The organism is Pseudomonas sp. BE134 (assembly GCF_031456105.1).
GTDB lineage: Bacteria > Pseudomonadota > Gammaproteobacteria > Pseudomonadales > Pseudomonadaceae > Aquipseudomonas.
The window spans coordinates 1-96,125 of sequence record NZ_JAVDUA010000029.1 but is presented as its reverse complement, the minus strand read 5'-3'; the positions used below and the strand labels follow the sequence as shown (position 1 = coordinate 96,125).

At 59.4% G+C, this 96,125-nt stretch carries 94 protein-coding genes; 43 read left to right on the top strand and 51 right to left on the bottom strand.

Translation table 11 applies throughout. The features are described 5' to 3' along the window. Positions 1-188: 188 nt before the first annotated feature. On the bottom strand, positions 189-1,556 hold the full coding sequence (gene radA / locus J2Y56_RS22380) for a DNA repair protein RadA (RefSeq protein ID WP_007946583.1): 1,368 nt from the start codon (positions 1,554-1,556) through the stop codon (positions 189-191). Between the two features lie 778 nt (positions 1,557-2,334). Between radA and mscL the strand changes: the two genes are divergently transcribed. After that, positions 2,335-2,748 (top strand): large-conductance mechanosensitive channel protein MscL, encoded by a 414-nt coding sequence (gene mscL / locus J2Y56_RS22375; RefSeq protein WP_007946584.1) that lies wholly within the window; start codon positions 2,335-2,337, stop codon positions 2,746-2,748. 44 nt (positions 2,749-2,792) lie between these two features. Here the strand turns inward: mscL and J2Y56_RS22370 are convergent, their stop codons facing one another. Then, a complete protein-coding gene (locus tag J2Y56_RS22370) occupies positions 2,793-3,569 on the bottom strand; it encodes a ferredoxin--NADP reductase (protein ID WP_310352785.1) in 777 nt (258 codons plus the stop codon). Positions 3,570-3,914: 345 nt separating this feature from the next. Here J2Y56_RS22370 and J2Y56_RS22365 point away from each other — a divergent pair, with 345 nt between their 5' ends. Both J2Y56_RS22365 and J2Y56_RS22360 read left to right on the top strand, forming a co-directional pair. Then, positions 3,915-4,625, top strand: coding sequence for an autoinducer binding domain-containing protein (locus J2Y56_RS22365; protein ID WP_007946587.1), 711 nt, complete (start codon positions 3,915-3,917; stop codon positions 4,623-4,625). Between the two features lie 177 nt (positions 4,626-4,802). Next, positions 4,803-5,927 (top strand): class I SAM-dependent methyltransferase, encoded by a 1,125-nt coding sequence (locus J2Y56_RS22360; protein WP_007946588.1) that lies wholly within the window; start codon positions 4,803-4,805, stop codon positions 5,925-5,927. Between the two features lie 69 nt (positions 5,928-5,996). Here the strand turns inward: J2Y56_RS22360 and J2Y56_RS22355 are convergent, their stop codons facing one another. The 3 genes from J2Y56_RS22355 to J2Y56_RS22345 all read right to left on the bottom strand — a co-directional run bounded on the left by J2Y56_RS22355 (position 5,997) and on the right by J2Y56_RS22345 (position 8,697). Next, positions 5,997-6,164 carry a DUF2474 domain-containing protein gene (locus tag J2Y56_RS22355; RefSeq protein ID WP_310352781.1) on the bottom strand — a complete coding sequence of 56 codons (168 nt, stop codon included), beginning with the start codon at positions 6,162-6,164 and terminating at the stop codon, positions 5,997-5,999. Positions 6,165-6,246: 82 nt separating this feature from the next. After that, a complete protein-coding gene (gene cydB / locus J2Y56_RS22350) occupies positions 6,247-7,254 on the bottom strand; it encodes a cytochrome d ubiquinol oxidase subunit II (RefSeq protein ID WP_310352779.1) in 1,008 nt (335 codons plus the stop codon). A gap of 3 nt (positions 7,255-7,257) precedes the next feature. Continuing rightward, positions 7,258-8,697, bottom strand: coding sequence for a cytochrome ubiquinol oxidase subunit I (locus J2Y56_RS22345; protein ID WP_007946594.1), 1,440 nt, complete (start codon positions 8,695-8,697; stop codon positions 7,258-7,260). A 398-nt stretch (positions 8,698-9,095) separates the two neighbouring features. On the opposite strand from J2Y56_RS22345, the gene J2Y56_RS22340 reads away from it, so the two are divergent. The 3 genes from J2Y56_RS22340 to J2Y56_RS22330 all read left to right on the top strand — a co-directional run bounded on the left by J2Y56_RS22340 (position 9,096) and on the right by J2Y56_RS22330 (position 10,998). Beyond that, positions 9,096-10,334, top strand: coding sequence for an MFS transporter (locus J2Y56_RS22340; protein WP_150781663.1), 1,239 nt, complete (start codon positions 9,096-9,098; stop codon positions 10,332-10,334). An 84-nt stretch (positions 10,335-10,418) separates the two neighbouring features. Further along, positions 10,419-10,697 (top strand): type II toxin-antitoxin system RelE/ParE family toxin, encoded by a 279-nt coding sequence (locus tag J2Y56_RS22335; protein WP_081502801.1) that lies wholly within the window; start codon positions 10,419-10,421, stop codon positions 10,695-10,697. Positions 10,698-10,710: 13 nt separating this feature from the next. After that, positions 10,711-10,998 (top strand): HigA family addiction module antitoxin, encoded by a 288-nt coding sequence (locus J2Y56_RS22330; protein ID WP_007946596.1) that lies wholly within the window; start codon positions 10,711-10,713, stop codon positions 10,996-10,998. A 6-nt stretch (positions 10,999-11,004) separates the two neighbouring features. On the opposite strand, the gene J2Y56_RS22325 is transcribed toward J2Y56_RS22330, so the two are convergent. Together J2Y56_RS22325 and J2Y56_RS22320 are read right to left on the bottom strand one after the other, a co-directional pair. Further along, positions 11,005-11,556 carry a DJ-1 family glyoxalase III gene (locus J2Y56_RS22325; protein WP_310337097.1) on the bottom strand — a complete coding sequence of 184 codons (552 nt, stop codon included), beginning with the start codon at positions 11,554-11,556 and terminating at the stop codon, positions 11,005-11,007. An 80-nt stretch (positions 11,557-11,636) separates the two neighbouring features. After that, positions 11,637-12,092, bottom strand: a complete 456-nt coding sequence (locus J2Y56_RS22320; RefSeq protein WP_007946598.1) for a DUF4879 domain-containing protein — start codon at positions 12,090-12,092, stop codon at positions 11,637-11,639. Positions 12,093-12,306: 214 nt separating this feature from the next. On the opposite strand from J2Y56_RS22320, the gene J2Y56_RS22315 reads away from it, so the two are divergent. Next, positions 12,307-13,602 (top strand): NCS2 family permease, encoded by a 1,296-nt coding sequence (locus tag J2Y56_RS22315; RefSeq protein ID WP_150781666.1) that lies wholly within the window; start codon positions 12,307-12,309, stop codon positions 13,600-13,602. Then, on the top strand, positions 13,599-14,678 hold the full coding sequence (gene trmA, locus J2Y56_RS22310) for a tRNA (uridine(54)-C5)-methyltransferase TrmA (RefSeq protein WP_310352771.1): 1,080 nt from the start codon (positions 13,599-13,601) through the stop codon (positions 14,676-14,678). The genes J2Y56_RS22315 and trmA overlap by 4 nt, the downstream gene beginning before the upstream one ends. Before the next feature lie 54 nt (positions 14,679-14,732). Here the strand turns inward: trmA and J2Y56_RS22305 are convergent, their stop codons facing one another. Then, positions 14,733-15,179, bottom strand: coding sequence for a DUF2442 domain-containing protein (locus J2Y56_RS22305; protein ID WP_007946602.1), 447 nt, complete (start codon positions 15,177-15,179; stop codon positions 14,733-14,735). After that, a complete protein-coding gene (locus tag J2Y56_RS22300) occupies positions 15,176-15,604 on the bottom strand; it encodes a hypothetical protein (protein WP_007946603.1) in 429 nt (142 codons plus the stop codon). The genes J2Y56_RS22305 and J2Y56_RS22300 overlap by 4 nt, the downstream gene beginning before the upstream one ends. Before the next feature lie 263 nt (positions 15,605-15,867). Between J2Y56_RS22300 and J2Y56_RS22295 the strand changes: the two genes are divergently transcribed. The 3 genes from J2Y56_RS22295 (at position 15,868) to J2Y56_RS22285 (ending at position 18,220) form a co-directional block, all read left to right on the top strand. After that, positions 15,868-16,779, top strand: a complete 912-nt coding sequence (locus J2Y56_RS22295) for a LysR family transcriptional regulator (RefSeq protein WP_007946604.1) — start codon at positions 15,868-15,870, stop codon at positions 16,777-16,779. Between the two features lie 140 nt (positions 16,780-16,919). Then, complete coding sequence (gene aroQ, locus J2Y56_RS22290; RefSeq protein ID WP_007946605.1) at positions 16,920-17,360, top strand: type II 3-dehydroquinate dehydratase; 441 nt, start codon at positions 16,920-16,922, stop codon at positions 17,358-17,360. A gap of 5 nt (positions 17,361-17,365) precedes the next feature. After that, positions 17,366-18,220: a shikimate dehydrogenase gene (locus J2Y56_RS22285; RefSeq protein WP_007946606.1), complete on the top strand. Its 855-nt coding sequence runs from the start codon at positions 17,366-17,368 to the stop codon at positions 18,218-18,220. A gap of 36 nt (positions 18,221-18,256) precedes the next feature. On the opposite strand, the gene J2Y56_RS22280 is transcribed toward J2Y56_RS22285, so the two are convergent. Continuing rightward, positions 18,257-18,934, bottom strand: a complete 678-nt coding sequence (locus J2Y56_RS22280; RefSeq protein WP_007946607.1) for a TetR family transcriptional regulator — start codon at positions 18,932-18,934, stop codon at positions 18,257-18,259. 103 nt (positions 18,935-19,037) lie between these two features. Beyond that, entirely contained in the window at positions 19,038-20,939 is a 1,902-nt protein-coding gene (gene quiC / locus J2Y56_RS22275) for a 3-dehydroshikimate dehydratase QuiC (RefSeq protein WP_310352768.1), read from the bottom strand. Positions 20,940-21,389: 450 nt separating this feature from the next. Between quiC and J2Y56_RS22270 the strand changes: the two genes are divergently transcribed. Further along, positions 21,390-22,691, top strand: a complete 1,302-nt coding sequence (locus J2Y56_RS22270) for an MFS transporter (RefSeq protein WP_007946609.1) — start codon at positions 21,390-21,392, stop codon at positions 22,689-22,691. Positions 22,692-22,815: 124 nt separating this feature from the next. On the opposite strand, the gene J2Y56_RS22265 is transcribed toward J2Y56_RS22270, so the two are convergent. Together J2Y56_RS22265 and J2Y56_RS22260 are read right to left on the bottom strand one after the other, a co-directional pair. Then, complete coding sequence (locus tag J2Y56_RS22265; RefSeq protein ID WP_007946610.1) at positions 22,816-23,694, bottom strand: DMT family transporter; 879 nt, start codon at positions 23,692-23,694, stop codon at positions 22,816-22,818. Between the two features lie 140 nt (positions 23,695-23,834). Then, positions 23,835-24,611, bottom strand: coding sequence for an IclR family transcriptional regulator (locus J2Y56_RS22260; protein ID WP_007946612.1), 777 nt, complete (start codon positions 24,609-24,611; stop codon positions 23,835-23,837). A gap of 240 nt (positions 24,612-24,851) precedes the next feature. Here J2Y56_RS22260 and J2Y56_RS22255 point away from each other — a divergent pair, with 240 nt between their 5' ends. Both J2Y56_RS22255 and J2Y56_RS22250 read left to right on the top strand, forming a co-directional pair. Next, positions 24,852-25,745 carry a neutral zinc metallopeptidase gene (locus tag J2Y56_RS22255; RefSeq protein WP_007946613.1) on the top strand — a complete coding sequence of 298 codons (894 nt, stop codon included), beginning with the start codon at positions 24,852-24,854 and terminating at the stop codon, positions 25,743-25,745. After that, positions 25,746-26,705, top strand: a complete 960-nt coding sequence (locus J2Y56_RS22250; RefSeq protein ID WP_007946615.1) for a hypothetical protein — start codon at positions 25,746-25,748, stop codon at positions 26,703-26,705. Positions 26,706-26,830: 125 nt separating this feature from the next. On the opposite strand, the gene J2Y56_RS22245 is transcribed toward J2Y56_RS22250, so the two are convergent. From J2Y56_RS22245 to J2Y56_RS22235, 3 genes are all read right to left on the bottom strand, one after another. Then, entirely contained in the window at positions 26,831-27,424 is a 594-nt protein-coding gene (locus tag J2Y56_RS22245) for an HAD family hydrolase (protein WP_310352764.1), read from the bottom strand. After that, positions 27,421-28,290, bottom strand: a complete 870-nt coding sequence (gene tesB, locus J2Y56_RS22240; RefSeq protein WP_007946617.1) for an acyl-CoA thioesterase II — start codon at positions 28,288-28,290, stop codon at positions 27,421-27,423. Before tesB ends, J2Y56_RS22245 begins: the two co-directional genes overlap by 4 nt. A gap of 109 nt (positions 28,291-28,399) precedes the next feature. After that, a complete protein-coding gene (locus J2Y56_RS22235; protein ID WP_007946618.1) occupies positions 28,400-28,969 on the bottom strand; it encodes a GNAT family N-acetyltransferase in 570 nt (189 codons plus the stop codon). Positions 28,970-29,043: 74 nt separating this feature from the next. Between J2Y56_RS22235 and J2Y56_RS22230 the strand changes: the two genes are divergently transcribed. Beyond that, on the top strand, positions 29,044-29,964 hold the full coding sequence (locus J2Y56_RS22230; RefSeq protein WP_033049344.1) for a histone deacetylase: 921 nt from the start codon (positions 29,044-29,046) through the stop codon (positions 29,962-29,964). A gap of 281 nt (positions 29,965-30,245) precedes the next feature. After that, the gene (locus J2Y56_RS22225; protein WP_310352761.1) at positions 30,246-31,487 is read left to right on the top strand and encodes a TIGR03862 family flavoprotein; all 1,242 of its coding nucleotides are present in this window, start codon (positions 30,246-30,248) and stop codon (positions 31,485-31,487) included. Positions 31,488-31,604: 117 nt separating this feature from the next. Here the strand turns inward: J2Y56_RS22225 and J2Y56_RS22220 are convergent, their stop codons facing one another. Further along, positions 31,605-32,942: a DEAD/DEAH box helicase gene (locus tag J2Y56_RS22220; RefSeq protein ID WP_007946624.1), complete on the bottom strand. Its 1,338-nt coding sequence runs from the start codon at positions 32,940-32,942 to the stop codon at positions 31,605-31,607. 78 nt (positions 32,943-33,020) lie between these two features. Continuing rightward, positions 33,021-33,947, bottom strand: a complete 927-nt coding sequence (gene yedA / locus J2Y56_RS22215) for a drug/metabolite exporter YedA (RefSeq protein ID WP_310352757.1) — start codon at positions 33,945-33,947, stop codon at positions 33,021-33,023. 163 nt (positions 33,948-34,110) lie between these two features. On the opposite strand from yedA, the gene J2Y56_RS22210 reads away from it, so the two are divergent. Next, a complete protein-coding gene (locus tag J2Y56_RS22210; protein ID WP_310352755.1) occupies positions 34,111-34,569 on the top strand; it encodes an Lrp/AsnC family transcriptional regulator in 459 nt (152 codons plus the stop codon). Between the two features lie 237 nt (positions 34,570-34,806). On the opposite strand, the gene J2Y56_RS22200 is transcribed toward J2Y56_RS22210, so the two are convergent. The 4 genes from J2Y56_RS22200 to J2Y56_RS22185 all read right to left on the bottom strand — a co-directional run bounded on the left by J2Y56_RS22200 (position 34,807) and on the right by J2Y56_RS22185 (position 37,811). Continuing rightward, positions 34,807-35,337 (bottom strand): Bro-N domain-containing protein, encoded by a 531-nt coding sequence (locus J2Y56_RS22200; RefSeq protein ID WP_310352753.1) that lies wholly within the window; start codon positions 35,335-35,337, stop codon positions 34,807-34,809. A gap of 463 nt (positions 35,338-35,800) precedes the next feature. Then, entirely contained in the window at positions 35,801-36,412 is a 612-nt protein-coding gene (locus J2Y56_RS22195; RefSeq protein ID WP_007946628.1) for a PolC-type DNA polymerase III, read from the bottom strand. A gap of 22 nt (positions 36,413-36,434) precedes the next feature. Next, complete coding sequence (locus J2Y56_RS22190) at positions 36,435-36,914, bottom strand: NYN domain-containing protein (RefSeq protein ID WP_007946629.1); 480 nt, start codon at positions 36,912-36,914, stop codon at positions 36,435-36,437. Between the two features lie 138 nt (positions 36,915-37,052). After that, positions 37,053-37,811 (bottom strand): DUF2076 domain-containing protein, encoded by a 759-nt coding sequence (locus J2Y56_RS22185; RefSeq protein ID WP_310352750.1) that lies wholly within the window; start codon positions 37,809-37,811, stop codon positions 37,053-37,055. Between the two features lie 178 nt (positions 37,812-37,989). On the opposite strand from J2Y56_RS22185, the gene J2Y56_RS22180 reads away from it, so the two are divergent. Together J2Y56_RS22180 and J2Y56_RS22175 are read left to right on the top strand one after the other, a co-directional pair. After that, positions 37,990-38,664: a YciC family protein gene (locus J2Y56_RS22180; protein ID WP_033049356.1), complete on the top strand. Its 675-nt coding sequence runs from the start codon at positions 37,990-37,992 to the stop codon at positions 38,662-38,664. Between the two features lie 66 nt (positions 38,665-38,730). Then, a complete protein-coding gene (locus tag J2Y56_RS22175; protein WP_310352746.1) occupies positions 38,731-39,807 on the top strand; it encodes an endonuclease/exonuclease/phosphatase family protein in 1,077 nt (358 codons plus the stop codon). Between the two features lie 61 nt (positions 39,808-39,868). On the opposite strand, the gene hrpB is transcribed toward J2Y56_RS22175, so the two are convergent. Further along, entirely contained in the window at positions 39,869-42,385 is a 2,517-nt protein-coding gene (gene hrpB, locus J2Y56_RS22170; RefSeq protein ID WP_310352745.1) for an ATP-dependent helicase HrpB, read from the bottom strand. Between the two features lie 109 nt (positions 42,386-42,494). Here hrpB and J2Y56_RS22165 point away from each other — a divergent pair, with 109 nt between their 5' ends. Together J2Y56_RS22165 and J2Y56_RS22160 are read left to right on the top strand one after the other, a co-directional pair. Beyond that, complete coding sequence (locus J2Y56_RS22165) at positions 42,495-42,914, top strand: hypothetical protein (protein WP_007946635.1); 420 nt, start codon at positions 42,495-42,497, stop codon at positions 42,912-42,914. Between the two features lie 22 nt (positions 42,915-42,936). Next, positions 42,937-43,830: a cation diffusion facilitator family transporter gene (locus J2Y56_RS22160; protein WP_310352742.1), complete on the top strand. Its 894-nt coding sequence runs from the start codon at positions 42,937-42,939 to the stop codon at positions 43,828-43,830. Positions 43,831-43,869: 39 nt separating this feature from the next. Here J2Y56_RS22160 and J2Y56_RS22155 read toward each other — a convergent pair whose 3' ends face one another. After that, positions 43,870-44,853, bottom strand: coding sequence for a DUF6515 family protein (locus tag J2Y56_RS22155; protein WP_310337062.1), 984 nt, complete (start codon positions 44,851-44,853; stop codon positions 43,870-43,872). A gap of 435 nt (positions 44,854-45,288) precedes the next feature. Between J2Y56_RS22155 and J2Y56_RS22150 the strand changes: the two genes are divergently transcribed. Together J2Y56_RS22150 and J2Y56_RS22145 are read left to right on the top strand one after the other, a co-directional pair. Then, on the top strand, positions 45,289-45,768 hold the full coding sequence (locus J2Y56_RS22150) for an Lrp/AsnC family transcriptional regulator (RefSeq protein WP_310352737.1): 480 nt from the start codon (positions 45,289-45,291) through the stop codon (positions 45,766-45,768). A 188-nt stretch (positions 45,769-45,956) separates the two neighbouring features. Continuing rightward, the gene (locus J2Y56_RS22145; protein ID WP_007946638.1) at positions 45,957-46,166 is read left to right on the top strand and encodes a DUF2788 domain-containing protein; all 210 of its coding nucleotides are present in this window, start codon (positions 45,957-45,959) and stop codon (positions 46,164-46,166) included. Here J2Y56_RS22145 and J2Y56_RS22140 read toward each other — a convergent pair. From J2Y56_RS22140 to J2Y56_RS22125, 4 genes are all read right to left on the bottom strand, one after another. Next, positions 46,161-46,802, bottom strand: a complete 642-nt coding sequence (locus J2Y56_RS22140) for a pseudouridine synthase (protein WP_007946639.1) — start codon at positions 46,800-46,802, stop codon at positions 46,161-46,163. The two genes, J2Y56_RS22145 and J2Y56_RS22140, sit on opposite strands and share 6 nt — an antisense overlap. A 68-nt stretch (positions 46,803-46,870) precedes the next feature. Next, on the bottom strand, positions 46,871-48,370 hold the full coding sequence (amn, locus tag J2Y56_RS22135) for an AMP nucleosidase (RefSeq protein WP_177323432.1): 1,500 nt from the start codon (positions 48,368-48,370) through the stop codon (positions 46,871-46,873). A gap of 111 nt (positions 48,371-48,481) precedes the next feature. Next, positions 48,482-50,128 (bottom strand): acyl-CoA dehydrogenase family protein, encoded by a 1,647-nt coding sequence (locus tag J2Y56_RS22130; RefSeq protein WP_310352732.1) that lies wholly within the window; start codon positions 50,126-50,128, stop codon positions 48,482-48,484. Positions 50,129-50,224: 96 nt separating this feature from the next. Then, a complete protein-coding gene (locus tag J2Y56_RS22125; RefSeq protein WP_310352730.1) occupies positions 50,225-52,588 on the bottom strand; it encodes a 7TM diverse intracellular signaling domain-containing protein in 2,364 nt (787 codons plus the stop codon). 423 nt (positions 52,589-53,011) lie between these two features. Here J2Y56_RS22125 and J2Y56_RS22120 point away from each other — a divergent pair, with 423 nt between their 5' ends. The 4 genes from J2Y56_RS22120 to J2Y56_RS22105 all read left to right on the top strand — a co-directional run bounded on the left by J2Y56_RS22120 (position 53,012) and on the right by J2Y56_RS22105 (position 56,555). Beyond that, positions 53,012-53,809: a hydroxymethylpyrimidine/phosphomethylpyrimidine kinase gene (locus J2Y56_RS22120; RefSeq protein ID WP_007946643.1), complete on the top strand. Its 798-nt coding sequence runs from the start codon at positions 53,012-53,014 to the stop codon at positions 53,807-53,809. 32 nt (positions 53,810-53,841) lie between these two features. After that, a complete protein-coding gene (gene thiE, locus J2Y56_RS22115; protein ID WP_310352723.1) occupies positions 53,842-54,465 on the top strand; it encodes a thiamine phosphate synthase in 624 nt (207 codons plus the stop codon). Positions 54,466-54,492: 27 nt separating this feature from the next. Next, on the top strand, positions 54,493-55,776 hold the full coding sequence (gene hemL / locus J2Y56_RS22110; protein ID WP_310337047.1) for a glutamate-1-semialdehyde 2,1-aminomutase: 1,284 nt from the start codon (positions 54,493-54,495) through the stop codon (positions 55,774-55,776). A gap of 224 nt (positions 55,777-56,000) precedes the next feature. Beyond that, positions 56,001-56,555 (top strand): tetratricopeptide repeat protein, encoded by a 555-nt coding sequence (locus tag J2Y56_RS22105; RefSeq protein WP_007946647.1) that lies wholly within the window; start codon positions 56,001-56,003, stop codon positions 56,553-56,555. Positions 56,556-56,693: 138 nt separating this feature from the next. On the opposite strand, the gene J2Y56_RS22100 is transcribed toward J2Y56_RS22105, so the two are convergent. Beyond that, on the bottom strand, positions 56,694-57,023 hold the full coding sequence (locus tag J2Y56_RS22100) for a DUF1820 family protein (protein ID WP_007894425.1): 330 nt from the start codon (positions 57,021-57,023) through the stop codon (positions 56,694-56,696). Positions 57,024-57,158: 135 nt separating this feature from the next. Between J2Y56_RS22100 and miaB the strand changes: the two genes are divergently transcribed. The 5 genes from miaB to lnt all read left to right on the top strand — a co-directional run bounded on the left by miaB (position 57,159) and on the right by lnt (position 62,595). After that, complete coding sequence (gene miaB, locus J2Y56_RS22095; RefSeq protein ID WP_033049358.1) at positions 57,159-58,487, top strand: tRNA (N6-isopentenyl adenosine(37)-C2)-methylthiotransferase MiaB; 1,329 nt, start codon at positions 57,159-57,161, stop codon at positions 58,485-58,487. Positions 58,488-58,720: 233 nt separating this feature from the next. Then, on the top strand, positions 58,721-59,725 hold the full coding sequence (locus J2Y56_RS22090; RefSeq protein WP_033049346.1) for a PhoH family protein: 1,005 nt from the start codon (positions 58,721-58,723) through the stop codon (positions 59,723-59,725). Further along, positions 59,718-60,212 (top strand): rRNA maturation RNase YbeY, encoded by a 495-nt coding sequence (gene ybeY / locus J2Y56_RS22085; RefSeq protein WP_310352720.1) that lies wholly within the window; start codon positions 59,718-59,720, stop codon positions 60,210-60,212. Before J2Y56_RS22090 ends, ybeY begins: the two co-directional genes overlap by 8 nt. 5 nt (positions 60,213-60,217) lie before the next feature. Then, positions 60,218-61,057 carry an HlyC/CorC family transporter gene (locus tag J2Y56_RS22080; protein WP_007946651.1) on the top strand — a complete coding sequence of 280 codons (840 nt, stop codon included), beginning with the start codon at positions 60,218-60,220 and terminating at the stop codon, positions 61,055-61,057. 14 nt (positions 61,058-61,071) lie between these two features. Further along, positions 61,072-62,595: an apolipoprotein N-acyltransferase gene (gene lnt, locus J2Y56_RS22075; RefSeq protein WP_310352717.1), complete on the top strand. Its 1,524-nt coding sequence runs from the start codon at positions 61,072-61,074 to the stop codon at positions 62,593-62,595. Between the two features lie 121 nt (positions 62,596-62,716). On the opposite strand, the gene J2Y56_RS22070 is transcribed toward lnt, so the two are convergent. Both J2Y56_RS22070 and J2Y56_RS22065 read right to left on the bottom strand, forming a co-directional pair. Further along, on the bottom strand, positions 62,717-63,478 hold the full coding sequence (locus J2Y56_RS22070) for a YdcF family protein (RefSeq protein WP_007946653.1): 762 nt from the start codon (positions 63,476-63,478) through the stop codon (positions 62,717-62,719). Between the two features lie 113 nt (positions 63,479-63,591). Beyond that, positions 63,592-63,912, bottom strand: coding sequence for a hypothetical protein (locus J2Y56_RS22065; RefSeq protein WP_007946655.1), 321 nt, complete (start codon positions 63,910-63,912; stop codon positions 63,592-63,594). Positions 63,913-64,191: 279 nt separating this feature from the next. On the opposite strand from J2Y56_RS22065, the gene leuS reads away from it, so the two are divergent. The 5 genes from leuS to J2Y56_RS22040 all read left to right on the top strand — a co-directional run bounded on the left by leuS (position 64,192) and on the right by J2Y56_RS22040 (position 70,365). After that, positions 64,192-66,798, top strand: coding sequence for a leucine--tRNA ligase (gene leuS, locus J2Y56_RS22060; RefSeq protein WP_007946656.1), 2,607 nt, complete (start codon positions 64,192-64,194; stop codon positions 66,796-66,798). Between the two features lie 88 nt (positions 66,799-66,886). Beyond that, complete coding sequence (gene lptE, locus J2Y56_RS22055) at positions 66,887-67,492, top strand: LPS assembly lipoprotein LptE (protein WP_007946657.1); 606 nt, start codon at positions 66,887-66,889, stop codon at positions 67,490-67,492. A 39-nt stretch (positions 67,493-67,531) separates the two neighbouring features. After that, complete coding sequence (holA, locus tag J2Y56_RS22050) at positions 67,532-68,569, top strand: DNA polymerase III subunit delta (protein ID WP_310352712.1); 1,038 nt, start codon at positions 67,532-67,534, stop codon at positions 68,567-68,569. Between the two features lie 247 nt (positions 68,570-68,816). Next, on the top strand, positions 68,817-68,981 hold the full coding sequence (arfA, locus tag J2Y56_RS22045) for an alternative ribosome rescue factor ArfA (RefSeq protein WP_007946659.1): 165 nt from the start codon (positions 68,817-68,819) through the stop codon (positions 68,979-68,981). A gap of 61 nt (positions 68,982-69,042) precedes the next feature. After that, positions 69,043-70,365 carry a lytic murein transglycosylase gene (locus J2Y56_RS22040; protein WP_310352710.1) on the top strand — a complete coding sequence of 441 codons (1,323 nt, stop codon included), beginning with the start codon at positions 69,043-69,045 and terminating at the stop codon, positions 70,363-70,365. A 119-nt stretch (positions 70,366-70,484) separates the two neighbouring features. On the opposite strand, the gene J2Y56_RS22035 is transcribed toward J2Y56_RS22040, so the two are convergent. The 13 genes from J2Y56_RS22035 to J2Y56_RS21975 form a co-directional block, all read right to left on the bottom strand. Continuing rightward, entirely contained in the window at positions 70,485-71,435 is a 951-nt protein-coding gene (locus J2Y56_RS22035) for an LD-carboxypeptidase (protein WP_007946662.1), read from the bottom strand. Between the two features lie 170 nt (positions 71,436-71,605). Further along, positions 71,606-72,628: a lipoyl synthase gene (lipA, locus tag J2Y56_RS22030; protein ID WP_007946663.1), complete on the bottom strand. Its 1,023-nt coding sequence runs from the start codon at positions 72,626-72,628 to the stop codon at positions 71,606-71,608. A gap of 1 nt (position 72,629) precedes the next feature. Further along, on the bottom strand, positions 72,630-73,277 hold the full coding sequence (gene lipB / locus J2Y56_RS22025) for a lipoyl(octanoyl) transferase LipB (RefSeq protein ID WP_007946664.1): 648 nt from the start codon (positions 73,275-73,277) through the stop codon (positions 72,630-72,632). Next, a complete protein-coding gene (locus J2Y56_RS22020; protein WP_007946665.1) occupies positions 73,277-73,552 on the bottom strand; it encodes a DUF493 domain-containing protein in 276 nt (91 codons plus the stop codon). The genes lipB and J2Y56_RS22020 overlap by 1 nt, the downstream gene beginning before the upstream one ends. 87 nt (positions 73,553-73,639) lie before the next feature. Continuing rightward, positions 73,640-74,797: a D-alanyl-D-alanine carboxypeptidase family protein gene (locus tag J2Y56_RS22015; protein WP_007946666.1), complete on the bottom strand. Its 1,158-nt coding sequence runs from the start codon at positions 74,795-74,797 to the stop codon at positions 73,640-73,642. Positions 74,798-75,119: 322 nt separating this feature from the next. After that, positions 75,120-76,133 (bottom strand): septal ring lytic transglycosylase RlpA family protein, encoded by a 1,014-nt coding sequence (locus tag J2Y56_RS22010; RefSeq protein WP_007946667.1) that lies wholly within the window; start codon positions 76,131-76,133, stop codon positions 75,120-75,122. Continuing rightward, on the bottom strand, positions 76,133-77,143 hold the full coding sequence (gene mltB / locus J2Y56_RS22005) for a lytic murein transglycosylase B (RefSeq protein ID WP_310352706.1): 1,011 nt from the start codon (positions 77,141-77,143) through the stop codon (positions 76,133-76,135). The genes J2Y56_RS22010 and mltB overlap by 1 nt, the downstream gene beginning before the upstream one ends. A 17-nt stretch (positions 77,144-77,160) precedes the next feature. Next, positions 77,161-78,264, bottom strand: a complete 1,104-nt coding sequence (gene rodA / locus J2Y56_RS22000; protein ID WP_162131650.1) for a rod shape-determining protein RodA — start codon at positions 78,262-78,264, stop codon at positions 77,161-77,163. A gap of 31 nt (positions 78,265-78,295) precedes the next feature. After that, entirely contained in the window at positions 78,296-80,191 is a 1,896-nt protein-coding gene (mrdA, locus tag J2Y56_RS21995) for a penicillin-binding protein 2 (RefSeq protein ID WP_007946670.1), read from the bottom strand. 10 nt (positions 80,192-80,201) lie between these two features. After that, on the bottom strand, positions 80,202-80,669 hold the full coding sequence (gene rlmH / locus J2Y56_RS21990; protein ID WP_007937439.1) for a 23S rRNA (pseudouridine(1915)-N(3))-methyltransferase RlmH: 468 nt from the start codon (positions 80,667-80,669) through the stop codon (positions 80,202-80,204). Positions 80,670-80,678: 9 nt separating this feature from the next. Then, entirely contained in the window at positions 80,679-81,173 is a 495-nt protein-coding gene (gene rsfS / locus J2Y56_RS21985) for a ribosome silencing factor (RefSeq protein ID WP_007946671.1), read from the bottom strand. A gap of 71 nt (positions 81,174-81,244) precedes the next feature. Beyond that, positions 81,245-81,934 (bottom strand): nicotinate-nucleotide adenylyltransferase, encoded by a 690-nt coding sequence (gene nadD, locus J2Y56_RS21980; protein WP_274517762.1) that lies wholly within the window; start codon positions 81,932-81,934, stop codon positions 81,245-81,247. A gap of 1 nt (position 81,935) precedes the next feature. After that, positions 81,936-83,207: a glutamate-5-semialdehyde dehydrogenase gene (locus J2Y56_RS21975; RefSeq protein ID WP_007946673.1), complete on the bottom strand. Its 1,272-nt coding sequence runs from the start codon at positions 83,205-83,207 to the stop codon at positions 81,936-81,938. A 189-nt stretch (positions 83,208-83,396) separates the two neighbouring features. Between J2Y56_RS21975 and J2Y56_RS21970 the strand changes: the two genes are divergently transcribed. Together J2Y56_RS21970 and J2Y56_RS21965 are read left to right on the top strand one after the other, a co-directional pair. Beyond that, positions 83,397-84,095 (top strand): DNA-3-methyladenine glycosylase, encoded by a 699-nt coding sequence (locus J2Y56_RS21970; protein WP_310352704.1) that lies wholly within the window; start codon positions 83,397-83,399, stop codon positions 84,093-84,095. Between the two features lie 179 nt (positions 84,096-84,274). After that, positions 84,275-85,591 (top strand): bifunctional DedA family/phosphatase PAP2 family protein, encoded by a 1,317-nt coding sequence (locus J2Y56_RS21965; RefSeq protein WP_310352703.1) that lies wholly within the window; start codon positions 84,275-84,277, stop codon positions 85,589-85,591. Positions 85,592-85,612: 21 nt separating this feature from the next. On the opposite strand, the gene J2Y56_RS21960 is transcribed toward J2Y56_RS21965, so the two are convergent. The 3 genes from J2Y56_RS21960 to J2Y56_RS21950 are packed head-to-tail and all read right to left on the bottom strand — an operon-like array spanning position 85,613 to position 87,289. Next, entirely contained in the window at positions 85,613-86,203 is a 591-nt protein-coding gene (locus J2Y56_RS21960; RefSeq protein ID WP_310352701.1) for an LON peptidase substrate-binding domain-containing protein, read from the bottom strand. Between the two features lie 10 nt (positions 86,204-86,213). Beyond that, positions 86,214-86,930 carry an LrgB family protein gene (locus tag J2Y56_RS21955; protein ID WP_007946677.1) on the bottom strand — a complete coding sequence of 239 codons (717 nt, stop codon included), beginning with the start codon at positions 86,928-86,930 and terminating at the stop codon, positions 86,214-86,216. Next, positions 86,927-87,289, bottom strand: coding sequence for a CidA/LrgA family protein (locus J2Y56_RS21950; RefSeq protein WP_310352698.1), 363 nt, complete (start codon positions 87,287-87,289; stop codon positions 86,927-86,929). Before J2Y56_RS21950 ends, J2Y56_RS21955 begins: the two co-directional genes overlap by 4 nt. Before the next feature lie 196 nt (positions 87,290-87,485). Here J2Y56_RS21950 and J2Y56_RS21945 point away from each other — a divergent pair, with 196 nt between their 5' ends. From J2Y56_RS21945 to J2Y56_RS21935, 3 genes are all read left to right on the top strand, one after another. Further along, a complete protein-coding gene (locus tag J2Y56_RS21945; protein WP_310337024.1) occupies positions 87,486-87,941 on the top strand; it encodes a MaoC family dehydratase in 456 nt (151 codons plus the stop codon). Between the two features lie 101 nt (positions 87,942-88,042). Further along, on the top strand, positions 88,043-89,761 hold the full coding sequence (locus J2Y56_RS21940) for a C13 family peptidase (RefSeq protein ID WP_310352695.1): 1,719 nt from the start codon (positions 88,043-88,045) through the stop codon (positions 89,759-89,761). A 27-nt stretch (positions 89,762-89,788) separates the two neighbouring features. After that, positions 89,789-90,430 (top strand): oxidoreductase, encoded by a 642-nt coding sequence (locus J2Y56_RS21935; RefSeq protein WP_007946682.1) that lies wholly within the window; start codon positions 89,789-89,791, stop codon positions 90,428-90,430. 111 nt (positions 90,431-90,541) lie between these two features. On the opposite strand, the gene J2Y56_RS21930 is transcribed toward J2Y56_RS21935, so the two are convergent. The 4 genes from J2Y56_RS21930 to J2Y56_RS21915 form a co-directional block, all read right to left on the bottom strand. Further along, on the bottom strand, positions 90,542-90,826 hold the full coding sequence (locus J2Y56_RS21930) for a YceK/YidQ family lipoprotein (RefSeq protein ID WP_007946683.1): 285 nt from the start codon (positions 90,824-90,826) through the stop codon (positions 90,542-90,544). Continuing rightward, the gene (ubiX, locus tag J2Y56_RS21925) at positions 90,819-91,448 is read right to left on the bottom strand and encodes a flavin prenyltransferase UbiX (protein ID WP_310337148.1); all 630 of its coding nucleotides are present in this window, start codon (positions 91,446-91,448) and stop codon (positions 90,819-90,821) included. The genes J2Y56_RS21930 and ubiX overlap by 8 nt, the downstream gene beginning before the upstream one ends. Next, the gene (gene mpl / locus J2Y56_RS21920) at positions 91,448-92,797 is read right to left on the bottom strand and encodes a UDP-N-acetylmuramate:L-alanyl-gamma-D-glutamyl-meso-diaminopimelate ligase (RefSeq protein ID WP_310337022.1); all 1,350 of its coding nucleotides are present in this window, start codon (positions 92,795-92,797) and stop codon (positions 91,448-91,450) included. The genes ubiX and mpl overlap by 1 nt, the downstream gene beginning before the upstream one ends. A 176-nt stretch (positions 92,798-92,973) precedes the next feature. Further along, positions 92,974-94,887, bottom strand: a complete 1,914-nt coding sequence (locus J2Y56_RS21915; protein WP_310352692.1) for a sigma-54-dependent Fis family transcriptional regulator — start codon at positions 94,885-94,887, stop codon at positions 92,974-92,976. A 564-nt stretch (positions 94,888-95,451) separates the two neighbouring features. Between J2Y56_RS21915 and J2Y56_RS21910 the strand changes: the two genes are divergently transcribed. Beyond that, a partial coding sequence (locus J2Y56_RS21910; protein WP_310352689.1) for an aldehyde dehydrogenase family protein occupies positions 95,452-96,125 on the top strand: 674 nt, incomplete at its 3' end.

Below are 96,125 nucleotides of genomic sequence, written 5' to 3'. Positions count from 1 at the left end.
ACAACCCCACTCAGACGCCGGATAGATGAAAGCAAGCCAAACACGGCATCAAAAACAGTATTGCAGAAAAGGGGGTAACCATAGATGTGGGAGCCGGGCTTGCCCGCGATGACGGTTTTCAATTTCAACATCATCATTGAATGACCGATCGCTATCGCGGGCAAGCCCGGCTCCCACAGGGGCGTGGTTTATTCGAACAACGCGTCGAGGGCCTGCTCCAGACGCGTCACCGCAATAATCTGCAACCCCGGCGGGGCCTCTTTGGGCGCATTGCCCTTGGGCACGATGGCGCGCTTGAAGCCGTGCTTGGCGGCTTCTTTCAGGCGCTCCTGCCCGCTAGGCACCGGGCGCACTTCGCCGGAAAGACCGACCTCGCCAAACACCAACAGATCATGCGGCAATGGCCGATTGCGCAGACTGGACATCACCGCCGCCATCAACGCCAGGTCAGAGGCAGTTTCCAGGACCTTCACCCCGCCAACCACGTTGAGGAACACGTCCTGATCGTGGGTCGGAATGCCGCCGTGACGGTGCAAGACCGCCAGCAACATCGCCAGACGATTCTGATCCAGCCCCAGCGTAACCCGGCGCGGATTGGCTAAATGGCTGTCGTCCACCAACGCCTGGACTTCCACCAGCATTGGCCGAGTGCCTTCCCACGTCGCCATGACCACACTGCCCGGGACTTCTTCCTGAGCGCGGGTGAGAAAAATCGCCGATGGATTGGAAACTTCTTTCAGGCCTTTGTCGGTCATGCCGAACACACCCAATTCGTTGACTGCGCCGAAACGGTTTTTTACCGCACGCAGCAATCGCAAACGCCCATCGGATTCGCCTTCGAAATACAGAACGGTGTCGACCATGTGCTCCAGCACGCGAGGACCAGCCAGTGCGCCTTCTTTAGTCACGTGGCCCACCAGGAAAATCGCGGTGCCGCTCTGCTTGGCATAACGCACCAGCAAAGCCGCGCTCTCGCGAACCTGGGAGACGCCGCCCGGCGCCGATTGCAGTTGTTCGGTGAAGATCGTCTGAATCGAGTCGATCACCATGACTTTGGGCTTTTCCAACCGGGCCGTGGCGATGATCGTTTCGATGCAGGTTTCGGTCATCACCCGCAGTTGATCCTGAGGCAAACCCAGCCGACGGGCGCGCATGGCCACTTGCTGCTGCGACTCTTCGCCGGTGACGTACAGCGCTGGCATGCTCTTGGCGAGGTTGCACAAGGTTTGCAGGAGGATGGTCGATTTACCGATGCCAGGATCACCACCGATCAATACGACCGACCCGTCGACCAAGCCACCACCCAGCACCCGATCGAGTTCGCTGGAGGCCGTGGAAAAGCGCGGAATTTCTTCAACACTGACTTCGGCCAGGGTCTTGATCTGGGCCTGTTGGCCGGTCCAGCCAGTGCGACCGCTCGGGGCGGCGGCGCCACCGCTTTCCACCATGGTTTCGGTCAGCGTGTTCCAGGCCCCGCACTCGCCGCACTGGCCAGCCCACTTGGGGAAGGTGGAGCCACACTCGGTGCAGCCGTACATGCGTTTGGCCTTGGCCATCTGAACCCCCGGCAAAAACCGCGATGATAGCTCAGCTGACGTCGTTCAGCGCATCGCTGCGGTGTGGATCTCATCGATGCTTATCGCACTTCCTGATTACCGGTGTTCTCGGCAACTTTTGGAGCGTTGAGTGTCGATACAGGAAACACTCAGCCTTGAATAAGCAACCTGCCAAAGATGCTCACCCACAATCAAGGCAGGCAGATGCCATTGCAACTTTAAAAATTGTCCAACTTTTCGCGCAGAAATTCCGAGAAAGATCTTTGTTTCGCTGAACGCCCCGATATTAAACCTATACAAACCTTGAGCTTTCAAACGCTAACCGTACAAGCTTCACCTTTAAATATCGCCTTGTTTCAATATATGCAAACAAGCCGTTGATCATTTGATAGAAGTCCTGATCCTACACACTTGTAACTGATTCGGATCGAACTATTAACGCTCTGCGAATGAAGCAGACCGGAAAATTTTACACCGCACGACCCCGTTACCGTCGGCGGTATAGAACCCAGTGTCGAAACCGCGAATATCACGCAAGTCTTGCGGTCAATGGTCGCCAGCGAACACCTCCACCCATGCCAGGTCGCCGAGGTCATCGGTCAGGATCACGGTGAAGGTCCATGGACGTCGGTGCCACGCATGACAGCACGCGCTTTCAAACTAAATGCCGACAGGCAGGTCGATTACCTCGAGCATTGTAATTCGGTGTTTCGAGCAAGAGCTGCCGCGCTGATTTACACTGCGTTCACCAACCTCATCTGTAACAGGGAAATAACCTATGGGCGTGATAAGTGAGTTCAAGGCCTTCGCGGTCAAAGGTAACGTGATCGACATGGCGGTCGGCATCATCATCGGTGCAGCCTTCGGCAAGATCGTTACCTCGTTTGTCGGCGACGTGGTCATGCCACCCATTGGCTTGCTGATCGGCGGGGTGGACTTCAGTGATCTGGCCATTACGCTCAAGGCAGCCGAAGGCGATGCCCCGGCCGTGGTGTTGGCCTACGGCAAATTCATCCAGAGCTTGATTGACTTCATCATTGTCGCTTTCGCTATTTTCATGGGGATCAAAGCGATCAACCAACTGAAGCGCGAAGAGGCTGCTGCCCCATCGCTACCACCGGTTCCGAGCAAGGAGGAAGAGTTGTTGAGCGAGATCCGTGATCTGCTCAAGGCCCAGAACAATCAGCCCTGAACGCTGGTTACATTTAAAAACGGCGCCCGTGAGGCGCCGTTTTTTTACCAAAAGTTTTCCACAGCCACCTGGCCTGGTCGTCTGCTGAGGCTCAGGTGCATGTCACGCTGTTTGAGCAGCTTGCGCGTGTCATCGATCATCTGCGGGTTACCGCAGAGCATGACCCGCGAGTGCTCGGGGGTCAGCGCCACGCCTGCTGCCCGCTCCAGTTCGCCATTTTCGATCAGCGTAGTGATCCGCCCGCTCAGGGCGCCGGGGTGTTGTTCGCGAGTGACGGTGGCGATGAACTGCAATTTGCGGGCGTTTTCGGCCAGATAGTCGCGCTGCCCCAACTCGGCGATCAACGCCTGATACGCCAGCTCCCGGGCTTCGCGCACGCTGTAGACGAGGATAATGCGTTCGAACCTTTCCCAGACCTCAAAGTCTTGCAGGATAGACAGAAACGGGGCAATGCCGGTACCTGTGGATAACAGCCACAGATCACGCCCATCGACAAAACGATCAGGGGTCAAGTAGCCAAAGGCCTGGCGGTCGACCAGCAACGTATCGCCGGCCTCCAGGCGACTCAGCTCGCTGGTGAACTCCCCGCCCGGCACGACAATGGAGAAGAACTCGAGAAATTCGTCATGGGGTGCAGAAACCATGGAATAAGCACGCCAGACTGTACTGCCATCGGCCTTGGTAACGCCTAATCGGGCGAACTGCCCTGCCCTGAAACGAAAACCCGAATCCCGGGTAGCCCGCAAGGTAAACAGGTTCGGGGTCAACGGCTGGACGTCGAGCAAGGTTTGGCGGGTGAACTTATCGGCGCTGGCGGTCATGGGTCGCTCCATTGGACTGACCTGGCCAGTGTCGCGCAAAGCAGACGATGTAAACACCGGTGATTTGTAGTGTCTTTGAAAAGGAGATCTCTTGTTATTGATATAGCCTGACTATATGTTGCTAGAGGCATACACCGACTCGTACAAAAAACGACACATTGAATGATGCACGCCATGTGACTTAGTTGTACTAGCTGTACAACTTCTAAGAACCGAACATACAGCTCAGAAAATTTTCAAGAACAAAATAATTGCAGCATATGTGTAGGATTGCTCCTACACTCGGCACGTGCTGGATCACGGATCCAATTTACACCCCAAAGATATCCGCATGGAGCTGCTGCAATGGAGATGTGGAAGGAATCACAGTTAAGACAGATATCCGATGCCAAGGAAATAAATTCTGCGTATGACGTTTCACTCAATCTCGTTCAGAGTCTTGGCTTCACCTTCTGTGCTTTTTCAATTACATCCCCCGCAGAAGCGCATCATCTCGACACAGTAAGTTTTAATAACTACCCGCTCGAATGGAATACGAAATATCACCACGACCATTTCGGTGACATAGATCCAATACGGAAACATTGCAATCAATCAGAACTGCCGATTCTTTGGGAGGATGAGCTTTTCTCAAAGGCGCCTCAGCTCCGGCAGGCGCAAAAAACACTAGGCTTGCAGTATGGCTGGTCACAATCGATTCATGACGGCAACGGTCTTCGCAGCATGTTTAGCCTGGCCAGAAGCAACAACCCGATCACGGCCTATGAATTGTATGAAAATCTGGGTTACGCCATTTTCATCAACCACCAATTGCATCGGCACGTAGCGCAAAAACTGCGTCATTGCCGGCCGGGCGCATGCGTCCCTCATTTGTCGACACGTGAAATCGAAATTCTCAGATTGTCGGCCGACGGCAAGACGGCTTATGAATGCTCCAGAATTCTCAGCATCAGTGAACGCACCATCAATTTCCACGTGCACAGTGCAATCCAGAAATTTGGCGTGAACAACAAGATTGCAGCGGTGATAAAGGCTGTGAGGACGGGGGCCATCTGAGTTCACGCCACGCCAGGAAAACCTGCGAGTAATCCAGCAGAAAAAAACGTACCATTTGCGGTCCCCTGAGTGATGTCGTGTATAACTTCACGACGCAGTGCACTCAGACGGCCCAGCCCGCGACAACGCCTCCGGCAGCGGGACACCACACTCGTTGATTACCCAGAGCCTCGCCTCATGCCCCTGCTCGAAACGCCCTTCGCCCAACTCGATCTGATCCGTCAACCAGAACAGCAGAATGAACCGCTGCAAGCTTTCGATGCAGCCGACGAATACCTGCTCAACCATCTCGCCGAACAACATCCTTCGGCCGAAACTCGGGTACTGGTGCTGAACGATAGTTTTGGCGCATTGGCCGCCAGCCTCGCGGGCAAGGTCCGGGTGATCAGCAGTGGCGACTCGTTTCTGGCGTTTCAGGGGCTGGAAAAAAATCTGATCCGTAACAACCAGGCGTTTGACGCCGTACCGAGCGTGCCCGCCAGCGAAGCGTTCAACGGCCCGTTTGACCGGGTATTGATCCGGGTGCCGAAAACCCTGGCGCTGCTGGAAGAACAGCTTATTCGCCTGCAAGGCCAGTTGGCGCCGGGCGCACAGGTGATTGCTGCGGCGATGATCAAGCATCTGCCACGTGCTGCCGGTGATCTGCTTGAACGCTACATCGGCCCGGTGCAAGCCTCTTTGGCGGTGAAAAAGGCCCGGCTATTGATCGCCACCCCAGAAACAAAAGCCCCTGTCGTGTCCCCCTACCCTTCGCGCTATCAACTCGATGAACCGGCCATTGAACTGCTGAACCACGCCAATGTGTTTTGCCGCGAAGGACTGGACATCGGCACCCGGGCCTTTCTGCCACACCTGCCAAAGAACCTCGGCACTGCGCGAGTCGCGGACCTCGGTTGCGGTAACGGCGTGCTGGCCATCGCCAGTGCGCTGCAAAACCCTCAGGCGCAGTACACGCTGGTGGACGAGTCGTTCATGGCGGTGCAATCGGCCACTGAAAACTGGCGCGCGGCGCTCGGTGACAGAGAAGTCATTGTGCGGGCCGGCGATGGCCTCGCGGGGCAGGAATCTCAATCCCTGGACGTGGTGCTGTGCAATCCGCCGTTCCATCAGCAACAAGTCGTCGGCGACTTCCTCGCCTGGCGCATGTTCCAGCAGGCCCGAGAGGCGCTGGTGGTGGGCGGTGCGCTGTATATCGTAGGCAACCGTCACTTGGGTTACCACAGCAAGCTTGCCCGACTGTTCCGTGGTGTAGAGCAAGTGGCCGCCACGCCAAAATTCGTGATTCTCAAAGCCCGCAAATAAACATTGGCAAAAAAACCCTCCGCGCAGGAGGGTTGTAAATCCGTGCCCCAAGGCAACGGGATGGGATCTTTAGTGCGTGGTCAGGCCTGCAGCATTCATGAACATGCGCATCAGGCTGGCCACGATAAACAGGGCGCCGACGCTACCGGTCCAGATCAGGGCCAGCCAGCCGAGCCGCTGCCACAGCGGTTTTTTTTCGGCTTCTTCGATGTCGTGCAGGGAATGTTTGCCGGTCATGCATCGATCCTCAGTAGATCGATGGCGCCGCTGAGGGCGCCATCGTCGGAACGCCGCCCGGAGCAGGCTCGCTCCCACAGTGTTAGTGATAACCGTCTTCATGGGTCACCTTGCCGCGGAACACATAGTAGCTCCAGAAGGTGTAACCCAGGATGAACGGGATGATGAACAACGTACCCACCAGCATGAACCCCTGGCTTTGCGGCGGTGAAGCCGCGTCCCAGATCGAGATCGACGGTGGCACGATATTCGGCCACAGACTGATGCCCAGACCGCTGTAGCCTAGGAAGATCAGCACCAGCGTTAGCAGGAACGGCGTGTAGTGCGCATGGCGGGCAACGGCGCGGATCAAACCGTACATCGTCGCCAGCACCAGAATCGGCACGGGCATGAACCAGAACAGATTAGGCAGCGTGAACCAGCGAGCGGAAATCTCAGGGTGAGTCAATGGCGTCCAGATGCTGACGATACCGATCACCGCCAACACCACGAGGGCCAGCGGCCGGGCCAGGCCGTACATTTTCTTCTGCAGTTCGCCTTCGGTCTTCATGATCAGCCAGGTGCAACCGAGCAGCGCATAAGCCACCACCAACGCCAAGCCGCAAAACAGTGTGAACGGTGTCAGCCAGTCCAGTGATCCACCGGCGAACTGACGATTGACCACCGGCAACCCATCAATGAAGGCCCCCAATGCCACCCCCTGGAAGAAGGTCGCGGTGACGGAGCCACCGATAAAGGCCATGTCCCAGAGGTGACGCTTATCGTCCTTGGCCTTGAAGCGAAACTCGAATGCCACGCCACGGAAGATCAGCCCGATCAGCATCAGGATCAGCGGCAGGTACAGCGCCGAGAGCACCACTGAATAAGCCAGCGGAAACGCGCCAAACAACGCAGCGCCGCCCAGTACCAGCCAGGTTTCGTTACCGTCCCACACCGGGGCGACGGTGTTCATCATCACGTCACGGTCGGTCTTGCCCGGGATGAACGGGAAGAGAATTCCGATCCCGAGGTCGAAACCGTCCATGACCACGTACATCATGATGCCGAAGATGATGATCACGGCCCAGATCAGCGGAAGATCAATACCCATGGTTCAAATCTCCTTGGTCAGGCTGGGGCCGTGGTCACTGGCACCATCATCGTCAGCGGCGGACAGCGGACGGGCCGGCGTACGTTTCTGGCCTGGACCACCGTCATTGGTTTCCTTGCCTTCGTCGATCTTCGGCCCTTTGCGCACCAGGCGCATCATGTAGCCCAGACCGGTGCCGAACAGCGCGAAATACACCACAACGAACAGAATCAGCGTGATGCTCATCTGCATGAAACTATGGTGGGATGAAGCGTCCGCCGTACGCATCAGACCGTAGACCACCCACGGCTGACGACCGATTTCGGTGGTAAACCAACCCGCGAGGATCGCGATCAGGCCAGATGGCCCCATCCACAACGCCAGGTAAAGGAACGGCCGCGAGGTGTACAGCCGGTCACGCTTGCGCAGCAACAGGCTGCACAAACCGGTGAAAATCATCAGCAGGCCCATGCCGACCATGATTCGGAACGACCAGAACACAATGGTCGAATTGGGCCGGTCTTCAGGCGGGAACTCCTTGAGCGCTGGCACTTGCTTGTCCAGCGAGTGGGTGAGAATCAGGCTGCCCAGATACGGAATCTCGACGGCGAATCTGGTTTTCTCTTCTTTCATGTCCGGCCAGCCGAACAGGATCAGCGGAGTCGGCTCATCACCGTGATTTTCCCAGTGCCCTTCAATCGCAGCGATTTTCGCCGGCTGATACTTGAGAGTATTGAGACCGTGGAAGTCACCGATGACGGCTTGAATCGGTGCCACGATCAACGCCATCCACATGGCCATCGACAGCATCGTGCGGATGGCCGGGTTGTCCTTGCCGCGCAGCAAGTGCCAGGCCGCCGAAGATCCGACGAAAAACGCCGTGGCCACGAACGCCGCCGTTGCCATGTGCAGAAGTCGATAGGGGAACGAAGGGTTGAAGATCACCGCCAGCCAGTCGGTGGGGATCACCTGGCCATTAATGATTTCGAAACCCTGCGGTGTTTGCATCCAGCTGTTGGAGGCCAAAATCCAGAAGGTCGAGATCAGTGTGCCGATGGCCACCATGACCGTGGCGAAGAAGTGCAAATTGCGTCCGACCTTGTTCCAGCCGAACAGCATGACGCCCAGGAAACCGGCTTCGAGGAAGAAGGCTGTCAGCACCTCGTACGTCAGCAATGGCCCGGTCACCGAACCGGCGAAGTCCGAAAAGCGGCTCCAGTTGGTGCCGAATTGATAAGCCATCACCAGCCCGGAGACCACGCCCATGCCGAAGTTGACGGCAAAGATTTTCGACCAGAAATGGTACAGGTCGCGGTATGTGTCGTTATGGGTTTTCAGCCACAAGCCTTCGAGCACCGCCAGGTAACTCGCCAGGCCAATGGTGATGGCAGGGAACAGGATGTGAAACGAGATAGTAAACGCGAACTGAATTCGGGCGAGATCAAGTGCCTCTAAACCGAACATAAGTCTTCCTCTGTCAGGTAATACGGCTGCTGGCTGGAAGCCTGCACCCAACGGCCCCCACGGTTATGGAGTGCGGCGAATTCGAATTCGTTCTTTTTTTAACAGCATCACAACGCAGGGAGTCTGGCCGGATGGCCGTCGGATCAATTCCTTTTGGTGTTTTGATCTGGATCAATCAATGTTGAAAGAGTAGTCCCATTTCCGGCCATGACCCGCGTGGTCTTTTGCCGCGTGACAACTTGCCCCATGACCTTGGACATGCGTCGCAATACGTTCCCTGTGGGAGAGTTGGGCATTTTCGGGATCGGTATCTAGCTAACTAAATTTTTGGTGGCTGCAACTTCTGGTTACAGGTTGGTGATAATCTCGCCCTTCCCCCCTCCTAGATTTCCCCGCAGATGCCCAGCCAAGAGCCCTTGCTGTTACGTCACCACCGTCCTTTCATCGCTTTCTGGCTGGCTCGGGTGTTTACCGCCAGTGGTTTTCAGATGCTCACGGTGGCTATTGGCTGGAACCTGTATCAACTGACCGGTAACGTGCTCGATCTGGGTCTGGTCGGATTGGTGGAATTTGCGCCGCGCGTGCTGTTCATGCTGCACACCGGACACGTCGCGGACCGCTATGACCGGCGTAAAGTCGCGGCGATTTGCCAGTCCCTGCAAGCGCTGATTGCCTTGTCGCTGGCCATTGGCAGTGCCACCGATCATGTCACCCGGGAGATGATCTTCATCCTTGCGTTCCTGCTCGGTGCTGCGCGTTCATTTGAAATGCCCACTACTCAAGCCCTGTTACCGAGCATCGTGCCCAGCGCGCTGTTTCCCCGCGCCGTGGCCGCCGCACAGTCGGCACAACAATCGGCCACCATTGTCGCCCCGGCGCTCGGTGGTTTGCTGTATGCCTTCGGCAGTGTCTGGGTGTATGGCCCGACGGTGATTATCTACATCATCGCCTGCGTATTAATGCTCAACCTGCCGGCCCGACAAACGCCGCTGAACAAGGGCAAGGCGACGCTGGATTCATTGCTGGCAGGCATCCGCTTCATTCGCAGTCGCCCGGACATTCTCGGGGCGATCTCTCTGGACCTGTTTGCAGTCTTGCTCGGTGGCGCGACGGCGCTGCTGCCAGTGTTTGCCAAGGACATCCTGCTCACAGGTCCGTGGGGGCTGGGCCTGCTGCGTTCCGCACCGGCAGTCGGCGCGTTATTGATGTCGTTGTTCCTGGCTCGATATGCGGTTGAGCGCAACGTCGGACGGGTAATGTTCACGGCGGTGGGTGTGTTCGGCGTGGCCACCATCGCCTTCGGCCTCTCGACCTCGTTCTGGTTCTCGCTTGCGGTGCTGGTGGTGCTGGGCGCGGCAGACATGATCAGCATGGTGATCCGCGCCTCCTTCGTGCAGCTGGAAACCCCGGACGAAATGCGTGGCCGGGTCAGCGCCGTCAACGGCCTGTTCATCGGCGCGTCGAACCAATTGGGCGAGTTCGAATCCGGGCTGACGGCCCACTGGTTCGGCACCGTGCCAGCAGTGGTCATGGGCGGGATCGGCACCCTGGTGGTGACCGGGGTCTGGGTGAAACTGTTCCCAAGCCTGGCCAACCGCGACCGCATGCATGTGCCGGTGGAAGAAGTGAAGGTCTGAACCAAGTAGCTGGCATAAATTTGCCGACCAGGTGCAATACATAGATACCGCCTTCGGTGTAATGTATCGCCTTACACTCAACCCATGATCAAATCCTTTCAGCACAAGGGCCTTCGTGGCTTCTATGAAACAGGTTCGACTCGCGGGATTCGCGCAGACCATGCGAAGCGTCTGTCTCGAATGCTTCAGTTCATGGACCGGGCAGCACTACCCGGCGACCTCGATATTCCGGGATGGCGGCTGCATCCACTCAGAGGGCAATTGGCCGAATTCTGGTCACTGAGTGTTTCAGGGAACTGGCGAGTTGTTTTTCGGTTTATCGGTTCAGACATCGAACTGGTCGACTATCTGGACTACCACTGACAGGAGGCAGGCAATGCCCATGCACAACCCGCCACACCCTGGCGAAACTCTATTGATGGATGTCTTGCCCGAACTCGGCATCAGCGTTACAGAACTGGCCCGCCATCTGGGTTTTGCACGGCCGCACCTTTCTCGGGTATTGCATGGTCACGCGCCGATCAGCCCGGACTTGGCGGTGCGCCTGGAGCGAGCGGGAATTGGCAAGGCACGCATGTGGCTAGGGGTTCAGACCGATTTCGATCTCTGGCAAGCAGAACACCGCGAGCAACCGGCGATAGAACCCATTGCCATCCACGCCTGACATTTCCTATACCAGCAACTCCCCCGCCACCGCCGCACGTGTGGCTTTACCGCAGAGTTGTTCCACCAGCGTCAGGGCAAATGCCAAGGCGGCCCCGGAACCCTGGGCGGTCACGCAGTTGCCGTCGACCACTACCGGTTGGTCGACGAAGTTGCAGCCCAACAGCTGATGACTGGCCGAGGGCAGGCACGTCATGCGCCGCTGACGCAACACACCAAACTGTTGCAGCGCGACCGCCGGGGCTTCGGCGATACCCGCGAACAAGCGCCCGGCGGCGGCCTGATCCTTGATCAGTTGTTGCAGGGGTTGATGAGCGGCCAGGTGTTGTGCGCCAACGGCGCCGCCAGGCAACGCGATCAGGTCGAACGTCTGGGCCAGCAAATCCACCAGCATGGCATCGGCCGTCAGTCGCGTGCCACGGGCGCAGGTGAGCATGCGCCGCCCCTCGATGCTGGCCACCACCACTTCAACGTTGGCGCGGCGCAGCACATCGATCAGGGTCACTGTTTGCAGGTCATCAATGCCCTCGGCGAGGGTAATCAAAGCTCTAGAGGTCATGAGTGCAGTCCACAAGATGATCTTTAAAGCTTAGTCAGCTTTCCTCACGCTTGTTCGGGCGCAGCCGTTACTTGCTGCCGTTATTTGATATAGAGCTGCGTCGACAGGGTGTTGCCCGGCGCGTTGATCGAGGTATTGCTGAAGGTGAATACGCCGTTCTGCTTGCCGGCAAGGTCCAGGACATACAGGTACCCGACGGTTTTTCTACCGGCGGTGCACTCGGTCAGGTTACCGGTATCAAACGCACAGACCGGCGTGCGGGTGCCGTTCAGTTCAAAACCGTCCAGCGCCACAAATGCCTGACGTCCATAGCCGACTTCCAACACATAGACCTTGATACTCGGGCCGCTGTGGTCGCAGCGCGTCTGTTCCTGCCCCTCGGCAATGTCTTCAAAACCACACCCTGGCGATTCGACCTTGAGCACTTTCAGCTGGCTCAACGGTGGCGCCATCGCGGCGCAGGCGTTTTGCGCGCCCAGCAACAAGGCAAATACGACGCCAATCACGGCGATCACAGGCTTTTTCATGCAATACATAGCGTCTCCCAAAACCGGCGCGCAGTATGGCTCACTTCACTTGACGGCAAAACATCGACGACGATCGCAGCCATAAGCAGCCATAACCCCACGCGACTGGTATGATGCGCGGCTTTTTCCGGCCCACTGTAATTTCCCAGGCGCGTTCAGCGGTCTGTGCTTTGCTGTTGAGGTCGATACATTCACGGCGCCGGGCGCGCCACGGGGAGCGGACATGCTGGAAAGGCTGTTTCAACTCAGAGCACACAACACCAACGTGCGGACCGAGATTCTGGCGGGCGTCACGACTTTCTTGGCCATGGCCTACATTCTGTTCGTCAACCCGAGCATCATCGGCGAGACCGGCATGGACAAGGGCGCGGTGTTCGTGGCCACCTGTCTGGCCGCGGCCTTTGGCTCCACAATGATGGGCCTGATCGCCAACTACCCGATCGCGCTGGCGCCGGGCATGGGCCTCAACGCCTTCTTCTCCTACACCGTGGTCCTGCACATGGGCCATACCTGGCAAGTGGCGCTGGGCGCGGTGTTCATCTCGGCGGTGTGCTTCTTCCTGCTGTCGATCTTCCGCATCCGCGAATGGATCATCTACAGCATCCCCTTGCCGCTGCGCTCGGCGATTGCGGCCGGTATCGGCCTGTTCCTGGCGCTGATCGCCCTGCACAACGCCGGCATCGTAGTCAGCAACCCGGCGACCATGGTCGGCCTCGGTGACCTGAAACAACCGGCGCCGATTCTCGCAACCCTGGGTTTTGCCCTGATTGTTGCCCTCGAAGCGCTGAAAGTGCGCGGAGCGGTGCTGATCGGCATTCTGGTGGTGACCATCATTTCGATCGTGATGGGCTTCACCCCGTTCGGCGGCGTGATGTCGATGCCGCCCTCCCTGGCCCCGACCTTCTTGCAACTGGACATCAAAGGTGCACTCGACATCGGTCTGATCAGCGTGATTTTCGCCTTCCTGTTTGTTGACCTGTTCGACAACTCCGGCACCCTGATCGGCGTCGCCAAGCGCGCCGGCCTGATGGATAAGGACGGCCGGATGCCGAAAATGGGTCGCGCGCTGGTCGCCGACAGTACCGCGGCCATGGCCGGCTCGCTGTTGGGCACCTCGACCACTACGAGCTATATCGAATCCGCAGCTGGCGTGAGTGCCGGTGGCCGCACCGGCCTGACCGCCGTTGTGGTGGCGCTTCTGTTCCTGCTGGCGCTGTTTTTCTCGCCATTGGCCTCCAGCGTTCCGGCATTCGCCACGGCACCGGCCCTGTTGTTCGTCGCCGTACTGATGACCTCCGGCCTGGCCGAAATAGAATGGGACGACATCACCGTTGCCGCACCGGTCGTGATCACCGCGCTGGCCATGCCGTTTACATATTCCATCGCCAACGGCATCGCCTTCGGTTTCATTTCCTGGACCGCGATCAAGCTGCTGTCCGGGCGTACCCGTGACCTGAACCCGGCGCTGGTGATTCTGTCGATTCTGTTCGTGATCAAGCTGGGTTGGTTCAACGCATGACTTTTGATTCCCAGGCCTACGCCGTTCAGCTCGAAGAAAAGGTCACGCGCCTGCGTGACCTGCTGGCCCCGTTCGATGCGCCAGAACCTGTGGTGTTCGACTCACCGCTGCAAAACTTTCGCCTGCGCGCCGAATTCCGCCTGTGGCGTGAAGCCGGTGAGCGGCACTACGCGATGTTTTCCCAGGAAGACAAACGTACGCCGATCCTGATCGAAGAATTTCCAATCGCCAGCGTGCGCATCAATCAGTTGATGCCACAGCTCAAAGCGGCATGGAAAGCCAGTGCGGCGCTGAGCCACAAGCTGTTTCAGGTGGAGTTTCTGACCACCCTGGCCGGCGATGCGATGATCACCCTGTGCTATCACCGCCCGCTGGACGAGCATTGGCATGCAGCCGCCACGAAACTGGCGGCTGACCTGAACGTCAGTATCATCGGTCGCTCGAAAGGCAAACGCGAAGTAATCGGTCACGACTATGTAGTCGAGAGGCTCGATGTCGGCGGTCGCACTTTCAGCTATCGCCAGCCGGAAGGCGCGTTCACCCAGCCCAACGGCACCGTGAACCAGAAGATGCTCAACTGGGCTTACGAGGCATTGGGCGATCGCAGCGACGATTTGCTGGAGTTGTACTGCGGCAACGGCAACTTCACCCTGCCGCTCGCCACTCGCGTACGCAAAGTGCTGGCCACCGAAATCAGCAAGACCTCGGTCAACGCAGCCCTGAGCAACCTCAGCGAAAACGCCGTGAATAACGTTACGTTGGTGCGTCTGTCCGCTGAAGAGCTGACCGAAGCGCTGAACGAGGTCCGCCCGTTCCGTCGCCTGCACGGCATCGACCTCAAGAGCTACGAGTTCGGTAGCGTATTCGTCGACCCGCCCCGTGCCGGCATGGACCCGGACACCTGCGAGTTGACCCGACGCTTCGACAACATCCTCTACATCTCCTGCAACCCGGAAACGCTGGCGGCGAACATCGCCCAGCTGCATGACACGCATCGCATCACTCAGTGCGCGATGTTTGACCAGTTCCCGTGGACGCATCACATGGAATCCGGGGTGTTGTTGACCCGCCGTTGATTGCAGTTGCCTGTACAAATCAGCCGTCATGACGACGGCTTTTTTGTGGGCGAATCAAAGAGCCGAATCCGCCTTGCGCGGGCGCCCGCCCTTTTTGCCATTGGCCCGCGCAGCCTCGGCCTTGGCAACACTGCTCTGACGACCATTGCGCGCGGCGATGACTGAAGACGCCATGTCCATCAGTGGCTTGCTCGCTGAAATCAATCCAGCGATGGACACCTGTAAATCCCTGCCTTCATGGCAGAGCGCGGTTCCCGAAAAACCGACCTTCAAATCAACGAAGTCCCCATCGTCAAAGCCATCAAACTCCGGGTAGTTCTTCGCCGGTAGCAGGACGCCACTGCCGTCCTCAAAGCCGATGACCAGGCAATGTCCTGACCATGTCACTGCTGTGGCATTCAAACCGCTACGGCGACTCAATTCGCCTCGCTGAATCGCCTGATCCAGTGATTCTTCCGTGACGGGGCGATCCGCCTGAATGCTCGCCTGTATGGTTTTCATAATTCGATTTCCACTCCCTCCACAGCCCCCAACAGGGCCAACAACGTTTTGTTCGCTTCGGCTTCGTAACTGGCCGAGCCAATCAGGTAGGTCGTGCTGGCAATACGTTTCATCACCACCACTTCATTGCCCTCCCAATCCCACAACTGATTATCAAGGCAAGCTGTGCGCAATTTGCTCCACCAGATGCCACGTGCTCGCCGTAAATGCGCCGGTTGCCGCAGCGCCTGACGCAATCCCTCCAACACCGCTGAAGGGGGGCGCTGCGAATGAGGGACGACATCCCACAGCTCCACGCCGTTGTGCCAGAAACTGAATTTGAAGCGTGCGCTCCACGTTCGGGCATCAACGTGAACATGAGGCGGGCAATGTTCATCGCGCAGCATGACGACCAATGAAAAGCCCTTGTAGCGACATACATTCATGCTAACCCATCCGTTAGGTTATAGAGTACAAAGATTCTCCTTTCCTTGAAGAACCCGATGACAGGTGCTGATCCGTTTGATGATCAATCCGACTTTCAGACTAGCGCTTGAGCACTTTTTGACTGCCCGATTACCGCGCCAAATAGTAAGCAATCCTTTCACCACACCTGCAAAAAGCCGCCGCTTCTGTTGAGTACTGCCACGACGATTTCATCTAAAGTGACGCCATTGAGTTCCTCATTTGATCCCCGGTGTAATCAATCATGCAGCGAGTCTTCGATGATCTTCAGCTGGGCAGTATCGAACTGTTTTGCCTGGCGGCCGAGGCCGGGAGCTTTACCGCTGCCGCGCTGGTGGCGGGTGTGACCCCGGCCGCCGTCAGCCGTTCGGTATCGCGCATGGAAGAACGCCTGGGCGTGCGGCTGTTCGCGCGCACCACCCGTAGCGTGAAGTTGACCGACAGTGGCCGCCGGTATTACGAAGAATGTCGTCAGGCATTGGCACAACTGGTCGAGGCGCAACGCGAGGTCATGGGCCAGCAGCAGCAACCGTCCGGCACGTTGCGGATCAGTATCCCAACGACGTATGCACACCACCGGATCTTGCCGTTGCTACCGGCGTTTCGGGCGCGCTTTCCCGAGGTAAAGGTCGAGTCGCACATCAGCAATCGCAATATCGATTTCGTTGGCGAGGGCTATGACATGGCCATCCGCGTACGAGCAATTCCGGACTCAGGCTTGATCGCCCGACATCTGGAGGACGCTGCGTTGGTGCTGATCGCCAGTCCCGATTACCTAATGCGAGCGGGCGTTCCACAAACCCTGGACGACCTGGCGCAACACGAATGCATTCAATACGAACTGCCCAGCAGCGGCCGGCGAATTGCCTGGTTGTTCAATGACAACGGCACACCGCGGGAGATTCTCGCCGAGGGCAATCTCAGCTGCTCCGACGATGTGCTCGGCGGCGTGACCCTGGCCAAACACGGGGCAGGACTGTTTCAGACGTACCGGTTTATCGTCGAAAACGAACTGGCCGATGGCTCGCTGGTGGAGGTGTTGAAGCCGTACAACGGACGTTCGCGACCGTTCACGTTGCTGTATCCGCAAAGCCGCCATGTGCCCCTGAAGTTGCGCGCCTTTATCGATTTCCTGATTGAGCATCTGCCCCGATAAACGCCGAAACTGTCCGATCACCGCCCACAAATCACGACCGAAACATCTCTTCAATTGACCAAACTAACTAGCTAGTACAATTTATCTCCACAGGCTGAAACGACAGCCGATTCCAAAAACAATAAGTGGAGAGACCCTCGATGCCCCCTATCGTTCTGGTGCTCAACGGCCCGAACCTGAACCTGCTCGGCACCCGTGAACCGGCGACTTATGGTCACGAAACCCTGGCAGACATCTCTGCGCTGTGCGGACGTGCCGCTGAAGAATTCGGCCTGGCCGTGGAGTTTCGCCAGACTAACCACGAAGGTGAGTTGCTCGACTGGATTCACGCCGCTCGCGGTCGTTGCGCCGGGATTGTGATCAATCCGGCCGCGTGGACTCACACCTCGGTGGCGATCCGCGACGCCCTCGTCGCCAGCGAACTGCCCGTGATCGAAGTTCACCTGTCGAACGTCCACGCTCGTGAGCCTTTCCGGCATCACTCGTTCGTCTCGGCCATCGCTACCGCCGTGCTGGCCGGCTTCGGCAGCCTCGGCTATCGCCTGGCGCTTGAGCATTTCAGTCTGCAATTGAAGAGGTGAACGCGATGACTCAGCACAACACCGTATTGGCCGGGCTGATCGGCGCCGGCATTCAGGCGTCCCGCACACCCGCGATGCACGAGCACGAAGGCGACGCGCAGGGCATGCGCTACCTCTATCGCTTGATCGACCTGGATCAGTTGCAGCTCGATAGCAGTGCCCTGCCCGACCTGCTGATGGCGGCCGAGCGCATGAGTTTCACCGGGCTGAACATCACCTTCCCGTGCAAGCAGGCGATCATCCCGTTGCTCGACGAACTGTCGCCTGAAGCGCGCGGCATCGGCGCGGTGAATACCGTGGTGTTGAAAGACGGCAAACGCATCGGCCACAACACCGATTGCCTGGGTTTTGCCGAAGGTTTTCGCCGGGGCTTGAAGGACGCTGCCCGTGAGCATGTCGTACAGATGGGTGCCGGAGGCGCAGGCGCGGCAGTGGCCCACGCGCTATTGAGCGAAGGCGTACAACTGCTGAGTATTTTCGACGTGGAAATCAGCCGGGCGCAGGCCCTGGCGGACAACCTCAATCAGCATTTTGGCGCCGGCCGAGCGGTGTCCGGGCATGAGTTGCCAAGCACCATGGCCCAAGCGGATGGTTTAGTGAATACCACGCCCATGGGCATGAAAAAACTGCCGGGAATGCCGGTGCCGGTGGAGTTGCTTCGCCCCGAGTTGTGGGTGGCGGAGATCGTTTACTTCCCGCTGGAAACCGAATTGTTGCGCAATGCTCGCGCCCTTGGTTGCCGCACCCTGGATGGCGGCAACATGGCGGTGTTTCAGGCGGTGAAGGCGTTTGAATTGATCAGCGGCGTGGTGCCGGATGCGCAGCGAATGCTCGCGCATTTCCAGAGCATGAATGGCTGAGTGGATGCAGTGAGGGGGCAATCCCCTCACTGCATATCAAGCCTGCAGGTAGCGCAACACCGACTCGCAAATCATCGCCCGATGACGCTGCTTGATGGCTTCATCCGGCAAGTCGATCTGAAAAATCTCACCGAAGGTATGACGGTTCGACACGCGATAGAAGCAGAACGAACTGATCAACAGATGCACATCCAGCGCATCAAGTCCGCTTCGGAATACGCCCTCCTCGGCACCGCGACGCAAAATCTCGCCCAGTGAATCGAGGAGCGTATTGTTCATCGCCTTGATCGCATCGGAGCGCTTCACGAATTCAGCGTTGTGAATGTTCTCGATGCTGACGATGCGCACGAAATCGACATTGCGATCATGGTGGTCGAACGTGAACTCCACCAGACGACGAATCGCCTCGACCGGCGCCAGCTCGGTCAGGAGCAGACGGTTTTCGGTGCTGCGAATGTCCCCGTAGAGCTTTTCCAGCACTTCAACGTACAGCTGCTCTTTACTGCCGAAGTAGTAATAGATCATGCGTTTTGAGGTGTGGATGCGCTCGGCGATTGCATCGACGCGAGCCCCGGAAAGTCCCTGCTGGACGAACTCGACAATCGCCTCTTGAAGGATGTTCTCGCGGGTCTTTTCCGGATTGTTTTTGCGGCTTTTGCGAGGCTCGACGAGGGGTTCGCCGGGCACTGCGGAGCGTTCAGAAGTCATTGTCATTGCGGGCTCACGGCCATCACTGCACAGGCTGGCGATTATGGGCCGCGCCGCACAGCGAAGGAAGCCGTGCGGCAGCGGTTTGTGATCGACGCTTACGATTTTCCTACAACTTGGCCTGACGAATGGCCCCGCTGCGGGATTTGGCCATCGCCGCCAGTCGAACCGCGACGTTGGCCGCGCCGTAACCAGCATAGCCGTTCTTGCGCTGAATGATTTCAAAGAAGAACCGCCCTTCGAACGGCTCGGTGTACACATGAAACAGCTCGCCGCCCAGGGCATCGCGGTCGTACAGAACGTTGTAATAGGCCAGTTCGCTGAGGAATTCGTCATCGAAGTCGAAGCGCGCGGCGAGGTCATCGTAGTAATTGAGCGGGATGTCCAGCAACGGCACGCCCGCCTCTTTCGCCCGGCTGACTTGCGCAAAGATGTCATCACAATCAAACGCGATGTGATGCACACCGGAACCGCGATAACTCGACAGCGCATGTGAGATTGCGGTGTTGCGGTTCTCGGAAATGTTCAACGGCAAGCGGATCGAACTATCACGGCTGCGTAGCGCGCGACTTTTTACCAGGCCGTACGGGTCGGGCAACACCACTTCGTCATCGGCTTCGAAATCCAGCAAGCTCTTGTAGAACAGCACCCAACTGTCGAGGCTGTCGGCTGGCAAGGCCATGGCCATGTGGTCGATACGCTTGAGGCCGCCACTGGACACGGCGGCTGGGTCCAGATTGAAGTCGGTGCCGTAGACGTCAGCGTGCTGGTCCACCAGATAAATCAGGCTGCCATCCGGTGCACGTACCGCCGCCAATTCCAATTCATTGGGGCCAACCAGTCCGCGATACGGCTGACCTTTGTAAGCCACGGCCCGTGCCAGCGCGCTCGCACTGTCTTTGACTCGCACGGCGGTGGCGCACAGCGACGGACCATGCGCTTCGAAAAAGCTGTGGGCGAACGAGTAAGGCTCAGAGTTGAGGATCAGGTTGATATCGCCCTGGCGAAGCAGGCTTACGCTCTTGGAGCGATGTTGCCCGGCCTTGACGAAACCCAGGCGCTCCAGCCAATGGGAGAGCTTGGCGCCGAGGCTTTCGTCCACGGCGAATTCCAGAAACTCGACGCCGTTGTATTCGCTGGCTTTCGGTGTCTCGAACAAAATTTCCGGGTGGCCGGCAGGTTTGGCTTCTTGCGCCAGACGCTCGCGGGTTTTCTCTTCGAGGTACAGCAACGAACGCAAACCGTCAGCGGCATTGGCCCGAGGGGGCGCGGCGCGGAAACCGTCGTTGAAGATTTCCAGCGACAGCGGCCCGGTGTAGCCGCTCTTGATGATCGGTGCGAGGAACCCCGGCAAATCGAATTCGCCCTGACCCGGAAAGCAGCGAAAATGCCGGCTCCACTCCAGAACATCCATGGCCAGGATCGGCGCGTCGGCCATTTGCACGAAGAAAATCTTGTCGCCAGGAATCTCGGCGATGGCACTCGGATCGCCCTTGAGAGACAGGGTGTGAAAGCTGTCGAGCAACACGCCGAGGTTGGGGTGATCGGCCTGACGGACGATGTTCCACACCTGTTGATAAGTGTTCACATGCCGGCCCCAAGCCAGGGCTTCGTAACCGATCCGCAGACCACGCGCGCCCGCGCGTTCGGCCAGCAGGCGCAAGTCGTCGACGAGGATTTGCTCATCGCCGACAGAATCGGCGGACGCGTTACTGCACACTAACACCAGGTCGGTGCCCAGTTCCTGCATCAAGTCGAACTTGCGCTCGGCCCGTTCCAGATTGCGCGGCAGTCGGTCACGGCGGCAACCTTCGAAGTCGCGGAACGGTTGAAACAGTGTGATCGCGATCCCGAGATCGGCGCACATCTGTTTGACCTCCCGTGGGCTACCGTCGTAGTAGAGAAGGTCATTCTCGAAAATCTCCACCCCGTCAAAACCGGCGGCTGCAATGGCTTCGAGTTTTTCCGGCAGGGTACCGCTCAAGGAAACGGTGGCAATGGAACGCTGCATATTTCGACTCCCGGTGGTGGAGACAATCTTGTTATCGATATCGCACGCTTTATGTAGCAGCTGGCGAAGCCTGCGTCCGGCTGCGAAGCAGTCGTGAATTCAGGCGACGCGGTCATACAGGTAAACCGCGTGCACAGGGTTTACGACTGCTTCGCAGCCGGACGCAGGCTTCGCCAGCTGCTACAAGGATCGCGTTTAACGAGGGGGAATTATTGGCCTGGCGGAATCGCACAGCAATGCAAAGTGTACTATCCGGTTAGTTTTGCGTGCGATTATCGAACAGAATGGCCTTTGGCGAATTGACGATTTTTTGTCCACTCCGCAACATTTACTCACATTGAGCCCGATCATGAACCTCGGGCCCGGTTACCAAAGACCCGGAACACCACATAAAAAGAATCGGTGGACTACATGACTCCTTCTCAAAGTTCTCCCGTGGAGCACTCCTCCATGACTCCTGCCAACGACAGCATCGGCGACAAGATCCGCGGCGCCATGGCAGTCGGCAAAACCCGTTGGGGCATGCTGGCGCTGGTGTTTTTCGCAACGACACTGAACTACATCGACCGTGCCGCCCTGGGCGTCATGCAGCCCATCCTCGCCAAGGAAATGAGCTGGACGGCGATGGACTACGCCAACATCAACTTCTGGTTCCAGGTCGGCTACGCCATCGGTTTCGTGCTGCAAGGCCGGTTGATCGACCGGGTCGGCGTCAAGCGCGTGTTCTTCTGCGCCGTGCTGCTCTGGAGTATCGCCACCGGCGCCCACGGCCTGGCCACTTCGGCCGTCGGCTTTATGGTCTGCCGATTCATCCTCGGCCTGACGGAAGCCGCCAACTACCCCGCCTGCGTGAAGACCACGCGCCTGTGGTTCCCGGCCGGCGAACGCGCCGTGGCCACCGGCATCTTCAATGCCGGCACCAACGTCGGTGCGATGTTCACCCCGATGCTGTTGCCGCTGATCCTTCAGGTCTGGGGCTGGCAAGCTGCGTTCCTGTGCATGGCGGCACTGGGCGCGATCTGGTTGCTGTTCTGGGGCTTGAAGTATTTCAACCCGGAAGATCACCCGAGCGTCAAACAATCGGAACTGGACTACATCCAGAAAGAAGTCGAGCCGGAACAGGCCCGCGTGCCGTTCTCGAAAATCCTGCGCATGCGCGGCACCTGGGCCTTCGCCCTCGCCTACTCGATGACTGCACCGGTGTTCTGGTTCTACCTGTATTGGCTGCCGCCGTTCCTCAATCAGCAATACAACCTGGGGATCAACGTGACTCAGATGGGTATTCCGCTGATCATCATCTACCTGACGGCAGACTTCGGCAGTGTCGGTGGCGGGATCCTCTCCTCGTTCCTGATCGGCCGCGGGGTCAACCCGATCAAGGCGCGATTGATGTCCATGTTCCTGTTCGCCTGCTGCATCATCGGCGTGGTCATGGCGGCCGGTTCGAGCAGTCTGTGGGTCGCGGTGGCCGCCATCTCCCTGGCCATCGGCGCGCACCAGGCCTGGACCGCGAATATCTGGAGCCTGGTGATGGACTACACGCCTAAACACATGATGAGTACGGTATTTGGTTTTGGCGGCATGTGCGCAGCCATCGGCGGGATGTTCATGACGCAGTTGGTCGGCCACATTCTGACCGTCACCAACAACAACTACACCGTGCTGTTCACCCTGATCCCGGCGATGTACTTCATTGCCCTGATCTGGATGTACTTCATGGCACCGCGCAAGATTCCTGCCGTTACCGAATAAAGAAAGGTCACCACAATCCCTGTGGGAGCGAGCCTGCTCGCGAAAGCGTACTGTCATTCAACATCGGCGTTGACTGACCTGACGCCTTCGCGAGCAGGCTCGCTCCCACAGTTCGTTTGGCAGTTTATCGACGACTCTGCTGCCACGCTGCCGCCAAACCGCTGCAGCAAATCACCGCGATCCCGACCACGGTGGTCAGGGTCGGCGTGTGGGAAAACAGCAGCCAGCCCAGCAGACCGGCAAACACAATCTGGCAATAGCCGAAGGGTGCCAGCAGCGCAGGCGCGGCGTAGCGGAACGCCTGAGTCAGAAACAAGTGAGCCGTCATCCCGCAAGCCCCCAAGGCCACCATCAGCAAGCCGTGCCCAAAGGTTGGCATTTGCCAGAAGAACGGCACCAGCACACACATCACCAAGGTGTTGCACAGGCCGGCGAAGAAGTTACTGGTAGTCGGGCTGTCGATGTTGCTGAGCTTGCGGGTGAGCAATTGATAGAAGCAGAAAAACAGCGCCGAGCAGAACGGCAACAGCACCGCAGGCGTGAACAAATCACCCCCTGGGTGGACGATGATCAATACGCCGATAAACCCACAAATCACCGCGATCCACTGGCCACGGGTGACGTGCTCACCCAGCAACGGCACCGACAACGCAGTGACCAGCACCGGCGCAAGAAAGTTGACCGCCGTGGCTTCGGCCAACGGGATGTATTGCAAACCAGTGGTGAAAAACAGACTGGTGCCCAACAGACACAGCGCTCTCATTGTCTGCAGCAAAGGCCGCTTGGTACGCAGCACGCCCAATCCGGATTGCGGCAGAAAAATCCCGGCCATCAACAAGGTGTGAACCACATAACGCGCCCAAACGATCATGACCATCGGGTAAAAGCCCAAGAGGTATTTCGATATGGCGTCATGGCTGGAAAAGAGGAAGGTGGCGAGAACGATCAGCAAAATCCCTTTGAAGGGGCGATTTACGCCGGAGAGCGGGGTGCTGACGGTCATATGGGTTCCCTTGTGCCTGGCGAATTCCAATAATTTAGAACCTGGTTCCAGATTCCTATATAAGCATAAGCCGAAAGTGTTCGAACAACGCACGGTTTTCCGATGAACAGAGTTCACATTGGAATGGGGGTATGTCCGAGTTAACTGAACAACTCTGAAGCAAGGCTCGCTGCCGACAACTCTTGGGCAAACGCCAACAACAGCGGTGCCAATTCATGCAGCCGCGCCCCGGGCATGCGCGCACTGGGTCCGGCTATGCTCAACACCCCGATTACCCGCCCTTCGCTCGGGTGTCGCACCACGGCAGCAATGGCCGAGGTGCCCACCGCCGAACTCTCTTCAACCCAGGCGTAACCCTGTTCGCGCGCCAGACGCAGACGCTCCAGCAGTTCAATATTGGAACGTGGCGCATTCGGCCCCAGGTCCTTCGGCCGCTCATCGCCCTGACGCTCTACCAGCGACAACGCTTCGGCATCGCTCATGCACGCCAGCCACGCGTGGCCCGACGCGGTATAGAACAACGGCGCATCGCGGCCCATGTCCGGGTCGTATCGCAGGCCGGACCGCGCGCCTTGAGACTTGGCGATCCAGATCTGCCGCTCGCCTTCAATGACGCCCAGGCGCACCAGTTCACCGGTTTCCTCCGCCAGGCGATCCAGCACCGGCTGCACGATATCCGCACCACTGCCCGCCAGATAACGAAACCCCATCGCCACCAGTTTGGTCGACAGGTGATAGCGCAGGTTATCCGGATTCTGCCGCACGTAACCCAAGCGGATCAGCTCGGCAAGCAAGCGATGGGTCGCGCTTTTAGGGATGTCCAGTTGCTCTGCCAACGTCTGCATCGGCAGACCCCGAGGGTCACTGGTAAGACTTTCCAGCACGCTGAAAACACGTTCGATCTGACTGCCGGCCATGGGAGATTCCACACACAATTTGCCTGATTCTAGAAGATGAACCGAATAACGCGAAATCTGGAACTCAACGGTCGATAAGTAGTGGCCATTAACCCATTCCATAAAAACCCGTCGCCTTAAGGAATTCGACGGGCTATCCATGTTCCTACAGGGGCACACACAGAATCCCGGACGACCGGACTGGCGTCGTTCCACCGCACCAGCAACACTCATCTCCACGGACAATCAGAGGATTCCCACATGCTATGGAAAAAAGGCCGACGCAGTGACAACGTGGTCGATGCCCGTGGTGATGATGTCGGCGGTGGTGGCGGTGGGATGCGTTTCGGTGGCGGCAAGGGCTTGAGCCTGACCGCGATTATTCTGATTGTCGGCATCGGCTGGATCACCGGGCAGGACCCGCTGCAGATCCTCGGACAACTCACCGGGCAAATGAGCGAGCAATCGGCACCGGCCACCAACCAAACCCGCAAGGCGCCGCCGGCCAATGACGAAGGCGCCGAATTCGTGCGTTCTATCCTTGGCGATACCGAAGACACCTGGGGTCAGATTTTCCAGCAGGCAGGTCGGCAATATAAAGACCCGACCCTCGTGCTGTTCAGCAATCGCGTCAATTCCGCCTGTGGTCTGGCGACATCGGCAACCGGTCCGTTCTATTGCCCGGCCGACCAGAAGGTCTACCTGGACATGGCGTTCTTCCAGGAAATGTCGCAACGCTTTGCCGCCGCCGGCGACTTCGCTCAGGCCTACGTGATCGCTCACGAAGTCGGACACCACGTTCAGACCTTGCTCGGCGTTTCAGCGAAAATTCAGACTGCCCGCGCGCAAGGCCGGCAAATGGAAGGCGATGGCGGTTTACTCGTGCGTCAGGAATTGCAGGCCGATTGCCTGGCCGGGGTCTGGGCCAATCATGCGCAACAGCGTCTGAACTGGCTGGAACCCGGCGATATCGAAGAAGCCTTGAACGCCGCCAACGCCATCGGCGACGACCGCTTGCAGCAGCAAGGTCAGGGCCGAGTGGTACCGGACTCGTTTACCCATGGCACGTCAGCGCAAAGAATGCGCTGGTTCAAAACCGGATTTGCACAAGGCCAGGTGGGCCAGTGCGATACCTTTGCGGCGAAAAACCTGTAAATGAATAAGTGGCTGTTAGCTGTACTGTTTACCTGCGCAAGTACCCAAGCTGCCGAGCATGGGGTGAAAGAACTCAGCCCCGGCCGGCTGTTGCTCAAAGAAGGCGAAATGGCGGTGGGCATCGGCCCGACGCCCGAGAAAATCGAACGTGTGCTGATCATCATCCACGGCCGTTTACGCAATGCTGAAACCTACCGCCAGAGCGCCGAGCAGGCGGCTGAACTGGCAGGACAAAGCCAAACCACGCTGGTGATCGCCCCACAATTTCTCAACGAAACCGATGTAGCCCTGCATCCCGTGGCTGACACCGTGCTGCGCTGGCAGGGCAATGACTGGATGGCCGGCGGCTTATCCACCGCCCCGTTTGCGCTGAGTTCCTATGGAGCACTGGATCAGATCATCCAGAGGGTCAGCGACCGGAAACAATTTCCGGACGTGAAACAAATCGTCATTGCCGGTCATTCCGGTGGTGCCCAGGTGGTTCAACGTTATGCATTGCTGGCTCACGACCAACCGGCGCTCACCGCTGCCGGGGTGAAAATCCGCTATGTGGTCGCCAACCCTTCCTCGTATGCCTATTTCGATGAGCGCCGGCCCATGGCATTCGATCACGCGAAATGCCCCGGCTTTAACCGATGGAAATATGGCCTGACGGATTTACCCCTCTATGCCAGTGGGCAAACGGCGCCGCAGATTGAAGGCAATTACGTCACGCGTGACGTGACGTATCTGCTCGGGAAGCAAGACATCGACCCGCAGCATCCGGCGCTGGACAAGGGGTGCGAGGCGCAAGCTCAGGGCGCCAACCGCCTGGCTCGCGGGCACAATTATTTCGATTATTTGCTGCGCCGCAATCCTCGCGGGGTAAACCAGCAACTGGTCGACGTGCCGGGAGTTGGGCATAACGGGGATGGGATGTTTACGTCGCCGGAGGGGCAGAAGGTGTTGTTTGGGCAGTGAGTTTGTTGGTGCCTGATCTGACGCTATCGCGAGCAGGCTCGCTCCCACAGTGGATCTCTAGCGGACACGAATTTTGTATTCTATAGAGCACCCATGTGGGAGCGAGCCTGCTCGCGAAGAGGCCCTCAAGCCAAAAGCATCTGCCGCAATGCCACGCAATCCGCCGCATGCCAATCTGTCAGCTCCGGCCACGGGTTATCCGGCAAATTCACCAACACCGTCCGCGCCCCCGCCGCTCGCCCGCAATCCAGATCAAACCGGTAATCACCGACCATCACCATCTCGCTCGCAGGCACCTTCCAGGCTTCGGCCAGTTTCAGCAAGCCACCGGGATGCGGTTTAGGCGGTGCTTCGTCACGCCCCAGCACATCCTCCACTGCGAAACAGTCGGCCAGGCCGATGGCCTCCAGCGTGACGTGCGCCAGTTCCCGGGCATTGCGCGTGAGAATGCCCAGGCGATAGCCACGCCCGGCCAACTCCCGCACCAGCTCAACTGCCCCCGGCGCCGGTTTCGAACCCATCGCCAGATCCCGTTCGTGCTCCAGAAGCCACGCATGTTTAGCCGCCGCTTCATCGGCCGGCAATGCCGCAAGGTGCGTCAGGATGTCGTCTTCAGCCGGGATCGCCAATGCCACGCGAATCGCCGCGAAGTCATGCACGGCCACCGTCAGGGTGCCGTCCATGTCGAACACCCAGTGACGCACCTCGGCCAGGCTCATGCCCAATCCTTGCGATGGCGAATCAGGCCTTCCTGCGTGACCGACGCCACCAGTTGCCCGGCGCGGTTGAACACGCTGCCACGGTTAAAGCCACGGGAATTACCGGCCCACGGGCTGTCCATCGCGTAGAGCAACCAGTCATCGGCACGCAGATCCTGATGGAACCACAGCGCGTGATCGAGGCTGGCGACTTGCATATCTTTGTGCCAGACCGTTTTGCCATGGGGCTGCATCGAGGTGACCAGCAGACCGAAATCCGACGCATAGGCCAGCAAATATTTGTGTAGTGCCGGCGAGTCGGCCAAGGCACCGTCTGCGCGAAACCAGGCGTACTTGATCGGGTCGGACGGCAGCGGGTTGTAGGGATCTTTCTCGGTCACCGGGCGAAATTCGATCGGTTTCGGGCACAGCAGTTTTTCGCGCATGTGCTCGGGAATCAGGTGCGCCCGTTGCTGGGTGAGTTCCAGTTCCGAGGGCAGGTTTTCCGGGCCGACCACAACCGGCATCTCGGCCTGGTGCTCGAAGCCTTTTTCGTCGTACTGGAAGGAGGCGCTGCAAGTGAAAATCGGATTGCCTTTCTGGATCGCCGTCACCCGGCGCGTGCTGAAACTGCCACCGTCGCGCACCCGGTCCACCTGATACACCACGGGCAACGCGGAATCGCCCGGCCGCAGAAAATAGCCGTGCATGGAATGCACATGCCGCGCTTCTTCAACCGTCTGACTGGCTGCCGACAGCGACTGACCGATCACCTGACCGCCGAACAACTGGCGAAAACCCAGGTCCTGACTACGGCCACGGAACAGGTTTTCTTCGATCGGTTCCAGGGTCAGTAAATCGACCAGATCATCCAACACTTGGCTCATTCAGACTCTCCTCACGCAAAACATTGCCGCGCAGTCTTGGCTGCGACGGGCGATTCAATTTCTGGCCCGGGCCAATAATATGGGAGCCATTGTAAACGTCCGCGTCGGCTTATCCATGCAAGGTTTGCAGCCATTGTTCACGGGTGATGCGATAGAGCACATGGTGGCGCAGGGGATGATCGGCCGCGAGCCTGGGATGCTCGAAGTCATCGGCTGAATCATGGTGCATGCCGATGGCCTGCATGACTTTCTCGGAAGGCGTGTTGGTTTGCGTGGTAAAGGACACGATTTCTTTCAGCGCCAACCGGTCAAACCCACACCGCAGCGCGGTCCACGCCGCTTCACTGGCGTAGCCCAGGCCCCAATGTTCGCGAGCCAGGCGCCAGCCGATTTCGGTCGCGGGAGTGAATGGCGCGTCGAAACCCACTACACCCAGCCCTGTAAAGCCGATGAACTGGCTGGTGTCCTTGCGTTGCAGGGCCCACAGGCCGAAACCATGCTCGGCAAAATGCCCGCGTACGCGCCCGATCAGCGAGGCAGTTTCCAGCCGACTCAACGGCGCCGGGAAATAGCGCATCACCTGAGGATCGGCACACATCGCCGCAAACTCCGGCAGATCGTCATCGCGCCACTGCCGCAACAGCAGTCGCGCGCTTTCGAGTTCCAGTATTGGCTCCATCGCGTTCCCCCGTTTCCATGCTGCAAGTCTACATCGCTGGTAGGATCCTTCTCTCATTCCTACATGAAATCATCATGCCGCTGCCGCTGATTTATCACGAAGACTACAGCCCCGAGTTCCCGGCGGATCACCGCTTCCCCATGGACAAGTTTCGCCTGCTGCGCGATCACCTGGTGGACAGCGGCCTGACCCGGGACGCCGACCTGCTGCGCCCGGAACTCTGCCCTGCGCAGATTCTCGCCCTCGCCCATGATGCTGCGTATATCGAACGTTACATGAGTGGCGAGTTGTCCCGTGAAGACCAACGGCGCTTGGGCCTGCCCTGGAGCGAAGCTTTGGCCCGGCGCACGGTGCGCGCGGTCGGAGGTTCGTTGCTGGCGGCCGAACAAGCGCTGGAGCACGGACTGGCCTGTCACTTGGCCGGTGGCACGCATCACGCGCATTACGACTACCCGGCCGGCTTTTGCATCTTCAATGACCTGGCGGTGATCAGCCATTACCTGCTGGAAAGTGGCCGGGTGAATCGGGTGCTGATCTTCGATTGTGACGTGCATCAGGGCGACGGGACTGCACGAATCCTGCACAACACCCCGGACGCAGTGACGGTTTCCCTGCACTGCGAAAAGAATTTTCCTGCACGCAAAGCAGAAAGTGACTGGGACATTCCGTTGCCCAAGGGCATGGGCGATGCCGACTACCTGAAAGTGGTCGACGATGCGCTCAACTATTTGCTGCCGCTCTATCAACCGGATCTGGTGTTGTATGACGCCGGGGTCGATGTACACAAGGACGACGCCCTGGGTTATTTGAAGCTGACGGACGAAGGCGTGGCGGCGCGTGATGAAAGCGTCATGCGCCATTGCCTGGGCCGGGATATTCCGGTGGTCGGGGTGATTGGTGGCGGCTACAGCAAGGACCGCAAGGCCCTGGCGCGCCGGCATGGGATTCTTCATCACAGCGCGCAACGGGTCTGGCAGTCATCAGGTTGTCATTGAACCGTGGGTCTTTACCCACAATGCCTGTGGAACTGCCTGTGGATAACCTGAGCGAAAGGGCCTACAGCCCATGCAGCGTATAGGCTACACAGCGATGGTTGTTTTTTAACCACATCTTGAGCACACAACAAATCCCCTGTGGGAGCGAGCCTGCTCGCGATTGCGGTGGGTCTGCTTGCATCAGTGTTGAATGTGCCACCGCTTTCGCGAGCAGGCTCGCTCCCACAAGGGATCAGGCTGGTAGAATGCCCCGCTTATCCCGCCAAACCGCAGCGCATTCCATGACCCAATCCTCCACCGCCCTCTCCCCTCACGTCGCCATCATCGGCGGCGGCCCTGCCGGCCTGATGGCGGCTGAAGTGTTAAGTCAGGCCGGGGTCAAGGTCGAACTGTACGACGGCATGCCTTCGGTGGGCCGCAAGTTCCTGCTGGCCGGGGTCGGCGGCATGAACATCACCCATTCCGAGGCCTACCCGGCGTTTCTTGCGCGCTACGCCGAACGCGCCCCGCAGATTGCACCGCTGCTGCGATCCTTTGGGGCTGAGGCGCTGTGCCAATGGATTCATGACCTGGGCATCGAAACCTTTGTCGGCAGCTCAGGCAGGGTGTTTCCAACCGATATGAAAGCCGCGCCCCTGCTGCGCGCCTGGCTCAAACGCCTGCGAGACGCCGGCGTAGTTATCCACACCCGCCACCGCTGGCTCGGCTGGGACGACAACGGTGGATTGCGAATCGACAGCCCAGAGGGAGAAAAAACCGTTAAGGCTGACGCCACCCTGCTCGCCCTCGGCGGCGGCAGTTGGTCGCGCCTGGGTTCGGATGGCGCATGGATGCTGCCGCTGGAGCAATGCGGCGTAGGCCTGGCGCCGTTGCAACCGAGCAATTGCGGTTTCGAGGTGAAGGCCTGGAGCGAATTAATGGTCAGTAAATTTGCCGGCGCACCGCTGAAAAACATCGCCATCGGCCTCAATGACGACGTGCCAAGGCTCGGTGAATGTGTGATCACGGCCACCGGGATTGAAGGCAGCCTGATCTATGCCCTGTCGGCACCAATCCGCGAAGCCATCAACCTCAACGGTTGCGCGACCATTCATCTGGACCTGCTGCCGGGCAAGCCTGTGGATAAAGTACAGACAGCGCTGAGCAAACCACGCGGTTCACGTTCGATGTCCAAACACCTGCACAGTCAGCTGGGCCTTGATGGGGTCAAAGCCGCGTTGCTGCGTGAACTGACGCCGGCCGACTGCTTCACCGACCCGGCGTTGCTGGCCAAAGCAATCAAGGCACTGCCACTGACGCTGGTTAAAACCCGCCCCCTGGACGAAGCCATCAGCAGCGCGGGTGGTGTGCTGTTCGAGTCGATGGATGAACGTTTGATGCTCAAGCCATTGCCTGGCGTGTTCTGTGCGGGAGAGATGCTGGACTGGGAAGCGCCGACGGGCGGCTATCTTTTGACCGCGTGCTTCGCCAGTGGGCGTGCGGCGGGGATGGGTGTGGTGGAGTGGCTGAAGCGCCAAGGCTGAAGACCGAGGCGCACCCATCGCGAGCAGGCTCGCTCCCACACTGGATCTGTATCGTTCACAAATCCCCTGTGGGAGCGAGCCTGCTCGCGATGGCGTCCTGACAGACGCCGCCGCTATTTAAGGCTTACGCTTACGCGGCCCAGTGTTGAACACCGGCACTTTGCGCACAGGCTTGATCGAAGGCTCCGGCGCCGAGGCGTCCCCGCTCTCAACCCACTTGCCCAGGTTACGCTTGCCGCCGCCACTGGAGGTCTTGGGCTTCTTCGGCTTTTTCGGCTTCTTGACCACCTGACCGCTGGCATCGGTATCCGGTACGCGGTGCTCAGGTTCGAAGTCGTGCTCCATTTGCCGAGGCAATGTCTGACGGGTCAACGTCTCGATGGCCGACAGCAGATTCACTTCATCGGCGCACACCAGCGAAATCGCCTGGCCGGTGTTACCCGCACGGCCGGTACGACCGATGCGGTGGATGTAGTCTTCGGCCACGATCGGCAGGTCAAAGTTGACCACCAACGGCAAGTCCTCGATGTCCAGACCACGGGCCGCGACGTCCGTAGCAACCAGGATCTGCACTTCGCTGGCCTTGAAACGGTCCAGCGCGCGCTGACGCGTGGCCTGAGGCTTGTCGCCGTGGATGCCGTCGGCATTGATGCCCAGGCCCTGGAGTTTTTCCACCAGCGCGTCGACACCGTTGCGGGTCTTGGCGAACACCAGCACTTGCTTCCACTTGCCTTTGCGCAGCAAGTGAACGAACAGTTCCGGCTTGCGCTTCTTGTCGACCGTCACAACCCACTGCTTAACCGTGTTGGCAGCCACGTTACGCGGGCTGACTTCGATGCTCAACGGATCGTTGAGCATCTGCCCGGCCAGGGTGCGGATCGCATCGGAGAACGTTGCGGAGAACAACAGCGTCTGACGTTTCTTCGGCAGTGCCTTGTAAATGTTACCCAGCTCCTCGGAAAAGCCCAGATCGAGCATGCGATCGGCTTCGTCCAGCACCAGGGTTTGCAGCTGATTGAACTTGAGCGCGTTCTGACGGAACAGGTCGAGCAAGCGGCCCGGCGTGGCCACCAGCAGGTCGACGCCTTTGCGCAGTTTCATCATTTGCGGGTTGATGCTGACGCCGCCGTATACCGCGTAAGTGCTCAGCGGCAGGTTCTCGGCGTACTGACGCACGGCTTCGTGAACCTGTTCCGCCAGCTCGCGGGTCGGCACCAGAATCAGTGCGCGTACCGAGTTGGCGGTGACTTTCGGCCCTTCCATGGCCAGCAATTGCAGGAGCGGCAGCGCGAAACCGGCGGTCTTGCCGGTGCCCGTCTGGGCGGCGGCCATCAGGTCGCGACCGGCCAGCACCGCCGGAATGGCTTGCGCCTGAACCGGCGTCGGGGTCTGGTAGCCGAGCGTCTCGAGAGAGCGCAGCAAGGGTTCGATCAGGCCAAGGGTGGCGAAAGTCATGGGATTACCGTAGGAAAATTCAGCGCGGGTTTTTCAAAACAAATGTGCAAAACAAGATGCAATGGCGCGCAGTTTACCCTAATTCACACGGGATTCTGTCGGCGCGACTACGGCCGGCTGCTCAGGCACCCGACGCCACTGCGGCAAACCGATCAGGACCACGGCGCTGATGATCACCAGCATCGCCAGCCCTTCTTCGATGCCGATGGTCTCGCCGACAAACACGATGCCCAACAACACCGCCACCGCCGGGTTGACGTAGGCATAGCTGGTCGCCGCCGCCGGACGCACGTTTTTCAACAGATACATATAAGCGTTGAACGCGATAATCGAGCCGAAGAACGTCAGATACGCCAGGGCCGCCCACCCTTCGATCGGTGGCAGGGCTTGCAGATGCTCGCCGCTCAATGCACTGCCGATCAACAGCACCACGCCACCGACCAGCATTTCCACCGCACTGGCCATCGCCCCCTCGGGCAACGGCAAGTGTTTGCTCCAGACCGAACCGAACGCCCAGGAAGCTGCTGCGAGCACCAGCAACGTCGCCCCCAGCGGGCTCGATTGCAGGTTCGAACCGAGATTCAACATGGCAATGCCGATCAGCCCGAGCACAATCCCGGCCCATTCGAGACGGGTATTACGCGCGCCCCAGAAATATCCGCACAACAAGGTAAACAACGGCACCGTCGCAATCGCCAAGGCTGCCACACCGGAGGCCACCCCCATGTGCTCGGCCACAGTGACTCCGCCGTTACCGCCAGCGAGCAGCAAGATCCCGATCATGCCGGCCGCTTTCCACTGTGCCCAGGTCGGAGCCGGCGCGCCGCGCCAGCGCAGGAAGGCATACATCAGCGTCCCGGCGACCACAAAACGGATTCCGGCGAGCAACAACGGCGGCCAGTACTCCACACCGATGCGGATCGCCAGATAGGTTGATCCCCAAATCACGTACAACGCGAAAAAAGCAGCGATCAACGGTAAGGGAAAACGACGTAAGCCAAGCATGAGCAGCTCGATGGCAGGACAATGTGAACAGCTATTCTAGAAAGGCCAACGGCGAAAAATAAGTTACAAAACCTGTTTATAGCGCCGGTACACTTTTCAAAACACGGAGTTCGGCGTTATAAACCGTGCTTTCGAAAGTCAGTCATTTTTCAGGTGTACGACGATGGATAAATACGACCGCATGCTCCTCGGCGCCCTGCTGAAAAACGGCCGTGCGTCTTACGCCGACCTGGCGCGCAAGGTCAACCTGTCCGCCCCGGCCGTGGCCGAGCGCGTGGCCAAACTGGAAGCCAGTGGCGTGATTACCGGTTACCAGGCGAAAGTCGACATGGCCAAGCTCGGTTTGCCGATCCAGTGCGTGATCGAACTGCGCCTGAACCAGCATGGCAATCAAAAGGCTTACGACGACTTGATCAAAATCCCGCAATTGACCGAGTGCCACCGGGTCACGGGCGATCCGTGCGTGATCATGCAAGCGGCGGTGGGTTCGATGCCGGAGCTGGAAGAATTGATTAACCGGATTGCCAAATTCGGGTTCAGCAAGACGTCGATTGTGCTTTCGAGCGCAATAGAGAAGCGCGTACCGTTGGGGCACATCGAAGGCAACGGCAAGACGATTTAAAGCTGCAGGAGATCAAATGTGGAAGCAACTGTCTTGATGACTTATTTTTGGGCTTATCGGAAGACAGCTGAACTCCCACAGCTCCAACCCATGCTTGTGTCGCAATTCCCGCGCCAGATGCGCGGTGAGGTTGGCGGCCATTTCAGCATCCTTCATGGCCGGTGAGATTGCCAACATCCCGTCCCCACAGGTGTCACCTAATTCCTGTGGGAGCGGGCTTGCCCGCGAAGCGATCTGTTAGACGCCGCTGTAATTTGCAGACAACAAACCCGGCATATCCCGCAGGCGCACCCAAGGTTCTTTGCGCCAATGCAGCAGCCGCAGCGTTCCGCCCGCCCATTCCATCGCCCGCATATGCGGTGCTTGATTCGAAATGGACCCCGTATCTTCCCGCAACATCGGCACCACGTCGTGTGTCAGCCAACGTCGTAAATGGCGGTTTTCCGGGCAGTATTGGTACACCAGCATCGCGTACACGCCCGACTCACTCAGCATCAAGGTCTCTTGTGAGTCATCACTTCCAGACAATCTCATCACTTGCCGCTGATCCGCATCAAGCTTGAGCGTTTGCCGACTGTTTAATTCCATCCCCATTAACCTACCGATATCACGGGCGCAGAACCAAGCCTCTCCGTGCAGCAAAAGTGCTCGCAGCTGGATGTGATGACGGATAAATGTTTGGGGTACGAATTGAGCTGCGAACGCAGACGCTCCCGCGACGGAGGACTGATCTGAATTTTCAGGGGGATTAGGGGTAACTTTGATCATGGCGAATCTCCTGTGAAAGTCGGAGCTGCCAGCATCACTTGCAGATGATGGGTGGCAGCTATGCGCGGGTCTGCAAGACCGAGTAGGAGACCACCCCGGCAGACCCGAAGGTCTCCCGCACACAGCTACCATAAATCGATGGTCGCTCATTGAAGCGACGCGATTATAGGTGCGCCGGTGGTCTCATAACAAACTGTCGGCGGGCTTGCAGACCCGGTCGCTGAATTGGCAGCGACGTCCCAGAGATTATCGATGCCGCAGGTACGGGGCAAGACGGACAAATTCCGAATATTTGGTAGGAGCAATCATCGAATTTGAGGCGTGGTTAAACACAAGAACAACGTCAGACACCGACCCTGTGGGAGCGAGCCTGCTCGCGAAGCGATTTACCATTCAACATTGATGTCGACTGATACACCGCTTTCGCGAGCAAGCCCACTCCTACAGGGGATTGGCGGTGGTTTTAGAACCCGCGATGGCGCTTGAGATGTTCATTGATCTTCGCCGCCGGCACTTTCTGCAAGCTGCACAGCAAATCATGGGACAACTCGCGCAACCCATGCTTGCTCCGCAGCTCTTGCGCCAGATGCGCCGTCAGGTTGGCGGCCATTTCGGCATCGGCCATGGCCCGGTGAGCCTTGCCGGTATCGGGCAGGTTGGCGAAGGTGGTGAGGGTGCCGAGTTTGTGATTCGGCGCAGCCGGCATTAGCCGACGGGCCAATAGCAGTGAGCATGCAAAGTTCTGCAACCGCGTGCGCTTGATCCGCCCCAGCTCAAAGTCCCAGAACTTCTGGTCGAACGCCGCGTTGTGCGCCAGCAGCGGCGTGATGCCGACAAACTCGTTGACCTCGTTCATCACTTGCTCGGCCGACGGCGCGGTGCGCAGCATGGCGTTGCTGATGCCGGTCAGTTGCTCGATGAAAGCCGGGACGCGCACGCCGGCATTCATCAGGCTTTGGTAACGCTCGACGATGCGCCCCTGTTCAAGAATCACCACGGCAATTTCCGTGGCCCGGCAGCTGCTGCTCGGGGAGATCCCGGTGGTTTCAAAGTCGATGACTGCTATGCGTTCCAAACCTGTTTCAACTCCGTAAAAATCAATTCTTGAGCAGCAACGCGCCTTCGATGGGCACGTAACGGCTGGCGGCGCGGATCAGCGAATTGGCGGTCAGGCCCGGCACGCCGTAGGCCACTGCTTGCACGCCATGTTTACTGATGATGCGCTCCAGCAGCATGTCAAAATCACCGTCGCCGGAGGCCAACACCACTTCGTCAACATGATCGGCGGCGTCCATGATGTCGAGGGTGATGCCCACATCCCAGTCGCCCTTGGCCGAACCGTCACTGCGCTGGATGTAGGGTTTGAGCTTCACGGTGAAGCCGAGATTGCGCAGGATCTGCTGAAACTGCTGCTGTTTGCTGTCACCACGATCGATCGCGTAGGCATAGGCCTCGACGATCTCGCCCTGCTTGCTGATATCGGCCCACAACGCGGCGTAGTTGAAATGGCAACCATAGGCCTGACGCACGGTGTAATAGAGGTTTTGAACATCGGCGAACACTGCGATTTTTTTCACCGCGGACTTCCTCTTGGCGCACAAGCGCGCAGGCGAGATCAGGCACCGGGCCCGAAAAGTTGCCCAGTATGCCAGCCCGAAGGATTGTTCCGCGAATAATCGGCCCGGGGCACGGTTGCGCCCCGGACGAATGGCGTGTCAGACGAAGGAATCGTCGTCGCCGAAGAATGAGTCGTCATCGCTGTAATCAGTGTCGGTAAAGCCGCCCTGATTGCTGGAGTTATCAGCCATGCGCTGGTCGTCGCCCCTGCCATTGCCGCTATCGCTCTGATCGCTGACCTGAGCCGGCTCTTCCTTGATCACTTCAGCCACTTCCGGCTGCTGGTTTTGATGGAACAGGCTGCTGATACCTTGTGCCAGCATCACGCCACCCGCCACACCAGCCGCGGTCTTCAGCGCACCTCCGAGAAAACTGTTGCCCCCCGCCGGAGCCTGCTGTTGCGGAATGTAATTTTGTTGAGGCGGTGCTGCGCCGAAGTTTTGCTGTGGCGATTGCGAGTTGAACGACGGACGTGCCGGTTCTCGCCAGCCGCCTGTGGACGGCACTGCACTTTGGGTCGGAGCTGGCTGTGGATCGCGGGCACTGCCCCCGAAGATGCTCGACAAAAAGCCACCACCGCTCGGCGCCGGTGCCGCTGTCTGAGCCTTGGCCGCTTGCAGTTCGGCCTGCAATTGCTGGACCTGCCGGGTTAGTTGTTTGTTCTGTTCGTCGAGACTCTTGAGGGCGACTTCTTGAACCAGGATCGCCTGGGTCATGAAATAGCCGGCCGCAGGCTGGCGAGTCAGGTGTTCCTTGATCCGCGCCTCAGCATGGGCGTCGAGCAGGGCTGAATCCGTTTCGGCTTGTTGCAGCCGGGAAAACAGTCCATCGATCAGGGTTTGTTCTTCGCTGTTCATGGCGACCTCGTAGATTGCCGGGGAAATCGTCGCCCTTCTCCACTGCGGAAAAGGTGCTCATCGGTAATGGAGGCGAGTGCAGGATGTTTCAATGAGCTTTACCGAACGTTTACGTTTGCGCCCAAAAGGGTTTCATCGGTTAAAGTGGGCCACTGCTTCCAACCTGCGATACCGACTGATGAATCCGTTAGATGTACTGCGTGACTCCCTGTATTTCTTCAAGCGCAATCTGCGCCAGATCGTGCAGCTGTGCCTGCCGCTGGTGATCTTCGAATCGCTGCTGCAACAAGTGGTCGACCACTCCACCGAGCCGGACAGTTTTCCCGGCGTCAGTGTGATCGTCGGCTTGCTGGTTTATCCGCTATACACCGCCGCCCTGATTCTGTTTCTCGACGCCCGCAGCCGTGGCGAATCGCCGGGCAATCGCGCGTTGCTGTCCAGAGCCGCTTACCTGTGGCCGCGCTTCGCCCTGCTGACCGCCCTGAATACCCTGCTGATCCTGCTCGGCCTGTCGCTGTATTTCCTGCCCGGTATCTATCTGATGGTGACCCTGGCGTTCGGCGAATACCTGCTGGTGCTGCGAGGCCTGGCTCCGTTGGCGGCGATGAAGGAAAGCCTGCGCCTGACCCGTGGACATTTCATGCGCATCCTGGTGTGCATTTTGTGCGTGATGGGGCCGTTGTGGCTGCTCAAGGGCGCAACGCTGGCGGTCTACCCCGAGCCGCAGAACCCGGTGATCTCGCTACTGATCGACAGTGCCCACAGCTTCCTGCAACTGTTCACCAGCGTGGTGCTGTTTCGCCTGTTCATGCTGATCAGCGAGGTCCCTGAAAAAATCGATGGGCCACTCTGACCTTGGGTGACCACCCGTCACTCGGTTATGCTCAGGGTCAATTTCCGTAACGCTATAAGCCGAGCCATGACCCGACTGCTGCGCTACACCTTGCTGGGATTGTTGATCGTGATCGGCCTGACCGGCCTGATGATTTACAACTGGACCTGGCGCCCCGAAGCCCGGGAAGTGCTGCCGGTCAGTTGCACTACCCCGGCGCCACCCCTGGTTCCCGGCCAGGCACTGAAGGTGATGACCTGGAACGTCCAGTACCTGGCGGGCAAGCGCTACGTGTTCTGGAATGACCTGGCTTCCGGCACCGACGACTCCCCCACCCCCGAAGACATGGCCTTCAGCCTCGATGAAGTGGCGCGGGTGATTCGCGACGAGCAACCGGACGTTGTGCTGTTGCAGGAGCTCGACGACGGCGCCAAGGCCAGTGATTACCAGAACCAGCTCAAACTGCTGCAGGAACGGGTCGCCGACCTGTACCCATGCAGCGCCCACGCCTTCGACTGGAAGGCTGACTTCATCCCGGATCCGCACATCTTCGGCAGCGTTGGCCGGCAACTGGCAACCCTCAGCCGCTTCAAGATCGAACAAGCCCAGCGCCTGCAATTGCCGCTCGCGACCGCCAACCTGATCAGCCGTCAGTTCCAAGCGAAAAATGCCTTGCTGGTGACCTACCTGCCGTTGAGCGACGGCGGCCAGATTGCCGTGTTCAACACCCACCTGGATCGCGTAACCCAACCTGACGAGACCCTGCAAGCGCAAGTCTCGGCCGTGGCCAGGGAGCTCGACAATCTCGAAAGCCGCGGCACGCCGTGGCTGCTCGGCGGCGATTTCAATCTGTTGCCGCTGGGGCAATACCAACGCCTGCCCAGCGAGCAACGCACACCCTACTCCACCGACAGCGCCTTGCATGTGTTGTGGGACAAATACCCGATGATCCCGACCAACAACGAAGCCGGCGGAATCGACCGCGCGCGCTGGCTGACCCACTACCCGAATGATCCTGGCCTGAACGGCCCGGACCGGACCGTCGACTATCTGTTCTACAGCCCACGCATCAAACGGGTCGAGGCGCAGGTCAGGCAGGACGATACCTTGCGCATCTCCGATCACCTTCCCGTCATTGCGCGGTTCCTGTTGCCGGCCAACTGACAATGTAAAAACAGGTGGGAGCAGGCTTGCTCCCACAGGGTTCTTCGCAATTATTGAGGGACTATTTACGCGGTTTGATCCGCGCAGTCGCTTCAGCTACCAATGGATCATCCGGCCAGTAATGTTTCGGGTAACGGCCCTTCAAATCTTTCTTGACCTCGGCGTAGGTGCTGCGCCAGAAGTTCGCCAGATCCTGAGTCACCTGCACCGGCCGCCGCGCCGGAGACAGCAGATGCAGCTTCACCACTTGCCGCCCACCAGCAATGCGCGGGGTCTCGGCCAGGCCAAACAATTCCTGCAAGCGCACCGCGAGAATGGGCGGCTGCTCGCTGTAATCCAGACGAATCGATGAACCTGACGGCACGCTCAAATGATGCGGTGCCAGCTCATCGAGCCGTTGGGGCAGCGGCCACGGCAGCAGGTTGTGGACGATGCTCGACAGGTCGAGATTGGCGAAATGACTGAGCCGCGAGACTTTGCCCAGATACGGCATCAGCCACTGTTCGAGGCTTTTGAGCAGCGCGGCGTCGCTGACATCCGGCCACTCGCTTTCGCCCTTGCCGGCCATATCCAACTGACGCAACAAGGCAACCCGCGCCTGCCACTGACGCAGCTCCGGGGTCCACGGCAACAACTCCAGGCCTTTGCGCCGCACCAGATTGACCAGTGCCTGACTGCGCGCGGTTTCGTCGAGGCCGGTCAGTGGTTCGCGGCTGATTATCAACTCGCCAACCTTGCGCTGACGCTCGGCGCGCAACACGCCTTCGCGCTCATCCCAATCCAGTTGATCGACGCAACGCACCTGCTCGGCCAACACTGAATCGAACAGCTCCGGATCGAATTCCGCCGCCAGATAAATCCGTTCCTCGCGCTGGCCCTGACGACTGCTAAGGTCGGCAATCACCAGCCACGCCTGTTTCATCAGGCTGTCAGCCTCGGCGAACAACGCCGCGCGCCCGTTGGCCAAGCGATATTCCGCACCACCTGCACGGCGTTGCTGGGCAACGCGGTCGGGATAGGCCAGCGCCAGCAGCGCGCCGAGCCAGCGCGGATGATCGGGGTCGCTGACCGGCTCCGAGGCTTTTGCGCGCAGATAACCGCGATACTGCCGTGCCAGTTGCCGGGCCCGTTGCACACCGCCCTGAGCACCCCGCGCGGCGCGTTCTTCGCCGGACAGCAGCACCAGGCGGCTGTGTAAATCGGCGCCGGCACCGCGCAAAATATCCCGCTCACCGAGCAACGCCGCGACATCGCAGGCCATGTCAGCCAAACCGAGTGCCTGGCCGCGCAACAACAAATGCGCGATGCGCGGATGTGCCGGCAGTTCGGCCATGGCCTGGCCATGGCGGGTCAGCGCTTCGCCCTCCAATGCACCCAGCCGATCCAGCAAGTCCTGCGCTTGTGCATAAGCGGCGGCGGGAGGTACATCCAGCCAGACCAACTGACCCGGCGTCACGCCCCAACGCCCGAGTTGCAACGCCAGGCCCGCAAGGTCGGCCGAGAGAATTTCCGCACTGCCATAGGCCGCCAGTTGCTCGTGCTGATCCTGCGACCACAAGCGATAACACACGCCCGGTTCCAGGCGCCCTGCCCGCCCCGCACGCTGGGTAGCGCTGGCCTTGGAGATACGCTGGGTGTCGAGACGGGTCATGCCGCTGCCGGGGTCGAAACGCGGCACCCGCGCCAGCCCGGCATCAATCACCACGCGCACGCCGTCGATGGTCAGGCTGGTCTCTGCGATGTTGGTCGCCATCACCACTTTGCGCTTGCCCGCCGGTGCCGGATCAATCGCCGCGCGTTGGGCATTGAGGTCCAGTTCACCGTGCAACGGACAGAGCAGCACCTGCGGGCTATCGCCCAGCGCATCGGCCAGTTGTTGATGCACGCGACGGATTTCCGCTTGTCCCGGCAGGAATACCAATACGCTGCCGGTTTCGTCGTTCAACGCCTCAAGGATGGTCTGTACCAGCCGAGGCTCGATGAATTCACCGGCCTGAAACGGCCGCCCCCAGCGCATTGCCACCGGGTACATCCGGCCTTCACTGCGTAGAATCGGGGCATCGTCGAGCAACCCGGCCAGGCGTTCGCCTTCCAGGGTCGCCGACATCAAAAGAATTTTCAGTGGCTGATCGTCGCGAAACAGCTCCCGGCCATTCAGGCTCAGGGCCAACGCCAGATCGGCGTCGAGGCTGCGCTCGTGGAATTCGTCGAAGATCAGCAGACCAACGCCTTCCAGTGCCGGGTCATCCTGCAAACGGCGCGTGAGAATGCCTTCGGTAACCACTTCAATACGTGTGTTGGGCCCGACCTTGCTGTCCAGCCGAATCCGATAGCCGACGGTTTCACCGACCTTCTCGCCCAATTCACTGGCTAGACGCTCCGCCGCCGCCCGTGCTGCCAACCGGCGCGGTTCAAGCATCAGAATGGTCTGCCCGGCCAGCCAGGTCTCGTTGAGCAAGGCCAAAGGTACGCGGGTGGTTTTACCGGCGCCAGGCGGTGCTTCGAGCACGGCTTCGTGGCGTGTCGCCAAGGCTTCACGCAGGGCGGGTAAAACTTCATCAATCGGCAAAGAAATCATGCTGGCTCCCAAACAGAGCGGCGAGTATAACGACGAACTGCCGGGCGTTCGTCAGGGTCCTAATTCATATCGACGCCTTTTCGTTTTGAAATTACCCAGGAGATTTCATATGCGTGTTCCCTTTCGCCTGATTGGCGGTGTATTGGTCGCCACCCTGCTGACCCAGGTTACGGCTTGCGGCTCGATTTTCTACCCCGACCGCCGAGGGCAGATCGACGGCAAGATCGACCCGGTCGTTGCGGCACTGGATGCCGTGGGCCTGCTGTTCTACATCATCCCCGGCCTGATCGCTTTTGCGGTCGACTTCGCCACCGGCGCGATTTATCTGGAGCCAGGCAAGACCGCTCAGGTAGCCCCGGAAAAACTCAAGGAAGCAATCGGCGCCGACGGCAAGGTCGATAACCACAAGTTGCAGACTATTCTCGAAACGGAACTGGGCCGCAGCTTCCCGCTGGACGACCCACGTCTGATTCAACACAAGGGCAGCGCCCAGCAACTGGCGATGTTCGGCCTGCAACCCGCCGCGTAAACCAAAAGGAACAGCCGCACTTATGATTTCCAGCTCCGAACACGCCCGCCTGCTGCGGCTGGCGACCCGTGCCTCGGTGGCAGTGGCGTGTACGCTGATTGTCGCCAAAGGTATTGCGTGGTGGTTGAGCGGTTCGGTGAGCATGCTCGCCGGGTTGACCGACTCGGCGCTCGACGGCATCGCGTCACTGCTCAACCTGCTGGCAGTGCAATACGCCTTGCGCCCGGCCGATGACGATCACCGTTACGGGCATGGCAAGGCCGAGTCGCTGGCGGGCATGGCCCAGGCGTTGTTCATTGGTGGCAGTGCGATGTTGATTGCCTGGCAGGCGTTTGAACGGCTACAACATCCGGAACCGGTGGGTGCGCCGTGGATCAGCATCGGCGTGATTGTGATGTCCTTGGCGCTGACGCTGGCGTTGCTGGTTTTGCAACATCGCGTCGTCAAGGCAACGGGCTCCAACGCGGTGCGCGCCGACTCGTTGCACTACCGCTCGGACATGCTGCTCAATGGCAGCATTCTGGTGGCGCTGGTGCTGGCCGGGTTTGGCTGGCATCGGGTCGACCCCTGGTTCGGCCTGGGGATTGCCGCGTACATTCTCTGGAGCGCGATCCAGATCGCCCGGGAAAGTTTTACGGTGTTGATGGATGAGGAACTGCCGCCGGACGTCAGTCAGCACATGCTTGAATTGGCGTGCAGCGTGCCAGGGGTTTTGGGTGCGCATGATCTGCGCACGCGAGTTTCCGGCAGCCAGTGGTTCGTGCAATTGCACCTGGAACTGCCGGGGGATTTGACCTTGTCAGTCGCCCATGGCATCAGCGATCAGGCCGCCGATGCGATTCACGCCGCCTACCCGCGAGCCGAAGTGCTGGTGCACGCCGATCCTATGAAAGCAGCTTCGAGCTACAAGCCTTAAGCTTGAAGCTTGAAGCTTGAAGCTTGAAGCTTATATCTGCTACTGAACCTGATAACCGCGACTGCTCAGGCAGTTGCCCTGGGCCTGGCGATAGGTTTGAACCACCGACGGGTCCGGTTGATAGGTTGCGGTTCGCGGGTCGAAACCACTCTGCTGCACCGCGTATTGATAGCACTCGTAACCATCCTGATTGACCTGCTCTGCCGACTGCCCATTGGCTGGATACGCCTCTACGTCATATCCGTTGCTGGCGACTTGCGGCTGCTGTTGCGGTTGAAAGGTGCCAACCGGTGGCTCGACCACGACGTAATCCCGGGTGCTCTCCTCATAGGCGTAATACGAGCCCGCCGCCAGGAACAGCACCGACCCGCCGATCAACACCTGCTCCGCGTACTCCGGCAAATAGCTGACGCGAATCCCGCGTGGTGGTTCAACCACCACATAGCGTGGGCCCAGCGGGCGATACCAGTAACCACCGGAGTAGAAATAATCCAGGCCACGGTAAGGCACGCGGTACTCACGATCCGGGAAGCGGTCGATCACGTGTCCGGGGCGATATTGCGGGCCGGGTCCCCAACCATTACCGTGGCCACTCGGGCGCCCCTGCCATTGATGGTCATTGGTTGGCGCACCGATATAGCCGTTCCAGTGCGGGTTGTTGTCATTGCGTCGCGGCACGTCCTGATAGTAACCACGCTGCGGCGGCTGGGTCTGGCGCACGGTGTCGGGCCGGGGCTGGATCGGCAGGTCATTGGCCGGCAGTTGTGGCGGGGGCGGCGGCGATCGAACCGGATTGTTGAAGTCGGGCTGCGGCCGGCTCTGCCACTGGCCATTGTTCTGATTCTGGCCGTTGTGCTCGAAATGGCGGTTGTGTTCGCCACGATTGACGTCGTTGTTCTGCGGATACGGCGGATTATTGCCACCATCGGGCCCACGGTTTTGTTGATCATCGGCCAGCGATTGCGCAGTGAAACTGACACACAACAAACCAACACCGGCCAAACGCCAGATGCGCGACTTCATGCTCTTCCTCACTGCGGGTTGGAGCCTGTACGTAAGACTGGAAAAGCACAGGCCGGTTCTGCAACAGGTTATCAGTCGCGAAACTTATTTATTGAGGGCGGAACATAACTGGCGGGAAAAAGAAAAGGGAGACCCGTCGGCCTCCCTTTGAGAACTTCGTCCGTGCTCGACGCTTTTGACGTCGGCTCACCTCACGCCGTCTTGTGGACAGTGTGCAGCTCGGGGGCCGCCACATCCCCGGTGGGGGTGGCGGCCGCGGCTGGCCTGATTGGGCGAGCCGCTGTGGACTGTTTGTCCGAGCAGTGATTCTGGTGATAAGAATAGGCCTGAGACGCCGGCAGAGGATTGCGAAGATTGCTCAATTAAACACCACTTGCGCAATTTTTAACCCTGGATAGATAATCTGCCGCAATAGTTACGACAAGGGACTGATTGATGAGCAAACTCGACCGATACGACTTGAGCATTTTGGCGGAATTGCAGCGTGATTCGCGCATCTCCAACCAGGAACTGGCCGAACGCATCGGCCTGTCGCCTTCGCCATGCTCGCGCCGGGTCAAGCAACTGGAGGACGATGGCTACATATCCCGCCAGGTCGCCCTGCTGGACCGCAAGATGCTCGGTCTGAGCCTGACGGCTTACGTGCTGATCGGCATGGACCGGCACACGCCGGAACGATTCGAGAACTTCGAAGCGGCGATTCGGACTTTGCCGCAAGTGCTGGAATGCAGCCTGGTAACGGGGATGGATGCCGACTATCAGTTGAAGGTGGTGGTACCGGACATGGATCACTACCAGAAACTGCTGCTGGGGCACCTGACCCGGATTGAAGGGGTGACCAGCGTGCGGTCGAGTTTTGTGTTGAACCAGGTGCTCAACAGTACCGAGTTGCCGCTGACTCATCTGCGCAGCTGAGGACGCCATCGCGGGCAAGCCCGCTCCCACAAGGTTTTGTGTCAGACGCAAAACCTGTGGGCTTGCCCGTGAAGAGACCGGCACAGGCGACGAATGACTGCGACACACCGACGCAGGTCAATGCTCCGCCAATTCTCAGTGGCGTATACTCCAGCGCCTTTTAGTCTCGCCTACGCTGGAGATGTTCGATGGATCCTGCAGTATTTGAAGAGTGGATGATGACTGGCCTTGTCAGCATCCTGATCATTTTCATGGGTTTCATCGTCTGGGATCTGGCGAAGAAGTCCAAGGCCGGGCGCTTTGGCTCGCTCATTCTGTTCTTTGTCCTGGGCCTGGGCGTGGCCGCGTTCATCATCAAGAGCGTAGTGATCGGCCTGATCGAGTCCGGCACGTTATAAACGCGCCGGCACTTCTTTCCACTGACCCTGATCGAGCCCATCGATCGTCCAGTCACCGATTCTGACCCGCACCAGCCGCAACGTCGGCAAGCCGACCGCCGCCGTCATGCGCCGCACCTGACGGTTTCGCCCTTCGCGAATCACCAGCTCCAGCCAGCTCGTCGGCACGCTTTTGCGAAAGCGCACGGGCGGGTTGCGGGGCCACAGTTCCGGCTCTTCAAGCTGGCGCGCCTCGGCCGGCAAGGTCATCCCGTCGTTCAGTTCGACACCCTCGCGCAACCGCTGCAATTGCTCGGCACTCGGCTCACCTTCCACTTGCACCCAATAGGTCTTGGCCAGTTTGTGTTTCGGGTCGGCAATCCGCGCCTGGAGCTGACCATCGTTGGTCAACAGCAGCAAACCTTCGCTGTCACGGTCCAGCCGTCCTGCCGGGTAAATCCCCGGGATGTCGATGTAATCCTTGAGCGTCGCGCGCCCTTCGCCGTCACTGAATTGGGTCAGCACGTCGAACGGTTTATTGAAAAGGATCAGCTTCGGCTCGGCCGGCGGCGCTTTGGCGACACGGCGCGGGGCTGAGGAGGATGGCGCAGGCTTCGCGCCAGGGCGGCGAGAAACGGGACGTTGTGGACGGGACATGGGGAAAGAAACATCTAACGGTCAGGGCTGCTAATGCTAGTGCCCTGACCGCTAAATAACCATGTCTGTCAGCGAAATGGTGGCTCGTCGAAGCTGCGCAGTTTGCGCGAGTGCAGCGAGTTGAGTTCGGTGCGCAAAAGGTCCACCGCCTCGATGCCGATCTTCAAGTGCTGGCTGACCGCACGCTCATAGAAGGCGTTGGCCGATCCCGGCAGTTTGATTTCACTGTGCAACGGTTTGTCCGAGACACACAGCAATGTGCCGTAGGGCACACGCAAACGATAGCCTTGGGCGGCGATGGTGCCGCTTTCCATGTCCACCGCTACAGCGCGAGACAGGTTGATCAACGGACGTTCCTGGGCCCAACGCAATTCCCAGTTGCGGTCGTCGTAAGTCAGCACGGTGCCGGTGCGCAGGCGTTTTTTCAGCTCATCGCCCTTTTCGCCGGTGATGTTGGCCGCCGCTTGTTGCAACGCCATCTGCACTTCAGCCAGGGCCGGAATCGGAATGTTCGGTGGCACGACCCGGTCGAGAATCCCGTCGCGGCGCATGTAAGCGTGCGCCAGTACGTAGTCGCCAATAGTCTGCGACTGACGCAAGCCGCCGCAGTGACCGATCATCAGCCAGCAATGCGGACGCAGCACGGCCAAGTGGTCGGTGATGTTCTTGGCGTTGGACGGGCCGACGCCAATATTCACCAGGGTCACGCCGTGGCCATCGCTGGCGATCAGGTGATAGGCCGGCATCTGGTAACGGTGCCAGACCACGCCCGCCGCAATCGCCGATGCTTCGCCGTGATCCATGCTCTTTTCGATGATCACGTTGCCTGGCAAGACCATGCGCACAAAACGCGGGTCGCTGCGCAATTGCTCCAGACCATGGACGATGAACTGGTCAACGTAGCGGTGGTAGTTGGTCAGCAGAATCCATGGCTGCACATGACGCCAGTCGCTGCCGGTGTAATGCACCAGTCGGCGCAGGGAGAAATCCACCCGTGCAGCGTCGAACAGTGCCAGTGGCAGCGGGTCGGTGTTTTCCCAATCGTACAAGCCATCGGCTATGCCATCCGTCGCGGCGGACAAATCGGTACTCGGGAATACTCGTGCCAGCACGGCAGCGGTCACACCGGAGCCGGCCAGTTCATCGCCCTGCTCGACCACATACGGATAAGGAATGTTTTGCTGACTGATGCCGACTTCGACGGTCACGGTGAAGTCGTGCATCAACGGCACGAGTTGTTCCAGCAGGTATTTACGGAAAGCGGCCGGATGGGTGACGGTGACACTGTAGGTCCCCGGCAGTTGAACCTTGGCGTAGGCGCGCGTGGTCTGCGGGACTTCGCCCTGGCAGTGATAGGTCAGGCGCAGTTCGGGATAACGAAACATCGCACGCTGCTCGGCGTCCGGCTCGACACGATCCTTGAGGTAACGCTTGAGCGCCTGATTCAGCGCGGTGGTTGCACGATTGTGCAAGTGCGCAAGCTGGTCCACGGCTTGCTCGGCGGTTTGAACGACAATAAAAGCTTCGGTCACGATCAGCATCCTGTGTTCTGACTTGCAGACCTTCATCTTGCCTGCATCGTCGCTTCACGGGAACAGTGGCGGCTACACAAATGCCAAGTCCAGCGCGGATCCAATGTGGGAGCGAGCCTGCTCGCTCCCACAGGGATCCGGAGTCGCTCACATAAGTGGAGTCGACCGGGTGACAATCGCTTCCACATCCAGCCCACGCGGCAACGCGCCATACACCCGCCCCGCTGATCCCAGTCGACTGGTGATAAACGCATCACTGACCGCCGCATTCCCCGCCTCCAGCAATAGCTTCGCCTGAAGCCCCAACGCAATGTCTTCGGTCAACTGCCGCGCGCGGTACTGAATGTCGCTGGTGTCCTTGAACGCCGCCTGCAACTGGCTGATATGGGCGGCCAGGCGTTTGTCACCATGGCCATCGCCCAACTCGCTGAATAGCACGTCGAGTACTCCTGGCTCTTTCGACAGCGCCCGCAGCACATCCAGGCACTGCACGTTGCCGGAACCTTCCCACGTCGAATTGACCGGCGCCTCACGGTACAGGCGCGGCAGGATGCTTTCTTCGACGTACCCGGCGCCGCCCATGCATTCGGCGGCTTCGTTGATCATCGCGGGGGCGCGTTTGCAGATCCAGTATTTGCCCACGGCCGTCACCAGTCGGGCGAATTTCGCTTCCTGGCTGTCGTCCAGATGATCCAGCGCCTTGCCCATGCGCAGGCTCAAGGCCAGGGCGGCTTCGCTTTCCAGCGCCAGATCGGCGAGCACGTTTTGCATCAACGGCTGTGCGCTGAGCAACTTGCCGCCGACGCCGCGGTGAGCGCAGTGATGACTGGCCTGGGTCAGGGCCTGGCGCATCAATGCACTGGAGCCGACCATGCAATCGAAGCGGGTCATGGCGACCATTTCGATGATGGTTGGCACGCCCCGCCCTTCTTCGCCAACCATCCACGCCAGCGCACCACGAAATTCCACTTCGCTGGAGGCGTTGGAACAATTACCCAGTTTGTTTTTCAGGCGCTGGATGTAGAACTGATTGCGCGTGTCATCGGGGCGATGGCGCGGCAGCAGGAAACAGGTCAACCCCTTGTCAGTCTGCGCCAGGGTCAGAAAGGCATCGCACATCGGTGCCGAGCAGAACCACTTGTGGCCGACCAGTTCATAGGCCTGTCCCGGACCGCTGGCGCCGACCGGATACGCCTTGGTGGTGTTGGCACGCACGTCGGTGCCGCCCTGCTTCTCGGTCATGGCCATGCCGATGGTCACACCGGCCTTGTGCGCCATGCCGACGTTACGCGGGTCGTATTCGGTAGAAAGGATTTTCGGCAGCCATTGCTCGGCCAGATCCGGTTGCAGGCGCATCGCCGGAACGCTGGCGAACGTCATGGTCAATGGGCAACCGCTGCCGGCTTCGGCCTGGCTATGCAGATAACTCATGGACGCGCGGGCCACATGCGCGCCCGACTGCGGATGCGCCCAAGGCAACGAAGTCAGCCCGTGCTCGACCGCTGTGCTCATCAATTTGTGATAGGCCGGGTGGAACTCCACCAGATCAATGCGATGACCATAACGGTCATGGCTAACGAATACCGGTTTGTTCTGGTTGGCCAGAAACCCGGCTTCCATCAAGGGCCCGCCCGCCAGTGCGCCGTACGCGTCGATCCGCGACTCGGCCCAACCAGCCCCGAACCGCCGCGACCATTCCTGCAATGGCAAGTCGATGCGATACAGGTTGGTGCCGTCCAGCGACGGAGGCTGGTTGGTGACTTCGTGGGTTTCGGCGAACTGATGCAGGTTCATGACGAGGGCTCCTTTGGGTCAGCCAAGGAAGTCAGTTAAGCACTGCCCCGAGGTTGAACAAAGTGGCATATCCGCCGAACTGTCGGCGCTTTCGCCCTACCCTGGGCACAACACCCGACGATAGAGCGCGGCCTGCAAATCTTCGAATTTCACCGGTTTGTTCAGGTAATCAATCAAGTCACCGGTCGGGCAGCGTTCACGATCCACACTCAGAGCCACCACGAACACCGGCAAGTCGGCGCAACCTGGCAAGGCGCGGATCTGGCAGCACAGGGAGAGGCCGTCTTGAGGCGGCAACTGACCATCGACCAGCACCGCATCAAAGGTTTCACGCTGCAACTGATCGACCGCGCTCAAGCCGTTGTCGGCGGAACGCGCCCGGAACCCGAGCTTGAGCAACATGCCGCGCATCACTAACTGGTTGACGCTGTTGTCATCCACCAACAACACGCTGCAATCCTGCGGTAAGCGCAAACGCCCAAAATCGCCGCTCATCAACGGTACAGGCGGTCGCTCTACCACCGGCAAATCAAAGTCGACATCTAGCTGGAAGCGGCTGCCGCTGCCCGGCTCGGAGCGGTGCGTCAAGCGCCCACCGAGCAGTTCGACGAGTTGCCGACAAATCGCCAGCCCCACGCCCAGACCGCCGTATTCGCGAGTCATTGAACCGTCGAGCTGGAAGAAGCGCTGATACATCGTCGCCTCCCCCAGATCGGTGAAGCCGATACCCGTGTCGATCACCGCAAACGACAAAGACAACCGACCGTTTTCCACCGGCTTGCCCGTCACCCGTAGCGCCAAGCCGCCGACTCGGGTGAACTTGATCGCGTTATCCAACAGGCATTCCAGGCATTGCGTCAGTTTGGTGCTGTCACCGTGCAAGCGATCCGGCAGTCCCGAGGCTACGTCGACTTTGAAGTCCAGCGACTTGCTCGATGCGTTGACCTCGAACTGCGCGCGCAAGGCATCGACCACGCCCCGCAAGCTGAACGCTGCAGGGGAAACCTTGAGCGTGCCAGCCTGCAATTCGGTCAGGGTCAGGATGCCGTTGACCATGCGCATCATGTCCCGCGCGGAACCGGCGGCGGTTTGCTGGTATTGCTCCAGCTCAGGATCCATCTCGACGGTCTGCATCAACTCCAGCGAACCGATCACACCGTTCATCGGGGTGCGCAATTCGTGGGTCAGGGTGGCGAGGAATTCATCTTTGAGCTTGTTACCGTGAGCCAGTTGCTGGTTCAGCACTTCGAGTTTTTGACCCGCATCAAACAGCGTTTGCGCTTGCTGCTCGCGCATGGCGTTGATTCGGTCAGCCAGGGCCAGCGACAACAACGCCACTTCGATCGCTGAGCCGATCTGGCTCGAATACATGGTCAGGAACACGTTCGGCAGGTAACCCAGCACCATCAGCGTATTGACGACGCCACCGAGCAAAAACGCCGACCAGGCAATGATGAAATACCGCGCCACACGCAAGCCACGCAACCAGGCACACAACCCGGCGGCGAAAATCACCACCGTGAAGGTCAAGGCCAGGGCAGTGGCCAGTCGCAAGGCCAGGGCGTAACTGGCCATCAATGACAGCCCGATCACCATTGCGCTGAATGCAATCAATGCCAGCAGCATACGATCGAGCCAGCGCCCGTAAGAACCTGTCTGCAAGAAGCTACGGGCGAACTGGCTGCCAAACAGCCCGGCGCAACCGATGAAGAATGGTGTGGCGGCGTTGGCCCACCACGGATTGTCAGGCCAGAAATATTCCACAGCCGCGCCGTTGACCGACAGCTGATACAACCCGAACGAGGCGATATAGAAAATGTAATAGAGGTAGCTGGTGTCACGCACGCTGAGGTAGATGAACAGGTTGTAAACCAGCATCCCCAACAACACACCATAGATCAGCCCCAACACATAAAGCCGGACTGGCTGTTCTTCGAGAAAAGCGGTGCTTGACCACAAGGTGACCGGCGCCTGGATCGAGCCTTCACTTTGCAGGCGCAGATACACCGTTTGTACCTGGTCAGGCGTGAATTTCAAATCGAACAAGTAGTTGTTCTGGCGGATCTCGCGCGTGGAAAACGGCAATGCATCGCCGGTCTGCCGCACCAATTGATAGCTGCCGGCAGCATCGGGCAAAAACAGATCAAGGTGATCAAGGGGCGGATAGGCCAGTTCGAGCAGCCAGGTGCGTTGTGCTTGCGGGTTGGTCGGGCGGTAGAGCAGGTCGATTTTCAGCCAGAACACCGAACGCGAATAACCGGCGTTGAGCGTCGCTTTGTCGTGGGTCTTGAAGTTACCGGCCGCGGCTTGCGCACGGACATCGGCGATGGTCGCCTGACCACCCGCGTCTTCGTACACTTGCAGGCTTCGGCCCAAAGGCAGGCTTTGAGTGAACTCGTCGAACTCGACGGCGCTCGCCATGAGGGGCAAGCAAAGCAGCAATATCAGCAAATAGCGCATTTAAGCCCCAGCGTGGCCTGTCCGGTTATCTCAGGAAGCCCCTCATTCCTTTTGAGTAGACGTAAAACCGGCATTACCTGTTATTGGTTTGGATCCACTCTAGCATAGCCGTTGATGGCCAATGAACACCATTGAAAGATTTACACAAAAGGCTCTAGGACAGGCGTTACAGCAACATAAATAGTGAAAAGCCAGCTTGTTTGATCAAGTTATAAACAATGCATCGGCCGTTTTGCACATTCCTGTAGCAGCTGGCGAAGCCTGCGTTCGGCTGCGTAGCAGTCGTAAAACCTGAATGCGCGATCTGTCTGAGTTACCGCGTTGTCTGAACTTGCGGCTGCTTCGCAACCGAACGCAGGCTTCGCCAGCTGCTACAAGTCCGTCTCATGACTCGCTGGTCGACTGGTGATAAGCTCGCGCACCATGAATATCTACAGCTCTCGCCCCGTTGTCCTCTGTCTCTCCGGCCACGACCCAAGTGGTGGCGCCGGCTTGCAGGCAGATATCGAAGCCCTGCTCGCTCAGGGTTGTCATGCGGCCCCGACCGTTACCGCCCTGACCGTGCAAGACACGGTCAACGTCACTGACTTTCGCGTCCTCGATCGTGAGTGGGTGTTGGCCCAGGCCAATGCCGTACTCAACGACTCCGAAGTCGCCGCGGTCAAACTGGGCATGCTCGGTTCCCTGGAGATGGTCGACACGGTAGTCGAACTGCTCTCGGCGCACCCGCACCTGCCAGTGGTCTGCGATCCGGTGCTACGTGCCGGTGGTGGTGGACGACTGGGCAAGGATGAAGTCGGCTATGCCATGCGCGAACGCCTGCTGCCACTGTCCATCATTGCCACCCCTAACTTGCCTGAAGCGCGCATCCTCGCCGAACTGCCCGAAGGCACCGCTGACGAGTGCGCCGAAAAACTGCTGCCATTCGTCAAACACCTGCTGATCACCGGTGGCCATGGCGACGAACACGAAATCCACAATCGCCTGTACAGCCGCGACGGCCTCCGCGAAACCTTTACCTGCCAGCGCTTGCCCGGCAGTTATCACGGTTCGGGTTGCACACTGGCCAGCGCCCTGGCCGGTCGTCTGGCCCAGGGTGAAAACCTCGCCAGTGCCGTGCAGACCGCGCTTAACTACACATGGCGAACCCTGCGTGACGCGGAGCAATTGGGCAAAGGCCAGTTCGTGCCGCGCCGTCTGCCGCTGGATTTCTGTTCGTAACTTCTAATTAGTCATGCGGTGAGGCTTGCTCGATGAAACTACGTGGCCTGTACGCTATTACCGACCGCCAGTTGCTGGCCGGTAAACTGCTTGAGTACGTGGAGGCGGCGCTGGAAGGCGGCGTCACCCTGCTGCAGTACCGCGACAAAAGCACCGACGAGGCCCGCCGCCTGCGTGAGGCCGAAGCCTTGCGCGATCTGTGCAACCGCTATAAGACCCAGCTGATCATCAATGACGATGCCGAACTGGCCGCACGCCTGAACGTCGGTGTGCACCTGGGCCAGACCGATGGTCCGCTGTCGCCGACCCGCGCTCTGCTCGGCTCCAAAGCCATCATCGGCTCGACCTGCCACGCGCAGCTCGAACTCGCCGAACAAGCCGCGAAGGAAGGCGCCAGTTATGTCGCCTTCGGCCGCTTCTTCAATTCCAACACCAAACCCGGCGCCCCCACGTGCAGCCTCGAACTGCTCGATCAGGCCCGCCGCACACTGCACCTGCCGATCTGCGCGATTGGTGGCATCACCCTGGAGAACGCCGCGCCACTGGTGGCCCACGGGGCAGATCTGCTGGCGGTCGTCCACGGTCTGTTTGGCGCCGAGAGCCCTGGTGAAGTGACACGCCGCGCCCGCGCCTTTAACGAACTGCTTTTTAAGTAGCTTAAAATCTGATTTGAGAGCCCGACCATGTCTCGTTCCGAAACCCTGTTTGCCAATGCCCAGAAACACATTCCCGGTGGCGTGAACTCGCCTGTTCGCGCGTTCAAAAGCGTGGGTGGTACCCCGCTGTTTTTCAAACATGCCGAAGGCGCTTACGTCACCGACGAAGACGACAAGCGTTATGTCGACTACGTAGGTTCCTGGGGCCCGATGATCCTCGGCCACAGCCATCCGGACGTGCTGGACGCGGTGCGTAAACAGCTGGAACACGGTTTGTCCTACGGCGCCCCGACCGCGATGGAAACCGAGATGGCCGACCTGGTCTGCTCGATCGTGCCATCAATGGAAATGGTGCGCATGGTCAGCTCCGGCACTGAAGCAACCATGAGCGCGATCCGCCTGGCCCGTGGCTTCACCGGCCGCGACAACATCATCAAGTTCGAAGGCTGCTACCACGGTCACTCCGACAGCCTGCTGGTCAAGGCCGGTTCCGGCGCATTGACCCAAGGCGTACCGAGCTCGGCCGGCGTGCCGGCGGACTTCGCCAAACACACCCTGACCCTGCCGTTCAACGACATCGACGCGGTGGAAACCATGCTCGCCGAAGTCGGCCGTGACGTAGCGTGCATCATCGTTGAGCCGGTTGCCGGCAACATGAACTGCGTACCACCGGCGCCGGGCTTCCTCGAAGGCCTGCGGACCCTGTGCGACAAGCACGGCGTGGTGCTGATCTTCGACGAAGTGATGACCGGTTTCCGCGTCGCCCTCGGCGGTGCACAAGCGCACTTCGGCGTTACGCCGGACCTGAGCACCTTCGGCAAGATCATCGGCGGCGGCATGCCGGTCGGCTGCTTCGGCGGCAAGCGCGAAATCATGTCGCACATCGCGCCACTGGGTCCGGTGTACCAGGCGGGCACGTTGTCGGGTAATCCTCTGGCCATGGCCGCCGGCCTGACCACCCTGCGCCTGATCAGCCGTCCGGGCTTCCATGCCGAGCTTAGCGACTACACCAGCCGCCTGCTCGACGGCCTGCAACAGCGCGCCGATGCCGCAGGCATTCCGTTCGTGACCACGCAGGCGGGCGGCATGTTTGGCCTGTACTTCAGTGGCGCTGACGACATCGTCACCTTCGATGACGTGATGGCCAGCGACGCGGCCCTGTTCGGTCGCTTCTTCCACTTGATGCTCGAAGGCGGGGTGTACCTGGCGCCGAGCGCTTTCGAAGCCGGCTTCACCTCAATCGCCCACGGCGAGGCCGAGTTGAAACTGACGCTGGATGCCGCCGAGCGCGCATTCGCCGCATTGAAATAACGCTCTGCCGCTGACGTTGGCGACTGCCAGCGTCAGCTTTTACCTACATTCGCACCGTTCTTCCTACGCTACTGCTAATAATCTCCCGCAAATTGGGCGATATATTCCCCGCGCAGCAGAAAAACGAGTAAAGACTTTGTAAGGTTGGCCCTGCTTATTTCATAATGCGCGCTTATTGGATCCCTCGATGGGTCCGCGCGCCCTTCAGAGGTAAGTCGATTCTCATGAACCGCACCGGCCGCGCCCTTTCAATGGGCTGCCTGTTGCTCCTTCAGCCCCTGCTCGCGCTCGCACAAGCAGGCGGCAACTCGTTGTTAATCCCAGCGATGGGTCGCTGCACCCTCAATACTCAGCCGCAAGACCTGACGCAAGCGCTCGCCGCCTGCCAGAAAGCGTCGGATGAAGGGGATGCGCAAGCGCAATACGAGTTGGGTGAGTTCTACTACAACGGCAAAAACACGCCGCGCGACCTCAATAAAGCCCTCAGCTATTTCGAAAAAGCCTCCCTGCAAGGCCACGCGCAGGCGCAATTCAAACTGGGCACCATGTTCTTCCACGGCGAAGGCGTACCGGCCAACAACATTCAGGCGTACATCGTGCTGAAGATGGCGGCGGTCAATGGCGCGGAAGATGCGCTGGACACGGCGGATGAAGTGGCCGAGAAAATGCCGCGCGAAGAACTTGAAGTGGCGACTCAAGTGCTGGGACAAATCTTTCGTAAATACCTGATGGAATTGCAGAGCGCGGATGGGCGAACGCCGTTTTCGCCACTGCCCTGATTTCTGTATTGATCTGACTGGCCCCTTCGCGAGCAAGCCCGCTCCCACAGTTGATCTCCTGTGAACACAACATTTGTTAACACTAGAGATTCTGTGGGAGCGAGCCTGCTCGCGAATGGGGCGACTCGGTCTTGAGGCCTACTTCTCAGGCATCGGCATCGGAAACGGCATGACATTGCCGACCGCGCCACGGGCTTCGCTGATTTTCGGTGTGCCCAGACGCTCTACCTCGTCGATGCGCACAATCGAATGCATCGGCACAAAACTGCGTACCACGCCTTCAAACTGAGCCTTGAGCTTTTCTTCGCTCGGATCGACGACCACTTGCGTGCGCTCGCCAAAGACGAACTCTTCCACTTCCAGAAAGCCCCACAGATCACTTTGATAGATCTGCTTGGCATACATTTCGTACACCTGGCCCTGGTTGAGGAAAATCACCTTGTAGATTGGAGCTTCACGTTTGGTCATGGTGGGCGAGCAACACATTTGGGGATAAAAATGAGGGCGCGAACTATAGCATAGCCGCCGGACGCACAATGGTAGGAACCTTGGAACATGTTCCCTATAATGCGCGGTTCTTTGAATCACGTGATGACTGTATCCATGGCCAAGAAGCTTTACATCGAAACCCACGGTTGCCAGATGAACGAGTACGACAGCTCGCGCATGGTCGACTTGCTGGGTGAACACCAGGCCCTGGAAGTCACCGCTCGCGCTGAAGATGCCGACGTGATCCTGCTCAACACCTGCTCCATTCGCGAGCGCGCCCAGGACCGGGTGTACTCCCAGCTCGGCCGCTGGCGCGAACTGAAACTCGCCAACCCGGACATGGTGATCGCCGTCGGCGGTTGCGTGGCCAGTCAGGAAGGCGCCGCCATTCGTGATCGCGCGCCATACGTGGACGTGGTCTTCGGCCCTCAAACCCTGCACCGCCTGCCGGAAATGATCGACGCCGCACGCGCCACCAAATTGCCGCAAGTCGATGTTTCCTTCCCGGAAATCGAAAAATTCGACCATTTGCCCGAGCCACGTATCGATGGCCCGAGCGCCTACGTGTCGGTCATGGAAGGTTGCAGCAAGTACTGCACGTTCTGCGTGGTGCCGTACACCCGCGGCGAAGAAGTCAGCCGCCCGTTCGACGACGTGATTGCCGAGATCATTCACCTGGCTGAAAACGGCGTGCGTGAAGTGACGCTGCTGGGTCAGAACGTCAACGGTTATCGCGGCACGACTCACGACGGGCGCCTGGCTGATCTGGCCGAACTGATCCGCGTTGTGGCGGCTGTCGATGGCATCGACCGGATTCGCTACACCACGTCGCACCCGCTGGAGTTCTCCGACAGTCTGATCCAGGCCCACGCCGACGTGCCGGAACTGGTGAAACACCTGCACCTGCCCGTGCAATCGGGTTCAGACCGGATTCTCTCGGCGATGAAACGCAACCACACGGCGCTGGAATACAAATCCAAACTGCGAAAACTGCGGGCCGCCGTGCCGGGCATCTGCATCAGTTCGGACTTTATCGTCGGCTTCCCGGGCGAAACCGAAAAAGACTTCGAGCAAACCATGAAGTTGATCGAAGACGTCGGTTTCGACTTTTCCTATTCGTTTGTCTACAGCCAGCGCCCGGGCACTCCGGCTGCCGACCTGGCCGACGAAACACCTGAAGAGCTGAAAAAAGAGCGCCTGAACGCCCTGCAACATCGCCTGAACCAGCAGGGTTTCGAGATCAGCCGACAAATGGTCGGGTCGATCCAGCGGATTCTGGTCACCGATTATTCGAAAAAAGACCCCGGCGAACTGCAAGGCCGGACCGAGAACAACCGTATCGTCAACTTCCGTTGCGACAATCCGACCCTGATCGGGCAGTTCGCCGACGTGCACATCGACGCCGCACAACCGCACTCGCTGCGGGGCTCGCTGATCCAGTAACACCAATTTCAATTCAATAGGGATCAAATGTGGGAGCTGGCTTGCCTGCGATAGCGGTATAACAGGCAACATCTCTTTTGGATGTGAGTCCCTCATCGCTGGCAAGGCCAGCTCCCACAGTGAAGCTGCTTTGTTCTCGAGAGCAGGTTCATCCATTTAAGAGCTTTCGCACCCAGCCCAGTGGCGTTATCCTTGATTTCATCTTAATTGCCCCAGGGCGGCTAAATACGACCTTGAACGCACCCATAGAACCACATCGTTTCATCCTCGAGCCCTTTGAGGCTCGCCGCTTCGCCAATCTGTGCGGGCAATTCGACGAGCATTTGCGCTTGATCGAACAGCGCCTGACCATCGAGATCCGCAACCGCGGAAACCAGTTCGAATTGATCGGCGAACCCAAACACACCACCTCCGCAGAAAACCTCCTGCGCCGCCTGTACCGGGAAACCAAAGGTACCGAGCTTTCGCCGGACATGGTTCACCTGTTCCTGCAGGAATCGGCCGTCGAAGAGCTGGACAACGTATCGCCGTCCGAACCCTCCGTAGCGCTGCGCACCAAAAAAGGCATGATTCGCCCTCGCGGCTTGAATCAACTGCGTTACGTGAAGGAAATTCTCGGCAACGACATCAACTTCGGCATCGGCCCTGCCGGTACTGGCAAGACCTATCTGGCCGTTGCCTGCGCGGTAGACGCGCTGGAGCGCGAGCAGATTCGCCGCATCCTGCTGGTTCGCCCGGCGGTTGAAGCAGGCGAGAAACTCGGCTTCCTGCCCGGCGACTTGTCGCAGAAAATCGACCCATACCTGCGACCGCTCTATGACGCCCTCTACGAAATGCTCGGCTTCGAACACGTCGCCAAGCTGATCGAGCGCCAGGTCATCGAAGTTGCGCCACTGGCTTACATGCGCGGTCGCACGCTGAACAACAGCTTCATCATCCTCGACGAAAGCCAGAACACCACCGTCGAGCAGATGAAGATGTTCCTGACCCGTATCGGCTTTGGCTCCACAGCGGTCATCACCGGTGATATCACCCAGGTCGACCTGCCGAAAGGCACCAAATCCGGGCTGCACCATGTGATCGAGGTGCTCAAAGACGTGCCGGGTATCAGCTTCACCCATTTCATGCCCAAGGACGTCGTGCGCCATCCACTGGTGCAACGCATCGTCGAAGCTTACGAGCGCTTCGAGAACCGCGTGGCCGAAGAAGCCCCCAAGGACCACCGCCGCGATGCTTGAGCTTGATCTTCAACTGGCTACACAAGCGCCCGCCCCCAGCGAAGCCGAGTTCCGCCAATGGTGCGAACTGGCCCTGCGCCAGCGCACAGCCGATTCGGAGATGACCATTCGTCTGGTCGACGAAGAAGAAGGCCGCGAACTGAATCACACCTGGCGGCAAAAAGATTACGCCACTAACGTTCTATCGTTCCCCGCCGATGTGCCCGATGAGTTTCTGGATATCCCGTTATTGGGCGATCTGGTGATCTGCGTGGCCGTGGTGGAGCGCGAAGCCGCTGAGCAAGGCAAGGCACTGAAGGCCCATTGGGCACATCTGGTCATTCACGGCTGCTTGCATCTACTGGGTTACGACCATATAGATGACGACGAAGCCGAAGAGATGGAAGCACTGGAACGAACGTTGCTTGCTGAATTGGGCTATCCGGACCCGTACGCGGACGACGAAACAGAAACACCCCCTATTGTTACAACAAAGGATTCAGAGTAATCGCTATGAGCGAAGATCGATCGAGCAACGGGCAGAAGTCCTGGCTGGGTAAGCTCACCCAGGCTTTTGCCCACGAGCCGAAAAACCGCCAGGAGCTGCTGGAGCTCCTGCGCGACGCACACCAGAACAAACTGTTGGACAGCGAAGCGCTGGCCATCGTCGAAGGCGCCATCCAGGTTGCGGACCTGCAAGTACGGGACATCATGGTCCCTCGCTCGCAAATGGTCAGCATCAAGGCGACCCAGAGCCCTCGCGAGTTCCTGCCTGCCGTCGTTGATTCGGCCCACTCCCGCTACCCGGTGATCGGCGAAAGCCACGATGACGTGATGGGCGTGTTGCTGGCCAAGGACTTGCTGCCGTTGATCCTCAAGGAGAATGGCGACCGTTTCAACATCAAGGACCTGCTGCGCCCGGCCACCTTCGTGCCCGAGTCCAAGCGCCTGAATGTGTTGCTGCGCGAGTTTCGCGCCAACCACAACCACATGGCCATCGTCATTGACGAGTACGGCGGTGTGGCTGGGCTGGTGACCATTGAAGACGTGCTGGAGCAAATCGTCGGCGATATCGAAGACGAACACGACGTCGAAGAAGACAGCTACATCAAGCCGCTGCCCAGCGGTGACTTCCTGATCAAGGCGTTGACGCCGATCGAAAACTTCAACGAGTTCTTCGACAGCGAATTTTCCGACGATGAGTTTGATACCGTCGGCGGCCTGGTGATGAGCGCGTTCGGGCATTTGCCAAAACGCAACGAAATCACTGAAATCGGCCCTTATCGTTTCCGCATCCTGAACGCCGACAGCCGGCGAATTCACTTGCTTCGCCTGACGCCTATTGCCCGGTAATTCTAAGGATTGAAATGCATCGTATGACCCGCCCCGGCTGGCCCGGTAACCTGCTGGCCGTGGCGGCCGGTGCAATCACCACCCTGGCCCTGGCGCCGTTCGATATCTGGCCGTTGGCGTTGCTGGCGGTCGGTTTCTTTTACGCCGGTTTACGCGAGCTGAACCCTCGTCAGGCCTTGGGCCGTGGCTGGTGTTTCGGTTTTGGTCTGTTTGGCGCCGGCACGAGCTGGATCTACTACAGCATTCACCATTTCGGCGGTGCTTCGGTGCTGCTGGCCGGTTTCCTGATGCTGATCTTCACGGCCGCAATTGCCTGGTTCTTTGCCCTGCCGGCCTGGATTTGGGCGCGCTGGTTGCGCCGTAATGAAGCACCGCTGGCGGATGCCTTGGCATTTGCGGCGTTGTGGGTCGCTCAGGAAGCGTTTCGCGGCTGGTTCCTCACCGGTTTCCCATGGTTGTATTCCGGTTACAGCCAGCTTGATGGCCCATTGGCCGGACTCGCGCCCGTGGGCGGGATGTGGCTGATTTCCTTCACCCTGGCCCTGACGGCCGCGCTGATCTACAACGCGCTGCGTCTGGTGCGCACCGGGCGTAAAGGGTTTATCGCGGCAGGTACGGTGCTGTTGATCGGACCATGGTTGGTCGGCATGGCACTCAAAGAACACGCCTGGACCAGCCCGGCGGGTCCACCGCTAAGCGTCGCAGCAATTCAAGGCAACATCGAACAAAGCATGAAGTGGGACCCGGCGCAGCTCAATGCGCAATTGGCGCTGTACCGTGACATGAGCTTGCGTTCCAAACGCGCCGACCTGTTGATCTGGCCGGAAACCGCCGTACCGGTACTCAAGGAGTCCGCCGAGAGCTACCTGAACATGATGGGTAACTTCACCGCCCAGCGTAATTCGGCACTGATTACCGGCATACCGATCCGTCAGGAAGTGCGTCACGAGAAACGCTTCTTCAACGGCATTACTGTTGTCGGAGAAGGCGATGGCACCTACCTCAAGCAGAAACTGGTGCCGTTTGGTGAATACGTGCCGTTGCAGGATGTGCTGCGCGGGCTGATCGCGTTCTTCGACCTGCCCATGTCCGACTTCGCGCGCGGGCCAGCCGACCAGCCGATGCTGCAAGCCAAGGGTTATCAGATTGCTCCATTCATCTGCTACGAAGTGGTCTACCCGGAATTCGCCGCCAGCCTCGCGGCCCGTAGCGACTTGCTGCTGACCATCAGCAACGACACCTGGTTCGGCACCTCCATCGGCCCACTGCAACATTTGCAGATGGCGCAGATGCGCGCGCTTGAGGCGGGCCGCTGGATGATCCGTGCGACCAACAATGGCGTGTCCGGGCTGATTAACCCGTTTGGCCAGATTACCGCGCAGATCCCGCAGTTTGAGCGCGGCGTCCTGTACGGCGAAGTGGTGCCGATGCACAACCTGACGCCGTACCTGCAATGGCGTTCGTGGCCGCTGATCATTGTTTGCATGCTGTTGTTTGGCTGGGCGTTGATTGCCAGCCGGATGGCCAAGACCGTTTAAGCAAGATCGTTCCCACGCTCTGCGTGGGAATGCATCCCGTGACGCTCTGCGTCACAGCATCAGAAGCGGACGCAGAGCGTCCATGGCGGCATTCCCACGCGGAGCGTGGGAACGATCATCTTCACCGATAGAAAAGCGAATACCCGATCTGCCCCACCGCTTCATTCAGCAATTGCCCAGATTGCCATAACGACTTGAATTCCGGCATCCAGCCGCCCAGCGGTCGGGCATTGTCCACGCCTAAAAAACCTACCGGCGCGGGCACCACTTCAAATCCTGCCTTCTGGAAACTCCAGACAGACCGCGGCATATGCCAGGCCTGAGTCACGACCACCACCCGCTTGACGCCCTGAGGCAATAACACCTCGGCACTGAACTGCGCGTTCTCCCACGTCGTGCGGCTGCGCCCTTCCTGCCAGCGCACCGTCACACCAAAATCATCGAGTAGCGAGTCCGCCATCAACTTCGCTTCGGTGGGTGGCTTACCGTAATGCAAGCCTCCGCTGGTCAGAACTGGCAAACCGGAAGCCTTGGCCAGACGCGCTGCATAACGCTCGCGCTCCAGCCCCACGCCAGTCGGCTGGTCGGCGCCCCAGGCCGGGTCGCCGCGTTCACGCCCGGAACCCAGCACCACGATAGCGTCCGCGCGCTGCCCCAGCGTCGCCCACTCGTCGCGTGCCAGCGGCGGTTCGCGCTCAAGCGCTTTAGCACTCCACTGCACCACCACGGGCAAACTCATCAGCCAGAAGCCCCCGCAACCCAAAACAAAGCACACACCCGCAAGTCTTGGCCTTGAGCGGCGCAACCACCACGCAAGCACCAACAACAGCAAGAGAAGGCCGGGAGGCAACAGAAGTTGTTTCACAAAATATCTAAAAGGCATCGAGCATCTCCAGAGATGCCCGAAGCCTAAGTGGGTTGACGCAAAGCGACAACAAATACGGAAGGACTACGCTATGGAATGTGTCAAATGAAGGGCCAATAGTTCTAACGCCCCTACTTGAATTGCAGAGACCGGACCTTTACCGCTTCCCTGCCAGGCACTTTATCCTTGAGCCAGATGATTTTGGCCGAACGTGGTGCGTCGAGTTGCTGCACTGCTGCTGACAAGCATCCACGTGTTTCACGTTCACTGCGATCCAGATAGGCTTTGACCAATTCAAACTCTGCGGGACTGAGGCCACGCAGTTCCAGCTCAAGGGGACGCTCATCGCGTAGCCGACCAGCAGTTTTTGCAGCATCCAGAGCCATTCCCAGACGATCAATCAGTCTTTCGTACAGCTCCGGTTTTGTGGCTTTGTGCTGTGACTCAACCATCCCTCACCTCATTGAAGATATGACTCGCTCCCCTTTTAGAGCTTAGCTTCCATGAACAAACCGGCTGAGCGCTGCGACCAACGGCCCTCGCAGCCATTTTTACAAGACGCGCGACAGTAATCAGGGTTTCCCTCGGTAGAGTGCGGTCATGTATGCTACGGCGCTTCCTGTAACTCCACTTCCAGCTCGTATGGGCACCGAAACGCCGATTTGGCGTGATCACCGTCCAGCGTTGCATTGAAGAGGATTAGGCCACCCCTATTCAGTTCAAAAGTAGCCATGCACGAACAATATCAGCCCCGTGAAATCGAAGCCGCCGCCCAGTCATTCTGGGATGAGCAAAAGTCCTTTGAAGTCAGTGAACAGCCAGGCAAGGAGACATTCTATTGCCTGTCGATGTTCCCTTACCCCAGCGGCAAGCTACACATGGGGCACGTGCGTAACTACACCATTGGCGACGTGATCTCCCGCTATCAGCGCATGCAAGGCAAGAACGTTCTGCAACCCATGGGTTGGGACGCCTTCGGCATGCCGGCGGAAAACGCCGCGATGAAGAACAACGTAGCACCCGCCAAGTGGACCTACGAAAATATCGCCTACATGAAATCCCAGCTGCGCAGCCTGGGCCTGGCGGTGGACTGGTCGCGTGAAGTGACCACCTGCAAGCCGGATTACTACCGCTGGGAACAATGGCTGTTCACCCGCCTGTTCGAAAAAGGCGTGATCTACAAAAAAAGCGGCACCGTGAACTGGGACCCGGTCGACCAGACCGTTCTGGCCAACGAACAAGTGATCGACGGTCGCGGCTGGCGTTCCGGCGCGCTGATCGAGAAGCGCGAAATCCCGATGTACTACTTCAAGATCACCGCTTACGCGGATGAGCTGCTGGAGAGCCTCGACGAGCTGACTGGCTGGCCTGAACAGGTCAAGACCATGCAGCGCAACTGGATCGGCAAGTCCCGTGGCATGGAAGTGCAGTTCCCGTACAACGTCGATTCCATCGGCGAAACCGGCGCGCTCAAAGTGTTCACCACCCGTCCGGACACCCTGATGGGCGCCACCTACGTTGCCGTGGCCGCCGAACACCACCTGGCCACCCTGGCCGCGCAGAACAATCCTGAGCTGCAAGCGTTCATCGCTGAATGCAAGGGCGGCAGCGTCGCTGAAGCCGACGTCGCCACTCAAGAGAAAAAAGGCCTGCCGACCTCGTTGTTTGTCGAGCACCCGCTGACCGGCGAAAAACTGCCGGTGTGGGTCGCCAACTATGTGCTGATGCACTACGGCGATGGCGCGGTCATGGCTGTCCCGGCTCACGACGAGCGTGATTTCGAATTCGCCACCAAGTACAACCTGCCGATCAAGTCCGTGGTGCGCACCAGTTCGGGTGACACCAACCCGGCACCTTGGCAGGACGCCTATGGCGAACACGGTACGCTGATCAATTCCGGCGAGTTCGACGGTCTCGATTTCGCAGGCGCTTTCGATGCGATCGAAGTCGCGCTGATCAAGAAAAACCTGGGCGCCTCGCGCACCCAGTTCCGCCTGCGCGACTGGGGTATCAGCCGCCAGCGCTATTGGGGCTGCCCGATCCCGATCATCCACTGCGATGCCTGCGGTGATGTGCCGGTGCCAGAAGACCAACTGCCTGTTGTGCTGCCAGAAGACGTCGTACCCGATGGTGCCGGTTCGCCACTGGCGCGCATGCCCGAGTTCTACGAGTGCAGCTGCCCGAAATGCGGTCAGCCTGCCAAGCGTGAAACCGACACCATGGACACCTTCGTCGAGTCCTCGTGGTACTACGCCCGTTACGCCTCGCCACACTATGAAGGTGGTCTGGTGGAAAAATCCGCTGCGGACCATTGGTTGCCGGTGGATCAGTACATTGGCGGTATCGAACACGCAATTCTTCACCTGCTCTACGCGCGCTTCTTCCACAAGCTGATGCGCGACGAAGGCCTGGTGAGCTCCAACGAGCCGTTCAAGAACCTGCTGACCCAAGGCATGGTGATCGCCGAGACTTACTATCGTCGCGAAGCCAATGGCGCCTATACCTGGTTCAACCCGGCGGACGTGGAGCTTGAGCGTGACAGCAAGGCCAAGGTTATCAGCGCCAAGCTGATCGCAGACGGCCTGCCGGTGGAAATCGGTGGCACCGAGAAGATGGCCAAGTCCAAGAACAACGGCGTCGACCCACAGTCGATGATTGACCAGTTCGGCGCAGACACTTGCCGACTGTTCATGATGTTTGCCTCGCCACCCGACATGAGCGCGGAATGGTCCGACTCCGGCGTAGAAGGTTCGCACCGCTTCCTCAAGCGCGTCTGGCGTCTGGCTCAAGCCCACGTTACCCAGGGCCTGCCGGGCAAGCTGGACGTCGCCGGCCTGAACGACGAGCAGAAAGCCATTCGTCGCTCGATCCACCTGGCCATCAAACAGGCCAGCCACGACGTCGGCCAGAACCACAAATTCAACACCGCCATCGCTCAGGTGATGACGCTGATGAACGTTCTGGAAAAAGCCGCGCAAGGCACCGAACAGGATCGCGCGCTGGTTCAGGAAGGTCTGGAAGCCGTGACGCTGCTGCTGGCTCCGATCACCCCGCACATCTGCCACGAGTTGTGGCATCAACTGGGTCACGCCGACCCGGTGATCGACGCCGGCTGGCCGGTGCTGGACGACAGCGCGCTGGTGCAGGACAGCCTGACACTGGTGATCCAGGTCAACGGCAAACTGCGCGGCCAGATCGAAATGCCGGCCAGCGCGACACGTGAAGAAGTCGAAGCCGCTGCCCGCGTCAACGAAAACGTACTGCGCTTTGTCGACGGCCTGACGATTCGCAAAGTGATCGTCGTGCCCGGGAAACTGGTCAATATCGTCGCCAGCTAATTGGATCAGGCGCCGGGGGCCATGCCCGGTGCCGAATAAAACCTTTCGGGCCGCAACATCGGCCCATGGTTTCAAGGGGAGCAACAAAATGATCAAACGCAATCTGCTGGTGATGGGCCTGGCGGTCCTGTTGAGCGCCTGCGGTTTCCAGCTGCGCGGTACCGGCACCACCGAACTGGCGATCAAGGAACTCGACCTGAGCGCCCGCAATGCCTACGGCGAAACCGTAGTGCAACTGCGTAAGGCGCTGGAAAACAGCGGCGTGAAGGTTTTCGTCGGCGCACCTTACAAACTGGTGCTGACCAATGAGCAAGAAAGCCAGCGCATCCTCAGCTACACAGGCGGCGGTGGTACCGGTGAATATGAAGCGGTCACCGTATTGAGCTACGACATTCGTGGGGCACAGAACCTGCCGCTGATGAGCGACAAGATCGAAGTGCGCAAGATCTACGTTCACGACGGCAACAACCTGTTGGGTTCGGACCAGAAAGCCAGCGACGCCCGCAACGAAAGTCGCCGCGAGCTGATTCAACGCATGATCCTGCGCCTGCAACAGATTACCCCAACGCAACTGGACCAATTGCAGCAGACCGCCGAAGCCAAGGCCAAGGCCGAAGCCCAGGCGCTGGAAGCCGCACAGAAGGCTGAAGCGAATACTCCGCGCCAGTCACCCATCCAGATCCCGCAGCAGTAAGACTTTCGGGGCGCTCCGGCGCCCCGTTGGCCCTCTCTTATGAAACTTGCCCCCGCCCAACTCGGTAAACACCTGCAAGGTGCGCTCGCGCCCGTCTATATCATCAGTGGCGATGACCCGCTGCTGTGCCAGGAAGCGGCCGATGCCATCCGTGCGGCTGCGCGCCAACAGGGCTTCGACGAACGTCAGGTCTTCGCCGCCGATGCCAGTTTCGACTGGGGCACGTTGTTGCAGGCGGGGGCAAGCATGTCGTTGTTTGCCGAAAAACGTCTGCTGGAACTGCGCCTGCCGTCTGGCAAACCCGGCGACAAAGGCGCCGCCGCGTTTATCGAATACTGCTCGCGCCCGGCCGAAGACACGATATTGCTGATCAGCCTGCCCAAGCTAGACGGCAGCGCGCAAAAAACCAAGTGGGGCAAGGCGCTGGTCGAAGGTCAGCAGACTCAGTTCGTGCAGATCTGGCCGGTGGATGCAAACCAGCTGCCCAGCTGGATTCGCCAGCGACTGTCTCAAGCCGGATTGTCCGCCAGCCAGGACGCGGTTGAACTGATTGCAGCCCGCGTCGAAGGCAATTTGCTCGCCGCCGCACAAGAAATCGAAAAGCTCAAATTGATGGCCGAAGGTGGGCAGATCACCGTCGAAACCGTACAGGCCGCCGTGGCCGACAGTGCACGTTTCGACGTGTTCGGCCTGACCGACGCCATCCTCAATGGCGAAGCGGCCCACGCGCTGCGCATGCTGGAAGGGCTGCGCGGTGAAGGTGTCGAACCACCGGTGATTCTCTGGGCGCTGGCCCGTGAACTGCGTCTGCTGGCTAACCTGTCACTGCAATACATTCAGGGCGTACCGCTGGATAAAGCATTCAGTTCCGCCCGACCGCCCGTCTGGGACAAACGCAAACCGCTGATGAGCAAGGCGCTGCAACGCTACTCGGCGCAACGCTGGGCACAGTTGCTGCTGGAGGCACAACGGATCGACGCGCAGATCAAAGGGCAGGCAGCCGGTTCGCCGTGGATGAGCCTCAGTCGATTGTCGCTGTTGATGGCTGGTCAGCGTCTGACTTTGCCTTCCGAGTAAACACCCCCCTGTAGCAGCTGGCGAAGCCTGCGTCCGACTGCGAAGCAGTCGTCAAGTCAGGAAATGAGTTACATCAGGATGATTGTGGGTTCAGGTTTTACGACTGCTTCGCAGTCGGACGCAGGCTTCGCCAGCTGCTACAGGACTGTGATCAGAGAAAGGTCCTACACAATGTGGGGACTAGACAGATCCTCAACTTCGGCCGATGATTTGCCCCGCAAAACCCACTCACTTGCGAGCAATCATCATGAGCAAAAAGCCATCAACGCATGGCCCCAACAAGGCCAAATCCATCATCGCCCAGCCACTGTTCCGCAGCCGTCAGGAACGAGCCGGCAAGGGCAAAGGCAGCTACCGCCGCGAAGCCTTCCAGTCTAATAGCTGGGAGGCTTCTTACTTTCTGGCTGCTTAAAGCAGAACACCCCTTCTACATGTTAAGGTCTGCATCTGAATTGATTGCCCTGGACCTGTGCATGCCCCTTTGTCTTTCCCGTCGTTGGCCCGTTCGCCAATTGATCGCTGCCTCCAGCCTCATTTTGCTTGTCGCTTGCGCGGAAAAACCGACCGCCGCCGACGCCCAGCCGCTCAAAACCCTTCCTGTCGCGACAGCCCCTGCGGTTATTCCGCCCGTGGTGCCGACGGGTGAAAACCTCGACGTCCAGCCCACCCAGTCGTTCGCCGAATGGCAAGCGGGTTTCCGCAAAGACGCACTGGCCGCCGGTATCCGCGCTGATCTGTTCGACCGCGCCTTTGCCAATGTCAGCTTCGACCCCAGCGTGATCCGTGCCGATCGCAGCCAGCCGGAATTTGCCCGTCCGGTGTGGGAATACCTCGATGGCGCCCTTTCGCCGTTGCGAGTACGTAAAGGCCAGTCGCAGATCGACGAATACACTGACATCCTGCAACGCATCGAACAGCGTTATGGCGTCGACCGCCAGGTACTTGTGTCGGTCTGGGGCATGGAGAGTAACTTCGGCCAATTCCAGGGCAGCAAATCGGTCATCAACTCCCTGGCGACCCTGGCGTACGAAGGCCGGCGCCCGGGCTTTGCGCACGACCAACTGATCGCGGCCCTGCAAATCCTGCAACAGGGCGACATATCACCCGAGAAAATGCTCGGTTCCTGGGCCGGCGCCATGGGCCAGACCCAGTTCATCCCGACCACATACAACACCCACGCCGTGGACTTCGACGGTGATGGTCGCCGCGACATCTGGAACAGCCCCGCCGACGCATTGGCATCGACTGCGCACTATTTGCAAAGCTCCGGCTGGCAGAAAGGCCAGCCGTGGGGCTTTGAAGTACGACTGCCAAGCAGTTTCAACTACGTTCTGGCCGATGGCACGATTCGTAAAAGCGTCGCCGAGTGGCAGCAACTGGGCGTTTCACTGCCCGCTGGGGCTCGGGTTCCGCCTGGCTCGGAACACCTCTCCGCGGCCTTGTTGCTGCCAGCCGGTTATCGTGGCCCTGCGTTCCTGGTCCTCGACAACTTCCGCGCGATTCTCAAGTACAACAACTCGTCGTCCTATGCGTTGGCCGTGGGTTTGTTGTCACAACGCTTCGACGGTGCAGGTCTGATCAGCGGCAGCTGGCCCAAAGATGAGTTGCCACTGAGTCGCACCGAGCGCATGGAATTGCAAAGTCTGCTGAGCGCCCAGAATTACGACGCGGGCGTCCCGGATGGGATTATTGGCGCCAACACGCGCAAGGCGATTCGCAGTGCACAGCAGTCGTTTGGCTGGCCTGCGGATGGGTATCCGACGCGCAAGTTGCTGGAAGGATTGCGTAGCCGCTAAAAAGCATCGCGGGCAAGCCCGCTCCCACAGGGTTCAAAGGCGATCACAACATTTGTGTACACCTCAAACTTTGTGGGAGCGGGCTTGCCCGCGATGACTGACTATCAGGCGTCGGAACTCTAGCGCCTGACCACCACATCCTGCTCCAACACCAACTCCTTCTTCCCCGCATCCAGCTTGACCAACGCGCCCATCGGCAGCGTCAGGTTCGGATCACAATGCCCGCTGCGCCAACCGGCCAGCACCGGAATCCGCAAAGGCTCGAAGGTCTGTTTCAGCAATTGCTCCAGCCCTGCCACATCAACTCCCGCCACATCCCCCACCAAAACCCCACGAAGCTTGCCCAGCGTGCCAGCCAGCCGCAGATGGGTCAGTAGCCGGTCAATCCGATACAGCGGCTCGTTGATGTCTTCAATCAACAGGATCACACCCTCGGCCTCCAGCTCGTAAGGCGTGCCCATCGTTGCGGCAATCATCGACAAGTTGCCGCCCAGTAAGCGTCCGTGAGCGATGCCAGGCTCGATCGTGGTCAAGGGCCAGGCCGCCGGGTGCGCAAGTACGCTGCCAGCCTTCACCTGCCCCCTGAGCATGTTGAAAAACGATGACTCGGTAGGCTTCTGCTTGTCGCCCAGCAAATCGGCATTGAGCAGCGGGCCATGAAAGGTCACAAAACCGGCATAACGGCTGATCGCCAAGTGCAGCGCTGTGATGTCGCTATAGCCGATGAACGGTTTGGCGTTGTTTTGCAGCAGCTCGAAATCAATGCGATCGAGCAAACGGGGTGTGCCGTAACCGCCGCGCAGGCAGATAATCGCATCGACCTCTGTATCAGCGAACGCTGCGTGCAGATCATTGAGCCGCACCTCGTCACTGCCCGCCAGATAGCCATCCTTTTCATACACCCCGGGAAAAACCCGCAACGCATAGCCACGAGCGCGCATCCAGGCGACGGCCTTGTCGGTGTCCAGCCCGGCGGGACCGGCAGGCGCAATCACGCCGATCACGCCTTGCGAAGGCAAGGCCGGAACAGGCTTGTGCGGATACAACGTATGGGTCGGTCGAACGGTCATCCATGAATCTCCCTGCGCGAAAACTTCTGCACACAGTAGTCAGGAACGGGGACAAACAGAAGAGGGTCCGTGCCCGCAGGTTGTCAGAAAAACGCCAGTTGCCGTAGGCAAGGCAAAAAAACGCCCGCAAGGCCTAGAGACCTTGCGGGCGTTTTATGTTTCACAATCGATCAGGACGACATCAGCTCGGCTTTAACCAGCTTCGCTTGTTCGTCGGCGTGGTACGAGGAGCGTACCAGCGGGCCCGACGCGACGTTCTTGAAGCCCATTTTGTAACCTTCCTCGGCGAACCAGGCGAAGGTGTCCGGGTGCACAAAACGCTGCACCGGCAAGTGGCTGCGGGACGGTTGCAGGTACTGGCCCAGGGTCAGCATGTCGATGTCGTGTTCGCGCATGCGCTTCATGACTTCGATCACTTCTTCGTCAGTCTCGCCCAGACCCAGCATCAGGCCGGACTTGGTCGGAATGTGCGGCATCATTTGCTTGAAGCGTTGCAGCAGGGTCAGCGACCACTGGTAATCCGAACCCGGACGCGCAGCCTTGTACAGACGCGGCACAGTTTCCAGGTTGTGGTTGAACACATCCGGTGGCTCGGCGGCGGTGATTTCCAGCGCCACGTCCATCCGGCCACGGTAGTCCGGAACCAGGGTTTCGAGTTGAACGTTCGGCGACAGCTTGCGGATCTCGCGGATGCAGTCGGCAAAGTGCTGGGCACCGCCATCACGCAGGTCGTCGCGGTCTACCGAGGTGATCACTACATATTTGAGCTTCAGGTCGGCAATGGCGATGGCCAGACTTTCCGGCTCGTTGACGTCCAGTGGTTTCGGACGGCCGTGGCCAACGTCGCAGAACGGGCAGCGACGGGTGCAGATGTCGCCCATGATCATGAACGTCGCGGTGCCGCCGGAGAAGCACTCGCCCAGGTTCGGGCAGGAGGCTTCTTCGCACACGCTGTGCAGCTTGTGTTTGCGCAGCAGGGCCTTGATGCGGTCGACTTCCGGGGAAACCGGGATGCGCACGCGAATCCAGTCGGGTTTCTTCGGCAGTTCGGTAGTCGGAATGATCTTCACCGGGATACGTGCAACCTTCTCGGCGCCGCGCAGCTTGACGCCGGCTTCAACCTTGGCACGCGGGGCCGGACGCTCGGTAACATCAAGCGTCGGGATCATGGTTTGCACTGCATCAGTAGTCATATCAGTCGATTCCGCCCGTTAGGGTCGTCTGCTCAGCATAGTCGAGGTGTTTGACGAGCTGCGCGCGCAGCCGGGCACTTACCTCGGCAAATTCAATCGATCCTGCGTGATCGCTTAGCTGGGTCATCGCCAGCCCGGCGTACCCACAGGGATTAATCCGTCGAAACGGTTCCAGGTTCATGTCCACGTTCAGGGCCAGGCCATGAAAGGAACAACCGTGGCGGATCCGCAGACCCAGGGACGCGATTTTCGCCCCGTTGACGTACACACCCGGCGCATCTGGCTTGGCGGCGGCAACAACGCCGTAACTCGCCAGCAGTTCAATCAGGCACAGTTCCATGCGAGTGACCAGGTCACGCACACCAAACCCAAGTTTGCGTACGTCCAGCAGCAAATAGGCTACCAATTGGCCAGGCCCGTGATAGGTCACCTGACCACCACGGTCGACCTGTACCACCGGAATATCCCCCGGCAGCAACAGGTGCTCGGCCTTGCCGGCTTGACCTTGGGTGAACACCGGCGGGTGCTCGACCAGCCAGATCTCGTCGGCGGCATCGGTGCCGCGTTCGTTGGTGAAGCGTTGCATGGCATGCCAGACCGGCTCGTAAGCCATCTGGCCGAGCTCACGAAAGCCCAGCGTGCCAGACATCACAACACCATGTGCACGAAGCCGGTAGCCCGAAGTTCGCTGTTGATGTCGTACAGCTGTTCCTGGCCAGTGGCGACGATGTGCAACTGGATGGTGGTGTATTTGCCGTTGGTGCTTTGACGCTCGTCGACACGCTCATCGTTGATCGACGCGTGTTTCTTGACGATGTCGATGATCTTGTCTTTGTTGCCCACACCGGTATCGCTGATCACCTTGACGGGATAATCAGTCACCGGGAATTCGATTTTTGGCGCCTTTACTTCGGTATCGGTCATGGCGTAACGGCCTCGTAAGCGTAAGCCGTGGCGACGGGCATGACGCCGCGCAGGATCAGCGCGAAGTCATGCAGGTGCACACTGAATTCAGTTGAAGATGCCGTAGAAGAATAGACGGATGCTATCCCACATGCGGCGGAAGATACCACCCTCCTCGACAGCGTCCAGGGCGATCAGGTCGGCGCTGTGCACTACCTTGTCTTCCAGTTTCACTTCGACTTTACCGATCACGTCGCCCTTGGCGATTGGCGCAATCAGTTGCGGGTTCATGGTCATGCTCGCAGCGAGCTTTTTCAGCTGGCCTTTAGGCAGGGTCATGGTCAGGTCTTGAGCCAGGCCGGCCTTGACTTGATTGGTCGCGCCTTTCCAGACAGGGGCCTGAGCCAGCTCGGCGCCCTTCTGATAGAAGGTCTGGGTTTCGAAGAAGCGGAAACCGTAAGTCAGCAGCTTCTGGGTTTCGGCGGCGCGAGCCACTTCGCTGCTGGTGCCGAACACCACGGCGATCAGGCGCATGCCATCACGTACAGCCGAAGACACCATGCAGTAGCCGGCTTCGTCGGTGTGGCCGGTTTTCAGACCGTCGACGGTCTTGTCGCGCCACAGCAACAGGTTGCGGTTAGGTTGCTTGATGCCGTTCCAGAAGAACTCTTTCTGCGAGTAGATCGCGTAGTGGGCCGGGTCTTCGTGGATGATCGCGCGAGCCAGCACCGCCATGTCATGAGCCGACGAGTAGTGCTCCGGGTTCGGCAGACCGGTCGGGTTCATGAAGTGGCTGTTGGTCATGCCAAGGTCGGCCACGGTTTTGTTCATCATGTCAGCGAAGGCGTCTTCGCTGCCGGCGATGTGCTCGGCGAGCGCAACACTGGCGTCGTTACCCGACTGAATGATGATGCCGTGCAGCAGGTCGCTGACAGTCACCTGCGTGCCCACCTTGATGAACATCCGCGAACCGCCGGTACGCCAGGCGTTTTCGCTGACGGTCACCGGGTCGTTTTCGCCGATCTGGCCACGACGGATTTCCAGGGTCGCGAGGTAGGCGGTCATCAGCTTTGTCAGGCTGGCCGGCGGCAGACGCTGGTCACCATTGTTTTCAACCAGCACGTTGCCGCTGCTGGCATCCATGAGCACATAGGCTTTGGCAGCCAGTTGTGGTGGGGCTGGCATCACCTCGACCGCGAACGCGGCTGGCGAAAGGAGCAGCGGGACTAACAGGAACAGGCGTTTGGCAAAGGTGGTGATGTTCATCCGTCTCTCGAAATCGCTAATGGAAACTGCCCAGGGGCAAAACTAATCAGACAGCTTCCAGGCTTTGTCCAAAACTGCCTGCGCGACGATCATGCGGCGTTAAAAACAGCCTCGGAATGCTCATGTAGGTCCCCTACACTCCGCTTCCTCACCTGTTTTTGCCTTGCCTGATCGCCGCTCGGCGAGTTTTCGAACAAACCCTACGAGCTGTCGCGTGTTCGGTTGTTCACTCAAAACCCTTGCCGGGCTTTTGTTCTTTAACGAGCCAACAACCAGGTTCACCCCCTATATCGCAAGTGAACCGTCAATCAGGTACTACGTATTACTCGGCGGTGACCAGGCTCGGCGAACCGAGATTGGCCATGCGCACACTGTTCTGCACTTGCTGGATTTCACCCGGAGAGCCGATCGGCCCCAGGCGCACCCGATGCAGTGTCTGTTGATTGCGCACGATCGAGCTGATGAACACCGGGGCGCTCACCATCCCGCTGAGCTTCGATCTCAGGAGTTCTGCAGCGTCCGGGTTGGCGAACGCGCCCACCTGCAGATACTGGCCAGAGGCTGGTACAGAAGCGTTTTTTTTTGCATCGATCTGAACCGGTACAACGGCCGCGGCGTGTTGCTGCGCCGGGGGGGTCCATTGCTCGACAGTTCCGGTCGAAGCCGTAATCACCGGGGCGCTATTTTGCGCGACTTTCGGTTCATTGAGCATCAAAGGTGCCGGACGGCCTTTTTGCGCCCACCACTGTTGCGGGTCGATGCCTTCGACCTTGACCCGCGCCGTGCCGGTTTCGGCGTAACCGAGTTTTTTGGCGGCAGCATAGGACAAGTCGATGATGCGGTCCGAATAAAACGGCCCTCGGTCGTTGACCCGCAGGATAACGCTCTTGTTGTTGTCCAGGTTGGTCACCCGGACATAACTTGGCAGTGGCAATGTCTTGTGTGCCGCACTCATGCCGTAGAGGTCGTATACCTCGCCGTTGGCGGTGTTCTGGCCATGGAACTTGGTGCCATACCAGGACGCCGTGCCCGAGGCGACATACGTCTTGGATTCTTGCAGCGGGAAATAGGTTTTGCCCAGCACCGTGTACGGGTTGGCCTTATAAGGACCAGAGTGCAGGGTCGGCGTGGCATCCGGGATGCGTGACACGTCGACATCCCACCACGGCGCGCCATCTTTGTGGGCGCGGTTGATGTCCAGCCCCGGCGTCGGGCGCACGGCAGTGGACGAGGTTTTCTGCGCCGGCGCGCGACTGGTCGAGCAACTGGCGAGCAGCACCGCCAACGCGGCGAAAGCCATGAGCTGCAGGGGTTTATTCAAAGGCAATGCCCGCATTACTTGACGCCCCGTGCTTGGACCAGCTGTTCAGACAGTTGATGTACGGCCATGGCGTACATCACGCTGCGGTTATAACGCGTGATCGCATAAAAATTCTTCAGGCCCATCCAGTACTCGGGGCCCTTGTCACCTTCCAGGCGGAAAGCCGTGACCGGCATATCATCGCGCAGCGCATCATGACTTGACCACCCTAGAGCCCGCAACTCCCCCGCGGTTTTAGTCGGCTCGATGCCCGTGGTCAAACCGGCATCCACCTGCTCGCCTCGAACATCGGCGCGGCTGACCACCGGTTCGCCGGCGCCCCAACCGTGACGCTTGAAGTAACTGGCGACACTACCAATGGCATCGTCGGGATTGGTCCAGATATTAATGTGACCGTCACCGTCGAAGTCCACCGCATACGCGCGAAAACTGCTCGGCATGAACTGCGGCAACCCCATGGCACCTGCGTAGGAGCCTTTGAGGGTCAGCGGGTCGACCTGCTCTTCCCGGGCCAGCAGCAAGAACTCCCGCAATTCCTTGCGGAAGAATTCAGCGCGGGGAGGATAGTCGAAGCCCAGGGTCGACAACGCGTCGATCACGCGAAAATTGCCGGTATTGCGCCCGAAAAAGGTTTCAACGCCGATGATCGAGACGATCACCTGCGCCGGCACACCGTATTCCTGCTCCGCACGTGCCAGCACTGCTTCGTGCTGACGCCAGAAGTCCACTCCCCGGGCGATACGCGCGTCGGTGATGAACATCGGGCGGTATTCGCTCCATTGCTTGACCCGTTCGGCGGGTTTCGAGATCGCGTCAAGAATCGACTGCTTTCGCTCGGCTTCGCGGAACACGCCCATCAGCTGTTCACCGGCGAAACCGTAATCGCGGGTCATTTCACCGACGAATTCGGCCACCTGGGGTGAGCCTTCGTAGTCGCCGGCCAACGCGTGCTGCGTTGTGCCAAGGATGCTTACCAGGCCGACCCATGGCGCGTATCGAGTCACCCAGCCACGCATTGCTTGCATTGAAATCTTCACCTTATTCAAACTTGTGCGATCCACTTACGATGGGTATGGATCGACATCAAAACCCCAAACGCTGACAGCAGCGTTACCAGCGAAGTTCCTCCGTAGCTAATGAACGGCAACGGCACCCCCACCACCGGCAACAGGCCACTGACCATACCGATGTTGACGAAAACATAAACAAAAAACGTCATCGTCAAACTGCCTGCGAGCAATTTGCCGAACAATGTCTGGGCCTGAGCGGTAATCACCAGCCCGCGACCAATCAATAGCAGGTAAATCAACAGCAACGCGCAAATGCCGACCAGGCCGAACTCTTCACCCATTACCGCAATAATGAAGTCGGTGTGGCTTTCCGGCAGGAAGTCCAGGTGCGACTGGGTGCCCAGCAGCCAGCCCTTGCCGAACACACCACCGGAACCGATGGCGGCTTTCGACTGAATAATGTTCCAGCCAGTCCCCAACGGATCACTCTCCGGGTCGAGGAACGTCAGGATTCGCTGCTTCTGATAGTCGTGCATGATGAAATACCACATGCCCACGGCCACTGGCACGGCAGCCGCCAGCACGCTGATGATCCAGCGCCATTTCAAGCCACCCATAAACAGTACAAACGCGCCACCGGCCAGGATCAGTAGCGACGTCCCCAGGTCCGGCTGACGCACGATCAAGATAAAGGGCAAGCCAATCAAGAACAGACTGACCGCCACGTGCTTGAGTTGCGGCGGCAAGGTGCGCTTGGACAAATACCAGGCGATGGTTGCCGGCATCAGGATCTTCATAAACTCCGAGGGCTGGAAGCGGATCACTCCGGGGATGTTGATCCAGCGCGTGGCGCCCATGGCGTTGTGGCCCATGACGTCCACCACCACCAGCAACAGCACACCCAGCACATAACCGACCGGCACCCACCGCGCCATGAAACGCGGTTCGAACTGCGCGATGACGATCATCGACACCAGACCGATGCCAAACGAAGTGGCCTGCTTGGCCAGCAGGTCCCAGCTCTTGCCGCTGGCCGAATACAGCACGAACAGGCTGCCGGCGGCGAGGGTCAGCAGCAGAATGAGCAGCGGGCCATCGATGTGCAGGCGTTGCAACAACGTCGCGCGGCGACGCATCACATCCTCGCTGGAGAGCATGCGGTCAAAATTATTCATCATGGGCCGTAACCTCCGCGCTGATAGGGCTGGCGTACTCGGCCTTGAGATGGCCGTCCTGATCCAGGAGCCAGGCATCCATGATTTGGCGCACCACTGGCGCCGCGACCCCGGAACCGGACTCGCCGTTCTCGACCATTACCGACACCACGATTTGCGGGTTGTCCGCAGGCGCAAAACCGACAAACAAGGCGTGGTCGCGGTGACGTTCCTGAACCTTGGAACGGTCGTACTTCTCGCCCTGCTTGATCGCGACCACCTGAGCCGTACCACTTTTGCCGGCGATCCGGTATTGCGCGCCAATCGAAGCCTTGCGCGCCGTACCGCGAGCGCCGTGCATCACCTGCTGCATGCCGTGGTTGACCTTGGTCCAGTCCGACGGATCGCGCAGGACAATATTGGGCATCGGATTTTCATCCTTGGGCTTCTCGCCTTCGACCGTCTTGGCCAGGTGCGGACGGTTCCACACACCCTTGTTGGCCACCAGCGCGGTGGCTTGGGCCAGTTGCAGTGGCGTGGACTGCATATAGCCCTGACCGATCCCCAGAATCAGGGTTTCGCCCGGGTACCAGGCCTGGCGGCGGGTCGCACGCTTCCACTCGCGGGACGGCATCAGGCCCGGCGATTCTTCGAACATGTCCAGCGAGACCTTCTGGCCGATGCCGAACTTGCCCATATAGGCTGACAACCGGTCGATTCCCAGCTTGTGGGCCAGGTCATAGAAGTAGGTATCGTTGGAACGCATGATCGCCGTGTCCAGATCCACGTAGCCGTCGCCGGTACGGTTCCAGTTTCGGTATTTGTGATCGTAATTGGGCAGTTGGTAATAACCGGGGTCGTACACGCGGGTCGACGCGGTGACCACACCCGAATCCAGACCGGCAATCGCCACCGCTGGCTTGATGGTAGAACCCGGCGGGTACAGACCGCGCAGCACGCGATTGAACAGCGGCCGGTCGATGGAGTCGCGCAGTTCGGAATAGGCCTTGGAACTGATACCCGTGACGAACAGGTTCGGGTCGAAACTCGGCTGGCTGACCATTGCCAGCACTTCACCGGTTTTCGGGTCCAGCGCCACGACGGCACCACGACGACCGCCCAGAGCCGCTTCGGCCGCTTCCTGCAATTTGATGTCCAGGCTCAGGACGATGTCCTTGCCGGAAATCGGTTCGGTACGCTTGAGCACACGCAATACGCGGCCCCGTGCGTTGGTTTCGACTTCTTCGTAACCGACCTGACCGTGCAATTCCGGCTCGTAGAAACGTTCGATGCCGGTTTTGCCAATTTGATGGGTGCCGCTGTAACTCACAGGATCCAGTGACTTGAGCTCTTTCTCGTTGATCCGCCCCATGTAACCCACCGAGTGCGCAAAATGCGCGCCCTGCGGATAGTGACGCACCAGCTGCGCGACCACTTCCACGCCCGGCAGGCGGAACTGGTTCACCGCGATCCGGGCGATCTGCTCTTCGGTCAGCTCGAACAGGATGGGCACCGGCTCGAATGGCCGACGCCCCTGACGCATGCGTTTCTCGAAGATCACCCGGTCCTCGGGTGTCATCTCCAGCACTTCGACGATCACGTCGAGCACTTGCTGCCAGTCGCCGGAGCGCTCGCGAGTCATGCTCAGGCTGAAGCTGGGCCGGTTATCGGCCACCACCACGCCATTTCGATCGAAAATCAGCCCACGGGTGGGCGGAATCGGCTGCACATGAACGCGATTGTTTTCCGACAGGGTCGAGTGGTACTCGTACTGGATCACCTGAAGGAAATACAGCCGCGCAATCAGCACACAAAAAAGCGCGACTACTGCAATTGCACCGAACACGACGCGACCACGCACCAGACGGGCGTCTTTTTCGTGGTCCTTGATACGGATCGGCTGAGACATGAGGGCAAAACTACTTGTGGTAAGGGTGGCCGGACAAGACTGTCCAGGCACGATACAGCTGTTCGCCGATCAGGATTCGCACCAGCGGGTGCGGCAACGTCAACGGCGACAATGACCAACGCTGATCGGCTCGGGCACAGACTTCCGGCGCCAGCCCTTCGGGGCCGCCGACCATGAAATTCACCGTGCGCGAGTCCAGGCGCCAGCGATCGAGTTCGACCGCCAGCTGCTCAGTGCTCCAGGGCTTGCCGTGGACTTCGAGGGTGACAACACGCTCGTTCGGCCCGACCTTGGCCAGCATGGCTTCGCCTTCCTGACGGATGAAGCGCGCCACGTCGGCGTTCTTGCCACGGGTATTGAGCGGTATTTCCACCAGTTCCAGCGCCAGCTCGGACGGAAGACGCTTGGCATATTCATGCCAGCCTTCTTCCACCCACTTGGGCATCCGTGAACCGACGGCGATCAGTCGCAGTCGCACAGCGGGCCCTTATTGCTGGTCTTTGTTGAGCTTGATGAAATGCTCGTGGGTATTTTCCGGGCTGTGGTGAGCCGCGTTCAGGGCACGGCTCTGTTCCGCGCCGGACCACAGACGCTCCAGGTCGTAGAACTGGCGAGCCGAGGCGGTCATCATGTGCACGATGACGTCGTCCATATCCAGCAGCACCCAGTCGCTGTCGCCCTTGCCTTCTTCACCCAGCGGCTTGACGCCCTGGGCTTTGACGGCTTCGCGAACCTTGTCCAGCATCGCGCCGATCTGGCGGTTGGACGTACCGGTGGCGATGATCATGAAGTCAGTGATGCTCTGCTTTTCACGAACGTCGATCACCTGAATGTCCTGGGCCTTGACGTCTTCCAGCGCCGCCACGGCAACCTTCACCAGCTCTTCACCGGCCAGCTCTGGGCCGGTAGGTGCTGCTACTGGCAGCGGAGCGCTTTTGAATGTGCCTTTGCGCTTTACTTTTGGTAGTTCTTTGTCAGTCATATAAAACTCGTTTTGCTCATATGTTCGGGGGCTTCGATACACGTGATCACGTGCCTTGAAGCGCGCCTCTTTCAGTTCGACGCACGGTAAAGTCCGTGCGCATCGATGTAGGCCAGGACCGCGTCGGGCACCAGGAAACGTACCGACTTACCGCTGGCCAGCAGTTGACGGATCTGGGTGGCGGATACCGCGAGCGGTGTCTGCCAGACGAATGCAATCTGTCCGCTCGGCCCTTTGAGGGCCAGCGGGTCGCTTACCGAGCGCGCTGCCAGCAGATTGCGCAAGGCATCCGGCGGTTCGCTATCGGCATCCGGGCGTTGCAGCACCAGGATGTGGCAATGCTGGAGCAACTCTTCCCAGCGGTGCCAAGTGGGCAGGCCGCAAAATGCGTCCCAGCCCAAAAGTAGAAAAACCTGGGTCTGGGCGGCCAGTTCAGCCCGCATCAGTTCCAGGGTATCAATAGTGTAGGACGGTTTGTCCCGCTGCAATTCGCGGGCGTCCACCACCAACGGTGCCACACCGGCCACCGCGCACTCGACCATCGCCAGACGGTCTTTGGCCGACACTTGCGGCGTACCGCGATGCGGAGGCCTGGCACTGGGCGTCAGACGCAACTCATCGAGCGCCAGCGATTCGGCAACTTCCAGCGCACTGCGCAGATGGCCAATGTGCACCGGGTCGAACGTACCGCCCAGCATGCCAATCCGGCGAGGTTGAGGCTCGCTTGAAGTGGCTGGGGCTGTCGGGTCGAGGTCGCCCAAGTCAGACCGACGCCTGGCCGCGCAACTGGCCATCACCGACCACGATGTACTTCTCGCAGGTCAAACCTTCGAGACCCACCGGGCCGCGGGCGTGCAGCTTATCAGTAGAAATGCCAATCTCGGCACCCAATCCGTATTCGAAGCCATCGGCGAAGCACGTCGGGGTGTTGATCATCACCGACGACGAATCGACTTGCGCGACAAAACGCCGTGTGTCGGCGAGGTTTTCGCTGACGATCGAGTCAGTGTGATGGGAGCCGTGCCTATTAATATGCTCGATGGCCTGTTCCAGCCCGTCGACCACTCGAATCGACAGAATCGGCGCCAGGTATTCGGTGGTCCAGTCTTCTTCGGTGGCCGCCACGGCATCGATGATCGCACGCGTGCGCTCGCAACCACGCAGCTCAACGCCTTTTTCGCGGAACTGTGCAGCCATCGAGGGCAGGAAGTCTTTGGCAACGGTTTGATCAACCAGCAGCGTTTCCATGGCCCCGCAGATGCCATAACGGTAAGTCTTGGCATTGAACGCGATGCGCTGGGCTTTCGCCAGATCGGCATGTTCACTCACGTAAACGTGGCAGATGCCGTCCAGGTGCTTGATCACCGGCACGCGGGCGTCGCGGCTGACACGTTCGATCAGGCCACGGCCACCACGGGGCACGATGACGTCGACGTATTCCGGCATGGTGATCAGCGCGCCCACGGCGGCACGGTCGGTAGTTTCGACTACTTGCACCACGGCGGCCGGCAGTTCGGCTTCGGCCAGACCACGCTGGATGCAGGCGGCGATGGCGCGATTGGAATGAATCGCTTCGGAACCGCCCCGCAGGATGGTGGCATTGCCAGACTTGAGGCACAGGCTGGCGGCATCGATGGTCACGTTGGGACGGGATTCGTAGATGATCCCGATCACGCCCAGCGGCACGCGCATTTTACCGACTTGAATGCCCGACGGCCGGAAGCTCATGTCGCGAATCGCGCCGACCGGGTCGGGCAATGCTGCTACCTGGCGCAGGCCGACGATCATGCCGTCGATGCGTTCCGGGGTCAGCGCCAGACGTTCCAGTAACGCAGGTTCAAGACCATTGGCACGACCCGCCGCCAAATCCAGTTCATTGGCCGCCGTCAACTCGGTGCGTGCAGCGTCCAGCGCATTGGCCGCAGCCTGCAAGGCGCGGTTTTTCTGCGCGGTGCTGGCACAGCCAATGACGCGAGAGGCTTCGCGGGCAGCGCGACCCAGGCGGGTCATGTAGTCAAGAACGGACTCAGTCATGGTCTGGTTTAGTCTTTGCTAAGGTCTTGGTAAAGAGTAAAGCGGCAGATTATAGCTGTCGCGCCCCCCGACTAACAGCGGTGACGGGCGGATGGTCGAAATCGATGTCAATTTGCTGGGGTTCAGCCGTGCTTAAGCTTCAAATTGTTATCATCAGCGCTCAATCAGCCCTGATAAATGCCGTTGATCATGTCTAACCTGACTGTTCGAACCTGCGCTGCGAGCCGCCCCACCGGGCTTGCGGATGCGTTTTTCGACCGTGACGCGCAAGCTCTGGCCCGGGACTTACTCGGCAAAGTGATTCGTCACCGTGTCGGTGACCTGTGGCTCAGTGCCCGGATTATCGAAACCGAAGCTTATTATTTTGAAGAAAAAGGCAGCCACGCCTCCCTCGGCTACACAGAAAAACGTAAGGCTTTGTTTCTGGATGGCGGCCACATCTATATGTATTACGCCCGTGGCGGCGATTCGCTGAATTTCAGTGCAAAAGGCCCCGGCAATGCGGTATTGATCAAATCCGCCTATCCGTGGATCGATGAGCTGAGCGGGCCGGCGAGTCTGGCGCAGATGCTGTTGAACAACCCCGACGCCCAAGGCCGCCCTCGCCCCTCGCAAAAGCTGTGTGCCGGGCAAACGCTGTTGTGCAAGGCCCTGGGGTTGAAAGTGCCGGTCTGGGACGCCAAGCGTTTCGATCACGAAGTGCTACTGGTGGAAGACATCGGCCCGGCGCCCGCCCATATCATCCAGACCACGCGCCTGGGCATCCCCCATGGGCGCGATGAACATTTGATGTACCGCTTTGTCGATGCCGCTTATGCACCGTATTGCACGCGCAACCCGCTGCGACGGGGGCAGGTCGAAGGTCGCGATTATTTTTTGCTGCCTTGAAGATTGATATCCCCCCTGTAGGAGCGAGCCTGCTCGCGATAGCGGAGTATCAGGCGACATCCATGTCGGCTGGCTGCCTGCTTTCGCTAGCAGGCTCGCTCCCACAAGGGATCTATTGTGTATTGAAGATTGCGTTCGTCCCCCATGGGACCAATTGAACATTCGATGGAGTTGTTTTTATGGGCCCATGGCTCGATAGCATCACCGGTTGGTTGACGGTCAACCCGCAATGGCTGGCTGCGGCGGTGTTCATAGTGGCTTTTGTGGAATGCCTGGCGATTGCCGGGCTGATCGTGCCCGGCACGGTGTTGCTGTTTGCCGTGGCGGTCCTGGCCGGCAGTGGCGCGCTGTCGTTGAGTGAAACCCTGCTGCTGGGGTTCGTTGCCGGGGTGCTGGGTGACGTCGTTTCGTACTTCCTGGGGCGACATTTCCACCAGAATATCCGGCGTCTGCCTGGCTTGCGCCATCACCCGGAATGGATTGCGGGCGCCGAGGCGTATTTCCAGCGCTATGGCATCGCCAGCCTGTTGGTCGGGCGCTTTATCGGGCCGCTGCGCCCGATGTTGCCGATGGTTGCCGGGATGTTCGATATGCCATTCCCGCGATTTTTCGCCGTCAGCCTGCTGGCTGCCGCTGGCTGGAGTGTCGCGTATCTGCTGCCCGGCTGGGCGACAGGGGCGGCAATTCGGCTGCCATTGCCGGAAGGTTTCTGGCCTGAGGCGGGAGTCGTCGCCGGCGCTATTGCCGTCATGATTGGTTTGAGCGTCACCAGCAGCCTGCGCCGCCATCGCAAGGCGACGATTCTCATTGCCGGGTTGAGCCTCCTGATTCTGGCGGGACTGTTTATCGGCTATCCGCACCTGACCGCGCTTGATCAGGGTCTGATGACGCTGGTACAGGAACACCGCAGCCCGATGCTCGATGAAGTGGCCGTCACCTTTACGCTGATGGGCGAGTTTCGCAACATGCTACTGCTCAGTGCACTGGTGACCGGCCTGCTGCTGATCGCGCGACAATGGCGGCAGGCGATTTTTGCCGGCAGCACCCTGCTCTGCACCGCACTGGGAAATACGGCAACCAAATACTTCTTCGCCCGCGTGCGCCCGGAAATACTCAGCGACCCGCTGACCAGCTACAGCATGCCCAGCGGCCATGCCTCGGGGTCATTCGCGCTGTTCCTGACCCTTGCGGTTCTGGCAGGTCGTGGACAACCACCGCGAATGCGCCTGACCTGGCTGCTGCTGGGTTGTTTGCCGGCACTGGTGATTGCGTTGTCTCGGGTGTACCTGGGCGCGCATTGGCCGACGGACGTACTCGCCGGTGCCATGTTGGCTGCCTGTGTTTGCGCGGCGAGCTTGGGGCTGAGTCAGCGCCAGACACCACTCAACGCCATGCCGCCCAAAGTCTGGTGGCTGGTGTTGCCGGCGCTGTTGGCGTTGTTTGCGTTCTTTGCGTTTCGGCACTTGCCGCATGCGATGTTGCGGTATGCGTATTGACGTGCAATCTATCAGCCGCAATCAGGCAAACAACTCTCCCTGCAACTCATCCAGCAGCGCCTGAATCGCATCCAGTCGCTGCTGCGGATCATCGAGTTGCAGCAGGTCAATCTTGTCCACTTCCGCGAACGGCAGCAAATAGGCCAACTGATTCGCCAATGATTGTTGCCCGGTTGCCTCAGTGCCCATGTTCAACGCTTCGACCATAGGGTGTTCCGCCAACGCCTTGAGCAATGCCACCAGGTCGGCGTCTTCATCCTGCAACGGCTGCTCAGGTTCGTCTTCCAGCCACTCGACGTCGGCGACGGTCAACTGGTCGCGCTGCACTTCGGTGCGCAAGACATGGAAACGCCGCCCGCCCTGTACCCGAATCCCCAGCAAGCCGTTGTCCTGCTGCTTGAAATCGGTGATCAGCGCTTCACATCCCACCATGGCATACCCGGCCGGCGCGACGCCGACTTCTTCGCCGTCGAGGATGCATACCACACCGAAACCGCCGCCCTGCTTCATGCAGCGGCTGATCATGTCCAGGTAGCGCGCTTCGAAGATCTGCAAGTCAAGGATGCAGCCAGGAAACAGCACAGTATTCAGTGGAAAAAGCGGCAAGCTCATAGACATTTCCTTACACCACCATCGACACCGCCAACGGCAGGAACACCGCCGTGGCCACGCCCATCAGACTCATCGCCAGCGCCGCAAACGCGCCGCACTCTTCGCTTTCTTGCAAGGCCACCGAGGTGCCGACCGCATGGGCGGTCATGCCCAATGCCATACCGCGGGCCTCAGGACTGTGCACGCCGAGCCGGGTCAACAGACTCGGGCCGAAGATCGCACCGATCACACCGGTGATCAACACGAACACGGCTGCCAGCGCTGCGACGCCGCCGATCTGCTCGGCCACCAGCATGGCAATCGGTGACGTCACCGACTTGGGCGCCATGGTCATCAGGACCATGTGCCCGGCACCGAACCCCCAGCCCAGCAACACGCCCATGCCCGTCGCCACCACGCCACCTATCACCAGCGTAGTAAAAATCGGCCAGAACAACTGCCGAATCCGTCGCAAATTGAGGTACAGCGGCACGGCCAGCGCAACGGTCGCAGGCCCGAGCAAAATACTGAGGATCTCGGTGCTCTTGCGGTATTCGGCGTACGTCAGGCCGCAAGCCAGGAGAACACCGATCACCACCATCATGGAGACCAGTACCGGTTGCAAAAAGATCCAGCGGGTTTTTTCGAAAGCCGCCAACACCAACTGATAAGCGCCCAACGTAATGCCGATGCCGAATAACGGATGATGAATCACCGCGTCGAGCGCGCCGTGCCAATCAAGGGTCATTGGTCATCTCCACGCGGGACGTGACGCTTGACCATGCGCTGCATCAGTACCCCGGCAAACGCCATGGACAACAACAGGGACAACACCAGTGCACCGACGATGGCCCAGAAGTCCGCCGCTATGTCCTTGGCATACACCATCACGCCCACGGCCGGCGGCACCAGCAACAACGGCAGGTAACGCAGCAGGCTACTGGCCGCCAGGCTCAGCGAATCGCCGACTTGCCCGCGTGAAATCAGGTACACCAGCAACAGCAACAAGCCAATAATCGGCCCCGGCAGCACCGATAAAAACAAGTGGTTGATGGCTGTGCCCAGCAATTGGAACAGCACCAGCCAGGTCAGGCCACGTAACAACATCCGGTTATCTCCCGCGCTCTTCCCACCAAAAAGGGGCCGAGCATTATAAGCACGTCGGCGCTATGGATCGGCATTCGCGAAAAGCATGTTCAGTTGACCGGAGCAATTTGCCATGTTGATCTAAAGTGGTTCACTGAGAAGTGAAATCCCTCTACTCGAAAAACTATAAATCCGATGAAACCCAAGGAGAGTCTCAATGCCCCATGTTCCGGTTGCAGAACTCAAAGATTATGTCGGCAAGGAACTCGGACGTTCCGAATGGCTCACCATCGATCAGGAACGCATCAACCTGTTCGCCGAAGCCACAGGTGACTTTCAGTTTATTCATGTCGACCCGGTCAAAGCCGCTCAAACACCTTTTGGCAGCACCATCGCCCATGGATTCCTGTCACTGTCATTGATCCCGAAACTGATGGAGGACATTCTGATCGTCCCCGAAGGCGTGAAGATGGTCGTCAACTACGGTCTCGACGGCGTGCGTTTCATTCAACCGGTCAAGGTCAATTCGAAAGTGCGCCTCAAAGTCGATCTGTCCGACGTCACCGAGAAAAAACCGGGCCAATGGTTACTCAAGGCCACCACCACCCTTGAGATAGAAGGCTCTGACAAACCGGCGTATGTCGCTGAATCCCTGTCCCTCTGTTTCGTATAACTCTCCCGGATGCGAAGCAGCTCACGCTGTTTCGCGCCCGTCTCTATATATACGACACATAGCTGCGGCATACTCCGTCGCCTAATTGCCCGGATCCCGCTATGCGCTCACTTGCACTCCTTGCCTTGACCCTGTTGCTCACCGCGTGCGGCGATGACGAATCGCTGATGCCTCCCGATGCCCGCTTGCCGGACGGTGGACGCTATCGCGGGGATCTGGTCGACGGGTTGCTGCAAGGCCAGGGCCGCATCGACTACCCGAACAAGAGCTGGTACGCCGGCGAGTTCGACAAGGGTCAATGGCATGGCCAAGGCGAATGGCATGGCAGCAACGGCGAAGTCTTTCGCGGGCAATTCAATCAGGGCCTGTTCGACGGCCAAGGCACGCTGACCACGCCGGGCAGCGAATACACCGGCGGGTTCAAACTCGGTCGGCGCGATGGCGAAGGCACGCTCAAAGAAAACGGCATGACCTATCGCGGCGAATTCAAGGCCGATCAATATTCAGGGCTCGGTCGTCTCGAACTCGACGACGGCAGCTCCTACCAGGGCCAGTTCACCCAAGGCAAGCCGAACGGTGAAGGCCAGCGCGGCGACGCCAGCGGCAATCAGTTCACCGGACATTTTGTCAACGGACAGCTGGAGGGCAACGGAACGTTCAACAGCGCTGAGGGCGACATTTACGTCGGCGGTTTCAAGAACAATCAACTGCATGGCAAGGGCCGCTACGAGAATGCCGACGGTGATGTCTGGCTGGGTCAGTTCAAGGAAGGTTCGCTGAACGGCAAGGGCGAGTTGATCGGTGCCGATGGCAGCCATTACATCGGCCGGTTCAGCGACTGGCGCTTCACCGGCCAGGGGCGACTGAACCTGCCGGACGGCAGCTTCTACACCGGCCAGTTCGACAATGACGGTTACTCGGGACGCGGCACGCTGGTGCTGACTGACGGCACCGTGCAAAGCGGCACCTGGATCAATGGCCAACGTGTGCGAGACGCCGACGGCAAACTGCTGCCCGACAGCCTGGAGCTCGGGTTGCTGGCTCAGGGCCGCTTGCTCGACGACGCGCTGCGTAACGTTCCGGAATCGACTCCCGCCATCGAGTTGTACACCCTGACCTTGGGCGGTGACGGCAAACAAAGCGTGTTCCTGCGCGAATCCGATTACGTCAGCAACATGCTCGCCAGCCGCTTCGGTGCATTTGGCCAGATCCGTCTGGTGAATCATCGCGACCATCTCGTCGACCGGCCGATGGCCACCCGGGAAAACCTGCGCCGCGCCGCGTTGACGCTGGCCGAGCGTACCGGCCCAGAAGACCTGATCTTCATTTACCTGACCAGCCACGGCACCAGCGAACACGAACTGGTGCTCGATCAGCCGCGCATGGAACTGCCCGATCTGCCAGCCGATGAGCTCGCTGCGGTGCTTGCACCGTTGAAGAACCGCGACAAGATCATTGTGATTTCGGCCTGCTATTCCGGCGGTTTCATTCCCGCATTGAAAGACGAACGCACCTTGATCATCACCGCTTCGCGGGCAGACCGTGTGTCCTTCGGCTGCTCCGAAGAAGCCAACTCCACCTACTTCGGCGACGCCCTGTTCGCCCAGGCGCTGAACCAGACCGACGACCTGGAGCACGCCTTCAAACTGGCCAAGGCTACCGTCGCCGAGCGCGAACTGGCGGACAGCTTCGAGGCCTCTGAGCCGCAGATGTGGGCGCCTAAAGCGGTGATCTCGCGCTGGCAGCTTTTACGCAAGCAGCAGGCACGAAAAGCGCTACAAAGTATCTCTACCGACAGCAAGGATTCAAAGAACAACTAAGCTGAACAGTATCAAGGGAGAAACACTATGTACTTGACGCCTCAGCATGTATTGCTTGCCGGAGCTACCGGGTTGACCGGTGAACACTTGCTTGATCGCTTGCTCAATGAACCCACGATTTCAAGAGTATTGGCCCCTTCACGCCGACCACTGGCCAAACATCCGCACCTCGAAAACCCGGTCGGCGACCCGACGGTGTTTCTGCCGCAACTGAACGGCCGCGTCGACATCGCCTACTGCTGCCTCGGCACCACGATCAAACAGGCCGGCTCCGAAGAAGCGTTTCGCGCGGTGGACCTGGACATGGTCGTGGCGTTTGCCAAACGCGCGCGAGAAATGGGCGCACGCCACTTGATCGTCATCAGCGCCTTGGGCGCTGATCGCAGATCCTCGATTTTCTACAACCGGGTTAAAGGCGAGATGGAATACGCATTGCGCGCGCAGGATTGGCCGCAACTGACCATTTGCCGCCCTTCTCTGTTGCTCGGTGATCGCATCACGCCACGTCTGGGTGAGAAAATTGCCGGCCCGCTGTCGCGCCTGATCCCCGGTAAATACCACGGCATCGAAGCCTGCCAACTGGCTCGGGCGATGTGGCGGCTTGCGCTGGAAGAGCAGGATGGGGTGCGGGTTGTCGAATCGGATGAGTTGCGCAAGCTAGGTAAATAATTCCGTAAAGATCGTTCCCACGCTCTGCGTGGGAATGCAGCCCGTGACGCTCCGCGTCACATGCCAAAGCAGACGGTTCGACGCCTCGACGTGGGAACGATCAGCCACATGCTACAACCCGCCCGTTGCCTGAAAACTCACCCCGATCACCGTCAACACCGACAACGGCAACAACAGCGTGTCGAGCAAAGCGCTGGCCGGCAGGTCGACGCCGGGGTACTTCGGCGCTTCTGCGCCAAAGCGGTCCATGGCACAGCACCCGCCGTTCATGGCGTACAAATCCAGACGCGTCCCCGCATACACCAGAGGCGCTCCGGGTTTGGCGGCATCAAGGGTGCGCGCGGTGGCGCAGCCCGTCAGTTGCAACACCAGCAGAAGGACCAGTAGCTTATTCATCGCTGCTCAAATGGTGCTCGCCCCAACGTGGCAGCATGTCCTGCGGAATATTCAACAGATTGAGAATCCGCGCCACGACAAAGTCGATCAAATCATCGATGGTTTGCGGCTGATGATAGAAGCCTGGCGAAGCCGGCAGGATCGTCACGCCCATGTTCGACAGTTTGAGCATGTGTTCCAGATGAATGCTCGAGTACGGCGCTTCACGCGGGACCAGGATCAACTGGCGACGCTCCTTCAAGGTGACGTCGGCGGCACGTTCGATCAGGTTGTTGCAGGCACCGGTCGCTATGGCCGACAACGTCCCCGTGGAACACGGCACCACCACCATCGCCGCAGGTGCACCGGAGCCCGAAGCCACCGGCGACATCCAGTCTTCCTTGCCATACACCTTGATTTGCCCGGCCGCCGCGCCGGTGTATTCGGTGAGGAAAGCCTGCATCATTTGCGGTTTTGGCGGCAGCGTGACGTCAGTCTCGGTGGCCATCACCAGCTGCGCCGCCTTGGAAATCAGGAAGTGCACTTCGCGATCTTCGCGCACCAGGCAATCGAGCAGACGCAAACCATATTGGGCGCCGGAAGCGCCGGTCATGGCCAGCGTGATGCGATCCGGGCCGCTGATCATTGCAGCGCCTCGGCGAGTTTGCCGTGCAGGCCGCCGAAGCCGCCATTGCTCATTATCACCACGTGAGTACCGGGCTGAGCCTGACTCTTAACGCGCTCGATGATGCCTTCCAGCGAATCGCTGACTATCGATGGCACGGTGCACAACGCGGCAGTACCGGCCAGATCCCAGCCGAGGTTGGCCGGGGCGTACCAGATCACCTGGTCGGCATCGGCCACGCTTTCCGGCAAACCGTCGCGGTGCGCGCCGAGCTTCATGGAGTTGGAGCGCGGCTCGATGATCGCGATCAAAGGCGCATCGCCGATGCGTTTGCGCAGGCCATCCAGGGTGGTGGCGATGGCGGTCGGGTGGTGGGCGAAGTCGTCGTAGATGGTGATACCGCGTACCTCGGCGACTTTTTCCATGCGCCGCTTCACGCTTTTGAACGCGCTCAACGCGGCGATACCCATGGAAGGCACCACGCCGACATGCCGCGCGGCCGCCAATGTAGCCAAGGCATTGGCCACGTTGTGCTGACCGGTCATGTCCCAATCGACCATGCCTTGGGCGACGCCTTCGAACATCACTTCAAATTTCGACCCGTCTTCGCTGAGCAGTTTGACCTGCCACTGACCGCCTGCACCGGTGGTTTGCACCGGCGTCCAGCAGCCCATTTCGATAACGCGTTGCAACGCCGGTTCGGTGGTCGGATGGATCACCAGGCCTTCGCTCGGAATGGTCCGCACCAAATGGTGAAATTGCCGCTCGATGGCCGGCAGATCGGGGAAGATGTCGGCGTGATCAAACTCAAGATTGTTCAGGATCGCCGTGCGCGGGCGGTAGTGAACAAACTTGGAGCGTTTATCGAAGAAGGCGCTGTCATATTCATCGGCTTCGATCACGAAGAACGGCGTGCCGCCCAAGCGCGCCGACACCGAAAAATTCTGTGGCACGCCGCCGATCAGGAAGCCCGGGCTCATGCCCGCGTGCTCCAGGACCCAGGCGAGCATGCTACTGGTGGTGGTTTTGCCATGAGTACCGGCGACGGCCAGCACCCAGCGGCCTTGCAGCACGTGATCGGCCAGCCATTGTGGACCGGAGACGTACGGCAGGCCTTTGTTCAGCACGTATTCGACGGCCGGGTTGCCTCGCGACATGGCGTTGCCAATCACCACCAGATCCGGTGCCGGATCGAGCTGTGAAGGATCGTAGCCTTGGGTCAACTCAATGCCCTGAGCCTCAAGCTGAGTGCTCATCGGCGGATAGACGTTGGCATCGGAGCCGGTCACGTGATGGCCCAGTTCTTTGGCCAGAACCGCCATCGAACCCATGAAAGTGCCGCAGATACCCAGAATATGAATGTGCATTAGTCGACCTCGTAAAACATGGCCGCAGGTTAGCGTAGGGAGGGGAAAATCGCACCTTGTCTTTGATGATCGTTCCCACGCTCTGCGTGGGAATGCAGCGAGGGACGCTCTGCGTCCCATGGGTGGACGCGGAGCGTCCGGGGAGGCATTCCCACGCGGAGCGTAGGAACGATCAGTTACGCCGAGCGGGCAATACCGTGCTTGCGCAGCTTCCTGTAGAGGGTATTGCGGCTCACCCCCAACTGCTCAGCGGTATGGGTCATATGCCAATGCGTGTGCTCCAGCGCGCTCAACAACGCCAATCGCTCGGCATCTTCCAGGGGATGGTTCGATGACTCTTCTACAGCCAACACCGGACGCGCCTGACGAATCATCGCCGGCAAATCCGCAAGCCCGATCCGCCCGCCGTCACACAATGCCGCCAAGGTGCGCAGCACATTGCGCAATTGCCGTACGTTGCCTGGCCAGGCAAAACCCAGCAAGGCTTCCCGCGCCGGTCCGTCGATCAGGATGGTTTCCCCTCCCGCCTCTTCGGCCAGTAAAAAATCGAGCAGCTGCGATTTATCACTACGCTCACGCAATGCCGGCAACGCCACTTCCAGCCCATTGAGCCGGTAATACAAATCCTCACGGAAGCTGCCGTCCTGCACCCGATCCAGCAGATTACGGTGAGTGGCGCTGATGATTCGCACATTAACCGCCTCGGGCTCCCCGCCAATAGGCACTACCTGTCGATCTTCCAACACCCTTAAAAGCCGGGTCTGCAAGGCCAGCGGCATGTCGCCGATTTCGTCGAGAAACAGGGTCCCCCCATTGGCCTGCTGCAACTTGCCCCGCATGCCTTCCTTGCGCGCGCCGGTGAAGCTGCCGCCGCGATAGCCGAACAGTTCGCTCTCGATCAGGCTTTCAGGAATGGCCGCGCAGTTGAGCGCGACGAAGGCTTTTTCCGCCCGTTGACTGGCCTGATGCACAGCTTTGGCAAACGCCTCTTTGCCGGAACCGGTTTCGCCGTTGATCAGCAGCGGGACATCGCGCTCGAACACCCGCAGCGACTTGCGAAAATCCTCCTGCAAAGCGGCATCACCAATGCAGATGCCCGACAGCCTTGGACGTTCGGCAATCGCCGGACTTTGCACCACAGGCACTGGAATGCTGCGCGGCTTGCCGCGCAATACGGCAAACAGACTCCGGCCGTCGCGGGTGCGCAGCGGCCAACTGGCGCTGGCATTCACACTGGCGCGGCCGAGCAACTCATCCAGCGAACAATCGAAAAATGCTTCCACCGGCTTGCCCAGCAAGCCACCGCGAATGTGCCCGAGCAGGTTCAGGGCGCTTTGATTGACCGCGCAGATCCGCCCTTCCCCGTCGAAGGCCAGCAGCCCTTCGCTGAACAACCCGACAGACTCGGCCTGCAAGTGAAAACGCAGCAGCCATTGATTATCGAAATAACGCAGGAAATAGCAGCTCTCGATCATCTTCGCCGACAGATTGACCAGGGCCATGGTGTGGAACTGGCTCTGGCGCGAGACATCGTGGCGCGCCGAAGACACGTCGAGCACCGCCAGCAGTTCGCCATGCGGGTCGAACACCGGGCTCGCCGAGCAGGTCAGGCCAGTGTGGCGACCGCGAAAGTGTTCGTCTTGATGGATGGTCAGCGACTGCCGCTCCACCAGGCAAGTACCGATGCCGTTGGTGCCTTCGCAGGCTTCGCTCCAGTCGGCACCGAGCCAGAGGCCGGCGCGCTCGAAAATTTTCCGCTCGGCGGGAGCAGTAACGCAATTGAGGATCACACCTCGGGCATCCGTCAGCAGCACTGCATGGCCGGCACCGGAGAGTTGTTGGTGGAGGCTGGACATTTCATTGCCGGCGATGTGCAGCACTTGCTGCAATCGCTCGCGACTTTCCAACACGCGGCCATGTTCCAGGACGGTGGGCGCCATCGTCAGGGCCGGGTCGAGGTGATAATCCTCAAGACAGCGCAGCCAGGAGCGGGCAATGGAGGGGTCGCTGCCTGGGCCGTGCAGGTGCGATTTGCCCTGAGTCACGGTCAAGACTTGTTGGGCATGGCGACTCAAATGATTGTCGTGCATTTCTTATTATTCTCCCCACAAGATCTGGCTCGCCCCGTGTAGCAGCTGCCGAAGGCTGCGTCCGGCTGCGAAGCAGTCGTAAAACCTGTGTCCCGTATGCATGGCGAAAACGAGGCGAGCGCTGCGCACTCGGACGCAGCCTTCGGCAGCTGCTACAGGGAGCGCGAGTCCGAGCATCCTCCAGCCTAGCGTGCATTGCAATGCTGGCAAGACCGCCCGGTCACAGGCTGTGCCACACGCGGTACAAAGTGTCACGGGGTTGTACCGAAAGCGTCACAGCGCACACCCGCCGGTCCGACAAAAATCACGCAAGGCCTTGATTTGCCTGCCCTGCAAGGCAATGGCCCGACCTTTGCTCTACGCTTATACAAGCGCACATGCGCTCTCCCCAGGGTTGGTACGAAAACTCGCCGAGCGGCGATCAGGCAAGGCAAAAACAGATGAGGAAGCGGAGTGTAGGGGACCTACATGAGCATTCCGAGTCTGTTTTTAACGCAGCATGATCGTCGCGCAGGCAGTTTTCGGGCCGAGTCTGATAAGCACAATAGCCAAGGAGAATCCACCATGCGTTACGCTCACCCCGGTACTGAAGGCGCTATCGTTTCGTTCAAGGCCAAATACGGTAACTACATCGGCGGCGAGTTCGTCGCGCCTGTCAAAGGTCAGTACTTCACCAATACCTCGCCAGTGAATGGCCAACCGATTGCCGAATTCCCGCGCTCCTCCGCCGAAGACATCGACAAGGCCCTGGACGCTGCCCACGCCGCTGCCGATGCCTGGGGTGCCACGTCCGCCCAGGCGCGTTCGCTGGTGCTGCTGAAAATCGCCGACCGCATCGAGCAAAACCTCGAACTGCTGGCAATCACCGAATCCTGGGACAACGGCAAAGCCGTTCGCGAAACCCTCAACGCCGACATCCCGCTGGCCGCCGACCACTTCCGCTACTTCGCCGGTTGCATCCGCGCCCAGGAAGGCAGCGCTGCCGAGATCGACGGCAATACCGTCGCCTATCACATCCACGAACCACTGGGGGTGGTCGGGCAGATCATCCCGTGGAACTTCCCGATCCTGATGGCCGCCTGGAAACTCGCCCCAGCCCTGGCTGCCGGTAACTGCGTGGTGCTCAAGCCTGCCGAGCAGACTCCGCTGGGCATTACCGTACTGGTCGAGCTGATTGGCGACCTGCTGCCGCCCGGTGTGCTGAACATCGTGCAAGGCTATGGCAAAGAAGCCGGCGA

Coding starts and splice junctions, on each gene's coding strand:
- radA (WP_007946583.1), bottom strand. CDS start 1,556: ATGGCCAAGGCCAAACGCATGTACGGCTGCACCGAGTGTGGCTCCACC.
- mscL (WP_007946584.1), top strand. CDS start 2,335: ATGGGCGTGATAAGTGAGTTCAAGGCCTTCGCGGTCAAAGGTAACGTG.
- J2Y56_RS22370 (WP_310352785.1), bottom strand. CDS start 3,569: ATGACCGCCAGCGCCGATAAGTTCACCCGCCAAACCTTGCTCGACGTC.
- J2Y56_RS22365 (WP_007946587.1), top strand. CDS start 3,915: ATGGAGATGTGGAAGGAATCACAGTTAAGACAGATATCCGATGCCAAG.
- J2Y56_RS22360 (WP_007946588.1), top strand. CDS start 4,803: ATGCCCCTGCTCGAAACGCCCTTCGCCCAACTCGATCTGATCCGTCAA.
- J2Y56_RS22355 (WP_310352781.1), bottom strand. CDS start 6,164: ATGACCGGCAAACATTCCCTGCACGACATCGAAGAAGCCGAAAAAAAA.
- cydB (WP_310352779.1), bottom strand. CDS start 7,254: ATGGGTATTGATCTTCCGCTGATCTGGGCCGTGATCATCATCTTCGGC.
- J2Y56_RS22345 (WP_007946594.1), bottom strand. CDS start 8,697: ATGTTCGGTTTAGAGGCACTTGATCTCGCCCGAATTCAGTTCGCGTTT.
- J2Y56_RS22340 (WP_150781663.1), top strand. CDS start 9,096: ATGCCCAGCCAAGAGCCCTTGCTGTTACGTCACCACCGTCCTTTCATC.
- J2Y56_RS22335 (WP_081502801.1), top strand. CDS start 10,419: ATGATCAAATCCTTTCAGCACAAGGGCCTTCGTGGCTTCTATGAAACA.
- J2Y56_RS22330 (WP_007946596.1), top strand. CDS start 10,711: ATGCCCATGCACAACCCGCCACACCCTGGCGAAACTCTATTGATGGAT.
- J2Y56_RS22325 (WP_310337097.1), bottom strand. CDS start 11,556: ATGACCTCTAGAGCTTTGATTACCCTCGCCGAGGGCATTGATGACCTG.
- J2Y56_RS22320 (WP_007946598.1), bottom strand. CDS start 12,092: ATGTATTGCATGAAAAAGCCTGTGATCGCCGTGATTGGCGTCGTATTT.
- J2Y56_RS22315 (WP_150781666.1), top strand. CDS start 12,307: ATGCTGGAAAGGCTGTTTCAACTCAGAGCACACAACACCAACGTGCGG.
- trmA (WP_310352771.1), top strand. CDS start 13,599: ATGACTTTTGATTCCCAGGCCTACGCCGTTCAGCTCGAAGAAAAGGTC.
- J2Y56_RS22305 (WP_007946602.1), bottom strand. CDS start 15,179: ATGAAAACCATACAGGCGAGCATTCAGGCGGATCGCCCCGTCACGGAA.
- J2Y56_RS22300 (WP_007946603.1), bottom strand. CDS start 15,604: ATGAATGTATGTCGCTACAAGGGCTTTTCATTGGTCGTCATGCTGCGC.
- J2Y56_RS22295 (WP_007946604.1), top strand. CDS start 15,868: ATGCAGCGAGTCTTCGATGATCTTCAGCTGGGCAGTATCGAACTGTTT.
- aroQ (WP_007946605.1), top strand. CDS start 16,920: ATGCCCCCTATCGTTCTGGTGCTCAACGGCCCGAACCTGAACCTGCTC.
- J2Y56_RS22285 (WP_007946606.1), top strand. CDS start 17,366: ATGACTCAGCACAACACCGTATTGGCCGGGCTGATCGGCGCCGGCATT.
- J2Y56_RS22280 (WP_007946607.1), bottom strand. CDS start 18,934: ATGACAATGACTTCTGAACGCTCCGCAGTGCCCGGCGAACCCCTCGTC.
- quiC (WP_310352768.1), bottom strand. CDS start 20,939: ATGCAGCGTTCCATTGCCACCGTTTCCTTGAGCGGTACCCTGCCGGAA.
- J2Y56_RS22270 (WP_007946609.1), top strand. CDS start 21,390: ATGACTCCTGCCAACGACAGCATCGGCGACAAGATCCGCGGCGCCATG.
- J2Y56_RS22265 (WP_007946610.1), bottom strand. CDS start 23,694: ATGACCGTCAGCACCCCGCTCTCCGGCGTAAATCGCCCCTTCAAAGGG.
- J2Y56_RS22260 (WP_007946612.1), bottom strand. CDS start 24,611: ATGGCCGGCAGTCAGATCGAACGTGTTTTCAGCGTGCTGGAAAGTCTT.
- J2Y56_RS22255 (WP_007946613.1), top strand. CDS start 24,852: ATGCTATGGAAAAAAGGCCGACGCAGTGACAACGTGGTCGATGCCCGT.
- J2Y56_RS22250 (WP_007946615.1), top strand. CDS start 25,746: ATGAATAAGTGGCTGTTAGCTGTACTGTTTACCTGCGCAAGTACCCAA.
- J2Y56_RS22245 (WP_310352764.1), bottom strand. CDS start 27,424: ATGAGCCTGGCCGAGGTGCGTCACTGGGTGTTCGACATGGACGGCACC.
- tesB (WP_007946617.1), bottom strand. CDS start 28,290: ATGAGCCAAGTGTTGGATGATCTGGTCGATTTACTGACCCTGGAACCG.
- J2Y56_RS22235 (WP_007946618.1), bottom strand. CDS start 28,969: ATGGAGCCAATACTGGAACTCGAAAGCGCGCGACTGCTGTTGCGGCAG.
- J2Y56_RS22230 (WP_033049344.1), top strand. CDS start 29,044: ATGCCGCTGCCGCTGATTTATCACGAAGACTACAGCCCCGAGTTCCCG.
- J2Y56_RS22225 (WP_310352761.1), top strand. CDS start 30,246: ATGACCCAATCCTCCACCGCCCTCTCCCCTCACGTCGCCATCATCGGC.
- J2Y56_RS22220 (WP_007946624.1), bottom strand. CDS start 32,942: ATGACTTTCGCCACCCTTGGCCTGATCGAACCCTTGCTGCGCTCTCTC.
- yedA (WP_310352757.1), bottom strand. CDS start 33,947: ATGCTTGGCTTACGTCGTTTTCCCTTACCGTTGATCGCTGCTTTTTTC.
- J2Y56_RS22210 (WP_310352755.1), top strand. CDS start 34,111: ATGGATAAATACGACCGCATGCTCCTCGGCGCCCTGCTGAAAAACGGC.
- J2Y56_RS22200 (WP_310352753.1), bottom strand. CDS start 35,337: ATGATCAAAGTTACCCCTAATCCCCCTGAAAATTCAGATCAGTCCTCC.
- J2Y56_RS22185 (WP_310352750.1), bottom strand. CDS start 37,811: ATGAACAGCGAAGAACAAACCCTGATCGATGGACTGTTTTCCCGGCTG.
- J2Y56_RS22180 (WP_033049356.1), top strand. CDS start 37,990: ATGAATCCGTTAGATGTACTGCGTGACTCCCTGTATTTCTTCAAGCGC.
- J2Y56_RS22175 (WP_310352746.1), top strand. CDS start 38,731: ATGACCCGACTGCTGCGCTACACCTTGCTGGGATTGTTGATCGTGATC.
- hrpB (WP_310352745.1), bottom strand. CDS start 42,385: ATGATTTCTTTGCCGATTGATGAAGTTTTACCCGCCCTGCGTGAAGCC.
- J2Y56_RS22165 (WP_007946635.1), top strand. CDS start 42,495: ATGCGTGTTCCCTTTCGCCTGATTGGCGGTGTATTGGTCGCCACCCTG.
- J2Y56_RS22160 (WP_310352742.1), top strand. CDS start 42,937: ATGATTTCCAGCTCCGAACACGCCCGCCTGCTGCGGCTGGCGACCCGT.
- J2Y56_RS22155 (WP_310337062.1), bottom strand. CDS start 44,853: ATGAAGTCGCGCATCTGGCGTTTGGCCGGTGTTGGTTTGTTGTGTGTC.
- J2Y56_RS22150 (WP_310352737.1), top strand. CDS start 45,289: ATGAGCAAACTCGACCGATACGACTTGAGCATTTTGGCGGAATTGCAG.
- J2Y56_RS22145 (WP_007946638.1), top strand. CDS start 45,957: ATGGATCCTGCAGTATTTGAAGAGTGGATGATGACTGGCCTTGTCAGC.
- J2Y56_RS22140 (WP_007946639.1), bottom strand. CDS start 46,802: ATGTCCCGTCCACAACGTCCCGTTTCTCGCCGCCCTGGCGCGAAGCCT.
- amn (WP_177323432.1), bottom strand. CDS start 48,370: ATGAAGGTCTGCAAGTCAGAACACAGGATGCTGATCGTGACCGAAGCT.
- J2Y56_RS22130 (WP_310352732.1), bottom strand. CDS start 50,128: ATGAACCTGCATCAGTTCGCCGAAACCCACGAAGTCACCAACCAGCCT.
- J2Y56_RS22125 (WP_310352730.1), bottom strand. CDS start 52,588: ATGCGCTATTTGCTGATATTGCTGCTTTGCTTGCCCCTCATGGCGAGC.
- J2Y56_RS22120 (WP_007946643.1), top strand. CDS start 53,012: ATGAATATCTACAGCTCTCGCCCCGTTGTCCTCTGTCTCTCCGGCCAC.
- thiE (WP_310352723.1), top strand. CDS start 53,842: ATGAAACTACGTGGCCTGTACGCTATTACCGACCGCCAGTTGCTGGCC.
- hemL (WP_310337047.1), top strand. CDS start 54,493: ATGTCTCGTTCCGAAACCCTGTTTGCCAATGCCCAGAAACACATTCCC.
- J2Y56_RS22105 (WP_007946647.1), top strand. CDS start 56,001: ATGAACCGCACCGGCCGCGCCCTTTCAATGGGCTGCCTGTTGCTCCTT.
- J2Y56_RS22100 (WP_007894425.1), bottom strand. CDS start 57,023: ATGACCAAACGTGAAGCTCCAATCTACAAGGTGATTTTCCTCAACCAG.
- miaB (WP_033049358.1), top strand. CDS start 57,159: ATGGCCAAGAAGCTTTACATCGAAACCCACGGTTGCCAGATGAACGAG.
- ybeY (WP_310352720.1), top strand. CDS start 59,718: ATGCTTGAGCTTGATCTTCAACTGGCTACACAAGCGCCCGCCCCCAGC.
- J2Y56_RS22080 (WP_007946651.1), top strand. CDS start 60,218: ATGAGCGAAGATCGATCGAGCAACGGGCAGAAGTCCTGGCTGGGTAAG.
- lnt (WP_310352717.1), top strand. CDS start 61,072: ATGCATCGTATGACCCGCCCCGGCTGGCCCGGTAACCTGCTGGCCGTG.
- J2Y56_RS22070 (WP_007946653.1), bottom strand. CDS start 63,478: ATGCCTTTTAGATATTTTGTGAAACAACTTCTGTTGCCTCCCGGCCTT.
- J2Y56_RS22065 (WP_007946655.1), bottom strand. CDS start 63,912: ATGGTTGAGTCACAGCACAAAGCCACAAAACCGGAGCTGTACGAAAGA.
- leuS (WP_007946656.1), top strand. CDS start 64,192: ATGCACGAACAATATCAGCCCCGTGAAATCGAAGCCGCCGCCCAGTCA.
- lptE (WP_007946657.1), top strand. CDS start 66,887: ATGATCAAACGCAATCTGCTGGTGATGGGCCTGGCGGTCCTGTTGAGC.
- holA (WP_310352712.1), top strand. CDS start 67,532: ATGAAACTTGCCCCCGCCCAACTCGGTAAACACCTGCAAGGTGCGCTC.
- arfA (WP_007946659.1), top strand. CDS start 68,817: ATGAGCAAAAAGCCATCAACGCATGGCCCCAACAAGGCCAAATCCATC.
- J2Y56_RS22040 (WP_310352710.1), top strand. CDS start 69,043: ATGCCCCTTTGTCTTTCCCGTCGTTGGCCCGTTCGCCAATTGATCGCT.
- J2Y56_RS22035 (WP_007946662.1), bottom strand. CDS start 71,435: ATGACCGTTCGACCGACCCATACGTTGTATCCGCACAAGCCTGTTCCG.
- lipA (WP_007946663.1), bottom strand. CDS start 72,628: ATGACTACTGATGCAGTGCAAACCATGATCCCGACGCTTGATGTTACC.
- lipB (WP_007946664.1), bottom strand. CDS start 73,277: ATGTCTGGCACGCTGGGCTTTCGTGAGCTCGGCCAGATGGCTTACGAG.
- J2Y56_RS22020 (WP_007946665.1), bottom strand. CDS start 73,552: ATGACCGATACCGAAGTAAAGGCGCCAAAAATCGAATTCCCGGTGACT.
- J2Y56_RS22015 (WP_007946666.1), bottom strand. CDS start 74,797: ATGAACATCACCACCTTTGCCAAACGCCTGTTCCTGTTAGTCCCGCTG.
- J2Y56_RS22010 (WP_007946667.1), bottom strand. CDS start 76,133: ATGCGGGCATTGCCTTTGAATAAACCCCTGCAGCTCATGGCTTTCGCC.
- mltB (WP_310352706.1), bottom strand. CDS start 77,143: ATGCAAGCAATGCGTGGCTGGGTGACTCGATACGCGCCATGGGTCGGC.
- rodA (WP_162131650.1), bottom strand. CDS start 78,264: ATGCGTCGCCGCGCGACGTTGTTGCAACGCCTGCACATCGATGGCCCG.
- mrdA (WP_007946670.1), bottom strand. CDS start 80,191: ATGTCTCAGCCGATCCGTATCAAGGACCACGAAAAAGACGCCCGTCTG.
- rsfS (WP_007946671.1), bottom strand. CDS start 81,173: ATGACTGACAAAGAACTACCAAAAGTAAAGCGCAAAGGCACATTCAAA.
- J2Y56_RS21975 (WP_007946673.1), bottom strand. CDS start 83,207: ATGACTGAGTCCGTTCTTGACTACATGACCCGCCTGGGTCGCGCTGCC.
- J2Y56_RS21970 (WP_310352704.1), top strand. CDS start 83,397: ATGTCTAACCTGACTGTTCGAACCTGCGCTGCGAGCCGCCCCACCGGG.
- J2Y56_RS21965 (WP_310352703.1), top strand. CDS start 84,275: ATGGGCCCATGGCTCGATAGCATCACCGGTTGGTTGACGGTCAACCCG.
- J2Y56_RS21960 (WP_310352701.1), bottom strand. CDS start 86,203: ATGAGCTTGCCGCTTTTTCCACTGAATACTGTGCTGTTTCCTGGCTGC.
- J2Y56_RS21955 (WP_007946677.1), bottom strand. CDS start 86,930: ATGACCCTTGATTGGCACGGCGCGCTCGACGCGGTGATTCATCATCCG.
- J2Y56_RS21950 (WP_310352698.1), bottom strand. CDS start 87,289: ATGTTGTTACGTGGCCTGACCTGGCTGGTGCTGTTCCAATTGCTGGGC.
- J2Y56_RS21945 (WP_310337024.1), top strand. CDS start 87,486: ATGCCCCATGTTCCGGTTGCAGAACTCAAAGATTATGTCGGCAAGGAA.
- J2Y56_RS21940 (WP_310352695.1), top strand. CDS start 88,043: ATGCGCTCACTTGCACTCCTTGCCTTGACCCTGTTGCTCACCGCGTGC.
- J2Y56_RS21935 (WP_007946682.1), top strand. CDS start 89,789: ATGTACTTGACGCCTCAGCATGTATTGCTTGCCGGAGCTACCGGGTTG.
- J2Y56_RS21930 (WP_007946683.1), bottom strand. CDS start 90,826: ATGAATAAGCTACTGGTCCTTCTGCTGGTGTTGCAACTGACGGGCTGC.
- mpl (WP_310337022.1), bottom strand. CDS start 92,797: ATGCACATTCATATTCTGGGTATCTGCGGCACTTTCATGGGTTCGATG.
- J2Y56_RS21915 (WP_310352692.1), bottom strand. CDS start 94,887: ATGCACGACAATCATTTGAGTCGCCATGCCCAACAAGTCTTGACCGTG.